The 112,788-nt window shown below is 69.5% G+C and carries 108 protein-coding genes (1 of these 108 cut by a window edge); 52 read left to right on the forward strand and 56 right to left on the reverse strand.

Translation table 11 applies throughout. The features are described 5' to 3' along the window. Positions 1-183 precede the first annotated feature (183 nt). Positions 184-1,449, forward strand: a complete 1,266-nt coding sequence (locus tag ACFFC4_RS00315; RefSeq protein ID WP_375496604.1) for a magnesium transporter MgtE N-terminal domain-containing protein — start codon at positions 184-186, stop codon at positions 1,447-1,449. Continuing rightward, positions 1,442-1,930 carry a DUF1003 domain-containing protein gene (locus ACFFC4_RS00320; RefSeq protein ID WP_375496606.1) on the forward strand — a complete coding sequence of 163 codons (489 nt, stop codon included), beginning with the start codon at positions 1,442-1,444 and terminating at the stop codon, positions 1,928-1,930. Before ACFFC4_RS00315 ends, ACFFC4_RS00320 begins: the two co-directional genes overlap by 8 nt. 13 nt (positions 1,931-1,943) lie before the next feature. Here ACFFC4_RS00320 and ACFFC4_RS00325 read toward each other — a convergent pair whose 3' ends face one another. From ACFFC4_RS00325 to ACFFC4_RS00335, 3 genes are read right to left on the reverse strand one after another with little or no spacing between them, the layout of a single operon-like run. Then, complete coding sequence (locus tag ACFFC4_RS00325) at positions 1,944-2,252, reverse strand: AzlD domain-containing protein (RefSeq protein WP_375496608.1); 309 nt, start codon at positions 2,250-2,252, stop codon at positions 1,944-1,946. Further along, positions 2,249-2,914 (reverse strand): AzlC family ABC transporter permease, encoded by a 666-nt coding sequence (locus tag ACFFC4_RS00330; RefSeq protein WP_375496610.1) that lies wholly within the window; start codon positions 2,912-2,914, stop codon positions 2,249-2,251. The genes ACFFC4_RS00325 and ACFFC4_RS00330 overlap by 4 nt, the downstream gene beginning before the upstream one ends. Continuing rightward, positions 2,907-3,386: a MarR family winged helix-turn-helix transcriptional regulator gene (locus tag ACFFC4_RS00335; protein ID WP_375496612.1), complete on the reverse strand. Its 480-nt coding sequence runs from the start codon at positions 3,384-3,386 to the stop codon at positions 2,907-2,909. The genes ACFFC4_RS00330 and ACFFC4_RS00335 overlap by 8 nt, the downstream gene beginning before the upstream one ends. A gap of 26 nt (positions 3,387-3,412) precedes the next feature. On the opposite strand from ACFFC4_RS00335, the gene ACFFC4_RS00340 reads away from it, so the two are divergent. Then, positions 3,413-4,537, forward strand: a complete 1,125-nt coding sequence (locus tag ACFFC4_RS00340; RefSeq protein WP_375496614.1) for an Mrp/NBP35 family ATP-binding protein — start codon at positions 3,413-3,415, stop codon at positions 4,535-4,537. Positions 4,538-4,556: 19 nt separating this feature from the next. Here ACFFC4_RS00340 and ACFFC4_RS00345 read toward each other — a convergent pair whose 3' ends face one another. The 4 genes from ACFFC4_RS00345 to sigE form a co-directional block, all read right to left on the reverse strand. Then, on the reverse strand, positions 4,557-5,069 hold the full coding sequence (locus tag ACFFC4_RS00345) for a sec-independent translocase (RefSeq protein WP_375496616.1): 513 nt from the start codon (positions 5,067-5,069) through the stop codon (positions 4,557-4,559). 63 nt (positions 5,070-5,132) lie between these two features. Next, the gene (locus tag ACFFC4_RS00350) at positions 5,133-6,752 is read right to left on the reverse strand and encodes a trypsin-like peptidase domain-containing protein (protein ID WP_375496618.1); all 1,620 of its coding nucleotides are present in this window, start codon (positions 6,750-6,752) and stop codon (positions 5,133-5,135) included. A 99-nt stretch (positions 6,753-6,851) separates the two neighbouring features. Further along, positions 6,852-7,232 (reverse strand): RNA polymerase subunit sigma-70, encoded by a 381-nt coding sequence (locus ACFFC4_RS00355; RefSeq protein ID WP_375496620.1) that lies wholly within the window; start codon positions 7,230-7,232, stop codon positions 6,852-6,854. Further along, positions 7,232-7,828 (reverse strand): RNA polymerase sigma factor SigE, encoded by a 597-nt coding sequence (gene sigE / locus ACFFC4_RS00360; protein WP_375496622.1) that lies wholly within the window; start codon positions 7,826-7,828, stop codon positions 7,232-7,234. Before sigE ends, ACFFC4_RS00355 begins: the two co-directional genes overlap by 1 nt. Before the next feature lie 138 nt (positions 7,829-7,966). Between sigE and ACFFC4_RS00365 the strand changes: the two genes are divergently transcribed. Both ACFFC4_RS00365 and ACFFC4_RS00370 read left to right on the forward strand, forming a co-directional pair. Beyond that, on the forward strand, positions 7,967-9,349 hold the full coding sequence (locus ACFFC4_RS00365) for a pyridoxal phosphate-dependent decarboxylase family protein (protein ID WP_375496624.1): 1,383 nt from the start codon (positions 7,967-7,969) through the stop codon (positions 9,347-9,349). 28 nt (positions 9,350-9,377) lie between these two features. Next, positions 9,378-10,016, forward strand: a complete 639-nt coding sequence (locus tag ACFFC4_RS00370) for an O-methyltransferase (RefSeq protein ID WP_375496626.1) — start codon at positions 9,378-9,380, stop codon at positions 10,014-10,016. Positions 10,017-10,096: 80 nt separating this feature from the next. On the opposite strand, the gene ACFFC4_RS00375 is transcribed toward ACFFC4_RS00370, so the two are convergent. Further along, positions 10,097-11,038 carry a hypothetical protein gene (locus ACFFC4_RS00375; RefSeq protein ID WP_375496628.1) on the reverse strand — a complete coding sequence of 314 codons (942 nt, stop codon included), beginning with the start codon at positions 11,036-11,038 and terminating at the stop codon, positions 10,097-10,099. Between the two features lie 145 nt (positions 11,039-11,183). On the opposite strand from ACFFC4_RS00375, the gene ACFFC4_RS00380 reads away from it, so the two are divergent. From ACFFC4_RS00380 to ACFFC4_RS00395, 4 genes are read left to right on the forward strand one after another with little or no spacing between them, the layout of a single operon-like run. Continuing rightward, positions 11,184-11,462 (forward strand): DUF4031 domain-containing protein, encoded by a 279-nt coding sequence (locus ACFFC4_RS00380; RefSeq protein WP_375496630.1) that lies wholly within the window; start codon positions 11,184-11,186, stop codon positions 11,460-11,462. A gap of 9 nt (positions 11,463-11,471) precedes the next feature. Beyond that, positions 11,472-12,422: a 2-phospho-L-lactate transferase gene (cofD, locus tag ACFFC4_RS00385; RefSeq protein ID WP_375496632.1), complete on the forward strand. Its 951-nt coding sequence runs from the start codon at positions 11,472-11,474 to the stop codon at positions 12,420-12,422. Next, on the forward strand, positions 12,419-13,759 hold the full coding sequence (locus ACFFC4_RS00390) for a coenzyme F420-0:L-glutamate ligase (RefSeq protein WP_375496634.1): 1,341 nt from the start codon (positions 12,419-12,421) through the stop codon (positions 13,757-13,759). Before cofD ends, ACFFC4_RS00390 begins: the two co-directional genes overlap by 4 nt. Before the next feature lie 13 nt (positions 13,760-13,772). Then, complete coding sequence (locus ACFFC4_RS00395) at positions 13,773-14,603, forward strand: serine hydrolase domain-containing protein (RefSeq protein WP_375496636.1); 831 nt, start codon at positions 13,773-13,775, stop codon at positions 14,601-14,603. Here ACFFC4_RS00395 and ACFFC4_RS00400 read toward each other — a convergent pair. The 4 genes from ACFFC4_RS00400 to ACFFC4_RS00415 all read right to left on the reverse strand — a co-directional run bounded on the left by ACFFC4_RS00400 (position 14,600) and on the right by ACFFC4_RS00415 (position 18,445). Then, positions 14,600-15,067, reverse strand: a complete 468-nt coding sequence (locus ACFFC4_RS00400; RefSeq protein WP_375496638.1) for an SRPBCC family protein — start codon at positions 15,065-15,067, stop codon at positions 14,600-14,602. The two genes, ACFFC4_RS00395 and ACFFC4_RS00400, sit on opposite strands and share 4 nt — an antisense overlap. Positions 15,068-15,079: 12 nt before the next feature. Continuing rightward, on the reverse strand, positions 15,080-15,982 hold the full coding sequence (locus tag ACFFC4_RS00405; RefSeq protein WP_375496640.1) for a DNA-3-methyladenine glycosylase family protein: 903 nt from the start codon (positions 15,980-15,982) through the stop codon (positions 15,080-15,082). A 35-nt stretch (positions 15,983-16,017) separates the two neighbouring features. Then, positions 16,018-17,082: a sugar phosphate nucleotidyltransferase gene (locus ACFFC4_RS00410; protein ID WP_375496642.1), complete on the reverse strand. Its 1,065-nt coding sequence runs from the start codon at positions 17,080-17,082 to the stop codon at positions 16,018-16,020. 94 nt (positions 17,083-17,176) lie between these two features. Continuing rightward, entirely contained in the window at positions 17,177-18,445 is a 1,269-nt protein-coding gene (locus tag ACFFC4_RS00415) for a SpoIID/LytB domain-containing protein (protein WP_375496644.1), read from the reverse strand. A 144-nt stretch (positions 18,446-18,589) separates the two neighbouring features. On the opposite strand from ACFFC4_RS00415, the gene ACFFC4_RS00420 reads away from it, so the two are divergent. The 3 genes from ACFFC4_RS00420 to ACFFC4_RS00430 all read left to right on the forward strand — a co-directional run bounded on the left by ACFFC4_RS00420 (position 18,590) and on the right by ACFFC4_RS00430 (position 22,134). Further along, complete coding sequence (locus ACFFC4_RS00420; RefSeq protein WP_375496646.1) at positions 18,590-20,110, forward strand: LCP family protein; 1,521 nt, start codon at positions 18,590-18,592, stop codon at positions 20,108-20,110. A gap of 156 nt (positions 20,111-20,266) precedes the next feature. Beyond that, positions 20,267-21,412: an LCP family protein gene (locus tag ACFFC4_RS00425; RefSeq protein ID WP_375496648.1), complete on the forward strand. Its 1,146-nt coding sequence runs from the start codon at positions 20,267-20,269 to the stop codon at positions 21,410-21,412. Continuing rightward, positions 21,400-22,134 (forward strand): TIGR03089 family protein, encoded by a 735-nt coding sequence (locus ACFFC4_RS00430; protein WP_375496650.1) that lies wholly within the window; start codon positions 21,400-21,402, stop codon positions 22,132-22,134. Before ACFFC4_RS00425 ends, ACFFC4_RS00430 begins: the two co-directional genes overlap by 13 nt. A gap of 4 nt (positions 22,135-22,138) precedes the next feature. Here ACFFC4_RS00430 and ACFFC4_RS00435 read toward each other — a convergent pair whose 3' ends face one another. Beyond that, a complete protein-coding gene (locus ACFFC4_RS00435) occupies positions 22,139-22,546 on the reverse strand; it encodes a hypothetical protein (protein WP_375496652.1) in 408 nt (135 codons plus the stop codon). Positions 22,547-22,696: 150 nt separating this feature from the next. Further along, entirely contained in the window at positions 22,697-23,857 is a 1,161-nt protein-coding gene (locus tag ACFFC4_RS00440; RefSeq protein ID WP_375496654.1) for an acyl-CoA dehydrogenase family protein, read from the reverse strand. A 77-nt stretch (positions 23,858-23,934) separates the two neighbouring features. On the opposite strand from ACFFC4_RS00440, the gene ACFFC4_RS00445 reads away from it, so the two are divergent. Both ACFFC4_RS00445 and ACFFC4_RS00450 read left to right on the forward strand, forming a co-directional pair. Further along, on the forward strand, positions 23,935-25,383 hold the full coding sequence (locus ACFFC4_RS00445; protein ID WP_375496656.1) for a glycine hydroxymethyltransferase: 1,449 nt from the start codon (positions 23,935-23,937) through the stop codon (positions 25,381-25,383). A gap of 5 nt (positions 25,384-25,388) precedes the next feature. Continuing rightward, positions 25,389-26,342 carry an alpha/beta hydrolase gene (locus ACFFC4_RS00450; protein WP_375496658.1) on the forward strand — a complete coding sequence of 318 codons (954 nt, stop codon included), beginning with the start codon at positions 25,389-25,391 and terminating at the stop codon, positions 26,340-26,342. Between the two features lie 44 nt (positions 26,343-26,386). Here the strand turns inward: ACFFC4_RS00450 and ACFFC4_RS00455 are convergent, their stop codons facing one another. Then, entirely contained in the window at positions 26,387-26,590 is a 204-nt protein-coding gene (locus ACFFC4_RS00455; RefSeq protein ID WP_375496660.1) for a hypothetical protein, read from the reverse strand. Positions 26,591-26,736: 146 nt separating this feature from the next. On the opposite strand from ACFFC4_RS00455, the gene gndA reads away from it, so the two are divergent. Continuing rightward, a complete protein-coding gene (gene gndA, locus ACFFC4_RS00460; RefSeq protein WP_375496662.1) occupies positions 26,737-28,179 on the forward strand; it encodes an NADP-dependent phosphogluconate dehydrogenase in 1,443 nt (480 codons plus the stop codon). 125 nt (positions 28,180-28,304) lie between these two features. Here gndA and ACFFC4_RS00465 read toward each other — a convergent pair whose 3' ends face one another. The 7 genes from ACFFC4_RS00465 to ACFFC4_RS00495 all read right to left on the reverse strand — a co-directional run bounded on the left by ACFFC4_RS00465 (position 28,305) and on the right by ACFFC4_RS00495 (position 36,448). Further along, positions 28,305-29,366, reverse strand: a complete 1,062-nt coding sequence (locus ACFFC4_RS00465; RefSeq protein WP_375496664.1) for a hypothetical protein — start codon at positions 29,364-29,366, stop codon at positions 28,305-28,307. A gap of 157 nt (positions 29,367-29,523) precedes the next feature. After that, positions 29,524-30,549 (reverse strand): phosphogluconate dehydrogenase (NAD(+)-dependent, decarboxylating), encoded by a 1,026-nt coding sequence (gene gnd / locus ACFFC4_RS00470; protein ID WP_375496666.1) that lies wholly within the window; start codon positions 30,547-30,549, stop codon positions 29,524-29,526. Positions 30,550-30,553: 4 nt separating this feature from the next. Further along, complete coding sequence (gene pgi / locus ACFFC4_RS00475) at positions 30,554-32,206, reverse strand: glucose-6-phosphate isomerase (protein ID WP_375496668.1); 1,653 nt, start codon at positions 32,204-32,206, stop codon at positions 30,554-30,556. Positions 32,207-32,273: 67 nt separating this feature from the next. Continuing rightward, positions 32,274-33,572, reverse strand: coding sequence for a CDP-glycerol glycerophosphotransferase family protein (locus tag ACFFC4_RS00480; protein ID WP_375496670.1), 1,299 nt, complete (start codon positions 33,570-33,572; stop codon positions 32,274-32,276). Then, entirely contained in the window at positions 33,569-34,711 is a 1,143-nt protein-coding gene (locus ACFFC4_RS00485; protein WP_375496672.1) for a CDP-glycerol glycerophosphotransferase family protein, read from the reverse strand. Before ACFFC4_RS00485 ends, ACFFC4_RS00480 begins: the two co-directional genes overlap by 4 nt. Positions 34,712-34,803: 92 nt before the next feature. Further along, entirely contained in the window at positions 34,804-35,454 is a 651-nt protein-coding gene (locus tag ACFFC4_RS00490; protein ID WP_375496674.1) for an acVLRF1 family peptidyl-tRNA hydrolase, read from the reverse strand. Positions 35,455-35,464: 10 nt separating this feature from the next. Continuing rightward, positions 35,465-36,448: a DMT family transporter gene (locus ACFFC4_RS00495; protein WP_375496676.1), complete on the reverse strand. Its 984-nt coding sequence runs from the start codon at positions 36,446-36,448 to the stop codon at positions 35,465-35,467. Positions 36,449-36,523: 75 nt separating this feature from the next. On the opposite strand from ACFFC4_RS00495, the gene ACFFC4_RS00500 reads away from it, so the two are divergent. After that, positions 36,524-37,060: a CGNR zinc finger domain-containing protein gene (locus tag ACFFC4_RS00500; protein ID WP_375496678.1), complete on the forward strand. Its 537-nt coding sequence runs from the start codon at positions 36,524-36,526 to the stop codon at positions 37,058-37,060. Here ACFFC4_RS00500 and ACFFC4_RS00505 read toward each other — a convergent pair. The 5 genes from ACFFC4_RS00505 to ACFFC4_RS00525 all read right to left on the reverse strand — a co-directional run bounded on the left by ACFFC4_RS00505 (position 37,050) and on the right by ACFFC4_RS00525 (position 42,945). Beyond that, the gene (locus ACFFC4_RS00505) at positions 37,050-38,012 is read right to left on the reverse strand and encodes an ABC transporter permease (protein WP_375496680.1); all 963 of its coding nucleotides are present in this window, start codon (positions 38,010-38,012) and stop codon (positions 37,050-37,052) included. The genes ACFFC4_RS00500 and ACFFC4_RS00505 overlap by 11 nt on opposite strands. Beyond that, on the reverse strand, positions 38,012-40,666 hold the full coding sequence (locus ACFFC4_RS00510) for an alpha/beta fold hydrolase (RefSeq protein ID WP_375496682.1): 2,655 nt from the start codon (positions 40,664-40,666) through the stop codon (positions 38,012-38,014). The genes ACFFC4_RS00505 and ACFFC4_RS00510 overlap by 1 nt, the downstream gene beginning before the upstream one ends. 65 nt (positions 40,667-40,731) lie before the next feature. Continuing rightward, positions 40,732-41,214, reverse strand: coding sequence for a DUF3995 domain-containing protein (locus ACFFC4_RS00515; protein WP_375496684.1), 483 nt, complete (start codon positions 41,212-41,214; stop codon positions 40,732-40,734). Positions 41,215-41,249: 35 nt separating this feature from the next. Further along, positions 41,250-41,759: a 5-(carboxyamino)imidazole ribonucleotide mutase gene (gene purE, locus ACFFC4_RS00520; RefSeq protein WP_375496686.1), complete on the reverse strand. Its 510-nt coding sequence runs from the start codon at positions 41,757-41,759 to the stop codon at positions 41,250-41,252. Further along, the gene (locus ACFFC4_RS00525) at positions 41,752-42,945 is read right to left on the reverse strand and encodes a 5-(carboxyamino)imidazole ribonucleotide synthase (RefSeq protein WP_375496688.1); all 1,194 of its coding nucleotides are present in this window, start codon (positions 42,943-42,945) and stop codon (positions 41,752-41,754) included. The genes purE and ACFFC4_RS00525 overlap by 8 nt, the downstream gene beginning before the upstream one ends. Positions 42,946-43,033: 88 nt before the next feature. Here ACFFC4_RS00525 and ACFFC4_RS00530 point away from each other — a divergent pair, with 88 nt between their 5' ends. After that, on the forward strand, positions 43,034-43,537 hold the full coding sequence (locus ACFFC4_RS00530) for a GtrA family protein (RefSeq protein WP_375496690.1): 504 nt from the start codon (positions 43,034-43,036) through the stop codon (positions 43,535-43,537). A 7-nt stretch (positions 43,538-43,544) separates the two neighbouring features. Here the strand turns inward: ACFFC4_RS00530 and ACFFC4_RS00535 are convergent, their stop codons facing one another. Continuing rightward, positions 43,545-44,003, reverse strand: a complete 459-nt coding sequence (locus ACFFC4_RS00535) for a hypothetical protein (protein ID WP_375496692.1) — start codon at positions 44,001-44,003, stop codon at positions 43,545-43,547. Between the two features lie 81 nt (positions 44,004-44,084). Between ACFFC4_RS00535 and ACFFC4_RS00540 the strand changes: the two genes are divergently transcribed. Beyond that, a complete protein-coding gene (locus ACFFC4_RS00540) occupies positions 44,085-44,795 on the forward strand; it encodes a hypothetical protein (RefSeq protein WP_375496694.1) in 711 nt (236 codons plus the stop codon). Here the strand turns inward: ACFFC4_RS00540 and ACFFC4_RS00545 are convergent. From ACFFC4_RS00545 to hrpA, 3 genes are all read right to left on the reverse strand, one after another. After that, complete coding sequence (locus tag ACFFC4_RS00545) at positions 44,767-46,059, reverse strand: RNA polymerase sigma factor (protein WP_375496696.1); 1,293 nt, start codon at positions 46,057-46,059, stop codon at positions 44,767-44,769. The genes ACFFC4_RS00540 and ACFFC4_RS00545 overlap by 29 nt on opposite strands. Positions 46,060-46,061: 2 nt before the next feature. Continuing rightward, complete coding sequence (locus tag ACFFC4_RS00550) at positions 46,062-46,484, reverse strand: YciI family protein (protein WP_375496698.1); 423 nt, start codon at positions 46,482-46,484, stop codon at positions 46,062-46,064. Positions 46,485-46,659: 175 nt separating this feature from the next. Beyond that, on the reverse strand, positions 46,660-50,601 hold the full coding sequence (hrpA, locus tag ACFFC4_RS00555) for an ATP-dependent RNA helicase HrpA (RefSeq protein ID WP_375496700.1): 3,942 nt from the start codon (positions 50,599-50,601) through the stop codon (positions 46,660-46,662). Positions 50,602-50,644: 43 nt separating this feature from the next. Here hrpA and ACFFC4_RS00560 point away from each other — a divergent pair, with 43 nt between their 5' ends. Both ACFFC4_RS00560 and ACFFC4_RS00565 read left to right on the forward strand, forming a co-directional pair. Next, positions 50,645-50,956, forward strand: a complete 312-nt coding sequence (locus tag ACFFC4_RS00560) for a hypothetical protein (protein WP_375496702.1) — start codon at positions 50,645-50,647, stop codon at positions 50,954-50,956. A 56-nt stretch (positions 50,957-51,012) separates the two neighbouring features. Continuing rightward, entirely contained in the window at positions 51,013-51,177 is a 165-nt protein-coding gene (locus ACFFC4_RS00565; RefSeq protein ID WP_375496704.1) for a hypothetical protein, read from the forward strand. Between the two features lie 9 nt (positions 51,178-51,186). On the opposite strand, the gene ACFFC4_RS00570 is transcribed toward ACFFC4_RS00565, so the two are convergent. The 4 genes from ACFFC4_RS00570 to ACFFC4_RS00585 form a co-directional block, all read right to left on the reverse strand. After that, complete coding sequence (locus ACFFC4_RS00570; RefSeq protein ID WP_375496706.1) at positions 51,187-51,852, reverse strand: alpha/beta fold hydrolase; 666 nt, start codon at positions 51,850-51,852, stop codon at positions 51,187-51,189. Between the two features lie 22 nt (positions 51,853-51,874). After that, positions 51,875-53,368 (reverse strand): sulfatase, encoded by a 1,494-nt coding sequence (locus ACFFC4_RS00575; protein WP_375496708.1) that lies wholly within the window; start codon positions 53,366-53,368, stop codon positions 51,875-51,877. Positions 53,369-53,445: 77 nt separating this feature from the next. Further along, positions 53,446-54,690 carry a cytochrome P450 gene (locus tag ACFFC4_RS00580; RefSeq protein WP_375497156.1) on the reverse strand — a complete coding sequence of 415 codons (1,245 nt, stop codon included), beginning with the start codon at positions 54,688-54,690 and terminating at the stop codon, positions 53,446-53,448. Between the two features lie 144 nt (positions 54,691-54,834). Next, entirely contained in the window at positions 54,835-55,791 is a 957-nt protein-coding gene (locus tag ACFFC4_RS00585) for a GGDEF domain-containing protein (RefSeq protein WP_375496710.1), read from the reverse strand. Between the two features lie 179 nt (positions 55,792-55,970). Here ACFFC4_RS00585 and ACFFC4_RS00590 point away from each other — a divergent pair, with 179 nt between their 5' ends. The 4 genes from ACFFC4_RS00590 (at position 55,971) to ACFFC4_RS00605 (ending at position 60,430) form a co-directional block, all read left to right on the forward strand. After that, positions 55,971-56,666 carry a hypothetical protein gene (locus ACFFC4_RS00590; RefSeq protein WP_375496712.1) on the forward strand — a complete coding sequence of 232 codons (696 nt, stop codon included), beginning with the start codon at positions 55,971-55,973 and terminating at the stop codon, positions 56,664-56,666. 229 nt (positions 56,667-56,895) lie between these two features. After that, on the forward strand, positions 56,896-58,452 hold the full coding sequence (locus tag ACFFC4_RS00595; RefSeq protein ID WP_375496714.1) for a DNA polymerase Y family protein: 1,557 nt from the start codon (positions 56,896-56,898) through the stop codon (positions 58,450-58,452). Between the two features lie 125 nt (positions 58,453-58,577). Further along, entirely contained in the window at positions 58,578-59,144 is a 567-nt protein-coding gene (locus ACFFC4_RS00600; RefSeq protein WP_375496716.1) for a hypothetical protein, read from the forward strand. Between the two features lie 29 nt (positions 59,145-59,173). Then, positions 59,174-60,430, forward strand: a complete 1,257-nt coding sequence (locus ACFFC4_RS00605; RefSeq protein ID WP_375496718.1) for a lactate 2-monooxygenase — start codon at positions 59,174-59,176, stop codon at positions 60,428-60,430. Positions 60,431-60,437: 7 nt separating this feature from the next. Here ACFFC4_RS00605 and ACFFC4_RS00610 read toward each other — a convergent pair whose 3' ends face one another. Then, the gene (locus ACFFC4_RS00610) at positions 60,438-60,890 is read right to left on the reverse strand and encodes a flavodoxin family protein (protein WP_375496720.1); all 453 of its coding nucleotides are present in this window, start codon (positions 60,888-60,890) and stop codon (positions 60,438-60,440) included. A 675-nt stretch (positions 60,891-61,565) separates the two neighbouring features. Between ACFFC4_RS00610 and ACFFC4_RS00615 the strand changes: the two genes are divergently transcribed. The 4 genes from ACFFC4_RS00615 (at position 61,566) to ACFFC4_RS00630 (ending at position 68,875) form a co-directional block, all read left to right on the forward strand. Continuing rightward, positions 61,566-65,024, forward strand: coding sequence for an error-prone DNA polymerase (locus ACFFC4_RS00615; RefSeq protein WP_375496722.1), 3,459 nt, complete (start codon positions 61,566-61,568; stop codon positions 65,022-65,024). 91 nt (positions 65,025-65,115) lie between these two features. Next, positions 65,116-66,084 carry a radical SAM protein gene (locus ACFFC4_RS00620; protein ID WP_375496724.1) on the forward strand — a complete coding sequence of 323 codons (969 nt, stop codon included), beginning with the start codon at positions 65,116-65,118 and terminating at the stop codon, positions 66,082-66,084. Positions 66,085-66,148: 64 nt separating this feature from the next. Continuing rightward, positions 66,149-66,598: a CBS domain-containing protein gene (locus tag ACFFC4_RS00625; protein ID WP_375496726.1), complete on the forward strand. Its 450-nt coding sequence runs from the start codon at positions 66,149-66,151 to the stop codon at positions 66,596-66,598. A gap of 105 nt (positions 66,599-66,703) precedes the next feature. Further along, positions 66,704-68,875, forward strand: coding sequence for a putative bifunctional diguanylate cyclase/phosphodiesterase (locus tag ACFFC4_RS00630; RefSeq protein ID WP_375496728.1), 2,172 nt, complete (start codon positions 66,704-66,706; stop codon positions 68,873-68,875). A gap of 70 nt (positions 68,876-68,945) precedes the next feature. Here the strand turns inward: ACFFC4_RS00630 and ACFFC4_RS00635 are convergent, their stop codons facing one another. Then, positions 68,946-69,182, reverse strand: a complete 237-nt coding sequence (locus ACFFC4_RS00635) for a hypothetical protein (protein WP_375496730.1) — start codon at positions 69,180-69,182, stop codon at positions 68,946-68,948. Then, complete coding sequence (flgN, locus tag ACFFC4_RS00640) at positions 69,179-69,652, reverse strand: flagellar export chaperone FlgN (RefSeq protein ID WP_375496732.1); 474 nt, start codon at positions 69,650-69,652, stop codon at positions 69,179-69,181. Before flgN ends, ACFFC4_RS00635 begins: the two co-directional genes overlap by 4 nt. Before the next feature lie 230 nt (positions 69,653-69,882). On the opposite strand from flgN, the gene ACFFC4_RS00645 reads away from it, so the two are divergent. The 12 genes from ACFFC4_RS00645 (at position 69,883) to ACFFC4_RS00700 (ending at position 86,037) form a co-directional block, all read left to right on the forward strand. Then, positions 69,883-70,761, forward strand: a complete 879-nt coding sequence (locus ACFFC4_RS00645; protein WP_375496734.1) for a sigma-70 family RNA polymerase sigma factor — start codon at positions 69,883-69,885, stop codon at positions 70,759-70,761. A 118-nt stretch (positions 70,762-70,879) separates the two neighbouring features. Next, positions 70,880-72,556: a GspE/PulE family protein gene (locus ACFFC4_RS00650; protein WP_375496736.1), complete on the forward strand. Its 1,677-nt coding sequence runs from the start codon at positions 70,880-70,882 to the stop codon at positions 72,554-72,556. A 34-nt stretch (positions 72,557-72,590) separates the two neighbouring features. Beyond that, complete coding sequence (locus ACFFC4_RS00655) at positions 72,591-73,703, forward strand: type IV pilus twitching motility protein PilT (RefSeq protein WP_375496738.1); 1,113 nt, start codon at positions 72,591-72,593, stop codon at positions 73,701-73,703. A gap of 68 nt (positions 73,704-73,771) precedes the next feature. Next, a complete protein-coding gene (locus tag ACFFC4_RS00660; protein WP_375497158.1) occupies positions 73,772-74,992 on the forward strand; it encodes a type II secretion system F family protein in 1,221 nt (406 codons plus the stop codon). Positions 74,993-75,171: 179 nt separating this feature from the next. After that, entirely contained in the window at positions 75,172-75,642 is a 471-nt protein-coding gene (locus tag ACFFC4_RS00665) for a prepilin-type N-terminal cleavage/methylation domain-containing protein (RefSeq protein ID WP_375496740.1), read from the forward strand. Between the two features lie 139 nt (positions 75,643-75,781). Then, on the forward strand, positions 75,782-76,573 hold the full coding sequence (locus tag ACFFC4_RS00670; protein WP_375496742.1) for a prepilin peptidase: 792 nt from the start codon (positions 75,782-75,784) through the stop codon (positions 76,571-76,573). 14 nt (positions 76,574-76,587) lie between these two features. Further along, a complete protein-coding gene (gene pilM, locus ACFFC4_RS00675; protein ID WP_375496744.1) occupies positions 76,588-77,667 on the forward strand; it encodes a type IV pilus assembly protein PilM in 1,080 nt (359 codons plus the stop codon). Positions 77,668-77,734: 67 nt separating this feature from the next. Further along, complete coding sequence (locus ACFFC4_RS00680; RefSeq protein ID WP_375496746.1) at positions 77,735-78,445, forward strand: hypothetical protein; 711 nt, start codon at positions 77,735-77,737, stop codon at positions 78,443-78,445. Further along, complete coding sequence (locus tag ACFFC4_RS00685; RefSeq protein WP_375496748.1) at positions 78,445-79,131, forward strand: hypothetical protein; 687 nt, start codon at positions 78,445-78,447, stop codon at positions 79,129-79,131. Before ACFFC4_RS00680 ends, ACFFC4_RS00685 begins: the two co-directional genes overlap by 1 nt. A gap of 14 nt (positions 79,132-79,145) precedes the next feature. Beyond that, positions 79,146-83,819 (forward strand): putative Ig domain-containing protein, encoded by a 4,674-nt coding sequence (locus ACFFC4_RS00690; RefSeq protein ID WP_375496750.1) that lies wholly within the window; start codon positions 79,146-79,148, stop codon positions 83,817-83,819. Beyond that, positions 83,816-84,478 carry a hypothetical protein gene (locus tag ACFFC4_RS00695; RefSeq protein WP_375496752.1) on the forward strand — a complete coding sequence of 221 codons (663 nt, stop codon included), beginning with the start codon at positions 83,816-83,818 and terminating at the stop codon, positions 84,476-84,478. Before ACFFC4_RS00690 ends, ACFFC4_RS00695 begins: the two co-directional genes overlap by 4 nt. 68 nt (positions 84,479-84,546) lie before the next feature. Next, on the forward strand, positions 84,547-86,037 hold the full coding sequence (locus tag ACFFC4_RS00700; protein WP_375496754.1) for a ricin-type beta-trefoil lectin domain protein: 1,491 nt from the start codon (positions 84,547-84,549) through the stop codon (positions 86,035-86,037). Between the two features lie 9 nt (positions 86,038-86,046). Here ACFFC4_RS00700 and ACFFC4_RS00705 read toward each other — a convergent pair whose 3' ends face one another. From ACFFC4_RS00705 to ACFFC4_RS00715, 3 genes are read right to left on the reverse strand one after another with little or no spacing between them, the layout of a single operon-like run. Then, complete coding sequence (locus ACFFC4_RS00705; protein WP_375496756.1) at positions 86,047-86,886, reverse strand: aldo/keto reductase; 840 nt, start codon at positions 86,884-86,886, stop codon at positions 86,047-86,049. Between the two features lie 31 nt (positions 86,887-86,917). Continuing rightward, entirely contained in the window at positions 86,918-87,427 is a 510-nt protein-coding gene (locus ACFFC4_RS00710) for a PH domain-containing protein (RefSeq protein ID WP_375496758.1), read from the reverse strand. 9 nt (positions 87,428-87,436) lie between these two features. Then, positions 87,437-88,225, reverse strand: a complete 789-nt coding sequence (locus tag ACFFC4_RS00715) for a biotin--[acetyl-CoA-carboxylase] ligase (protein WP_375496760.1) — start codon at positions 88,223-88,225, stop codon at positions 87,437-87,439. Positions 88,226-88,302: 77 nt separating this feature from the next. Between ACFFC4_RS00715 and ACFFC4_RS00720 the strand changes: the two genes are divergently transcribed. Continuing rightward, positions 88,303-89,913, forward strand: a complete 1,611-nt coding sequence (locus ACFFC4_RS00720; protein ID WP_375496762.1) for an acyl-CoA carboxylase subunit beta — start codon at positions 88,303-88,305, stop codon at positions 89,911-89,913. A gap of 103 nt (positions 89,914-90,016) precedes the next feature. Continuing rightward, a complete protein-coding gene (locus ACFFC4_RS00725) occupies positions 90,017-90,235 on the forward strand; it encodes an acyl-CoA carboxylase subunit epsilon (protein ID WP_375496764.1) in 219 nt (72 codons plus the stop codon). A 56-nt stretch (positions 90,236-90,291) separates the two neighbouring features. On the opposite strand, the gene ACFFC4_RS00730 is transcribed toward ACFFC4_RS00725, so the two are convergent. From ACFFC4_RS00730 to ACFFC4_RS00745, 4 genes are read right to left on the reverse strand one after another with little or no spacing between them, the layout of a single operon-like run. Then, complete coding sequence (locus ACFFC4_RS00730) at positions 90,292-90,936, reverse strand: META domain-containing protein (protein WP_375496766.1); 645 nt, start codon at positions 90,934-90,936, stop codon at positions 90,292-90,294. Further along, positions 90,933-91,424, reverse strand: coding sequence for an RNA polymerase sigma factor (locus ACFFC4_RS00735; RefSeq protein ID WP_375496768.1), 492 nt, complete (start codon positions 91,422-91,424; stop codon positions 90,933-90,935). The genes ACFFC4_RS00730 and ACFFC4_RS00735 overlap by 4 nt, the downstream gene beginning before the upstream one ends. Before the next feature lie 49 nt (positions 91,425-91,473). Beyond that, positions 91,474-92,247: a creatininase family protein gene (locus tag ACFFC4_RS00740; protein WP_375496770.1), complete on the reverse strand. Its 774-nt coding sequence runs from the start codon at positions 92,245-92,247 to the stop codon at positions 91,474-91,476. A gap of 10 nt (positions 92,248-92,257) precedes the next feature. Next, on the reverse strand, positions 92,258-93,559 hold the full coding sequence (locus ACFFC4_RS00745) for an FAD-binding oxidoreductase (RefSeq protein WP_375496772.1): 1,302 nt from the start codon (positions 93,557-93,559) through the stop codon (positions 92,258-92,260). An 88-nt stretch (positions 93,560-93,647) separates the two neighbouring features. Between ACFFC4_RS00745 and ACFFC4_RS00750 the strand changes: the two genes are divergently transcribed. After that, positions 93,648-93,878, forward strand: coding sequence for a ribbon-helix-helix domain-containing protein (locus ACFFC4_RS00750; RefSeq protein ID WP_375496774.1), 231 nt, complete (start codon positions 93,648-93,650; stop codon positions 93,876-93,878). Beyond that, complete coding sequence (locus ACFFC4_RS00755; RefSeq protein ID WP_375496776.1) at positions 93,865-94,212, forward strand: type II toxin-antitoxin system PemK/MazF family toxin; 348 nt, start codon at positions 93,865-93,867, stop codon at positions 94,210-94,212. The genes ACFFC4_RS00750 and ACFFC4_RS00755 overlap by 14 nt, the downstream gene beginning before the upstream one ends. A 10-nt stretch (positions 94,213-94,222) precedes the next feature. Here ACFFC4_RS00755 and mdlC read toward each other — a convergent pair whose 3' ends face one another. Continuing rightward, positions 94,223-95,815: a benzoylformate decarboxylase gene (gene mdlC, locus ACFFC4_RS00760; protein ID WP_375496778.1), complete on the reverse strand. Its 1,593-nt coding sequence runs from the start codon at positions 95,813-95,815 to the stop codon at positions 94,223-94,225. An 83-nt stretch (positions 95,816-95,898) separates the two neighbouring features. On the opposite strand from mdlC, the gene ACFFC4_RS00765 reads away from it, so the two are divergent. After that, positions 95,899-97,452: a phytoene desaturase family protein gene (locus ACFFC4_RS00765; protein ID WP_375496780.1), complete on the forward strand. Its 1,554-nt coding sequence runs from the start codon at positions 95,899-95,901 to the stop codon at positions 97,450-97,452. 77 nt (positions 97,453-97,529) lie between these two features. Here the strand turns inward: ACFFC4_RS00765 and ACFFC4_RS00770 are convergent, their stop codons facing one another. The 5 genes from ACFFC4_RS00770 to ACFFC4_RS00790 are packed head-to-tail and all read right to left on the reverse strand — an operon-like array spanning position 97,530 to position 102,669. Continuing rightward, positions 97,530-98,714: an ABC transporter substrate-binding protein gene (locus ACFFC4_RS00770; protein ID WP_375496782.1), complete on the reverse strand. Its 1,185-nt coding sequence runs from the start codon at positions 98,712-98,714 to the stop codon at positions 97,530-97,532. A 40-nt stretch (positions 98,715-98,754) separates the two neighbouring features. Next, positions 98,755-99,639, reverse strand: a complete 885-nt coding sequence (locus ACFFC4_RS00775) for an ABC transporter permease (RefSeq protein ID WP_375496784.1) — start codon at positions 99,637-99,639, stop codon at positions 98,755-98,757. After that, positions 99,636-100,430 carry an ABC transporter ATP-binding protein gene (locus tag ACFFC4_RS00780; RefSeq protein WP_375496786.1) on the reverse strand — a complete coding sequence of 265 codons (795 nt, stop codon included), beginning with the start codon at positions 100,428-100,430 and terminating at the stop codon, positions 99,636-99,638. Before ACFFC4_RS00780 ends, ACFFC4_RS00775 begins: the two co-directional genes overlap by 4 nt. Beyond that, positions 100,427-101,647 (reverse strand): amidohydrolase family protein, encoded by a 1,221-nt coding sequence (locus ACFFC4_RS00785; RefSeq protein WP_375496788.1) that lies wholly within the window; start codon positions 101,645-101,647, stop codon positions 100,427-100,429. Before ACFFC4_RS00785 ends, ACFFC4_RS00780 begins: the two co-directional genes overlap by 4 nt. Beyond that, a complete protein-coding gene (locus ACFFC4_RS00790) occupies positions 101,644-102,669 on the reverse strand; it encodes a methylenetetrahydrofolate reductase C-terminal domain-containing protein (protein WP_375496790.1) in 1,026 nt (341 codons plus the stop codon). The genes ACFFC4_RS00785 and ACFFC4_RS00790 overlap by 4 nt, the downstream gene beginning before the upstream one ends. Positions 102,670-103,021: 352 nt before the next feature. Here ACFFC4_RS00790 and ACFFC4_RS00795 point away from each other — a divergent pair, with 352 nt between their 5' ends. Together ACFFC4_RS00795 and ACFFC4_RS00800 are read left to right on the forward strand one after the other, a co-directional pair. After that, positions 103,022-103,486, forward strand: coding sequence for a hypothetical protein (locus ACFFC4_RS00795; protein WP_375496792.1), 465 nt, complete (start codon positions 103,022-103,024; stop codon positions 103,484-103,486). A 25-nt stretch (positions 103,487-103,511) separates the two neighbouring features. Continuing rightward, entirely contained in the window at positions 103,512-103,943 is a 432-nt protein-coding gene (locus ACFFC4_RS00800) for a RidA family protein (RefSeq protein WP_375496794.1), read from the forward strand. A gap of 3 nt (positions 103,944-103,946) precedes the next feature. On the opposite strand, the gene ACFFC4_RS00805 is transcribed toward ACFFC4_RS00800, so the two are convergent. After that, entirely contained in the window at positions 103,947-104,726 is a 780-nt protein-coding gene (locus ACFFC4_RS00805; protein WP_375496796.1) for an enoyl-CoA hydratase/isomerase family protein, read from the reverse strand. A gap of 10 nt (positions 104,727-104,736) precedes the next feature. Beyond that, entirely contained in the window at positions 104,737-105,327 is a 591-nt protein-coding gene (locus ACFFC4_RS00810; RefSeq protein WP_375496798.1) for a class I SAM-dependent methyltransferase, read from the reverse strand. Positions 105,328-105,449: 122 nt separating this feature from the next. Here ACFFC4_RS00810 and ACFFC4_RS00815 point away from each other — a divergent pair, with 122 nt between their 5' ends. Beyond that, on the forward strand, positions 105,450-106,139 hold the full coding sequence (locus ACFFC4_RS00815) for a response regulator transcription factor (protein WP_375496800.1): 690 nt from the start codon (positions 105,450-105,452) through the stop codon (positions 106,137-106,139). Between the two features lie 13 nt (positions 106,140-106,152). Then, positions 106,153-107,307, forward strand: coding sequence for a sensor histidine kinase (locus ACFFC4_RS00820; protein WP_375496802.1), 1,155 nt, complete (start codon positions 106,153-106,155; stop codon positions 107,305-107,307). 102 nt (positions 107,308-107,409) lie between these two features. On the opposite strand, the gene ACFFC4_RS00825 is transcribed toward ACFFC4_RS00820, so the two are convergent. Beyond that, the gene (locus tag ACFFC4_RS00825; RefSeq protein ID WP_375496804.1) at positions 107,410-108,207 is read right to left on the reverse strand and encodes an S-methyl-5'-thioadenosine phosphorylase; all 798 of its coding nucleotides are present in this window, start codon (positions 108,205-108,207) and stop codon (positions 107,410-107,412) included. A 43-nt stretch (positions 108,208-108,250) separates the two neighbouring features. Between ACFFC4_RS00825 and ACFFC4_RS00830 the strand changes: the two genes are divergently transcribed. The 3 genes from ACFFC4_RS00830 (at position 108,251) to ACFFC4_RS00840 (ending at position 110,234) form a co-directional block, all read left to right on the forward strand. Continuing rightward, on the forward strand, positions 108,251-109,396 hold the full coding sequence (locus ACFFC4_RS00830; RefSeq protein WP_375496806.1) for an acyl-CoA dehydrogenase family protein: 1,146 nt from the start codon (positions 108,251-108,253) through the stop codon (positions 109,394-109,396). Beyond that, positions 109,397-109,996 (forward strand): Maf family protein, encoded by a 600-nt coding sequence (locus ACFFC4_RS00835; protein WP_375496808.1) that lies wholly within the window; start codon positions 109,397-109,399, stop codon positions 109,994-109,996. It abuts the gene before it with no gap. A gap of 79 nt (positions 109,997-110,075) precedes the next feature. Continuing rightward, a complete protein-coding gene (locus tag ACFFC4_RS00840; RefSeq protein WP_375496810.1) occupies positions 110,076-110,234 on the forward strand; it encodes a hypothetical protein in 159 nt (52 codons plus the stop codon). A gap of 3 nt (positions 110,235-110,237) precedes the next feature. Here ACFFC4_RS00840 and ACFFC4_RS00845 read toward each other — a convergent pair whose 3' ends face one another. Then, on the reverse strand, positions 110,238-111,827 hold the full coding sequence (locus ACFFC4_RS00845; RefSeq protein WP_375496812.1) for an adenylate/guanylate cyclase domain-containing protein: 1,590 nt from the start codon (positions 111,825-111,827) through the stop codon (positions 110,238-110,240). A 212-nt stretch (positions 111,828-112,039) separates the two neighbouring features. Beyond that, positions 112,040-112,788: the end of an acyl-CoA carboxylase subunit beta gene (locus tag ACFFC4_RS00850; RefSeq protein WP_375496814.1), read on the reverse strand. 772 nt of this gene lie beyond the right edge of the window; the window shows 749 of its 1,521 coding nt (coding positions 773-1,521); its start codon lies beyond the right edge, outside the window — the gene reads right to left on this strand; it ends in the stop codon at positions 112,040-112,042.

A 112,788-nucleotide genomic window follows, 5' to 3' on the forward strand; every position in this document is an offset into this window, starting at 1 on the left:
CTGAGCGACGCTTGCGCAGCGAACAGAGTCACTGAGCGACGCTTGCGCAGCGAACAGAGTCACTGAGCGACGCTTGCGCAGCGAACGGAGTCACTGAGCGACGCTTGCGCAGGGAACAGCGCTACTGAGGGCTTGCTCATCGCTGACCGACTACCCTTCTGGCGTGACGAGCCGGGGCAGACGATGAGTGCGCGGGTGTTCGTCGCCCGGTTGGCGGGCATCGACGTGTTCGACCCCGGCGGCGAGCAACTCGGCAAGGTCCGCGACGCGGTGACGATGCTACGCGTCGACCGGCAGCCGCCGCGGGTGCTCGGGCTGGTCGTCGAGGTGGCTCAGCGGCACCGCATCTTCGTCCCGATGGGTCGGGTGACACGCATCGAGCCGGCGCAGGTCGTGCTGTCGTCGGGAACCGTCAACATGAAGCGCTTCGAGCGGCGCGCCAACGAGCTGCTCGTCCTCACCGAACTGCTCGACCGGACGGTGACCATCCGCGAAACGTCCGCCGCGGCCTCCGTCGTCGATGCGGGTATGGAGGAGAACCGCAACCGCGACTGGGTGATCACCCGGCTGGCCGTGCGCGTGCAGACCGCTCGATTGACCCGCCGTCGCGGCCAGCTGTCGCAGCTCGACTGGAACGAGTTCGACGGCCTGGCGCTGCAGGAGTCCCGCCAGGGCACCGACACCGTCGTCGCCATGCTGTCGGACCTGCGCGCAGCCGACGTCGCCACCGCGCTGCTCGAGATGCCCGAGAAGCGCCGTCTCGAGGTCGCTGCCGCGCTCGACGACGACCGGTTGGCCGACGTGCTGCAGGAGCTGCCCGAGGACGAGCAGGTGTCGCTGCTGGCCCAGTTCGCCGACGAGCGCGCCGCCGACGTGCTCGAGGCGATGGACGACGACGACGCCGCCGACCTACTCGGCGAGATGACGCAGGACGACCAGGAGCGGCTGCTGCAGCTGATGGAGCCTGCCGAGGCCGCGCCCGTCCGCCGGCTGATGACCTATGAGGACTACACCGCCGGCGGTCTGATGACCTCCGAGCCGATCATCTGCCTGCCCGACGCCACCGTCGCCGAGGCGCTGGCCCGGGTGCGGCACCCCGAGCTCTCACCCGCCGTCGCATCGCAGATCTACGTCGTGCGGCCGCCCGCGGGCACCCCCACCGGACGTTTCCTGGGCACCGTGCACATCCAGCGGCTGCTGCGCGAGCCGCCGTCCTCGCTCGTCAGCGGCTTGTGCGACCGCGGCATCGGCTCACTGCGGCCGAGTGCACCGTTGGACGAGGTGACCCGACACATGGCGACCTACAACCTGGTCGCCGTCCCGATCACCGACGAGAACGACCGGCTGGTGGGTGCGGTCGCCGTCGACGACGTGCTCGACCACCTGCTACCCGAGGGTTGGCGGGAGCGGGACGAGGACGACGACGAGCAGGAGGCGACACATGCCTGATTCGCGCGTGCGGCTCGACCAGCCGAGGCTCGAACGCCGCGGACCTCGGTTCCGCTTCGACGCCGAGGCCTTCGGGCGGCTCACTGAGACTATTGCGCGCTTCCTCGGCACCGGTCGCTACCTCGCGCTGCAGACCGGAGTCGTCGTGTTATGGATCATCTGGAACAGCGCCGTGCCGCACGGGCTGCGCTTCGACCCCTGGAACCCGACCAAGTTCATCTTCTTGACCCTGATCCTGTCGCTGCAGGCCTCGTACGCTGCTCCGTTGATCCTGCTGGCCCAGAACCGGCAGGACGACCGCGACCGAGTCAACCTTGACGCCGACCGCGACGAGGCCCGTCAGTCCAAGGCCGACCTCGACTATCTCGCCCGAGAGATTGCCGCGATCAGAATGGCCCTCGGCGAGGTGGCCACCCGCGACTTCCTGCGTTCGGAGCTCCAGCGGGCCGAGGCAGCGCGCGACGACCGGGGCGACGACTGACGCACGTTCTCGGTTAGACAACGAGCCGCAGCAGGGCCGCGACGGCGGCGGCCAGCACGACCACGACTAGGAACGGCAGCCGCCGCCACACCGCCACCGCGCCGGCTGCGAAGCCGGCGAGGCGCGGGGCGTCGAACGTCCAGTGCCGACCGTCGGCCACGGCCTCGACTACCACGAGTGCGGCGAGCAGCGCGACCGGCAGCAGCTCGACGACGCGCCGGACCTGCGGGTGCTCGAGCACCCGCGCCGGCACCAGGTAGCCGGCCAGCTTCAGCGCGTAACACCCGAAGACGGTGGCCAGGACAAGGATCCAGAGGTTCATCTGAGCCGCACCGCAAGGACCAGGGCCGCCGACGCGGCGAGCACCGGCACGCCGGCTGGCGCCACCGGAATCAACAGGAACGCGATCGCCGCACCGGTGATTGCGATCCACCGCTCCAGCTCGCCGCTGCGCAGCCGGGGTGCAAGCAGGGCGAGGAATGCAGCGGGCACCACGGCGTCCAGACCGAACGACGCGGGATCGACCACCGACCCGACGAGCGCGCCGATCAGCGTCGTCAGGTTCCAGAACGTGAACACACCGGCGAATGTCCACCAGAACGCCACCCGCGACAGGGACGGGGTGCGCTGCGCGACCGCCATGGCCGTCGACTCGTCGATCGTGCCGAGGGCGGCGAGCAGCCGGCGCAAACCGCCCACCTTCAGCAACGGCGCGAGCCGCATGGCATAGAGCGTGTTGCGCGAGCCGAGCAGCAGGCCGCCGGCGAGCGCGGCCCCGATCGAACCGCCACCGGCGACGACGCCCACGACCGCGAACTGCGTTCCACCGGTGAAGGCCAGCAACGACAGCAGGCAGGACTGCAGCACCGACAACCCTGCGGCCACCGACGCCGCGCCGAACGCGAAACCGTATGCGCCGACGGCTACGCCGACACCTAGCGAATCGCGGATCGCAGCGGTCCGGGCTGGGTCGAGTTCAGTCACCGGACGGGCGGTCGGTCACGCGCTCCATGAACGCGCCGAGCTCACGTAGTTCGTCATCGGTGAAGTTGACCAGGAAGTGGTCGCGCACGCCGGCGAGATGCACCGGCGCGGCGGCCCGCAACGCGTCGAAGCCGGCCCTCGTCAGCACGGTATACATACCGCGGGCATCCCCGGGGGCCGGCTCGCGACGCACCCACCCTGCGGTCTGTAGCCGGTCGACCATGCGGGTGAGCCCCGAGCGCGACATCAGCAGTTGGTCGGCGAGCTCGGCCATCCGCAACCGCCTATCGGGCGCCTCAACCAGGTGCAGCAGGACGTCGTACCAGGCCAGCGGCATCGACTGCGCCGCCTGCAGCTCACCCTCAAGGGTGCGCATCAGCGACGCATGGGCCAGCAGGAAGGTCCGCCAGACGCCGATGCGCCAGTCAGAAGGCCGGAGTGGACCCGGGGGCTGGGACTCCAGCGGCGCCACGACATCAGCCTACGTACCATCGGGGTGTGCCCCAAGAGAGTTCCGTCCGCGCTGCCCTGTCGACCGTGAACGACCCCGAGATCGGCCGTCCGATCACCGAGCTGGGGATGGTCGACGGTGTGCAGATCGGCGACGACGGCCGGGTGGTCGTCCGGGTCCTGCTCACGGTGGCCGGTTGCCCGATGAAGGCCGAGCTGACCCGCGGTGTCACCGAAGCGGTCACCCGGGTCGAGGGCGTCACGTCGGTGTCGGTCGAGCTCGGGGTGATGTCCGACGCGCAGCGCACCGAGTTGCGCCAGCAGCTGCGCGGCGACGCCCCGCAGAACGAGATCCCGTTCGCACAGCCCGGGTCGCGTACCCGCGTCTACGCCGTGGCTTCCGGCAAGGGCGGCGTGGGCAAGTCGTCGGTCACGGTGAACCTGGCCGTCGCGCTGGCCCAGAAGGGGCTCTCGGTCGGCGTGGTCGACGCCGACATCTACGGCTTCTCCGTCCCACGCATGCTCGGGGTCGAGGGCAAGCCCACCCAGGTCGACAACATGATCATGCCGCCCAGCGCGCACGGCGTGAAGGTCATCTCGATCGGGATGTTCACCCCCGGCAACACCGCCGTTGTCTGGCGCGGGCCGATGCTGCACCGGGCGCTGAACCAGTTCCTGGCCGACGTCTTCTGGGGCGATCTCGACGTCCTGCTCATGGACCTCCCGCCCGGCACCGGCGACATCGCGATCTCGGTTGCGCAGCTGGTGCCCTCCGCCGAGCTGCTCATCGTCACCACGCCGCAGCTCGCGGCCCGCGAGGTCGCCGAACGCGCGGGGTCCATCGCGCTGCAGACCCACCAGCAGATCGTCGGCGTCGTCGAGAACATGAGCTGGCTGCAGCTGCCCGATGGCTCCCGCTTGGAGGTATTCGGCAGCGGCGGTGGCCAGGCCGTCGCCGACTCGCTGACCACCACCACCGGTACCCGGGTGCCGCTGCTCGGTCAGATCCCGCTGGACCAGGCGGTACGCGAGGGTGGCGACGGGGGTCTGCCGGTCGTGCTCAGCGCCCCGGGCTCCGCCGCCGCCGAGGCGCTGCAGGGGGTGGCCGACGCCCTCGCCGCACGCAGCCGCAGCCTGGTCGGCCGGTCGTTGGGGCTCACGCCCGTTCGCTAACCATCAATCTGATCATCGATCAGGTGACCTCGTCGAATCCAGTCGGCGCGACTCCGGGCTTCGGCCGCGGACGCGGTCGCCCCGCTGGCGGCTGACTTACCGGTTTCAGCGGCTCGCTCTTGGTCATGCGCACCCGGGCCTCGTCATTCTCGAGGTCGCGCACCGCGGCCCGCGGGTCGACGTCGTGCAGCTCGTCACGCCAGCTCTGGCGGGAGTCGTTGTCGGAACCAGCGTCGTCGCCGAAGATCGCGTCGCGCAGGGCGTTGCGTGGGTTGAGGCGGCCGAGATCGACGTCGTCGCCGAAGACCGCGCGCTGCACGGCGGTGCGCGGATTCAGGTTGCGTAGATCGATGTCGGCGAACTCGGGGCCGAGCTCATCCCGCAGCTGCTGACGCGCTCCGGTGGCGAGGTCGCGCAGCGTGCGCAGCATCTCGGCGGCGTCCTTCGCCAGCTTGGGCAGCCGGTCGGGGCCCACGACCACGATGGCGACCATCGCAAGTACCAGGAACTCCAGTGGCCCGATGTTGAACACCCGTCCACCTTCCCCCGCGCTGCCGTCGAATCAGCTGAGCCCGTCGGGTCAGCGCTCGTCCATTCACTGCAGTGTGACGGTGACCGTCTTCTTCGCCGACGAACCCTTAGGGTAGTACGTCACCTTCACCCGGGCGCCGGGCTTGAGTTGCTGGACGACAACGATCAGCTGGTCAGCCGACTGGATGACCGTCTTGTCGACCACGACGATGACGTCGCCGGCCTTGAGCCCGGCCTTCGCCGCAGCCTTGCCGGGTGAGACCTGCGCCAGATACGCACCGGTCTTCGCGCTGGTCAGGTAGGTCTTGGCTTGAGCCCCGAGCGACGCGTGCGACGTCTTTCCGGTGCGGATGAGGTCGGTGGCGATCGCCTTCGCGTAGTTGATCGGAATGGCGTAACCGATCCCCGACGCGGAGGTACCGGAGTCCGAGCTGCCGACCGACGCGGCGGAGTTGATACCGATGACCGCGCCCGAGGAATTGACGAGCGCCCCCCCGGAGTTGCCCGGGTTGATGGGCGCGTCGGTCTGAATTGCGTCGAGGTAGGCGTCGGACGTCCCGTCGTCGGCGTAGACGTGCACCGGACGGTTGAGCGCCGAGATGATGCCGGCGGTCACCGTGCCCTGCAGGCCCAACGGCGAGCCGATGGCAATCGCCTGATCGCCCACGGCCACTTGGTCGGACCGGCCGAGCGTGGCGACGGTGAGCTCGGTATTCGGCACCTTGATCACGGCGAGGTCGCTGACCGGGTCCGTTCCCACGATTTGCGCCGACGCAGTGGCCTCGTTGCTGAACGTCACCCGGATCGTCGCCATCCTGTCACCGTTGGCTGCGGCGATCACGTGATTGTTCGTCAGCACGTCACCGTCTTTGTCGATCACCACGCCGCTGCCGATCGCCGCCTCGGAATCGGTGGTGACCAGGATCGACACCACGGCCGGCCCCACCCGCTTGGCCACACCGGCCACCGAACCCGCGGGGCGCTTCGTCGGCGTCTCGACCTGGGCGATGGAGGCGTCGGGGCGGTGCAGGGCGTCGTTCGTCTCGCGGGTGGCGAACCAGCCGACCCCGCCACCGACGACGCCCGCGACCAGCGTCGCGATGAGTACGACCAGCAGTGACGGCAACCCGAATCGGCCGCGCCGCACGTTGTCGGGGACCGGCTCGTCCTCGACGCCGCCGAGCAGTTCGTCCTCGGTCTCGACGTCGTCGGTCGGGTCAATCTGTGCTGGGCGGCCGCCGCTGAACACCGCTCCGCGCCCGAGCCAGAACTGCGAGCTCGGGTCGCGCCACGGGTCGCGGACGGCGTCCGGCTTCCACCACGGCGACTCGCGGTGCGGTCCGGAGGCGTCGAGCCGCGCCCCTGGTTGGGGCGCAAATCCGTTCTGCGCCTGCGGGGTCGCGGCGAACGTGTCGGCCAGCTCGGCGGGGACGGGCGGGCGGTAGTTGGGTTGCGGAACCAGGCGCTCGCCGGAAAGCGGGGCGAAGGCCCCGGCCTCGGTGGGACGCCCGAACGTCGCGCGTTCTTCCGGCGACACCGTCATCGGCGGCGGGGTGTAGGGCGCCGGCTCGGAGCGCGCGTCGAAGCCGCCGTCGATACCGGAAGGACGCGCGAACACGTCGTTTCCCGGCGGGGCCTCGGCGGGTTGGGGCGAAGCCGCGTGCCGGCCCTGCTCGTCGCTCACGCGTTGCTCCTTCGCCGCCGAGAGGCGTCCGTCATCGAGTCTGCCCCATCGCCCGGATAGCCACGCGCCGTCACCGGTCGCGCACCCCGCCTACGTAGCTCAGCGGCCGCCGCGGAACAGGCTCTGAGCGGCGGTGCTCAGGATCGGGGTCACCCGACGCTCGCGTTTAGTTCGCTGCGGCACCAGTGCTGCGATCGGGCCCACCACCATCATGGTCGTGCCGTCATCGTCGACGACGGTCGGCGGCATCGTGATCGGTGTGGTGTCCGGCAGGGTGCGCAACCGGTCGGCAAGGCTGGTGGGCAGCGCTGGTGCCGGCGCCGCCCGCAGCGCCCACGCGGCCTCACGTTGCACCCGCACGGCGTGCGCACACTCGGCGCAGGCCTCGGTGTGTCGTGCGGCGCGCTCGCGGGCGTGCCCGCGCAGGACGCCGTCGGCATACGCGGCGACTGCTTCGTCGGACAGGTGCTGCGTGCTCATCAGCCCGGCGCCCCCGCCAGTTCGATGTCGGCGGAACCGCCCGGCTCGATCGGACGGCGGCCGGGAGCGCGGTGAGCCAGGGCCTCGCGCAACAGCACGCGACCACGGTGGATGCGGGAGCGGACGGTGCCGACCTTGATGCCCAGCGTCGCCGCGATCTCCTCGTACGACAGCTGCTCGAGGTCGCACAACACCACCGCGACGCGGAAGTCCGGCGGCAGTGCGTCGAGGGCTGCCTGGATCTCCGGGTCGAGGTGCATCTCGTCGTAGACCCGCTCGGGCCCAGGGTCGCTGCCGGCGAGCCGGTCACCGGCGTCCTCGGGCAGCGCGTCGAAGCGGATGCGCTGCCGGCGCCGCACCATGTCGAGGAACAGGTTTGTGGTGATGCGGTGCAGCCAGCCCTCGAACGTCCCCGGTTGGTACTCGGCCAGCGACCGGAACACCCGGACGAACGTCTCCTGGGTCAGATCCTCGGCGTCGGCGCGGTTGCCCGAGAGCCGATACGCAAGCCGGTAGACCCGATCCGCATGGGTGCGGACCACCTGGTCCCAGGTGGGCGGAACCCACACCGGACTCGGGGCGGACTCAACGGTCATGCCTTCACCTCGTGTTCGTGGCCCGGCGAACCGCTGGGGGCGGCTACCGATCACGTCCGACAGAACCAGAACAACCTGTACATCGGCTAAACGCAGCCATCGCGCGCAGCGTTCCCACAGTTACTACGCTGCGCGGTTGTGCACTCCTACACCCCCATCGACGATCGGACCACGCACGAACTGGCCCGGCTGTGCATCGAGCGCCTGGCCACGCGGACACCGCTGGATCGCCCACGCACTCCGGCGGAGCTGGACGACCTCGCGGGCGCGACGGTGCGGCCCGAGGGCATCGGCGCGGACGAGGCGGTGCGGCTGTGGCAGGACGTGCTCGCCCCGGCCTGCCTGTCCGTCGACCACCCGCGCTACCTGTCCTTCATCCCCAGCGCGCCGACCAAGGCGGCGGCCGGCTTCGACATGCTCGTGGGTGCGACGTCCGTCTACGGCGGCTCGTGGCTGGAAGGGTCCGGGGCGGTATACGCCGAGAACCAGGCACTGCGTTGGATCGCCGACCTCGCCGGGCTGCCACCTCAGGCGGGCGGGGTGTTCGTCCAGGGCGGCACCATCGGCAACCTCTCGGCCCTCGTAGCGGCCCGGGAGTCCGCGCGACACCGGGTGGCCCAGCAACACGGTTGCCCGCCGCAGCGCTGGGCCGCATGCGTGACGGCCGAGACGCACTCGTCGGTCAAGCACGCGCTGCAGATCGTCATGGACGTGGACGTCATCGAGGTGCCGGGCGACTCGCGCGGACGGATGACGGGCGTCGCCCTGCGCGAGGTGGTCGAGACACTGCCCGCCGACGTGCGAGCGGGGGTGTTCGCCGTCGTCGCCACCGCCGGCACCACCAACCTCGGTGTGGTCGACGACATCGTCGGCGTGGCCGCGGTGGCGCGCGAGCAGGGCTGGTGGCTGCACGTCGACGGCGCGTACGGGGGCGCCGGCCTGGCTGCGTCGAGCGTCCGGCACCTGTTCGACGGCGTCGAGCACGCCGACTCATTCATCGTCGACCCGCACAAGTGGCTGTTCGCACCCTTCGACTCGTGCGCGTTGATCTACCGCGACCCGGTGCAGGCCCGCGCCGCGCACACCCAGACCGCCGGCTACCTCGACCCGGTCACCGTCGACGGGGAATGGAACCCCTCGGACTTCGCCGTCCAGCTCACCCGTCGCGCCCGCGGACTGCCGTTCTGGTTCTCCCTCGCCGTGCACGGCACCGACGCCTACTGCGCGGCCGTCGAGCACACCCTCGCCGTCGCCCGCGAAGGCCGCGCGATCATCGACGACCGCGCCCACACGCGGCTTCTCGTCGAACCCGACCTCTCGGTCCTGGTGTTCGAGCGGATCGGCTGGGACGCCGACCAGTACGCGCGTTGGAGCAGTCGCATCCTCGATGAGCAGCTCGGCTTCGTGACGCCGACCCGGCACGCCGGGCACGTGTGCACACGCTTCGCCGTCGTCAACCCGCTGACGACGCCCGAGGACCTGGCACAGCTGGTCGACTCGATGCATGACGTCCAGCCGTAGCCCTGGACAAGGCTCTAGGCTCACGGCCATGGCCGACGCGATGCTCTCCGTAGCCAGCCTCTCCTTCGCCGAGTCCTACGCGGTCGAGGATGACGTGGTCATCGCGGCCCGCGCGCGGGCCCGCGAGCTCGGCTGCACGCCGATCGGCCCGGCCGGCGCGGCCACGCTGCGGGTGCTTGCCGCCGCCGCCGGCGCCCGGGCGATCGTCGAGGTCGGCACCGGGGCGGGCGTGTCCGGGCTTTACCTGCTCGACGGCATGGCCGCCGATGGCGTCCTCACCACCATCGACGTCGAGGGCGAGCACCAGCGCGCAGCCAAGGAGGCGTTCGGCGAGGCGCAGGCTGCGCCCGGTCGATACCGCCTCATCAACGGCTCGGCCGCCGAGGTGCTGCCGCGCCTGCGCGACGCTGCTTACGACCTGGTCTTCGTCGACGCCGACCCGTCGGCCTACGAGTTCTACTTCGAGCAGGCCCTGCGCCTGCTGCGCCCGGGCGGGATCGTCGCGTTCGACGACGTGCTGTGGCACGACCGCGTCGCCGACCCCGCGCAGCGCGACCAGGAGACCACCATGCTGCGCGAGCTCGGCAAGCTGGTGCGCGACGACCTGCGCCTGCTGTCCACTCTGCTCCCGGTTAGCGACGGCCTGCTGGTGGGCGTCAAGCGCTGACCGGGTTACCGTCGGCCCGGCCATGACCTGGTGATCATCACGCACTGGGCAGGGCTGCAGCCCTGCGCAGTGCGTGATGATCAGCGGCCTTTCAGTTCGTCGGCCCTGACGGCCAGCCAGGCCCGGATCTCGGCGACGAATCGACCGGGATCCCGCAGCGCCGACGGCGGCCGGTGGACCACCGAGAGCCCAATCGTCGTCAGCTCGAGATGACGGTTCCAGGTGGCCGCCCAGTCGTCACGGGAGGAATGGAACTCGACGCTGTCGATCTCGAGGCAGGCCCGCAGCTGCGGCCAGTGAAAATCCAGTGTGCGCCACCTGCCGCCGGGCAGCTCGATCCGTGCGTTCTGCACGAAGCCCCCGATGCCCGCGGCGCGAAGGATGACCGCTGCCTGTGCCTCGGGCGCCGACGCCGCACCCCACCCGACCTCGACGAGGGCTCGGCGCAGGAAGGCGCTGCCGCGCCGCGGTCCCGACTCCAGTTCGACAGCCAGCTCGGCGACGGTGCAGTGCCCGTCCTGCACCACGCGGGCGACGAGGGTGCGGACGTCGTCAAGGCAGCGCATAGTGCACGCGAGGTCTGCGGCCGCGCGCGCATGCTCCACGCGCCTGGGGCCGTGCCACTGCACTACGGCGAACGGACGGACCGTGTTCCGCACCTGAACGAACCCGTACGAGCGGCACCGGTTCGACGGCGGCACCAGGACGACGACCGTCGGGGTGGACGCGATGCGCCGGACGTCCGATGCGCGCAGCGCCGCGGCCCCGGTCAACGCGGCACCCTCGCCTGCGTAGATGAGCGCGGCTGCCCAGCGGTCAACCTCGAGGAACGATTCGGCGGTCAGATAGGTGTGCGGCAGCACCCGGCGCCACTTCGCGGTTGCCAACCGATGGTCAATGCCGTGCCGCGAGACCCCGCGCCGCAGGGCCTCCGTGCGACCGAGGACGCGCGGCAATGCGCACGGGTCCCAGTCGTCCATCAGGCGATCGTCGGCGACCACGACGATGCACGCGTCGGTCATACCCGGGCCTGTGGACAACCTTTTAGTGATCATCACGCGCTGTGCAGGGCTGCAGACCTGCGCAGCGCGTGATGATCACCGGGAGCGGGCCCAACGGACCGGGAACGGGCCAGCCGGCAGGCGGCGGACTAGCGTCGGCCCGGCCATGACCTGCTACGTCGACACCGTGCGCTCGTACCCGAACGCCGGTTTGCGGTTCACCGACTACTGCCACCTGCTGGCCGACACCCGCGACGAGCTGCATGCGATGGCCGGCGCGGTGGGCATGCCGCGCTGGACGTTCCAGGACCATCCGTGGCGTTGGCACTACGACCTGCCCGCGCACCTACGCGACTCCGCCGTCGCGCACGGCGCGCAGGTTGTGACCATGCACGAGGTCGGGGCGCTGCTGCGGCGTCGCAAGGGCGAATTACCCATCGCGTAGGTTCGAGCGGTGCGCATCGCAGTCCTCGCCGGCGGCATCGGCGGTGCCCGGTTCCTGCGCGGGGTTCGGGTCGCCTGCCCGGACGACACGATCACCGCGATCGTCAACACCGGCGACGACGTCACCCTGCACGGCCTGCGTATCTGCCCCGACCTCGACAGCGTGATGTACACCCTCGGCGAGGCCCACGACGCTGATCGCGGCTGGGGCCGCAAGGGCGAGAGCTGGCGCATCAAGGACGAGCTGCGCGCCTACGGTGCCGAGCCATCCTGGTTCGGGCTGGGCGACCTGGACATCGCCACCCACCTCGTCCGCACCCGCATGCTCGAGGCCGGTTACTCGCTCACCGACGTGACGGCCGCACTGTGCACCCGCTGGCAGCCCGGCGTTTCGTTGCTGCCGATGACCGACGACCGCTGCGAGACGCACGTGGTCGTCGAGCTGGCGGGCGCACGCCGAGCGATCCACTTCCAGGAGTGGTGGGTGCGTTATCGCGCGGCGCAGCCGGCCGAGGCGTTCGTACAGGTAGGGGTCGACGACGCCACCGCCACCCCCGCCGTCCTCGAGGCCATCGTCACGGCTGACGTGGTGCTCGTCGCGCCCTCGAATCCGGTGGTGTCGATCGGCACGATCCTCGGTCTCGACGACCTGCGCGAGGCGCTGGTCACCGGGCCGGCACCGGTCGTCGGGGTGTCCCCGATCGTGGGCGGCGTACCGGTGCGTGGCATGGCCGACGCCTGCCTGCCGGCGATCGGCGTCGAGGTCAGCGCCGAGGGAGTCGCGCGGCACTACGGCGCGCGGTCGGCGGGCGGCCTGCTCGACGGCTGGCTGGTGCACGACACCGACACCGCGCACGTCGAGGGCATCACCGTGCGCGCCGTGCCCCTGATGATGACAAATGACGACGCGACCGCCGACATGGTCCGGGCCGCAATGCACGTCGCTGGGGTACGAGTGTGATCGACGGCGACCACGCGGCACCATACCTTGAGGTACGTCCTGTGCTCGGAATCGGCGAGCTCAGCCCCGGCGACGACCTGGCGGCGGTCATCGCCGAGCACGCCGACCTGCAGGACGGCGACGTCGTGGTCGTGACGTCCAAGGTGGTCTCGAAGGTCGAGGGACGCATCGTGGTCCTGGAATCCGATGACCCCGATGCGCGCGAGACGGCCCGCCAGGCGGCCATCGACGGCGAGACGGTGCGCCTCGTCGCGCGCCGCGGCGACCTGCGCATCGTTCAGACCAGGCACGGGCTCGTCATGGCGGCGGCCGGGGTCGATGCCTCAAACGTCGCCCGCGACGAGCTGGCCCTGCTGCCCGTCGACCCCGACGCCTCTGCGCAGCTGCTGCGCGAGGGCCTACGCGAGCAGCTCGGCGTCGACGTCGGCGTGGTCGTCACTGACACCATGGGCCGGCCGTGGCGCAACGGGCTCACGGACGCCGCCATCGGGGTCGCCGGACTGACCGCGCTCACCGACCCGCGCGGACGCGTCGACTCCTACGGCAACGTCCTTGGCGTCACCCAGGTCGCGGTCGCTGACGAGATCGCCGCGGCGGCCGACCTCGTCAAGGGCAAGCTGTCCGGCATCCCCGTCGCCGTCGTACGCGGTCTGGCCCGCAACGGGAAGTTGACCGACGACGGCAACGGCACCCGGATGCTCGTCCGTGGCGTTGAGGACGACCTGTTCCGCATGGGCACCGCTGAGGCGATAACCGTCGGGCGCGAGGACGTTGGGTGGGCCGGTGGCTCGGCGCCGGAACTGCACGCCGATGCCGTTGCGGTGATCACCGACATCGACCCTGACGACTGCGCCGGTGGCGCCGTCAAGCAGGCGTTCCTCGCATTCCTGGCGGCGCGGCCGGACGCCATGTGGCGCTCGTGCGTGCCCGGGCACCTGACGGGCAGCGCGCTGGTCGTCGATCCGGATCGGCAGGCGGTGCTGCTCACCCTGCACCCGCGCGTCGGCCGCTGGCTGCAGCTCGGCGGGCACTGCGAACCAGGCGACCGCACCATGCTCGACGCGGCGGCCCGCGAGGCGCGCGAGGAGAGCGGCATCGGCTCGCTGTCCTTCGACCCGGTGCCGCTGTCGCTCGACATCCACCCGATCACCTGCTCACTCGGCGTGCCCACCCGGCACTTCGACGTCCAGTACCTCGCGGTCGCCCACCCCGGCGCCGAGCCGACCATCAGCGACGAATCCCTCGACCTGCGCTGGTTCGCCTGGGACGACCTGCCGCCGGGTATCTCGCCCGAGCTGCCGCGCCTCGTCGACCTCGCCCGCCGCCGGCTGCCGTGAGCGGCTACGTCTAATGACGGCCCTGGACGACGCACTGCGCGCGATCGACGACTGGCCCGTGCCGCACGCCGCGGCGGCCGTGGTCGGGCCGGCCGGCGTGCTCGCCGCACGCGGGCCGCAGGAGCACCCATTCCCGCTCGCGTCGGTGACGAAGCCGCTCGCTGCCCTGGCCGTGCTCGTCGCGGTGGAGGAAGAGGCCGTCGCGTTGGACGACGCAGCCGACCCGGACCTCCTGCCCGGCGCCACCCTGCGCCACCTGCTTGCCCACGCGTCGGGGATGGCGCCGGAACGGCCGCTGCGCTCGTTCGCGCCGGCCACCCGCCGCGTGTACTCCAACGTCGGCATCGAGCGAGCCGCCGAGGTGGTGAGCGTGGCGGCGGGCATGCCGTTCGCCGACTACCTCACCGAAGCGGTCCTGCGCCCGCTGCAGCTCAGCGGCACGTCATTGCCCGGCTCGCCGGCGCGCGACGGCATCTCGACGGTGGCCGACCTCGCCGCGGTGCTGCACGAGCTGCAGACGCCGACCGGCCTGCTCTCGGCGACGACTCTGGACGAGCTGCGCACGGTGCAGTACCCGGGCCTGCGCGGGGTGCTGCCCGGTTTCGGCGGTCAGGACCCCAACGACTGGGGACTCGGCTTCGAGATCCGCAGCCGCAAGTCGCCGCACTGGACGGGCACCAGCAACTCCCCCGCCACCTACGGACACTTCGGCCAGAGCGGCACGATGCTGTGGCTGGATCCTGAGGCCGGGGTGGGGCTCGTCGCCGTGACTGATCTGGACTTCGGCGACTGGGCGCGCACTGCCTGGCCGCAGTTGTCGGACGCGGTGCTGGCAGCTGTCTAACGAACTTCGACGTTGCGGGCCAGGATGCCGAGCGTCGCCTTCAGCGCCGTTTCGGGGATGACCGGGAAGTTGACGCGCTGCTTGTAGCGCTCGTCGATCTGGCTCCAGTCGTAGTACGACGTCACCACGGTGCCGCCGTCGGCTGACGGCGCGAGCCGATAGCCGTAGAGGTGCTTGATCGGCGGCTGGATGGTGCCCGAGATCGTCCACTCGATCAGGCGGTCGGGCTCGAACTGCGTGATGATCACGTCGACGTCGTACTTGCCCATGGGCAGGTCGCCGAGCGACTCGCGGTCCATGTGCACGGTGAACCGGTCGCCGACGGCCGAGACCGGCGAACCGTCGGCGGACTGCAGCATGCCGGAGCTGTCGATCTGCACGTGGCCCTGCGGATCGCAGAGCAGGGCAAATACGGCGGCGGGCGGGGCGGCGATGATGCGGGCGACCTCGAAACGTTCGCTCATGACTGGACTGTGTCAGATGGCTCGGATGTCGGTGTAGTTGAACTTCGGCCCGTACCGCGGCGCGCGCATGCCGCTGAGCTCGATGAGCCGCATGACCCGCTGCCGGTGGCCGGACCACGGCGCCAGCAGCTCGAGCATCTGCTCGTCGGTGCTGCGCGGGCGGCCGGCCAGCACCCAGCCGACCATGTTCGGCAGGTGGTAGTCGCCGACGCTGACGGAGTCGGGGTCGCCGAGCGCGCGCTGGGTGGTTTCGGCCGCGGTCCAGATGCCGATGCCGGGGATGAGCCGCAGCCGGGCGGTGGCCTCGGCGTGCGTCATACCGACGCACTCCTCCAGCCGGCGGGCGACCGAGGCCGCGACGCAGATGGCGCGTTGGCGCTTGCCGTCGACACCGAGGCGGTGCCACTCCCAGGTGGGCAGCTCGAGCAGCGCCTGCGCCGACGGCGGCACGAGCATCCCCTCGGCCGGGCCGGGTGCCGGCGTGCCGAAGCGGTGCAGCAACAGACGCCAGGAGCGACGCGCCTCGAGCCCGGTGACCTTCTGCTCGAGCACCGCAGGCACGAGCGCCTCCATCACCAGCCCGGTCCGCGCGAGCCGGAAGCCCGGCCGGGCGCGGCGCAGCTCGTGCAGCACGGGCACCGCGGACACGTCGAGCGCCGACCAGTCGTCGTCGTCGCCGAGCAGCGCCGGAAGCTGCGCCAACAACCAGTCGGCGCCGTCGCCCCAGGCCTGCGCGCTTGCCTGCGCGCCGGCCGCCGCCACGCACATCGTTCCCGGACCGACGGGTGTCTCGCACGCCCACCAGAACCGGCCGGCCGCATCGAAGCGGTGCGCGGGATCACCGGCGCCGCGACGTAGCGAGCCCAACGTCGACCGCAGATCGATCAGCCGCCCGGCCTCCCACACGCGCTGCATGAAGCACAGTGTGGCGCAGGTTCCTGACAGACCCCTCAGAGGTCGGACGAGAAGCGGATCGAGCCCTCGGCGAGGTCGACGCCGGGCCAGATCCGGGCGCCGTGCCGCAGCTCCGTGCCGGCGCCGATGCTGGCGCCGTCGCCGATGACGGCGTCCTCGATCAGCGCGCCGGGGTGGACGGTGACGCCCTTGCCGATGATCGAGCGCCGGATGACGGCGCCGGCGCCGATGCGGGCGTCGTCGAAGACCACCGAGCTGTCGATGTCGGCGCCGGCCCCGACCGCGGTGCGGGTGCCGATCGTCGACCCGCCGTAGATGTGGGCCTTCGGCGACACCGACGAGCCGGGCATCAGCAGCCGCTCACCGGTCTGCGGCACCGCCGGCGACGGCGCGATGCCGCGCACGAGGTCGGCCGAGCCGCAGACGAAGTCGGTCGGCGTGCCGAAGTCGCGCCAGTAGCTGGTGGTCAGGTAACCGCGCACGTTCGCGCCGGACGCCAGCAACCCGGGGAACGTCTCCTTCTCGACCGACACCGGACGACCGGTGGGGATGGTGTCGATGACCGATCGCTTGAACGCGTACAGGCCGGCATTGATCTGGTCCGTCACCGGGTTCGGATCCTTCTCGAGGAACGCCTCCACCCGTCCGTCGACGTCGGTGGGCACACATCCGTAGGCACGCGCGTCCTCGACCTTCGTCAGGCACAGCGTGACGTCGGCGTCGGTCTTGACGTGCGTCTCGACGAAGTCGACGAGATCGACGCCGATCATGTTGTCGCCGTTGAACACCAGCACCGTGTCGGCGCGCAGGGCCGGGGCCACGTTGCGAATGCCGCCGCCGGTGCCGAGCGCCTCCTGCTCCACGACGCACTTGAGGTCGACGCCGAAGCGGGACCCGTCGCCGAAGTAGTCCTCGAAGACCTCCGCCCGGTACGACGTGCCCAGCACGACGTGCGTGATTCCGGCCTCACGCAGGCGGGAGATGAGGTGCGTCAGGAAGGGCACGCCGGCGGTCGGCAGCATCGGCTTGGGCGCGGACAACGTCAGCGGGCGCAACCGGGTGCCGAAACCGCCGACCAGGATCACCGCATCCGTCGACATGTCCCGTCCTCTCGTCGGCAATCAGGCTTGGACGATCCCACATCTCACGCCCGCATTACGGGCTCAGTGACGACACTCGCTCCGCAAGCCTCGCTCAGTTCGCCACGAGCCGGTACCAGTCGGTCCACGCACCGAGGGCGTCGGCGAGCGCGAATCCGGAGGTCGTGACCCGCACCGCCTTGCCCGAGCGCACGCCGTCGATCGTCGCGCCGGTCGTGCGTCCGCCCCAGGCGCCGTGGCCGTTCGTCGTCGTCGCGATGCGGGTGATCTTGCTCAGCCCGTACGCACGGGCCAGGGACGCCAGCGAGACGGTGCCCGTCATCGCGAGGTACGGATCGCCGGACTTCGCGGTGTCGTACGGGTCGGGTCTGGCGATCAGGTACGGCTGCCCGCCGGCGACCGTCCAGCCGCCGTTCGAGGCGCTGAACTGGGCGAAGATCGCCGCGCCGCGGTAGGTGACGACGAGCCGGTTGGTGTCGAGTACCCCGGTGGTGTCGTCGTGCCACACGACGTGGCCGCGGGCGTCGAGATACTCGTAGCCGCCGTAGAACTGGCAGGCCGTAGTGTCGCAGATGTCCCAGTCGCGGTTGCGCGGGTGGTCGATGGCGTACTGCGCATAGGTACGGGCTGCGATGGCCTGTGCGTCGACGGCGGCCCGCGCCCAGGACGCCGGCATCTCCCGCGGCGCCACGCCAGCGGTGTATCGCTCGAGGCCCACGACGTTGACGGTGTTCACCCTGCCGGCGCCGCTGGCGGTGGTGCGGACGGCGCGGAGCAGACCGCGGTAGTAGTTGCTCGTGCCGTTCGGCGCGAAGATCTGCACCGAGTACCCGACCCCGCGGTTGAAGGCGGCACGGTTCGGCAGGCCGGTGCGGTAGGTGGTCCACCGTGAGCCCGCGGCCGAACGCAGCCGCTGCAGCGTGAGGCCGCTGCCGGCATCGGCGATCAGGCGGTACCGGAAGATGCCGCGGGTGGGCAGTTTGCCGCGGACGCCGGTGACCGTCAGGCCCGACCACGCGGCCACGGTTGTCGCCGGACCGAAGTCGGCCAGCAGCACCCGGATGACGGGCTGCTTCGGCCGCACCAGCGTTGTGTGCGGGTAGTAGAAGCTGATGATCCGACGGAACGACAGTCCGGCCGCTGCCGCGCCGCGCGCGCCGTACTGGCTCAGGCCGTGACCGTGGCCGTTGCCGCGCCAGGTGACGGTGACGGACGTCGTGGTGTGCGCAGGCGTCACGGTCACCGCCCCGGCAGGGGTCAGCGTGGCCGCAACGAGGGCGGCCGAGAACCCAGCGACCAGAACGACGCGGCGGAACTGACCCCGGACGCGGGCGCGCAGGCTGGCGCAGGGAGGGATGCGCATTACCACTTCTTTCTGGATTTCTACGGGTGACACGCCGTTGTGAGGTCACCGTAAATGAAAAGCGTGGGGCTGACTAGATCACCAGCCACATCCGTCCCACGTGTCTCCCAGGATTGGCACGTCTCCCGGCCTAGCCTCGCGTCGATGACCATCGATCCCGACGAGCCTGCAGGCCCCGACCACCGGGGTACCGACGGCAACGCACCGGCGCGCCGCGGCCTTCGCACGCCGCATGTCTCACACGGCTGGCGCGTCGGGATACGGGCGCTGCTCGCGTCGCTGTCGTTGCTGGTGATCGTGGGCAGTGGCGTGGCGTGGGTGACGTTCAGCAGCTTCACGGCGAGCGTCCCGCACGGCGACCGGGTACCGGCCCTGACCGCCGGCGAGAAGGATCCCGACGGCGCCGACCAGAACGTGCTGCTGATCGGCAACGACACCCGCGCCGGCGCCAGCAAGGCCGAGCTGAAGGCCCTGCACGCCGGGCACGACACCACCACCGTCAACGCCGACACGATGATGGTGCTGCACATCCCGGCCAACGGGTCGCGAGCGTCGCTGGTCTCGTTCCCCCGCGACTCGTGGGTCACCATTCCCGGCTTCGGCAAAGGCAAGATCAACTCTGCGTACCCCGACGCCTACAACGCGGCCAAGGCCGCACACCAGACCGAGACGCAGGCCCAGAGCGCCGGGATCATCCAGGTCATCAAGACGATCCACGCCCTGACCGGGCTGTTCATCAACCACTACATGCAGGTCAGCCTGCTGGGCTTCTACCGCATCAGCAACGCCATCGGCGGGGTGCGCGTGTGCTTGAACGCGGCGCAGAACAAGACGACCGAGGTCGGCGACGGCGGTCACGGCAACTCCGGGATCGATCTGCCCAAGGGCGTGTCGGTCATCAAGGGCACCCAGGCACTGGCATTTGTTCGTCAGCGGCACGGGCTGCCGCACGGCGACCTCGACCGCATCCGCCGCCAGCAGTACTTCCTGAAGTCGGCGTTCACCAAGATCGCGTCGGCCGGGACGCTGCTCAACCCCTTCAAACTGCGCAAGCTGCTGACCGCCGTCGAGGGCTCATTGCTGACCGATCCGGGTCTGGACCTGCTCTCGCTCGCCCGGCAGCTGCAGTCGCTGACCTCCGGCAAGATCACCCTGCAGACGATCCCGAACAACGGCCCGAAGCTGATCTACCCGGACGGCGTGGAGACCGCGATCGTCGAGGTCAACACCGGCGCGATACCCGCATTCATCGCGCAACTCGAGGGCAAGACCGACGCGAAGCTGGCGAAGGCGACGCCCGCGGCGCCCGGCACGGTCACCGTCGACGTGCTCAACGGCACGGCCACGCCGCGACTGGCCGCCCGCAACGCGGCCGCCCTCGTCGCCCTCGGGTTCAAGGTCTCCACCGTCGATTCGGCTGCCAACACCGCAGCGACGACCGTCGAGTACCCGGACGGCGCGCAGGCCCAGGCCAGGGCCGTGCTGCGACACGTGCCCAAGGCCAAGGCGGTGCTGACGCCGGGCCTTGCACGCGTCACCCTCGTGCTCGGGACGAACGGACGCGAGGTGGCCGGGCCGGGTGCGCCGCGCACCGTTACGCCGAGCGCCCCCAGCAGCACCACCGTGACGGCCACCGCCGACGACGGGCTGGGCTGCATCGACTGAGCTGGTGACCACTCGGGCGCTCAGCGGCCCCATAGAGGTCGTGCTTGTACCCTCGGTCGGATGTCCTATTCCTCGCGGGAGCCACTGGAGCCACTGCCGCCGCACCTCGACCCGCGCGGTCGACATCGCGGTGGCAGCCGCCCGTCTCGATCGTCGGTGGCACGCCCGCTGGGCCGCGTGCTGGGCGCGTTGCTGTCGGTCTCGCTGCTCGTCGTGGCCGGGTACTACTGGTACACCTACCGCGACATCAACAACAACGTGCCGCGTCTGAACGGTCTGCAGGTCAACCAAGCGCCCAGCGGCGGTACCGGCGACATCGACGGCAAGGACCAGAACATCCTGCTCGTCGGCAACGACGACCGCTCCAACATGACCAAGGCCGAGATCAGGACGTTGCACGCCTCCGAGAGCTCCGGCAGCCTCGCCACCGACACGTTGATCATCATCCACGTTCCCGCCAACGGCTCCAGGGCAACGTTGATCTCGGTGCCGCGCGACAGCTACGTCAATATCAAGGGCTTCGGCATGGGCAAGGTCAACGGCGCGTACGCCGACGCCTACTACAACGGTCCCGGGATCACCGACTCCTCGACCCTCGACCAGCGGCGCACGGCCGGTGCCAACCTGCTGGTGAACACGTTGCAGGACCTCACCGGCCTGACGATCAACCACTACGTGCAGATCGACCTGCTGGGGTTCTACCGCATCAGCAACGCCATCGGCGGGGTGCCGGTGAACCTCTGCCGCGCGGTCGACGACTCGCGCGCCGCCAACCAGGCCGCCGGGCTCTCCGGCGGGTCCGGGCTGGTGCTGTCCGCAGGCAAGCACAGCATTCAGGGTGTGCAGGCGCTGGAGTTCGTGCGGCAGCGACACTTCCTGCCGCGCGGTGACCTCGACCGCGTGCGGCGCCAGCAGTACTTCCTCACCGCCGCCTTCCGCAAGGTGGCGTCGGTCGGCATCCTGTTCAAGCTGCGTTCGCTCGGCGACGCGGTCGAGAAGTCCGTCTACCTCGACCCGACGCTCGACCTGACGGATCTCGGCCGTCAGCTGCAGAACCTCAGCGCGAACAACATCATCAGTAAGACGATCCCGACCAAGGATGCCTACCTCGACGATGGCACCAGCATCTTGGAGGTGTCACCGAGCAAGGTCAAGACCTTCATCGACAAACTGATCAGCCCGACGCCTGCCACCCCGCCGACCAGCGGATCGACGTCCACGTCGCCGTCGGCGGGGTCCTCGACGTCGCCCTCGGCCACATCCACGGCGCCGGCACCCATCGACAGCAAGTGCATCAACTGACGCCGGAGCGACGCTTCGCCGAACTCGTCGCCACCGAGGGTTCGCGCCCGTTCGTCACCTACTACAACGAGGCGACCGGGGAGCGCTCGGAACTGTCGGTGCGCTCGCTGGCCAACTGGGTGGCCAAAACCCATCACCTGCTCACCGACGAGCTCGGGCTGGGCGTCGGGAGCACCGCTCTCGTGGCCCTGCCGGCGCACTGGATCTCGGTGCCCATACTGCTCGGGTGTCTCACCGCCGGGCTCGCGCTCACGGACGAGCCGGACGCCGACGTCGCGTTCGTCAGCGAGCACACGGCGCCTGACGCGGCCGGCGTCCTCGACGTGTACGCGGTGGCCACGGCCTCGGTGGCACCGATGGCCGCCGCTCAGGGCTTTCGCGGCGCCGAGCCGGCCGACACCCAGGACTACGTCGTCGCGGTGCGTCCACAGGGCGACGCCTGGGCCGGGGTGGCGATGCCCGCCGGCCCCGACGATCCGTGCCTGCCGGGCCTGGCGCGAGGAGCCGCCGTCGACGCCGCAGCCGCCCGCGCGGACGAGCTCGGCCTGGCCGACGGTGGCCGGTTGCTGAGCACCCGCGATTGGACGTCGCCGGCCGACTGGGTCGATGCGGTGCTCACCCCGCTGGTCGTCGGCGGCTCGCTGGTCATCGTGCGCAACGCCGGCGACGACGTCATCGACCGACGCGTCCAGCAGGAGCGTGCGACGGCGCTGCTGCGCTGACCGCTCAGCCGGCCGGCCGGGTGGGCAGCTCGTCGCCTAGGCTGCCCCACCAGCCGACGCCCCGTGCGTCGTAGCGCAGCGCCCGGCGGATCATGCCGAGTGGCTCGCCGAGGTCGAAGTCCGCGACGTTGTGGCCGAAGGCGACCGGGTCGACGTCCGGCCCCACGTCATAGCCCCATGCCATCAGGTTGCCCAGGCGCCACTCCCCCGGCTGGACGGCGTCATGCCAGCGCCGGCGCAGCCCGACGACGGAACGCGTCTCGCCCGGCGGCCGGTAGACGATGCACAACGTGTCCGGGCCCTCGGCCCAGGCGTCGACGACGTGCACCAGCTGGGCCGCGGTGACCATGCTGACCTGCAACCGCTCGAGACAGGCGGCCAGCGCGATCTCCGACCATTCCGGCGACGTCATCGAGGCGATCCTAACGAGCTGCCCCACTCCGACGTCGTCCATACACGTATCGGTCTCACCCTGGGCGAGCTAAACCAGCTCGTCGGATTGGGCGAGCTCGAGAGCTGGGAATCGGCGATCGTCTCAAGCCTGCGGTGACCACAGCCGGGCCTACTTCAGCAGGTTGCGCGCCATCACCATGCGGTTGACCTGATTGGTGCCCTCGTAGATCTGAGTGATCTTGGCGTCGCGCATCATCCGCTCGACCGGGAAGTCGCGGGTGTAACCCGTACCGCCGAACAGCTGCACGGCGTCGGTGGTCACCGACATCGCGGTGTCGCTGGCGAAGACCTTCGCGGCAGCGGAGGTGAACGTCAGGTTCGGCTCGTTGCGCTCGGCACGGGCAGCCGCGGCGTAGACCAGGTGACGCGCAGCCTCGATGCGCATGCCCATGTCGGCGACCATGAACTGGATGCCCTGGAAGTCCGCGATGCGCTGCCCGAACTGCTTGCGCTGCTTGATGTAGTCGCACGCGGCGTCGAAGGCGCCTTGCGCGATGCCGAGAGCCTGCGCGCCGATGGTCAGCCGGGTGTGGTCGAGTGTGCGTAGCGCGGTCTTGAAGCCGGTGCCGCGTTCGCCGATCATCCGGTCGGCCGGGATGGTGCAGTCCTCGAAGTAGATCTCGCACGTCGGGCTGCCCTTGATACCCAGCTTGCGCTCCTTCGCGCCGACCGAGAAGCCGGGATCGTCCTTGTGCACGACGAAGGCCGAGATGCCGTTGGCGCCCCTACCGGGATCCGTAACGGCCATGACCGTGTACCAGGTCGAGACCCCGGCATTGGTGATCCACGCCTTGGTGCCGTTGAGCACCCAGGCGTCGCCGTCGGCCACGGCGCGGGTGCGCATGGCCGCAGCGTCGGAGCCGGCCTCCCGCTCGGACAGCGCGTAACTGATCATGGCCGTACCCGAGGCGATGCTGGGCAGCACCTGCCGCTTCAGCTCCTGCGAGCCGGACAGGATGATGCCCTGCGAGCCCAGCTTGTTGACGGCCGGGATCAGTGAGGACGACGCGTCGGCGCGGGCGACCTCCTCGACGACCAGGCACGCGGTCAGCGAGTCAGCGCCCATGCCGCCGTACTCCTCGCCGATGTGCACGGCGTTGAAGCCGGCCTTCGCGAGCGCGTCGTGCACATCCCACGGGAACTCGGCCGTCTCGTCGATCTCGGTTGCGCGCGGAGCGATGCGGTCGGTGGCAAGCTCGCGCACCGCCTTGCGCAGCAGCTGCTGCTCCTCGGACAGGCGGTACTGGTCGAAGGCAGCAGCAGACGTCATACCTCGATAGTAGGACGCCCTAGTAATACCGCCGTCGGATACTGTCGGGGTTCATGCCACAGCTGCCGGAGGCTCCCATGTCCCAGCCCTTCGACCCCGCCCTCGCGTCCGCTGCCTACCGCAACGCCCTCGAGGTCATCGGCGCCGTCGAGCCCACGATCGCCGACGCGATTCGTGCCGAGCTCACCGACCAGCGCGAGTCGCTGAAGCTGATCGCCAGCGAGAACTACGCCTCGCCCGCCGTGCTGCTCACCATGGGCACCTGGCTGTCGGACAAGTACGCCGAGGGCACCGTCGGGCACCGCTTCTACGCCGCCTGCCAGAACATCGACACCGTCGAGCAGACCGCCGTCGACCACGCCAAGGCCCTGTTCGACGCGCCGCACGCCTACGTCCAACCGCACTCGGGCATCGACGCCAACCTCGTCGCCTTCTGGGCCATCCTCGCGCAGCGCATCGAATCCCCAGCGCTGGCCGCCGCGGGCGCGAAGCACGTCAACGACCTGTCCGAGGACGACTGGCAGCAGCTGCGGCACGCGCTCGGCGACCAGCGTGCGCTGGGCATGTCGCTTGACGCGGGCGGGCACCTCACCCACGGGTTCCGGCCCAACATCAGCGGCAAGATGTTCCACCAGGCCTCCTACGGGACGGACGAGACGACCGGCCTGCTGGACTACGACAAGGTGCGGGCCACGGCCCGCGAGTTCAAGCCGCTCGTGCTCATCGCCGGGTACTCGGCTTACCCGCGCAAGGTCAACTTCGCCACCATGCGCGAGATAGCCGACGAGGTCGGCGCGGTACTGATGGTCGACATGGCGCACTTCGCCGGGCTTGTGGCCGGCAAGGTCTTCACCGGCGACTACGACCCGGTGCCGCATGCGCACGTCGTCACCACCACCACGCACAAGTCGCTGCGCGGGCCGCGCGGCGGCATGGTGCTGTGCCAGCCGGAGTTCGCGGACTCCGTCGACCGCGGTTGCCCGATGGTGCTCGGCGGCCCGCTCGGCAACGTCATGGCCGCCAAGGCCGTGGCCTTCGCCGAGGCGCGGCGTCCCGAGTTCCGCACCTACGCACAGGCCGTCGCCGACAACGCCGTCACCCTGGCCGAGGGCCTCTCGCGCCGCGGCGTCACGCTCGTCACCGGCGGCACCGAGAACCACCTCGTGCTGCTCGACGTCACCAGCTTCGGGCTCACCGGACGGCAGGCCGAGTCGGCGCTGCTCGACGCCGGCATCGTCACCAACCGCAATGCCGTCCCACGCGACCCGAACGGTGCTTGGTACACCTCGGGTGTGCGCATCGGTACCCCGGCGCTGACCTCGCGCGGTTTCGGCGCTGCCGAGTTCGACCGCACCGCCGAGCTGATCGTTGACGTCCTGGCCGCGACCTCGCCGAACGCTGCGGCCTCGGGCGGTGCGTCGAAGGCGAAGTACACCATCGCCGACGGCGTGGCCGACAAGACGCTGTCGGCCGCCGGTGAGCTGCTCACCGCCAACCCGCTGTACCCCGGCCTGGATCTGGGCTGACGCCGATGCCGCTCGACCCGCACATCGCCCAGCTGCTGCAGCTGACGAACGCGGCGCCCGCCCTGTCCGCCGGCAGTCCCGCCGAGGCGCGCGCGGCGCTGCGGACGCTGATGGTCAACTTCCGCGACCCGGCGAGCGTCGTCGAGGTCGCTGCCGTCGAGAAGGGTTTTGCCGGCGGGGTACCGGTGCGCGTGTACCGGCCGGCGGCTGACGGGCCCGTCGGAACCCTTGTCTACCTGCACGGTGGCGGGTTCGTCGTCGGCGACCTCGACACCCACGACAACGTGTGCCGGCGGCTGTGCCGCGACGCGAACGCGGTCGTGGTCAGCGTCGACTACCGCCTCGCTCCGGAGGCTGCTTTCCCGGCGGCCATCGAGGACAGCTATGCCGCGCTGACCTGGGTTGTCACCCACATCGCCGACTACGGCAGTGCTGCCGACCGGGTGGTCGTGGGCGGTGACAGTGCGGGCGGCAACCTGGCCGCGGTGTGCGCGCAGCTGGCCCTGGCCGACGACCTGCCCCTGGCCGGCCAGCTGCTGGTCTACCCGGCCGTCGACATGGCCGGGGAGTACAACTCGCGCACCGAGAACGGTGAGGGTTACTTCCTGACCCTCGCCGACGTCGAATGGTTCGCCGCGCATTACACCGGCATCACCGGTGGCCAGGCTGCCCTGGCTGAGGCCACCGTGGCCGAGCTCGCTGCCGACCCGCGGTTGTCACCGATCCGCGCAGCGAGCCTGCAGGGCTTGGCCCCGGCGGTGGTCGCCACCGCCGAGTTCGACCCGCTGCGCGACGAGGGCAACGCCTACGCCTCGGCGCTCGAGGCTGCCGGGGTGCGGGTGGTGCACCAGCAGTTCGCCGGGCTGATCCATGGCTTCTACGGTCTCGAGCAGTTCAGTCCGGCGGTGGCGGATGCGACGTCGTGGATCAACGCGCAAGCCGCTTCCCTGCTGGCTTGACCAGAACCCAGCCGCGTCTGCGAACGCGTGCCGCGGGGCCTGGGTCAGCCGAGGACGTTGTTCGGGTCGCACAGCACCACGGTGCCACCAATGACGTCCGGCAGGCTCTGCCGCTTGCCGCTGGCCAAGAACATGCTGAACCACACGGGCGCCGTGACGATGCTCAGGATCCCTTGGGCGATGCCGCCGACGATGTCGCGCAGAGCGATCCCTGACCGAACGGAGAGAGCGGTGACGGACTTCAGCAAGCCCCAGCCCGGGCCGCTGGTGCTCTGGGGCCAGGCGAGGACCGTAGCGCAGGATGACCGGGTCGACCAGCCGTGGTGTGGCAACGCCGGTAATGGCCGGACTCTCCATGGTGAGCGGGCTTTGTCCGGACGTTACGTTGGTGGACATGACGGAATCTGCCTCGGCCACCATCGGCGTCACCGGCCTCGCGGTCATGGGCCGTAACCTCGCGCGCAACCTGGCTCGACACGGGCACGCGGTCGCGCTGCACAACCGCTCCGACGAGCGCACCCGGTCACTCGTCGAACTGCACGGCGACGAGGGCACTTTCGTGCCGTCGGAGTCGATGGCCGGCTTCGTCGCGTCGCTGACCTCGCCGCGCGCAATCATCATCATGGTCAAGGCGGGCGGCCCCACCGACGCCGTCATCAACGAGCTCGCGCCGCTGCTCGACGAAGGCGACATCATCGTCGACTGCGGCAACGCCCACTACGCCGACACCCTGCGCCGCGAGCAGCAGCTCACTCAGCAGGGCATCCACTTCGTCGGCTGTGGCGTCTCCGGCGGCGAGGAGGGCGCCCTGCTCGGCCCGTCGATCATGCCGGGCGGCTCCGAGCACTCCTACGCCAAACTCGGGCCGATCTTCACCTCGATCGCCGCGCAGGTCGACGACACGCCGTGCTGCGTGCACGTCGGCCCCGGCGCAGCAGGGCACTTCGTGAAGATGGTGCACAACGGCATCGAGTACGCCGACATGCAGCTCATCGCCGAGGCGTACGACCTGCTCCGGGCCGGGCTTGGTGCGTCACCCGCCGAGATCGCCGGCATCTTCCGGAGCTGGAACGAGGGCGACCTCGAGTCCTTCCTGATCGAGATCACCGCCGACGTACTGGCGCAGGCCGACGACGAGACCGGTCAGCCGTTCATCGACATCGTCGTGGACCAGGCCGAGCAGAAGGGCACCGGCCGGTGGACGGTGCAGTCGGCACTCGATCTCGGTGTGCCGATCACCGGCATCGCCGAGGCCACCTTCGCCCGCGCGCTGTCCGGTCACGCCGAGCAGCGCGGCCCGGCGCAGCAGGCGTTCGGCTCCGAGATCAGCGATCTCGGCATCACCGACCGCGACGCCTTCATCGAGGACGTCCGCCTGGCGCTGTACGCCTCGAAGGTGGTGGCCTATGCGCAGGGCTTCGACCAGATCAAGGCCGGCTCGAGTGAGTACGGCTGGGACGTCGACCCGGGTGCGATGGCCACCATCTGGCGCGGCGGGTGCATCATTCGGGCCCGATTCCTCAACCGCATCCGCGACGCCTACGCCGATGATCCCGAGCTGCCGACACTGCTGGTGGCGCCGTACTTCGTCGAGGCCGTGCGCTCGGGAGTCGATGCCTGGCGACGGGTCGTCGTGCAGGCCGCGCAGGCCGGCATCCCGATCCCCGCGTTCGCGTCATCGCTGTCGTATTACGACGGGTTACGCCGTGACCGGCTGCCGGCCGCACTCATCCAGGGACTGCGCGACAACTTCGGCGCACACACCTACAAGCGGGTCGATCGCGACGGCTCGTTCCACGTCGAGTGGGCCGGCGACAAGAAACAGCACGACGCCTGACCGCCCCGTTGGCCCCCCACCGTTGAGTGTCGGGTTACGGCCCGAGTGTCGGCTTACAAGCCGACACTCGAGCGCCAACCCGACACTCAACGGTGTCGGCGTCGGCGTCGGCGTCGGCGTCGGTGTTAGCGGGAGCGCTCGTCGAGGTCGCGGAAATCGTCGAGGTCGTTGAGGTCTTCGGCCTCGTCGGTGCGGACGGCGTCACGAGGTGGCGCAGGCTGCTCCTGCGCGACCGGTTGCTCCTGCGGGGCAGGGTTGCTGGAGCCGAAGTAGCGGCGCGGCATGTGCACCCCACGACGCGGCGACTCGGGTGCCGCGCTCGGCGGCGATGTCGAGCCGACGGCCGGCAACTCGCCGGTCGTCGTCGGGCTCTGCGCCTCGGGGTTCCAGACGGTAGCCGAGCCACTCGACGGTTCGGGGTCAGGCACCCGCTGCGGTCCGGGGTCGGACACCCGCTCCGGCCCGGGGTCCGCCGGTGACGGGGCGGTGTGCACCTCGTCCTCGGCGACGACGGGCATCGCGGCGGTGTCGTCGTCGGGACCGGCCACCGGCAACGGCTCGGTGGTGCCGGGCGTGCCGTAGCCGCCCTCGCGGTTGCCCGCTGCCCAGGTCTGGGCGTTTCGATCGGTGACATCGCGGTCGGCGTTCGCCCGCTCGTACTCGGCGCGCTCGGCCGCCTGCTGCTCGGCTGCATCTCGATCGAGCTGCGCCACCTGTTCGTCACGCCGCTGGGCGGCGCGCACGTCGCGGACGCTGCGCACCGAGAGCCGGCCGATGGCGACGGCCGCAAGCAGGATGATCAGCGCGCCGATCCCGGTGAAGAAAGCAAGGTACTCGGCGACATAGCGGCGGTCACCGGCGGCCGACGGCGTTCCCGGTGAACCCAACTTCAGCAGGTAGGACACCTGCTGCCCGACGACGAGCCAGCCACCGGCCAGGGCCGCGAGCCACGCTCCGATGCTGGTGACGATCCGGCTTGCCGACAGGATCAGCAGCAACCCACCGAAGACGGCCAGAGCGCCTGGCAGCACCTCGTACCAACCGCGGGCGGCCGTCCAGTGCCACGTCTCGTTCGGCTTCGGCGTGTAGGCGAAGTGGAATGCCGGCCCGACGAAGGGTACGAAGGCTGCCCACACACCGGCGAGCAAGAGCAGCACGCCGGAGACGACGCCACGGCTGCGCGGCATGTGCACTCTGCCGCCCTGCTCGGGCCGTGTGGTGTCAGGTGCAACGTCGGGCTCGGCTTGGGTCACGGACGACAACCTCCAGGATCTGCGGACCCGGTCGCGTCCGCCGACCCTAAGGGTTACCCGAAGCCGACGATGCGCTTCGCAGGCACGCCGGTCACTCGCCGGTTGGCAGCTCGTTGTGCCCGCCGAACGCCTTGCGCATGGCGGAGAGCAGCTTGTCAGCGTAGACCGCCTCGCCGCGGCTGTTGAACCGGGCGAACAGGGAAGCCGCGAGCACCGGCGTGGGCACGCCCTCGTCGATGCCGGCTTTGATCGTCCAGCGGCCCTCACCGGAATCCGACACCCGGCCGGCCACGGAATCCAGGTTCGGGTCGCCGTTCAGCGCACCGGCGGTGAGATCGAGCAGCCACGACGCGATGACCGACCCGCGGCGCCACACCTCGGAGATCGCGGCGAGGTCGAGGTCGTACTGGTAGTACTGCGGTTGGTCCAGCGGGGTTTCTTCAGCCGAGTGTGTCTTCTCGGTCTTGCCGGCGTTCGCCTTGTGCAGCACGTTCAGGCCTTCGGCGTAGGCGGCCATCATGCCGTATTCGATGCCGTTGTGGACCATCTTGACGAAGTGCCCGGAGCCGGCTGGCCCGCAGTGCACGTAACCCTGCTCCTCCGGCGCCGGATCGCCGGTGCGTCCAGGTGTGCGTTCGACGGCGCCGACTCCGGGCGCGATCGAGGCGAACAGCGGTTCGCAGTGCTGATAGGCCTGGTCGTCGCCGCCGATCATGAGGCAGTAGCCCCGATCGAGGCCCCAGACGCCGCCACTGGTGCCGACGTCGAGGTACTCGACGTTCTGGTTCTCCTTCAGCGCCTTGGCGCGGTCGACGTCCTCACGGTAGTTGGAGTTACCGCCGTTGATGATGATGTCGCCTTCCTCCAGCAAGCCGGAAAGCTCGGTCACCACCTTGTCGGTGATCCCGGCCGGGATCATCACCCATGCCACTCGCGGCTTCTCGAGCGCGGCCACGAAGTCCTCGAGGGACTTGGCGCCGGTGATGCCGTCCTCTTTCGCCAACTCGTCGACGGTGTCAGGGTTGGTGTCGTAGGCGACGGCGGTGTGGCCGTCGCGGACGATGCGGCGCACGATGTTCGCGCCCATCCGGCCGAGGCCGATCATTCCGAGCTGCATGGGGTCAGCCTTTCTGGCGCGCGAGACGGTAGCGGTTGATGAGGGCGTTGGTCGAGCTGTCGTGCGCGAGGTCGGGCTCGTCGTTCGCCGAGAGCTCACCGGCGACCTTCTTGGCGAGCACCTTGCCGAGCTCAACGCCCCACTGGTCGAAGCTGTTGATGGACCAGATCGTGCCTTGCGTGAACACGCTGTGCTCGTACAGCGCGATCAGCGTTCCCAGGGCGAACGGCGTGAGCCGGTCGAGCAGCAGGGTGTTGGACGGCCGGTTGCCGTCGAACACCCGGTGCGGGACGAGCCAGTCGGGCGTGCCCTCCGCGGCTACCTGTTCCGCGGTCTTACCGAAGGCCAGCGCCTCGCCCTGGGCGAAGACGTTGGCGGTGAGCAGGTCGTGGTGGGTGGCGCCGTCGGCCGCCGGCAACGAGTTGAGCGAATGGGTGAACCCGATGAAGTCGGCGGGGATGAGCTCGGTGCCCTGGTGGATGAGCTGGTAGAAGCTGTGCTGGCCGTTGGTGCCCGGTTCGCCCCAGTAGACCGGCCCGGTGGCGTAGTCGACGCGCTCGCCGGTGAGCGTCACGTGCTTGCCGTTGGACTCCATCGTCAGCTGCTGCAGGTAGGCCGGGAACCGTTTGAGGTACTGGTCGTAGGGCAGCACGGCCTGCGTCTGGGCATCGAAGAAGTCGGCGTACCAGACAGTCAGCAGGCCCAGCAGCACCGGCAGGTTCTCGGCGAACGGGGCGGTGCGGAAGTGCTCGTCCATAGCGTGAAAACCGTCAAGCAGCTCGCGGAACCGGTCGGGTCCAACCGCGATCATCGTCGACAGCCCGATGGCGGAGTCCATCGAGTAGCGGCCACCGACCCAGTCCCAGAACCCGAACATGTTCATGACGTCTATGCCGAACTCCGACACCGCGTCGGCGTTGGTCGACACCGCGACGAAGTGCTTGGCGATCGCGGCCTTGCTGTCGATCGCGGACAGGATCCAGTCACGGGCGGTCGTCGCGTTCGTCATCGTCTCGAGCGTCGTGAACGTCTTGGACGAGACGATGAACAGCGTCTGCTCGGGGTCGAGGTCGCGCGTCGCCTCGGCAAAGTCGGTGCCGTCGACGTTGGAGACGAAGCGGAAGGTGAGCTCGCGCTGGGTGTAATGCCGCAGGGCCTCGTAGGCCATCACCGGGCCGAGGTCCGAGCCGCCGATACCGATGTTGACGATGTTCGTGATCGGCTTACCGGTGTGGCCGAGCCACTTGCCCGCGCGGATCTTGTCCGCGAACTCGGCCATCCGCTGGAGCACCTCGTGCACCGCGGGCACGACGTCGACCCCGTCGACGGAGATCTTCGCGCTCTTGGGGGCCCGCAGCGCGACGTGCAGCACTGCGCGGTCCTCGGTGATGTTGATCTTCTCACCAGCGAACATGTCGGCGATGTGCTCGGCCAGCCCGGACTGCTCGGCGAGCTCGATCAGCAGGCGCAGCGTGTCGGCCGTGATGCGGTTCTTGGAGTAGTCGAGGTAGATCCCCTCCGCCTCGACCGCGAAGGTCGTGCCGCGATCGGGATCCTGCGCAAATAGGTCACGCAGGTGGACGTCGGCGAGCTCGGCATGGTGGGCGGTCAGCGCCGCCAGCGCAGGACGTGCACTTAGGGGGGCGAGCTCGGTCATGGGCGGAATTCCAGCGCCATCCTCATGCGTCATGCCTACCAGACCCGGAGATGAGCTAAACAGATCGTCAGGAGCTCGCGGTAGCGCGTTCTCTGCTGCGGTTCAGGTCCTCACGCAGCAGTCCCAGCACGCGCTCGCACACCCGCCCGTCGTCGTGCGGCGACATTTCGGCGTTCAGGGCGCGCCGCTTTGCGGCATCGGCCGCGCCCAGACACGGGTCCAGGAGCGCAGCGACCAGCTCCTGCTGGGTCTTGACGATCGGGCCGGGGACGCTGTCGGCGGGGAGGTAGAAGCCGCGCAGCGCGCTTTCGTAGCGCTCGAGGTCGTACATGAAGAAGATCATCGGCTGGTCGAGCAGCGCGTAGTCGAAGTAGATGCTGGAGTAATCCGTCAGCAGAACATCGCTGGCCAGACACACCTCGTTTATCTCATCGACACCGGACACGTCGAGGACGAAGCCTTCGTGCGCGGCAAGGTCGAAGGAATTCGTGACGAGGTAATGCGCGCGGAACAGCACGATCCAGTCCTCACCGAGAGCGACGCGCAGCGCGTCGAGGTCGAGCGGTTGCTCGTAAATGTAGCCGGACTTCGAGCTGTGCTGGTCGTCGCGCCAGGTCGGCGCGTACAGCACGACCTTCTTGTCCGGGGCGATACCGAGCCGCTCGCGGGCGGCCTTGACGTCGGCGTCGGTGGCGTTGGTCAGCTGGTCGTTGCGCGGATTGCCCGCCTCGAGGAACAGCGTGTCGACGTCGGCGGGCGCCACGCCGAAGGCGCTGGTGAAGCAGCGCGTGGTGAACGGTGCGGCCGACAGGAAGCGGGTGATCTTGCGTGCCTCGATGCGGTAGCGCTGGTCGATCTCGAACTTGGCGTTCATGGCCGTCTCGGTCGTCTCGACGACGTCGATACCGATCCGCTTGAGCGGCGTCCCGTGCCAGGTCTGGACGTATGTTTGTCCGGGCCTCGGGTTCAGCTCGGCCGCGATGACCGAGTTGCTGATCCAGACCGCGGCCCGGCCGAAGGCCTGGTAGTACGGCGCGGTGCGATAACGCACGACGCTCGTCCGGGAGTCGCCGAGCGTCGCGAACTCCTGCGCGTGCGCCGGGTTGCGGAACGACCAGACGAAGCGGCAGTCGGTGTAGCGCGGGTCGTCGAGCATCGCCTCGTACAGAGCGCGTGGCGAGCCGGCATAGCTGCGGCCCATGAAGCTCTCGAAGGCGATCAGACCGGCGTCCGGCGTGCCGCGCGAGTTCCACCGGAACAGCAACGAGCGCTGGCGAGTGCGCCAAGTGCGGTACTGGGCGCGCATCGCCGGGTTGCGCTTGAGCACGCCGACGCCGTAGGCCTTGACCCTTGCTCTGAGCGTCATGCAAGCCCCCCGGGCGACGCGCCCAGCGCGAGCGCCACGATGCGCCGCGTGCAGCCGCCGTCGGCGGGTGCGACGAACTCATCGCGAAAGTGCGCGACCGACGCCAGCGAGCCTTCATGGTCGTGGATCGCGGCGACGACGTCCTTGGCGTCGCTGGCGACAGGCCCGGGCATGTCGTGCTCGTAGTCCAGGAAGAGTCCGCGGCGGGCGCGGTACTCCTCGAGGTCATAGGCGTAGAAGTACAGCGGGATGCCTACCACCGCGGCGTCGAAGACGATGGCCGAGTAGTCGGTGACGACGTGGTCGGCCACCGCCAGCCAATCGAGGGTGGAGAAGCTGCGGTCCTGGATCACGGCGGGCCGGTTGGAGAAGTCGCGGCGGTCGAGCGGGTGCAGCGTGACGACGACGTCGAAGTCGTCGGGACCCAACGCGTCGAGCAGGTCCTCGACGCGCACCGGCGGGCCCTTGCGGAACGTCGGGGCGTAAAGCACCAGCGGCTTGCCGCCCAGGTGCGGATGCGCCCGGTGAATGCGCGCGCGTTTGGCCGCGATGACCTGGGGATCGTGCAGGATGTCGACGCGCGGCGTCCCGATGGGCAGTACCTGCGACGGCTCGACGCCGAACGCCTCGGCGAACGGCGCCACCATGCGCTGCCCGCCCGCGACGACCCAGTCGTAGCCCTGGTGCATCCGCATGGCGGTGGCGAGCTTGCGCGAACGCCCCTCCTCGGTGTCCAGAGCGGCCAGTCCGAAGCGCTTGACGGCCCCGAGTGCATGCCACATCTGGACGACCACGAGCGACTCACGGTGGCGCAGCACGCTGATCGCGGCCATGTAGCTGTCGGTGATGCAGGCCCGCGACGTGGCCAGGTGGTACATCTCCTGCAGCATCTGGCCGGGCACGCCGAGCGGGTTGGTGTTGCGGTGATTGAGCACGACGACGCGCAGGGACGGGTCCTGGCGGGTGATCTCGTCGCGCACGCGCTCAAAATCCTGCGACGTGCGGCCGTAGAGGCGTGACATGAGCACGACCTTGCGGCGCACCGGTAGCAGCTTCAGCACCGCATAGCAGGCCGTGAGCACCGCCACCACCAGTCGCGCCCCGAGCGCGATGGCGGGCTCGAGGCGCGTGCTGGGCATCCTCACACCCTAGAAGGCCGACGTTGGAACGCTGGGGCGACCAGGTGTCGATGTCACGATGTATGACGCTTGTTTTCTCGCTGATCCCGCGCTCAGGGCACGAGCGAGATGCGCACCGCCCGGAACTGCGCGGGCGTGGCTCGTAGGACGACGAGCTTCGGGTCCTTCACCTCGAGCCACGGCCCGGACGGCTTGGGCAGCGCGGTCAGGCGGCGGTCAGCGAGAACCGTCGCGACGGCGTCTCGGTCGCCACCCGCCACGAGCGCCTCGAGCCCGCGCTCACTGTCACTGAGCAGAGCGTTCTGCTCAGTCAGGATGAGCACGGCGGTGTTCGCGGCGTCGGCGAAGGCGGCGGCTGCCTGGTTGTCGCGCCGCCGGGCGTACCGCTGCTGCGACCAGCCGCCGGCCTTCGTGGTGCCCTGGACGTAGCGGGAACCGACCTTGGACGCACGCAGCTCAACGCCGTCGAAGACGCCGACGGCGTAACCGCCGCGGCGCACGAGCAGCACTCCGAGGCGCCGGGCCCGCGCCGCGTGCTCGACCAGGGCGTCGAGTGTGAGCGGGGTCAGCGGCGGCCAGGGAACGTGCACCCAGGCGCGATCGCCGTCGGCGCCGGTGAGCCCGACAACGTCGGAACCGATGTCGGTCGCCGTCTCGCCGTGCCGCTCGGTGAACCCGGCCACCCACCGGGCGAGTCGCTCGGGCGCGACCGTCACCTGGCGGGCGTGCGCAGGCGGCTCCACTGCGGGAACGCTACCGCCGCCGGACGCCTGCAGTGGTAGCGATCTGCGCCGATTCCGTGACCACAGCAGGCGCCGAGCGGGGGTTGTCGCCCAGCCGGACAAGAGCGATACCGGCGAGCACGACGATCGCCCCGACGCCCTGCCACGCGGAGGGCCGCTGGTCGAGCAGCACCCAGGCGAACACGATCGCGAACAGCACCTCGGCCAGGCCCACGAAGGAGGCCACCCGGGCGCCCAGTCGCCGGGCGGCGGCGATGCCCGTGACATACGCGGTGACTGTTGCCACCAGGGCCACCCCGACGACCGGGACGAGCCAGGGCAGCAAGGTGCCGGCAAGCCGGACGTCAGCGGTGGCCGTGCGGAACGGCAGCACGCCGACGAGGTCGACGACCAGGAGGCCGAGTGCCGCCACCACCATCCCGACCCCAGCCATCGCGATGGGGGGCAGCGAGTCCTCGGCCGCTGCCGTCGTCGAGCTCGACAGCACGAAGTACGACGCCAGCCCGGCGGCAGCGCCGAGCGCCCACAGGACGCCGACGAGGTCGACGCGCTGCGACCCGGTGAGGTCGAGCACCAGCACCAGGCCGCCGATGGCCAGCACGCCACCGACCGTCGTCAGCCGGGTAGGTCGCTGGCCGTGCACCAACCACATCCACAGCACGACGAGCAGTGTTCCGCAGTACTCGAGCAGGAGCGCCACTCCCACCGACAGGTGCTCGACGGCATTGAAGAAGAACAGCTGCGGGACGGCGACCGCGCCGATGCCGTAGCCGACGGCTGCGGCCCAACCGCGGCGCAGCAACGCCCACCGGCCGCGAAGTGCGCGAACCGCCGGCACCGCCAGCACGAGCGCGGCTAATCCGATGCGCACCGTGGCAGCCCCGGCCGGGCTCCACCCCGCGGCCAGCAGCGAGTCGCCGAACGGGCCCGCGGTGCCGAAGGTGGCGGCAGACAGCACCGCCAACCCCAGACCCACCGCGCCGGACCGTGCCATGCCGTCACCTCAATCGTAAGGAGTGTTCTACTCGTATGATCGTGACGTTAGCGGCTGGGGATGAAAGGAGTCAATGTGCTTTTTGCTCATGACACCGAAGTCGCACTGGCGGCTGCCGTCGCGCTGGTGAACACCGAGGACGACGGTGGTCTCGACTCTCTCTCCGAGCTCGAGGACTTCGTCACCGCGTGGGGGTGGACGGGCTCCCGCCGGCGCACCCGGGCCGAGCTCGACAGCGTGCGAGCGCTCCGTCCGCGGCTGCGGGCGATCTGGTCAGCTGACGTCCACGAGGCGGTACGCATCGTCAACCGGCTGCTCAGCGAGGCCAAGGCCCTGCCCCAGCTCGTCACCCACGACGACTGGGACTACCACCTGCATGCGACACCGCCGCACGCACCGCTCGCCGATCGGATGGCGGTGGAGGCGGCCATGGCCGTCGTTGACGTCATTCGGTCCGGCGAACTCGACCGCCTCCGGACGTGCGCGGCGGACGACTGCGCGAACGTGCTCGTCGATCTGTCCAAGAACCGCTCGCGGCGCTTCTGTGAGAGCGGCTGCGGCAACCGCGCGAACGTCGCCGCCTACCGGGCCAGAAGAGCAGCTACGACGTAATGTCCTTCCGGTCGAAGCGCAGCCAGGCATAGCCGAGGAAGAGGGCCGTATAGACCAGAGCCACACCCGTCCCGCGGATCATGTCGTCCCAGCGGATGGGCGAGCTGAGCGCGTCGACCCACGCGTAGTTGTAATGCGTGGGCAGGTAGTCGCGGTAGGACTTCAGCGCGGTTATCTGGTCGATGATGCTCGACACCACGGCCGCCATCACCGCCCCGCCGACCGCGCCGAGCGGGTTGTCGACGGCGGTCGAGAGCAGGAAGGCCAGCGACGCGAAGATCAGCATGCGAATGCTGATGAAGCCGATCACCACGACGAGCCGCCAGATCGACGCGCTGGTGTCAAACGACCCGCCGATGGGCGAGCGGGCCGGGCCCCAGCCGAAGAACACGCCGCCGACCAGGAACGCCCAGACCGGCAGGGCCACGATGGCCGCGAAGCTGAGTACCCCGCCGACGATCAGCTTTTGCCGCAGCAGCCGCGGCCGGCGCACCGGTTGGGCCAGCAGGTAGCGCAGCGAGGACCAGGTCGCCTCGCTGGACACCGTGTCGCCGCAGAACAGGGCCACCACGACGATGATCAGGAAGCCCACCGACGCGAACTCGGTGAACAGCGCGAAGTTGAAGCCACCGGCCGTGGCCAGTGAGACGAGCTGCGGCGAGTCGTCACCGGCTCCCCCGCCCAACTGGAACGCCAACGCTATGACGATCGGCAGGACCAGCAGCAGCCCGAAGGCCACCTGCGTGCGCCGGCGACGCAGTTGGCGCTCGAACTCGACGCGCAGCCGCAGTGTGCGGCGCGGGTCGAACGTCGGGGCGCGGTCCGGGTCGAGCGCGGCCAGCCTGTCGTGGAAGCCACGTTTCGTGGCCGCAACGCGGGACAGCTCGCGGTCATTGACCGAGCGGCGGCGCGGCGCCGCAGGCGTCCCCAGGGACTGCTTGGCTTCGACCATCAGTCGTCGCCTCCGATCAGATCGAGGAACACGTCTTCGAGCGCCCGGCGGGCTGGAACGAGCTGCGAGCCGATACCGGCAGCGGTGAGCACCCGCGTCGCCTGCTCGGGATCATCGACAGCGAGTTGCGAACCGGCGGTGCCGGCCACGACCTCGTCGACCGAGCCCGAGGCCACGAGCCGCCCGCGGTGCATGACCACGACGTGCGTGCAGGTCTGCTCGACCTCGGCCAGGAGGTGGCTGGACACGATCACGGTGCGTCCGGTCTGAGCGTACTGCCGCAGCACCTCGCGCATCTCGGCGATCTGCGGCGGGTCGAGGCCGTTGGTCGGCTCGTCGAGGACGAGCAGCTCGGGCAGGCCGAGCATGGCCTGGGCGATGCCGAGCCGCTGGCGCATGCCCTGGCTGTACGCCCGGACGCGGCGGTCGATGGACCCCCCGAGCCCGGCGATGTCGAGTGCGACGCCGAACTCGGCCTCGTCGTCGGGACGTCCGGTGGCCGCCCAGTACAGGCGCAGGTTGTCGCGGCCGCTGAGGTGCGGCAGGAACCCGGGGCCCTCGATGAACGAGCCGAGCCGGGCGAGCACCGGCGCACCGGGCACCACCGGTTCGCCGAAGATGTGGATCGCGCCGGACGTCGGGGTGATCAGCCCGACGAGCGTGCGCAACGCGGTGGTCTTGCCTGCTCCGTTGGGTCCGAGCAGGCCGACGACCTGACCCTTCTCGACCCGGAAGCTGACGTCGTCGACGGCGCGGTAGCCGCCCTTGTACTCCTTGACCAGGTTCTCGATGCTGACCGGAACGTCGGCCAGTTCGGGCACGGACTTGAGGACGAGGCGGCGGCGGATGAAGACCCCGGTGACGCCGAGCGCGACCAGCGCGACAACTACGAGGCCGACGATTAGCCATGCGATCGGATGCCCACCGCTGACGGTGGTGCCGGCAACCGTCGGGACAGTGATCGCCGGCGTCCCGCCGTCGAGCGTGATCGTGTACGTCCGCGGCGTCGTCTCGTTGGCGTAAGCGAAGTCGGTGGTGCTGATCGTCAACGCCAGACGGTGCCCGGCCAGCACGTTGCGCACCACGGCCGGCAGCCGAACGGTGACCGTCATGGGGATGCCGGCGCGGGCGCCGGTCAGTCGCAGCGGCGACACGAGTTGCGACGGCAGCGTGCTCGCACCGTCGCGGTCCAGGTCGCGCAGCCCGGCGAACAGCACGACGTCACCGGACTGCTGCGGTGTCACGGTCAGGCGCACGGTCGACGCTCCGACGATGCGCAGCTCGGAGTCCAGCGCCGACGAGACGAAGGTGGCCGTCTGGCCCGGCGCCGCGGGCAGCGCAAGCGCCCCGCCGACACTCGAGAGGGTGTTGAGCACGCCGCCGAGCCCCGGGATGCTGGTGATCGTCGCGGGTGAACCACCTGCCGGCGAACTGACCGGTTGCGAGACGCCGCGGACGGTGACGCTGCGGGTGCGGGCCGCGGCGGTGCCGGCGACGCCCGGGTAGCCGGCGGCGCGCAGCACCTGTTCGTCGGCGTCGCCCGTCGCGGCCGAGACGACACCGGCCTGCTCCGAGAACTGGAAGGGCTGGCTCTTCCCGACGTTGTCCTTTCCCTTACCGAGCGACTTGCCGAACCACGAGATGGCCGCGCTGGTGACGGTGCCGCCGCCGACCGAGCTGTCGTCGTGCCCGCCCTGGCGCCAGACAACCCGCACCGGCGTCCCGTGCGCAGCGATACCGCGGGCATTTGCATCGGCCTCGGTGAGCGGGAACAACGAGTCCTGCTCGCCCTGAGTCAGCAGCGTCGGGGCGTCGATCTTTGACAGGTAGGTGGCCGGGCTCGCCGCTGTCATGATCGCGGTCATAGCCGCCGTGGGGGCGCCGGCCGCCGCTGAGGCCTGGTAGGCGGAGCAGACGTTCGGCGCGAAGTTGCCGCAGCTGACCGAGCCCGTCGGAGCCTTGGGTTGCTTACCCGCGGCCAGTTGCGCAAGCGCCGATTGGGTGCCGCCGAATCCGTTGCCGAACAACGAACCCACGTACAACCGCTTGAACACGCCCGGCTCGGTCGAGGACACGACGTTATTCGGGAAGAACGCGTGCGAGAGGTCGTTCCACGTGATGTCCGCGGCCACGGCGCCGACGCGGTGGTCGGCGGCCGCGAGCAGGAGCGAGATTCCCCCGCCGTAGGACGAGCCGGCGGCGCCGATCTGCGCACGCCCGGCGACCTTCTCGACCTGGGGCAGCCCGCTGAGGTAGCTGACGAGCAGCGAGGCGTCCCGGATCTCGTAGTCCGGCGAGGCGAAGTGGATGAGCCCGCCGGACCTGCCGAACCCGCGCGCGCTGTAGGTGAGTACGACGTAACCGTGGCTGGCGAGGGTCTTCGCCGTGCCGGCCAGTCCGGTCTTGTCGCCGCCGAAGCCCTGGGTCAGCAGCACCGCCGGCGCTGGCGTACCTGACGGTATGTACAGGGTGGTGTCCAGACGGACCAGCTTGCCCGCCTCGGGCGTACCGGGAATGAACTGGGACCGCGTAGTAACCGAGTCGGACGACGACGCCACGGCCGCGACGACGCCAGCCGCAGCTAACACCAGAACGGCGATGACGACGATCTGAACGGTTCGCGAACGCAGTCGCTCTCGCAGGGCGGCCACCATCGGGCCAGCGTACGTATCGCACATGAGCGGCCGTCCCACGTGCATGGTCGCGAGGATCCGCTGGGTCAGCGAACCAGCGCCGCGCGGCCGCGGGTCAGCCGCAACCCACCGGCCAGGAGAAGCCCCCAGAGCAGGAAGAGCGGGTCCCACAGTGCGGCGTGCCCTAGCTCGGCTGACCGGTCGTAGCCACCGTTCGTGGACAGGACTCCACCGAGAACCGCCCAGCCGACGACGACGTTGAGCAGGCCGTAGCCGATGAGGACGACCGCTCCCGTCCAGGCCAGTCTTCGCCAGCCGCGCCGGCCAGGGACACGCCGAGTCTCCACAGCCACCGGAATCAGCGCGCCGGCGATCTTGAGCACCGCAACGGCCCCGAGCACGGCAGCGCAGGCCACCGGATTCTGGTCAGCCAGGGGGACCGCCCATGCGCCGACGGTGCGCAAGAGCCACCGTCCGCCGGCCGCCCAGTAGATCGTGAAGGCTGCATGCACCAGACCGGCAGCCGCAGCGCCCACGAGTAGCCCGACCCCGACCCGATGCGTCGCCACGGCGGCGAGTCTCCCAGCTCGGGCCTGCCGAGCGGTCAGTCGCGAGCGCGGGCGAGCCGGTCCTGCAGCGCGGCGTCCTTCGCCTGGGCGGCAGCGGCGAGCTCGAGCTGGAACGCCGCGACCCGGCGGGCCAACGCGTCGTCGGCGGTGGCCAGGATGCGCACGGCGAGCAGCCCGGCGTTGCGCGCGCCGCCGATCGACACGGTGGCCACCGGCACCCCGGCAGGCATCTGCACGATCGACAGCAGGGAGTCCATCCCGTCGAGGTACTGCAGCGGAACGGGCACGCCGATGACCGGCAACGTCGTGGACGCCGCCACCATGCCTGGTAGGTGGGCGGCACCACCCGCGCCGGCGATGATCACCTTCAGCCCGCGCCCGGCCGCCTGCTGCGCGTACACGGTCATCTGGTGCGGGGTGCGGTGCGCCGACACCACCCGAACCTCGCACGCGACGTCGAATTCGGCCAACGCCTCGGCCGCTGCGGACATCACCGGGAAGTCGGAATCCGAACCCATGATGATCCCGACCTGCGGCTCAACCATGGCGGGCCGCCGTCGCGGACGCGTCGCCGAGGCCCATATCGCCGAACATGAGGTACTGGGCAGCCTCGTGCGCCCGTCGACGCACCGTCTCGAGGTCCCGGCCCAACGCGGTCACGTGCCCCACCTTGCGGCCGGGCCGGAACTGCTTGCCGTAGAGGTGGATCTTGACGTCCGGCCAGTGGGCGAAGCAGTGGTGGACGCGTTCGTCGATGCCCTTGGGCGTGACGTCGTCGGGTCCGCCGAGCAGATTGGCCATCACGACGACCGGTGCGACCTGGTCGGTGGCACCCAGCGGGTAGTCGAGTACAGCGCGCAGGTGTTGCTCGAACTGCGAGGTCAGCGAGCCCTCGATCGTCCAGTGCGCGGAGTTGTGCGGACGCATCGCCAGCTCGTTCACGATTAACCCGTCGGCCGTCTGGAACAGCTCGACGGCCAGCACCCCGGTAACGCCGAGCTCCTGCGCGATCCGCAGCGCCAGCGCCTGCGCCTGCTCGGCGGTCTCGTCGTCGAGGTCGGGTGCGGGCGCCAGCACCTCGACGCAGATGCCGTCGCGCTGCACAGTCTCGACGACCGGCCACACGGCACCTTGCCCGAACGGTGAGCGGGCGACGTCGGCAGCGAGTTCGCGCACGATCGTGACCTTCTCCTCGACGATCAACGGCGTGCCCGAGGCCAGGACGGGTTCTGCTTCGGCCAGCGAGGACACGACCCACACGCCTTTGCCGTCGTAGCCGCCGCGAGCCGCCTTCAGCACGACCGGCCAGCCGCCCTGCTCGGCGAACCCTTCGAGATCGGCGCGCGACTCGATCGGTGCCCAGCGCGGGCAGGGCACCCCGAGCGTCGAGAGCCGGCGGCGCATCTCGGCCTTGTCCTGGGCGAAAACCAGCGCTGCTGCGCCGGGGTGCACGGTGACGCCGTCGGCCTCCAGCGCCGCAATGTGCGCGTTCGGGACGTGCTCGTGGTCGAACGTGAGCGCGTCGCAGCCGACGGCGAACGCCCGCAGGTCCTCGAGCGAGCGGTAGTCGCCGACCACGACGTCGTGCGCGACCAACGCCGCACCGTCATCCGCCGAATCGGCGAGCACTCGCAGCGACTGGCCCAACGCAACGGCGGCCTGGTGCGTCATGCGCGCCAGCTGGCCGGCGCCGACCATGCCCACGACCGGCAGTCCGGTCCGCTCGTCCACAGCCAGCAGCGTAGCCCTGACGAGCCTGGCGGACGGCTGATCAGCAGCCACTGCTCCATGCACTGAAGCGAGTAACGTCGCGCGAACCATGACCGCCCTACGCTTCGATCCGTCACTGCGCCAGCGGCTGCGCGGTTCGTGGCGGATCCTGGTCAAGGAGCTCGCCGCGTTCGGCGTCGTCGGAGCCATGGCCTTCGCCCTCGACATCGGCCTGTTCACCTGGCTCACCCACGGTCCGCACCTGGGCGCGCTGAAGTCGAAGGCCATCTCGACCGCGGTCTCGACGACCTTCGCCTACTTCGGCAACCGCCACCTGTCGTTCTCACACCGCGCGCGAACGTCGATCGGTAGGGAGACGTCGTTCTTCTTCGGCATCAACCTGATCACGTTGATCGTCAGCGAGCTGGTGCTGGCGCTGTTCATCTACTCCCTGGGTTACGGCCACCAGAGCACGACGGTGTTCGTCGTCAACCTGGCCACCATCGCGCTGGGCACGGTCTTCCGGTTCTGGGCGTACAAACGCTTCGTGTTCCTGCACCCGGATCGCGTGCACGCGCGCAACGCCGACCTGGACCGCGAGCTCACCGATTAGCCGGCGCTCAGTCCACTCCCCCGACGTCGGTGTGGAACGCCTCGTAAACGAGGTCGGCGCCGGTCTGGCGGTGCCGCACCACGTGTCCGAGCAGGCGGGTGGCTCGATTCCGCAGGGTGTCGACGTCCTGCTCGGTGACGGGCGGCTCGCTGTCGGCGACGAGCGAGGCGATCTCGGCTGCTATGTCGGCGTGCTCGTTCGTCAGCCGGGTGACCGCGTTCGTCAGGCGCAGGTCGCGGGCCAGGATCGACTGGTGCAGACCGTCGGGGCCCTCAGTGACCTGGATGTGTGAGTCGAAGTCGCGGGCCAACGTGCCCAGCGCGTCGTGGACGGCCTCGCCCCATACGACGGCCCGTCCCGACGCCGGCGCGGCCAGGCATCGTTCGACGAAGCCCAAACTCTCGCGCAGTTCGGCGCGGCGCACGCGCACAGCGTCGAGTTCATCGCGAGCGGTTCGAGGTTCCATGGGCACGCACCTTCGCCGTCGTGGGCGGGTGTTCATCGTGGTCCCCGCGCGGCCGATCCGTCCACCCCCCAGAATCAACTCATGACGACGGTGCTGATCGGTGGCGGGCACGACGACCTGGGGACGGTGCTGGCGCCGTTCCTCGCGGCGGCCGGAACCGATCCCGTGGTTGCTTGCGTGGTGGTCGACGAAGGCTCGGGCGCGGACGAGTTCGCGACCTGGGCCGCCGCGCTGCAGGACACCGCGCCCTGCCGTCCGGTGCCGGTGTTGGTACCGCTCGGTGCGCCGTTTTCCCTCGACTCGCTCGACGGCGGCGACGCGCTGTTCGTCGCCGGCGGCCTGACCCCGGCCTACGCCGAGGCGCTGGTGCCACTGGCCGCGCCGATCCGGGACTGGCTGGCCCACGGCCGTCCCTACGCTGGGTTCTCGGCCGGTGCGGCGATCGCCCCGAGCGCGGCCGTCATCGGCGGGTGGTTGCTGGCCGGGCGCCCGGTCTGCCCGTCCGATGCCGCTGAGAGCCTCGACGAGGTCACCGTCATCGACGGCCTCGGCCTGCTCGATCTTGCCGTGGACGTGCACGCCGCGCAGTGGGGCACCCTCGGGCGGTTGATCGGTGCGGTCACCGCGGGCCTCGTGCCGGCCGGGCTTGCCCTCGACAATCACGCGGCGCTCGTGGTCGACGACGACGGCGGGCTGTCGGTGCTCGGGTCGGGCGTAGCGCATCTCGTCCGACCGGCGGCTTCGGGTGTCAGCGTCGTGTCGTTTACCGGTGGCGCCCCGCTGACGGTCTGACGGCGGGTGAGCAGTCGGCGGCGCGCGCCTGCAGCAGGCGGCGTTCGGTCACGTTCGCGGTCAGGGCCGCAGCCCGGTCGAACTCGGCCCGCGCCTCGTCGCGCCGACCCAGCTTCAGCAGCAGGTCGCCGCGCACCGACGGCACCAGGTGGTAGCTGCGCAGCATCGGCACGTCGTCGGCGATCAGGTCGTCGAGCACGGCCAGACCAGCGGCCGGGCCGTCGGCCATCCCCACCGCGACGGTCCGGTTCAACTCGACCACGGGCGAGTCGGTGGCCGCGACGAGCTCGGCGTACAGCCCGGCGATCCGCGGCCAGTCGGTCTGCGCGACTGTGGCGGCCCGAGCGTGGCAGGCCGCGATGGCGGCCTGCAGCACGAAGGGGCCCCTCCCACCGAGCTTGGTCGCTCGCTCCAGTGCGCCCAGGGCGTGCGTGATCAACACCCGGTCCCACCGCCCGCGGTCCTGGTCGAGCAGCAGGATCGCCTCGCCGGCCGGGCTGACCCGGGCCCGCAGCCGGGACGCCTGGATCTCCATCAGCGCGACGAGGCCGTGGGCCTCCGGCTCGTGCGAGGCCAGACCGGTGAGCATGCGCCCCAGCCGCATGGCCTCCTCGCAGAGCACCGGACGTGTCAGCGTCTCGCCGGTCGTCGCCGCGTACCCCTCGTTGAAGACGAGGTAAACGACCTCCAGGACGGACGCGAGCCGCGCGGCCAGCTCGTCACCGACCGGCACCGCGAAGGGCACCCCCGCAGCCGACAGAGCCTTCTTGGCCCGGGTGATCCGAGCGGCCATCGTGGTCGTCGGGACGAGGTAGGCCCGGGCGATCTCCTCGGTTGTCAGGCCACCCACCATGCGCAGGGTCAGCGCCACCCGCGCCTCGGGTGCGAGCACCGGGTGGCAGGCGGTGAACATCAGCCGCAGCACGTCGTCGGAGACGGTTGCCTCGCTCTCGATCTCGGCCATGGGGTCCTCGATCTCAGCCGTCTCGCGACCGATCTCGGCGAGCTTGCGCTCGTACGTGGCGGCGCGTCGGACGGAATCGACCCACCGCCGGCGCGCGACGGCCGTCAGCCAGGCGCCGGGGTTATCGGGCACGCCGGTCGCCGGCCACTGCTCGAGCGCTGCGACGAGGGCGTCCTGAGCGAGGTCCTCGGCGAGCGAGACGTCACCGACGGCGCGAGCCAGTCCGGAGATCACCCGCGCCGCCTCGATCCGCCAGACCGCAGCGATCCGCGCTCCCAGGTCGGTACCCGCCCTGCTCATGCTCAGTCGGCGGACTGCGTCTCGATGGCCTTGCGCATGGCCTCCTCGCGACTCTGCAGTTCGGGAGTGAACTCGTCCCCGAAGTCCTCGACCTCGAAGACAGGCCGCACCTCGACCTCACCGTCGACGAACGGCACCCGGCTCGCCCACTCGAGCGCCTCGTCCATCGTCGACACCTGCCAGAGCCAGAAACCGGAGACAAGCTCCTTGGTCTCGGCGAAGGGGCCGTCCACCACGGTCGCCTTGCTGTCCGCGAAGCGCACCCGCTTGCCGCGGCGGCTCGGCGTGAGGCCGTCGGCGGCCAGCAGGATGCCCGCCTCGACCAGCTCGCTGTTGAAGTGGCCCATGGCGTTGAGCTCGTCCGTGGTGGGCATCCGGCCGGCTTCGCTGTCCTCGGTTCCCTTGACGATCACCATTACGCGCATTGGAATCTCCTTCGTCGGAGCGGACCCCCGATGGGTCCTACACCGGTGCGTCGAACGGGACTGCGCCGATTCGACAGGCTGTGAGAATTTTTATCAACTCGTCCGCCTCCCATAACTGATCAACAGCGCTGAAACGTCGTCGCACGACGTTTCAGCGCTGTTGATCACCGGGGGGTTAGGCGGTGACGGCGTCGATCGCTCGGTAGATCCGCTTCTCACTTACTGGCCGCGGGGTGCCGAGTTGTTGGGCCCAGAGGCTGACGCGCAGCTCCTCGATGAGCCAGGCGATGTCGCGGACGTCCGCGCCGGCGGCCCGGGTGGCCGGGAGCGCGCGGACCAGCTCGTCGTAGGCGTCGCGGACGGCGTGCACGCGGGCCATCCGCCCGCGGTCGGTGTCGACGTCGCGGGGCAACAGCTCGAGGCGCCGGGCGACGGCGGTGAGATAGCGGGTGAGGTCGCGCAGCCGCCCCGTGCCGGTCCGTGCGACGAAGCCCGTCGGCAAGAGCCGGCGGAACTGCTCCCGCACGTCTTCGACCGCGTCGAGCTGGGTGCGCGGCGGTTCGGCCGGCAACGCAAGCCGGACGTCATGGGCGGCGGCCAGTACCTGCTCGACGTCGCGGACCACAGCGGTCGTGCGGCTGACCAGCTGCTGCGCGACGTCGGCCCGAACGAGGTCGAAGTCGGCTCGCGTCCACACCGGCTCGGGCAGCAGTGCGTCGACCGCGGCATCGGCGCAGTCGTCGAGCAGGGCGGCGAGCGAGCCGTCGGGGTTGCTGCCCAGCACGAGCCGGGCCCTGGTTCCGATCGTCCGCTCGACAGTCTTGACCGGCGACGGGACCGCCAACCGCAGCAGCCGGCGTAGCCCGAGCTGCATGGCCGCGCGCTGCTCGACGGTGGCGGCGAAGACTCGCACGCCCGCGGTCGGGCCGGCATCCACGAGGGCTGGGTAACCGCGCACGATGTGCTCACCGCTGCGCCGCTCGACCAGCTGCGGCAGCTCGTCCAGATCGGCGGGCCAGACAGTCAACCCGTCGCGTTCCAGCTCGCCGGCGACCGCGTTCGCCACCGCGGCGCGGACGGGTCCAGCGAGCTGCTCCTGCAACGTCGGCAGGTCCTTGCCGCGCGCCACCACCTCACCGGCGGGTCCTTCGACGACGTAGGACATCCGCAGGTGGGAGGGCAACTTGTCGGCGTCGAAGGCGTCGAGCGGGACGAGCACGCCGGTCCGCCGCTGTAGCTCACGCTGCAGCCCGACGAGCAGCGGCTCCTGGCCTGGTTGCAGGTCGGCGAGCACCGCGCGGGCGGTGTCGGGTACCGGCACGAAGTTGCGGCGCAGGTCCTTGGGCAGCGAGCGGATCAGCGCTGTGACGAGTTCCTCGCGAAGTGCCGGGACCTGCCAAGCGAACTCGTCGCCGCCCAGGCGCGCCAGGACGTCCATCGGGATGTGCACGGTGACGCCGTCGTCCTCGGCGCCGGGCTCGAAGCGGTAGGAGACGGGCAGCGCCAGGTCGCCGGCCTGCCAGACGTCGGGCCCGACCGCGTCGGCCTCGTCCGTCCGCAGCAGTTCGTCGCGGGTGAAGGTCAGCAGCCCGGGCGTGACGTGCCGCTGCGTCTTCCACCACGCGTCGAAGTGCCGCTGCGACACGACGTCGGCCGGCACGCGGGCGTCGAAGAAGGCGAACAGGTCGTCCTCACCGATGAGCAGGTCGCGACGGCGGGCGCGTTCCTCGATCTCCTCCAGCTCGGCGCGCAGCGCCGTGTTGTCGCGGACGAAATGGTGCTTGGTCTGCCAGTCGCCCTCGACGAGCGCGTGCCGCAGGAAGAGTTCGCGCGACTCCTCCGGATCGACGGTCGAGTACCCCACCCGGCGCCGTGGCACGAGAGGCAGTCCGTAGAGCGTCACCCGCTCGAAGGCCATCGCCGCGCCGCGCTTGGCGTCCCAGTGCGGCTCGCTGTAGGTGCGTTGGACGAGGTCGCCGGCCACCCGCTCGACGATCTCGGGCTCGATCCGCGCCGCGATCCGGCCGAACAGCCGGCTCGTCTCGACGAGGTCGGCAACCACGATCCAGCGCGGCGGGCGTTTGGTCAGCGTCGAGCCGGGAGCGAGCACGAAGCGGGTGTTGCGGGCGCCGGTATATTCGCGGTTGTCACCCTCGCGCAGCCCGACGTGGCTCAGCAACCCGGCGAGCAGCGCGGCGTGCACGCGCGTCGGGTCCGCCGGCTCATCGCCCTCGACGATGTCCCCCTCCACAATGTTCAAGCCGCGGGCGATCGTGCGCAGCTGGCCGACGAGGTCCTGCCACTCACGGATGCGCAGGTAGTGCAGGAACTCGTCGCGGCACATCCGGCGGAACTGGTTGCCGGACAGGTCACGACGCTGCTCGCGCAGGTGGTTCCACAGGTTCAGGAACCCGACGAAGTCGGAGTGCTCGTCGGCAAACCGGGAATGTGACTGGCGGGCTGCGTCTTCCCGGTCAGCGGGCCGCTCGCGGGGATCGGGGATCGACAGCGCGGCGGCGAGGACCAGCACCTCGCGCACGCAACCCTCGGTCTCTGCGGCCAGGATCATCCGGCCGATACGTGGGTCGACGGGCAGCTGGGCCAGCCGTCGCCCGACGTCGGTCAGTGCGCCCGCGGCGTCGAAGGCCCCGAGCTCCTGCAGCAGCGCCACCCCGTCGCGGATGCTGCGCCGGTCGGGCGGGTCGAGGAACGGGAAGTCTGCGATGTCACCGAGCTGCAGCGCGGCCATCTGCAGGATGACGCTGGCCAGGTTCGTCCGCAGGATCTCGGGCTCGGTGTAGCGCGGGCGAGCGTCGAAATCGTCCTTGCTGTACAGCCGGATGGCGATGCCGTCGGCGACCCGCCCGCACCTGCCGGCGCGCTGCGCGGCGGAGGCCTGCGAGATCGGCTCGATGGGCAGCCGCTGCACCTTGGTGCGCCGGCTGTAGCGCGAGATGCGCGCCGTGCCGGGATCGACGACGTAGCGGATGCCCGGCACGGTCAGCGAGGTCTCGGCGACGTTGGTCGCGAGCACGACCCGACGTCCGGTGTGGGACTGGAAGACCTTCTGCTGCTCAGCCGTGGACAGCCGCGCGTAGAGCGGCAACACCTCGACATTCTCGCTCCGCAAGCGTCGCTCGTCGGTGTTGCGGAGGTCGGCCAGCGCGTCGGCGGTGTCGCGGATCTCGCGCTCGCCGGACAGGAACACCAGCACGTCGCCGGGCGCCTCGTGCTCGAGCTCGCGGACGGCGTCGACGATGGCCTCGGTCGGGTCACGCGTCACCGTTCGGATGACATCGTGGTCGGGGTCGTCCGCATCGTCCTCGTCGTCCGCGGGCACCACCTGTTCCAGCGGCCGGTAGCGGATCTCCACGGGGTACGTGCGTCCGGACACCTCGACGATCGGGGCACCGTTGAAGTGCGCTGCGAAACGCTCGGGTTCGATGGTCGCCGAGGTGACGACGATCTTGAGATCCGGACGTCGCGGCAACAACTGGCGCAGGTAGCCGAGCAGGAAGTCGATGTTCAGGCTGCTCTCGTGCGCCTCGTCGATGATCAAGGTGTCGTAGCGCAGCAGCAGCCGGTCGCGCTGCATCTCGGCCAGCAGGATGCCGTCCGTCATCAGCTTGACGAGGGTGCGGTCGCTGGCCTGGTCGGTGAAGCGGACGGTGTAGCCGACGGCGTCACCGAGGTCGGTGTGCAATTCGTCGGCGATGCGCTGGCCGACCGTCCGCGCGGCCAGGCGCCGCGGCTGGGTATGCCCGATCGTGCCGCGCACGCCGCGGCCCAACTCGAGGCAGATCTTGGGCAGCTGGGTCGTCTTGCCCGAGCCGGTCTCGCCGGCGACGATCACGACCTGGTTGTCGCGGATCGCGGCCGCGATGTCGTCGCGCCGAGCGCTGACCGGCAGGTCGGGGTAGCTGATGATCGGGACGGCTGCCTCGCGGGTCGCCACCAGCGCCTCGCCACGGGCGATGTCTGCGGCGATCCGCGTCAGCTGGACGTCGCGGTTGCGCGCCCGACGAGCCTGCTCGAGGCGACGGCGCAGGCGGTGCTCATCGCGGAGGGTGAGCCCGTCCAGGCGCGCCCGCAGCTCAGCGGCGGAGGGGGCGGACACTCGTTCCAGGGTAGGCGGACGCCGCAGCGGGTAGTGACGTCGCATGAGTTCACCCGGCAACACCACTTCCCCGTCTGACGAGCAGCAGCCCGGCGATCCGCACGAGGGCATCAACGCCTACGAGAACGCCGACGCCCGCGCGTTCGAGGAGAACCAGAGCTCGCCGCTGGCCCGCGCGAGTGGCGGCGAGGGCATGCCACCTGCCGATGCACCGAAGGCGGGCGAGGCACCTGAGCTCAGCGGGACCGGAGCCGGTGACCCGCTGGCCGGCGTGCGCATCGACGAGCAGGACGCCGAGAACGCCGTCGCCGGCGACGAGGGTCCCGAACACCCAGGAGTTCGCCGCAATACCTGAAAAACGGATTGCCGCTCTCATCGTCCTCGACGGTTGGTGGGCCTAGCGTCGCGAGCATGACCGTCCACCAGTGCCCGAAGTGCGTGCTGCGTTACGTGAACAAGACCGAGCTCGACGACCACTGTCGAACTGATCACCCCGAGTTCCGCCACGATTACCCGGTGCGGCGGCCGCTCACCCCAGCACCCGCCCCGTCGTCACCGAGCGCGCCCCGCGCCTGAGTGGGGTCCTCAACCCGCGGTGTCGAGCAGCACCGCTGCCAAGCCCGCGGCATTCGCCAGAGCCAGCAGGTGACCGCCGGGCACGACGCGCGGCTCGAGCCCGAGACGCTCGCGTGCGACCCGGACCTGGAGGTCAGCCGGGAAGAACCGGTCGTCGCGGCCCACGACGACGTGCGTCGGCACGTCCGGCCATGCGGTGAAGGTGCACGGTTGACCGAAGGGCGTGTCCGCCGGTTCTCGAGACGGCGCGAGGCGGGGCAGGACGTCGGCCGGGACGTCGTGCAGGAATGACCATTCCGCATCGAAGTCCGGACCGCGGCCGGCTGCCTGCTCGATCTCGCGTCGCGCCTGGGACGCGCCGGTGGCGGCGAACCACTCCCCCGGCGTTTCACCGGGCACCGGGATCATGGCGTTGACGAAGATCAGCGCTCGCAGGTCGACGGGGACCATCGGTGCCGTGAACCCGCCCATGGACTGCGCCACCAAGACGACCTCGCGACGCCCGTCAGCGGCGTTGGACACGATCGTCGCGTACTCGGGCAGCCCGAGCGCAGGGTTGTCCTCGGCGATGTCCACCGCAATGGCCTCGTGGCCACCGGTCGTCAGCCGCGGGACGAGCTCGGACCAGTAGGTCGCGTCACCTCCGGCACCTGGAACGAGCAGGAACGCAACCATGGTCGTCAGTGCATCGCACCGGTCAGCGCGCCGCCACCTGACACGCCACTGAACCCCGACAGGTGGCCATTGCGCGGAGCTGGGCGTGCAGGCCGGCCAGTACCTCGGGCGGCGCCGTCCCGGCGAGGTTGTTCAGCTCGAAGGGGTCCTGGGTCAGGTCGTAGTACTCCCGCTCACCGTCCTGGTACTCGACATACAGGGCGGATGACGTCCGCAGCGCCTCGTAGGTAGGCGGGTTGCCGTACCGCACGGTCTGCATATCCGGATCGTATTTATCGAAATCGGGTCCGTGATGCTCGATCAGCACGCCGCGTTGCCAGTCCACCGGCGGCGACTCGCCGTGCCAGAGGCCGGCCAGGCTGACACCGTCGGGGCCACCGGCCGGTTCGACACCGGCCAGATCGGCGAACGTCGGTGCCAGGTCGATGCTGGACGTCATCGCGCTGACCGTCCGGCCCGCCGGCACCCCGGGACCGGCCACGATCAGCGGCACCTTGACGTCGGTGTCGAACGCGGTCTGCTTGCCGGGCAGCAGCCGGTACTGGCCCATGTGGTAGCCGTTGTCGGAACTGAAAACGAAGTAGGTGTTGTCAGCCAGCCCGTCGCTGCGCAGCTGCTGCTCGAGGTTGCCGACCGTGCGGTCGACCTGCTGCACGGCCTGCGCCCGCTTGCGGAACTCCGCATCGATACGGGCGTTGTCGCGCGCGTCCAGGGGCGGTAACCGGCGCAACCACTTCGGTGAGTTGAGAGGGACGCGGTCGTAGTTGGCCCCACGCGGGGCTCGTAACCCGGGGAAGGCTTGCGCGTCCTGCGGGGCAGGCGTCGCCGGGATGTGCGGGGCGAACGTCGCCAGCTCGAGCAGGAAGGGACGCCGGGTGCTGCTGATGATGTCGTCGGCACGCCGGCCGAGCACCGTGGTCAGGTAGTTAGACGGTTGCGAGCCGTATCTCACCTGCACGCCGTCCTGATCGAGCGTGTAGTTGAACTCGGAGTAGCCCTCGCTGCCGGCGACGTCCCACTCCGTCCAGCCGGCGGGCTGGTCCTGCTCGGGTTGGTAGCCGTTCAGGTACTTGCCGAGCAGCGCGGTCTGGTAGCCCCCACGTTGCAGGGCCAACGCGAAGGTTCGCCGACCGTCACCGTTGCGATCAAACGCTCGCACGCCGCCGTCCGGCACGTGGTTGGTGTACACGCCGGTGTTGTGCGGGTACTCGCCGGTGAAGATCGACGATCGCGACGGGCAGCACAGCGAGTCGATCACGAAGTAGTTCGAGAACGACGTCCCCCGCTGGATGAGCTGCTGCACGTTCGGCATGTACGGCAACAGGTCCGAGGACAGGTCGTCGGTGAGGACGAGGACGAAATTCGGCCGTGTCTCGGAACCGGACGGCGCGGCGCTCTGCCGGGCGGCAACGTTGTCGGTTGTCCTGGTCGGTGACGACAGGGACGTGCACCCGCCCACCACCGCAAGCAGCAGAGCCACCGCGACCACGAGCCGAGCCGTCCCCCTCCGTCGCACGCCGGAGATACTGCCTGGTTCCTGCTGAGCGATCACCAGCCAGGGTCAGCTCGGCTGCTAGATGCCCCGAGCGTCACTCAGTCGACGCGGACCGGCAACGACTCCAGGCCGTAGACCATCGAGAGTTCGCGGTAGGGCAGGGCCTCGGGATCGCCGTCGAGACGCAGGTTCGGGAACCGGCGCAGCAGGGCCGGGTAGGCCAGCCGCAGCTCGAGCCGGGCGAGCTCAGCGCCGACGCAGCGATGCAGCCCGTGCCCGAAGGCGAGGTGCGAGATCGGCGGACGGTCGAGCAGCACGGTGTCCATCTGCGGGCCACTGCGAGCATCGCGGTTGGCGCCGCTGAGCGAACAGACGACGACGTCGCCGGCGAAGATCTCCTTGCCACCCAGGGTGATGTCGGTACGAGCGAATCGGGGGAACCCGGCCTGCACCACGCTGAGCAGGCGCAGCGCCTCCTCGACGAACGGCTCGACCGCAGCATCGTCGTCACGGACCCGTGCGGCCAGCGCGGGGTCGCGAAGCAGCACCACCGAGCCGAGCGCCAGCATGCTGACCGTTGTTTCGAGCCCGCCGGTCAGCACACCGTCGGCCAGGCCGGCGAGCTCGACGTCGTCGATGGAATCGCCGTACTCGGAAAGGATCGCGCCGATCAGGCCCGGCCCCGGGTTGCGGCGCTGGCGGGCCACGGTCTTGCGCAGCAGGCCGATGGCTTCCTGGATGTAGTCCAGCGAAGCCGCGCCCTCGTTGAAGTCGAAGCGGACGGTGCTGAGCCGTTGGAACTCGGCCTGATCGTCGTCCTCGACGCCGAGCAGTTCCATGATCACCCGGGACGGGATGGGCAGGGCGAAGTGTTCCTGCAGGTCGACGACGCCGTCCCGGGCGGCCGCCTCGGCGACGCCGGCCAGCGCCTCTTCGATGATCTCGCGTACCCGCGGCTCCTGACGGGCCAGGGCGCGGGTCGTGAAGTGCGGCGTCAGCATGTGCCGCAACCGGGTGTGCGCCGGTGGGTCGGCGAACCCGAGGCCGCCCGGATCCTGATCGGCCGCGATGCCGACCTTGCCGACCATGTGGCTGAAGTCGTTGCTGAAGGTCTGCGGGTCGGCGGCGAGCACGCGACGCGACTCCTCGTACCCGGTCACGATCCAACCGCGCAGGCCGAAGGGCATCTTCAACCTGCTGACGGGCGCCCGTTCACGCAGGGCGGCGAGATCCGGCACCGGGTCCAGGCCGACCCGGCGCAGGGGCATCTTCGCCTCGTCGGGGAAGCGCGCGAGCAGCGACGTCGGATCGTCACCTCCGCCACCAGGCAGACGCAGCAGCATCCCGAGCAACCAGCGGCGGGCGCGGCTGGCTGCTTTGGCGCCGAGTGTTCGTAGCGACTGCACGTCTGGTTCCTCCGATTGTTGGTGGCCCCATGCTAGGGAAGCTGCACCGTCTGGTCGGAGAGCGGGACTAGACGTGCCGCGTCAGCCGGCCTCTGCCAGGGCACGACGGGTGCGCTTGACCCGGTACATGTCCTGGTCGGCGAGGCACGCGGCCCGGCCGCTGAGCCCGTCGAAGGTCACCGGCGCCCAGCCGAGCGACATCGCTATGCCGGCCCGACCGAGGGCATCCGACAACCGCTCCACGAGCTTCGGGGCGAGCGCGATCTGGCAGTCCTGCAACACGATCCCGAACTCGTCGCCGCCGATGCGGGCGACGACGTCGCCGTCCCGAAGGTTCGAGTGGATCTCCTGGGCGGCCCGGCGCAGCAGTTCGTCGCCGGCCGCATGACCCCCGGGCCCGTCGTTCACCTGCTTGAGATTGTCCAGGTCGGCGATGACGACGACGGTCGGATCTGCATAGCTGGGGTATTCGTCGTCGAGGCTCTGCAGCAGGTCGTCCCATCCGCGGCGGTTGAGCACCCCGGTCAACGGATCAGTGGTGGCCTGGGTGAGCACAACGGCAGCATTGCTTTCGAGTGTGCAACGAAGCCGGTCAGCGGCCAGCACCATGCTGAGCATCGCGGACAGCAGCGACATCATCGGCTCGTGGTGCGCGAGTTCGGGCCGGGTGTTGGAGTTGACCCCGCAGATTGTCCCGAACAGCGAGCCGTCGGCATCGACGATGGGGGCGCCGACATACGCCCCGATCTCCATGTGCATTTTGTTCGCAATATCGGCGTACGTGGCTACCTGGGCGACGTCCGGTGCCACCCTGGGGGCCTCACCGGCCACCATGTGGACGCAGAACGTGTCGTACCAGGCGTGGGAGTCGCCCTGTGCGATCTCGAACTCGTCGCCGTTCAGGTAGAGGTGGGTCTGCTGATCGTTTGCTACCCGGTTCACGGACCAGAACCCCATTGGGACGTGCTCGCTGAGAAACTCAAGCACGAGGTTGGCGGCCTCCCGGAAGGTGCCGTCCTGCGCCACTGGCACAATCATGCGTCCGGCTCGCTGGACGCACAGCTCGGCACACGGAGGGTCACTTTCGTTGTATCGGACGGCTCCGGCGAATCCTGAGCAGCCCGCGCTAGGGTGGAGATGCACGTTGCCGCAAGCCGACACGCCGAAAGTACTCGCTTTCTCTTGACGGATTAGAACGCCTGTTCGAGGATGAGGCCATGCTCGACGTGGCCATCCGCAAGGCCGACGGCACAAGTGCCGTCGATTGGTCGCACGTCGGCGTCCGCACCGCTCCTCCGCTCCCGGTGGCTCCGGCGCTGCGCACGGTCCTGCCCGACGGGCTGCGCCGCGGCAGCACGGTCAGCGTCAGCGGCTCGCTCTCGCTGCTGCTTGCGGTGCTGGGTGCCGCCTCGGCCGACGGCGCCTGGTGCGCGCTCGTGGGGTTCGGGCCGATCAGCGCCGAGGCCGCGCGTGAGTACGGCGTGGAGTTGCGGCGGCTCGCGCTCGTCCCGACCCCCGGCGAGGGGTGGACGACTGCCGTCGGCGCCCTGCTCGACGCGGTCGACATCGTGGCTGCCCGCCCGCCGTCCGGGCGGCGCGGGTTGGCGCCCGGAGACGTGCGCCGCCTCGCCGCCCGCGCGCGCAGCAAGGACGCCGTGCTCATGCCCTACACCGACTCCTGGTCGGGCGCGGACGTCCGGCTCGTCGCCCGCGAGGGAGTGTGGACGGGGCTCGGCGCAGGTGGTCCAGGCAGTGCAGGTAGCGGCCGGCTGCGCGCTCGGCGCGTGCACGTCGAAGCCGCCGGCCGCGGAACCGCCGCCCGCCCCCGCTCCGCCGGCCTCTGGCTCCCCACCGAAGGCGGCGGCGTCGACACCGCCCTCCCCCTAGCCCCCGTCATAGACCTCGCCGGATGAATCGCGATGACGCAACCACCGTCTGCAAACCACCGGCACAGGTATGAAGCCCCACGCACCACGCGATGAGCGCTCGCGCGAAGAGCCGAGCCGCCGCGCGAGCGCAGCGAGCTTGCGGTCCGAGCGAAGCGAGGAAGCGGCCGGCCGATCGGCCCCGAGCGAATCGAGGGGTCCAGGAGGCCGGACGCCCCCGGCGAGAATAATTTGCGTCTGGGCCCCCGACTGGCCGGTGACTGCAGCCCGGGTCGACGCCGGGTTGGGCGAGGACGTGCCGATCGCGGTCGTCACGGCGAACCGCGTCGTGGCCTGCTCGCATGCTGCACGCGAGCACGGGGTGCAGCGCGGGTTGAAGCGGCGCGAGGCGCAGTCACGCTGCCCCGAACTCACGGTGCTGGGCCGCGACGAGGCGATCGAGGCCCGCACCTTCGAGCCGGTGGTCGCCGCGCTCGAAGCCATCGCGCCGGGCGTCGAGATCACCCGCCCGGGGCTCGCGGCCATCGGCGTCCGTGGCCCCACGCGCTACTTCGGCGGCGAGACCGGCGTCCTGCACGCCCTGTCGCGCGGGGTGCACGACATTGCGGCATTGCAAATCGGCGGCCAGCGTGGCGACGTACTCATCGGCATCGCAGACGGCTCGTTCGCCGCCGAGCAAGCCGCGCGCCGTGGCGTGATCGTCGAGCCCGGCGGTTCACCGGACTTTCTGGCGGAGCTGCCGGTCGAGACGCTCGACCCGGCCGGGACGTCGACACTCGTCGACCTGCTCACGCGTCTCGGCATCCGCACCCTGGGCGCGTTCGCCGCCCTGCCACCACGCGACGTGCTGGCCCGTTTCGGTCCCGACGGCGCCTGGGCGCACCGGCAGGCGGGCGGGGTGGATGAGCGGCCGGTGTCGGGGCGGCGCCCGCCGGTCGAGTTCACCGTCACCCTCGACCTCGAGCCGGCCGTCGACCGCGTCGACACCGTCGCCTTCTCCGCCCGTGGGGTCGCCGAGCAGTTCGTCCTCGACCTCGCCGCGCACGGGCTGGCCTGCACCTGCCTCGAACTGCAGGCGCTGAGCGAGAACGGCGAGGAGACGGTGCGGCGCTGGCGGCACTCGGGGGTGCTCACCGCCGTGGACGTCCTGGACCGGGTGCGCTGGCAGTTGGAGGGCTGGCTGTCGGGCCGCGCGGCGCCGCGGGGAGCTTGCGACCCGCGTATGTCACCTAGTGGCGGGGTGAGCCGGCTACGGCTCGTCCCGATCGAGACCGTGCCCACCGGCGCGCATCAACGCGCGCTGTGGGGTGGTGCCGGGGATGACGACGAGCGCGCAGCCCGGGCGCTGTCGCGGGTGCAGACGCTGCTCGGACACGGCTCGGTGCTCATGCCGGTGCTGGAAGGTGGCCGCGACCCGGGGCAACGCACCCGGCTGGTGTCGTGGGGCGACGAGCCGCTGCCGCTGCGCTCGCCCGAGCAGCCGTGGCCGGGGCAGCTGCCGGCGCCCGCGCCGTCGGTGCTGCTCGACCCGCCGCAGCCGGCGCAGGTGCTCGACGCCGACCGGCGGCCGGTTGTGGTCACCGACCGCGGCGCCGTCCCCGCCCCGCCGGCGTTGTTCGCAATGGGCGGCGAGACGCCGACCGCCATCGCGTCCTGGGCCGGTCCCTGGCCGGTCGACGAGCGGTGGTGGAGTCCCGAGTCCGCCCGTCGCGCGGTGCGTTGCCAGGTGGTCGACGTCCGCGGCCGGGCGTTCCTCGTCAGCGGCATCATGACCCCACAACCGCACTGGCAGGTCGATGCCATCTACGACTGAGCGACCCGGGATGAGCCCGCTACGAACACCTATGTGGTGTTCTGCAGGTGTATTACGCCGCGAACACCTGCACTTTCGTACCTCGGCGCTCGCGGGTCCCGACCACTCGGCCCTACGATCTCGACGTGGCTGCCCACATGTTCGACCTGCCCGGGGTGCCACCCTTTCCGGTCTTCGGTCTCGGACCGCAGTTCACCGGTTACCGCTGGCTCGTCATGTGGAACGACCGCACCGAGCTCTACACCGTGTCGCTCGGGCACGATCATCCGAAGCAGGGCTCTTGGGTGACGGTGTCCACGGTTCTCAAGTCACCGAAACGCGTCGTCGACGGCTTCGGGCCTCGAGGGCCGACCGGTTACGACACCGCCTTGTTCGGCGCACTCCTCGACCTCGGCGCGCACACCCTGCCCTCGAGCGAGGCCGGTCGATGGAGCACCGACCAGTACAACCAGGCCGACTGGGGTTCGGTCGACGCGCAGCACCGGCCGCCGGACCTCGGCGGCGGCTGGGTCGACGGGACGACCGTCGTCGATGGCCAGACCAGGGAGTCGTCCACCCGCCACCTCCACCAGCGATGGGTGACGTTGATCGACCTGCCGACGGTCGCGATCTCGATCACCGGGCCGAGCGCCCTCGCCGACCTCGCGACGTCGATCGTCGACATGCGAGAGAGCCTCGACGCCTACGTCTGATCGTCTCAACGCGAGTTACGGTGTCGCGCATGGAATCGCCGGGCCGCCGCTACCAGAACTTGATCTACCGCGACGGGGTCACCGGCCGCCGCCCGGTCGTTTCGACGTCGGCCGCCGGGCTCGAACACCAGGCCAAGCGACACATGTCCCGACGGGCGTGGGCCTATGTCGCCGGGGGCGCCGGTTCGGAGGCCACGATGGCCGCCAACCGGGCCGCGTTCGAGCGGCAGCGGCTCGTCCCCCGCATGCTGCGCGACGTCAGCGCGCGTGACCTGACCGTCGAGCTGCTTGGCACCCGGCTGCCCGCGCCGCTGCTGCTCGCCCCGATCGGCGTGCTGTCACTTGCCCACCGCGGCGCCGACCTCGCGGTGGCGAAGGCGGTGGCCGAACGCAAGATCCCGTTCGTCTTCTCCAACCAGGCGTCGGTCGCGATGGAGGACACCGCAGCCGCGATGGCCGACGCGCCGCGCTGGTTCCAGATGTACTGGTCCACCGAGGACGAGCTCGTCGACTCCTTCCTGCACCGCGCCAAAGCCATCGACGCGCGGGCCCTCGTCGTCACCCTCGACACCACCATGCTCGGCTGGCGGCCGCGCGACCTCGACCTCGGCTCACTCCCGTTTGCCCGGGGCGAGGGCATCGCCCAGTACACGTCCGACCCGGTCTTTCGGCGGCTGATCGAGCAAGCCCCACCGGCGAGCGGGCAGCGGCCGCGCGTCACCCCGCAGACGATCCGCACCCTGATCGAGATGACCTCGCACTACCCCGGCGATTTCCGCGAGAACCTGCGTTCGCCCCTGCCCCGCGCCGCGGTCGAGACGTTCCTGCGCATCTACTCGCGCCCGTCGCTGACCTTTGACGACATCGCAACGTTGCGCAAGCGCACCGACCTGCCGGTGTTCCTCAAGGGCGTGCTGCACCCGGACGACGCGAAGCGCGCGCTGGACGTCGGCGCCACCGGCATCGTCGTCTCGACGCACGGCGGCCGGCAGGTCGACGGTTCGATCGGCTCACTCGACGCCCTGCCCGGCGTCGTCGACGCCGTCGGACCCGACGTCCCCGTCCTGCTCGACAGCGGCGTGCGCAGCGGGGCGGACGTGGCGAAAGCCGTGGCCCTCGGCGCGCGGGCGGTGCTGCTCGGGCGGCCGTACGTGTACGGCCTTGCCGTCGCCGGCGAGGCCGGGGTGGGCGCTGTGCTGGACACGATCATCGCCGAACTCGACCTGACGCTCGGTCTGTGCGGGGTCACGAGTGTGGCCGAACTGTCGCGCGACAACCTCGCCTGAGGCGCGGCTACCCGGTGAGCGTGGCAGCCACCGTCGCGGCGAGCTCCCACACCGCCTCGCGGGCCGCACGGCTCGCGCCGCCGGTAACGGTCACCGGCGCGTGCGCCGGCGTCCACCCCATGCCCTTGGTGATCGACTCGACCGCCCGGATTGCGCCGGTGGCGTCGTTGTTGCCGTGGACGTACAGGCCGTACGGCGCACCGACGCGCGCGGTGAGCGTCGGGTAGTAGACGGTGTCGAAGAAGACCTTCAGCGCCCCGGACATGTAGCCGATGTTCACGGGCGTCCCGAGCACGTACCCGTCGGCGTCGAGCACATCGGTGACGGTTGCGCCCAGCGCCGGTCGCACTCGCACCTCGACGCCCTCGATGCCGTCGGCCGCAGCGCCATCAAGGGCAGCCTGGAGCAGCTCCTGCAAGGCCGGTGACGTGGTGTGGTGGACGACGAGCAGCACCGGCATGCCACTAGCCAAGCAGAAACCGGCCCGTGCCAACCCCCGCGGATGGCACGGACCGGAGTTCCAGTGGTCCCCGAACGAGCAGGCCCCCTATCAGGTGTCACGCGGACTCCCCGGACAGCGTGAACCGATGTGCTCAGCAGATCACGCCGGCGACGTCCGGCGCGCGGTGAACGACTGTCAGGTTCTGGACTCGGCGGTTCATGCCAGTAGACACGCCCGGGCCGCGCTTCGCGCGGCGACGAGCTCCGCGTCCTGGATGGCCCACCTGTGCAGCCGCCGACCAGCTGGGTGTCAGTCGAAGTCGACCTCGTTGGACAGCACGTGCCAGCCGTGCGGGCGTAGCGAAGCGGAGCTCGGTCACCGATGGGCTTGCGCTTCACGCGGATCTCACGTAGCGTCGACCTCGGCAGTTGGTCGTCTGTCTGGGGGGACGGTGATCGCCGCGTACCAGCACCATCGGTGCGTGTCTGCAGTGGCTGGAGCTGACCCTTTCGGGGGACAGCGGTCAGCTCGCCGCGGGTAGCCTGCCGAAAACTGCATGACAGCAGCCCGCTAGTCGGGAATGCCGCCCAGAGCTGGAATCCCCCCGTTCCTCTGCTCTGAGCGGCATTTTTCGTGTCGGCAAGAATCCCCGCCAGGATGGCAGATGCCGAACTGATGTTCTAATCTCGACCCATGGGTTGGGAGAATCCGGAGATCCCGTGGCGGGAGCTCGAGCGCCGGCTGTCCGGCCGTCCAACCCCACCCGAGCCCAGCGCGCGAAGGCCATTCCCTGGACTGCACAAGAAGGGCGACGGCGGCGACTCCCCTGCCTGGTCACGCAAACGCGACGCCTACGAGCCGCCACCGCTGGAGTCTCTGCAACGAGCCGCACTTCCGCAGGTGCCGTTCGCCGAGCTGCACGCGCACTCGTCCTTCAGTTTCCTCGACGGCGCGTCCTCGCCGGAAGAACTCGTCGAGGAGGCGGTCCGGCTCGGACTCGAGTCGCTCACCCTCACCGATCACGACGGCGTCTACGGCCTGGTCCGATTCTCCGAGGCGGCCGAGAACCTGGGCCTGCCCACCGGGTTCGGCGCGGAACTGTCACTCGACGTCTCGCAGCCACCCACCAGGTCCGAGCAGCTGGTCGCGGCCCGCGTCGGGGTGCCCGATCCGCCCGGGCAACACCTGCTAGTCCTGGCCCGCGACCCCGAGGGATACGCCCGACTCTCCCGCACGATCGGGCGCGCTCACCTGCGCGGCGGCAACAAGGGCCGTCCCATCTACGACGACCTCGAGGCGCTGGGCGCCGAGGCGGGCGGCCACTGGCTGGTGCTCACCGGTTGCCGCAAGGGCTCAGTACGTCGGGCCCTCGACCGGCCGCAGTCCGACGGCGGCGGTATCGCCGCCGGCCGCCGCGCGCTCGACGAGCTCGTCGCGCACTTCGGCCGAGACAACGTCGCCGTCGAGCTCACCCACGAGCTCGATCCCCTGGCCGACGAGCGTTATGAGGTATTGGCTGCGCTGGCGCACGAGTTCGGCCTACCGCTCGTCGCCACCACCGCCGCGCACTACCACGGCCCGCCGCGCCGGCCGCTGGCCACGGCGATGGCCGCAGTCCGCGCACGCAGCAGCCTGGACGAGGTCGACGGCTGGCTGCCGGCCTGGTCGGGTCAGCACCTGCGAACGGGTGAGGAGATGGCGCAGCGCTTCGCCCGCTGGCCCGACGCCGTGACCAACGCAGCGAGGCTGGGCAAGGAGATCAGCTTCTCGCTGCAGCTCATCGCCCCCGACCTGCCGCCCTTCCCGTGCCCCGACGGCCTGGACGAGATGGGCTACCTGCGCCGGCTCACTGACGAGGGCTTCGAGACCCGGTTCGCACACACCCCGCACGCGGCCGAGGCCCGCGCCATGATCGAGCACGAGCTGGAGATCATCGAGGACCTGCACTTCCCCGGCTACTTCCTGGTCGTCTGGGACATCGCCCGCTTCTGCCGTGAGCAGGGCATCCTGTGCCAGGGCCGGGGCAGCGCGGCCAACTCCGCCGTCTGCTTCGCGCTGCAGATCACCGCCGTCGACCCCGTCTTCTACGACCTGATGTTCGAGCGCTTCCTCGCGCCCGAGCGTGGTGAGCCGCCGGACATCGACCTCGACATCGAGTCCGACCGCCGCGAGCTGGCCATCCAATACGTTTACAACCTGCACGGGCGCGAGCACGCCGCGCAGGTCGCCAACGTCATCACCTACCGCCCCAAGTCGGCAGTGCGCGACATCGCCAAGGCGCTGGGTTACTCCGCCGGCCAGCAGGATGCGTGGAGCAAGGAGATCGAGCAGGGCTATTACTGGGCCTACACGACCGATAACGGCACCCTCCCCCCGACCACGCAGACCACCGAGCAGGAGCTGGCCGACGTCCCGCCCCAGGTGGTAGCGCTTGCATCAGAACTGCAGGACGCCCCCCGGCATCTCGGCATCCACTCCGGCGGAATGGTGATGTGCGACCGGCCCGTCATCGAGGTCTGCCCCGTCGAGTGGGGACGGATGAAAGACCGCACGGTGCTCCAGTGGGACAAGGACGACTGCGCCCAGATCGGGCTGGTGAAGTTCGATCTGCTCGGGCTCGGCATGCTCTCGGCGCTGCAGTACAGCTTCGAGCTGATCGAGAAGCACCACGGCGTCACCTACGAGCTGGCGACGATCCCCAAGGAAGCACCATGCGTCTACGAGATGCTGCAGCGGGCCGACTCGGTGGGCGTGTTTCAGGTTGAGTCCCGCGCCCAGATGGCCACCCTGCCGCGTCTGAAGCCGAACTGCTTCTACGACCTGGCCTGCGAGGTCGCGCTCATCCGGCCCGGCCCCATTCAGGGCGACTCCGTCCACCCCTTCATCCGCCGCAAGAACGGCGACGAGCCGATCACCTACCCGCACCCCAAGCTCGAACCGGCGCTGAAGAGGACGTACGGCATCCCGCTGTTCCAGGAGCAGCTGATGCAGATCGCGGTCGGTGTCGCGGACTTCAGCCCGGCCGAGGCCGACAAGCTGCGCCGGGCCATGGGCTCCAAGCGCGGCAAGGACAAGATCGAGGCGATGCGCATCCGGCTCTACGACGGGATGGCCGGCAACGGCATCACCGGCGAGGTCGCCGACACGATCTACGAACGCATCCGGGCCTTCGCCGCGTTCGGCTTCGCCGAGTCGCACTCGATCTCGTTCGCGCTGCTCGTCTACGCCTCGTCCTGGCTCAAGCTTCATTACCCCGCCGCGTTCTGCGCGGCCCTGCTCAACGCCCAACCGATGGGCTTCTACTCACCGCAGTCGCTGGTGCACGACGCGAAACGGCACGGCGTCGAGGTGCGCCGACCGTCGCTGTCGAGGTCGCTGTCCGGTGCCTCGCTGGAGTCCGAGGTGCTCACCCCGTCGCAGTGCCCCTGCCTCGACGCGCCGCAGCCCGCGGTGCGTCTCGGGCTGGCGAGTGTGCGCACCATCGGCACCGACGTCGCCGACGCGATCGTCGCCGCCCGCGAGGCCGGCGGGCCGTTCACCTCGATGACCGACCTCGCCCGGCGGGTGGGGCTGAGCGCCGAGCAGGTCGAGGCGCTGGCCACGGCGGGGGCCTTCGACGCGTTCGGCACCACGCGCCGCGAGGCGCTCTGGGGCGCAGGCGCGGCAGCCACCGCACGTCCCGGCCAACTCGACCTCGCCGTCTTCGACGAGACCCCGCCGGCGCAGCTGCCGCCGATGACCGAGCCCGAGCAGCTCATCGCCGACATGTGGTCGACGCACGTCACGACCGACATCTATCCGACAGCGCTGATCCGCCCCCGTCTCGACGCGCTGGGCATCGTCACCGCCACCGGTCTGCGCGCGCTGCCCAACCGCACCCGGGTCACGATCGGCGGCGTCGTCACCCACCGGCAGCGCCCGGCCACCGCCCGCGGCGTCACCTTCCTCAACATCGAGGACGAGACGGGCATGGTCAACGTCATCGTCGAGGAGACGATCTGGCAGCGGTACCGACGCGTCGCGCGCGAGTCCGGCGGCCTGCTCATCCGCGGCATGCTCGAGAACACCGCCGACGGCGTCATCAACGTCCTGGCCGAACGTATCGAGCGGCTCCCGCTGGGCCTGCACAACACGTCTCGGGACTTTCGCTAATGGCCGGGTACGTCGCTGGCCGGACCACTCGCTTCGCTCGCGCGGCCGGCCTGCTCTTCGCGCGAGCGCTCATCGCGTTGGTGGTCACCTGATGGCTGAGTTTCGCTGGAAGACCATTGATGACGGCGGTTCGGAGCCGGCGCTGTTCGGGGTGGACGAGCTGGTGACGCCGGTGCGGGGTACGGGGCGGATGTCGGATCTGGAGTTCCTGCATGTCGCCGCGAAGCGGATCCTCAATCGCGTCCCGACCGGATCGCGGGCGCCGACGAACTGGACGATCAACGTCTACCGCGGCTGCAGTCATGCGTGCGTTTTTTGTTTTGCTCGGCCGACGCACGAATATCTAGGGTTGAACCTCGGCGAGGATTTCGACCGCAAGATCGTGGTCAAGATCAACGCGGTCGAACGGGTGCGGGCCGAGCTCGCCGACCCGCGGTGGACGAACGAGCCGGTGGCCATGGGCACGAACACCGATCCCTACCAGCGCGCCGAGGCGAAGTACCGGTTGACCCGCGGTGTCATCGAGGCGCTGGCCGAGCGTGGCACGCCGTTCTCCATCCTCACCAAGTCACCGCTGGTCACCCGCGACCTCGACCTGATCGCCGCCGCAGCTAAGACAACCGACGTGCGCGTCGACTTCTCCGTCGGCACGCTCGACCAGCGGGTTTGGCGGGCCACCGAGCCCGGCAGCCCGAACCCCCGCCTACGCATCGAAGCCATTCGCCGCCTGGCTGAGCGCGGCATCCGCACGGGCGCGCTCATCGCCCCGGTGCTGCCGGCGTTGAGTGACTCCGCGCAGCAGCTGCGCGAGGTCATCGACGCCGTGCGCAACGCCGGCGGCGAGGTGCACGGCCTCGGCCCGCTCTACCTGCGCCCCGGCACCCGCGAACACTTCCTGAGCTGGCTCGCCGACTACGACCCGGCACTGCACGCCGACTACCTGCGCCGCTACGCCGATTCCGACTACGCCCCGGAGCGGTACCTCAATCTGGTGCACGCCCGGGCCGGGCTCACCCGCCGGCACCGCGGTCGGTACGCAGCACGGTCACAGCCAGAGTGACTGGCGTCACACTCACATCTGCGAGACGCTGGACGCCCAGCAGCCGACCAGCCGAGGTGCGCCGATGAACATCTCCGATCTCCTGCGCCACAAGACGTCCGACGGCTCGACGAAGAGACCCCCCGTCGTCACCATCACCGCCGACGAGACCGTTGCCGCGTTGATCGCCGCACTGAGCCGGCACAACGTGGGCGCACTGGTGGTCGTCGACGCGGACGACAGCGTCGCCGGCATCGCGTCCGAACGCGACGTCGTGCGTCGCCTCGCCGATCATGGCGCGGAGCTGCTCGAGCGTCCGGTGTCGAGCATCATGACCACCACGGTCACGAGCTGCACCAGCGATGATGCCGTGGACGGGGTCGCCGCGACGATGACCGAGCGTCGCATCAGACACATGCCGGTGCTCGACGGCGGGCGGCTTACCGGCGTCGTGTCGATCGGCGACGTCGTGTCGAGCCAGATCAGTCAGCTGGAACACGACAGAGGCCAGCTGGAGCAGTACATCTCCAGCTGACGGGCACCCGGTGATCGTGCGTCTTCGTCGCTAAAGACGCGACGGATCCGACCGATGAAAGCGTGAGGACGGGATCCGTCCTACGTCTACTCGGAGTCGGGAACCATGACCATCGCGGACCACGAGATCCAGTCTCGCGTCGTCGCCGAACAGACCCCGTTCGGTCTCGAAGTGCGGACCGACGGCGTCGGCGCCATCGTGGTCGACACGCGTACCCGGTCCGTCACCGCGGATGCAGCTCTGCTCACCATGCTGGGGTTGCCGACGGACCAGGAAGCCCCGCCGGGCTGGCAGCTGCTCCGACGTGTTCCGCGCCCGGACCGGAGAAGACTGTGCGCCGCCGTCGCCGGTCTCACCGGCTCTCGCCGGGAACGCTTCCGGGTGGAGATCGGCGCCGAACACACCCACCGCTGGCTGGAAGCCCGCTTCGAGGTGGACCCGCTCGACGGCGCGCGCGTCACAGCGGTCGTCATCGACGTCGACGATCTCGTGACGAAGAACCTCACTCTCACCGTCGAGAACGCCGAGCTCGAGGCGTCGGACCGTTTTCATCGCGCGGTCATCGCGGCAACTCCCGACGCCATTCACGTCTACGACGTCGCGACGGGGGCTCTGTCCCGAGTGAACCAGTCAGACGAGCCCTTGTTCGACTTCAGCCCCGAGGTGGCCGCGGTGGTCTCTGGCGTAGGGGTGGAACAATTCATCCCCTACCCGGACCGCTGCCGGCTGGACGACACCCTGAACCTTGCGGCGACGCTGCCCGATCAGCAGTCGGCGTTCATCAGGCATCGGGTCGTCACCACGAGCGGGGAGACCCGTTGGGTCCGCCGACGTATCGGCGTCCTGGCCCGAGACGCCGACGGCAAGGCTGTCTCGCTGTTCATCGCAAGCCTCGAGGTCACCGACCTGATCTCCGCCGAGCAGGAGTTCAAGTACGCAGCCACACACGATGAGTCGACCGGCCTCGCCAACCGCCGCAGATTCATGACCGATATGGAAGAGGGACTACGGCGCGACAAGCAGGTCGCCTTCGCAGTGCTCGACATTGACGGGCTGCGGTCCGTCAGCGACACCCGCGGACGAGATGTCGCGGACGCCCTGCTGTCCGCCGTGGCCCGCCGGCTGCGGTCAGCGGTACGGGCCGACGATGTCGTCGCACGGCTCGGCGACACCGAGTTCGGCCTGCTTGTCACGTCCGAGCGTTGGGACACCCCGGAAGCGGTCGTCCAGGCCCCCGACACCGACACCGTGCATATCGAGCGGGTGGTCGATCGGATCGAGGAGCTGCTCGCCGAACCGTTCCACCTCGGCGACCTCCAGCTCGCGCTGACGGCGAGCGCCGGCATCTGTACGGACCGGCTCGACGGCGACGCCGAGACAATGATTAGGGCAGCCAACGCCGCCATGGACAGGGTGAGACGGTCCGGGAGCGGCGGTCGGTACACCTTCGACGACGCACTCGCGGAAGACATCCGCGCAGAAGAGAACATCGAGCAGAACCTGCGCAGAGCACTGCGTGACGACGCCCTCGAGGTGTACTACCAACCCATTGTGGCGCCACGCACCGGCCGAGTGTGCTCGGTCGAGGCCCTCATGCGCCTGCCCGACGAGTCCGGTCGGTTGTTGCCGGTCGAAGACGTCATTGCCGTGGCTGAACGCTGTGGGCTGGTGTCCCAGCTCGACGACCAGATGCTGGTCAAGGCCGGCCGGCAGGTAGCGGCGTGGCGCCGAGACCCCAGATACCGCGACCTGCAGCTCGCCCTGAACCGCAGCGCCAAGGACCTCAACCGAGCAGGTTTCCACACCCGCATCCTGCGCGCGCTCGACGAGTCCGGACTGCCCGCCGAGGCGCTGCTCATCGAGGTCACCGAAACGGTGCTCTTGCATGTCGCATCAGCGCGCATCGAGGAGATGAAGCGCCTGTGCGACAGCCAGATCCGCTTTGCGATCGACGACTTCGGGACCGGGTACGCCTCACTGAGCCAGCTCATCTCGCTGCCGATCAGCGAGATCAAGATAGATCGATCGTTCACCGCCCGGATCCTCGAGGACCCGACCTGCGCAGCGCTCGTCGCTGCGTCAATACGGATTGCTTCCGACCTCGGACTGTCCTGCGTCGTCGAGGGAGTCGAGACCGTCGAGCAGCTCGACGCGCTGCCGGACTACGGCGGCCTGCTGGTGCAGGGTTACCTCTTCAGTCGGCCGCGGCCCGCCGGGGAGAACGGCCCCAGCCTGGACACGATGATCGAGGCGCGGCTGCGCCCCCTCGCCAGCTGAGTTCGCCGTCAGGCTAAGCCGGCCCGTCAGGCTGAGTTCGGGATTCGGCAGTCAAGCAGTAGTCAAGCAGTCAGGCCAGAAAGCTGCGAAGCGACTGCGGGACGATCTCGGTGTTGACGCGGATCGCGTCCACTGCCGCGATGACGGTCATGAGAACGTCCTGACCCGTCGACCACGTCCCCAACACCCCGCCGGACAAGGCGGCACAATTGATCGGTTCGCGTTGCTCGAGCGTGGCCGCCAGCGACGTGAGCACGCTGCGCGCCGAATACACCGTCGGGAAGAGGTCGGCCTGCTCGGTCGTCATGCGCGACCGTCCGAGGATGCTGCTGGCTGAGGCCCGACGAGAGCCAGTAACAGGTCGTCGTTCACCCGCATCGTCCGATCGATCTCCTCGACCAGAGCGCTCGTCGCGGCGTGTAGGTCACGATGGATGGAGACCGTCGGCTCCCCGGCGGCAGCTGCGAGATCGAGCAACGACGACGATGCCGGGAGACGGAGTTCCTCGACCAGCTGGTCGGTGATCATTGATCGCACGACCTCGATCTCGCGCAGCGCTTCGATGTGTTCACTCACCTGCGCGGTGGCGCGGGCCAACCATCTGGTGCTGCCCGTCTCGAGCAGTCGCTGCTGAGCGCTGAGCGCGTACAGCAGGGAGTCGAGCAGCTCGCGCTCGCGCCACAGGGCGGCCGTCAGCGCCTCGACGGCAGCTGGCGTGTGCCGGAAGTCGGGCGCGATCACCTCTGCTGACGTCTCGTCGGTTCGCGTGCGCTCCACGAGCTGACCATCGGCATCTGCGAGCGGTTCCTTAGACGAGCCACCAGCTTCCTTGAACCGACGTAACTAACACGCCTTGAACATGTGTGAGATCTATGTTTAGATCACTGTGTCGCCGAACGTGGCGGCAGGCGCGCTTCGGGGGAGCGACGCCAAGCCATACAGGTGGCAGGCGAGTGCTCGCGGGCCACCACAGAGCCGATATTGCTTCCCACACCCCGGAGCCCGTTGTGACCCTCGCACTCGAACGGCCGGCCGCCGCCCCCCGCTCCAACGAAGACGAGCTCGTGCGGACCCATCTGCCGCTCGTCGGCCATCTGGTCCGCGAGATGCTGGCTCGCGTGCCGGCTCAGGTGCGTCGCGACGACCTGACCTCAGCGGGGATGCTCGGCCTGGCGGCGGCAGCACGCAGCTTCGATCCGAGCAAGGGCGCACCGTTCGCGGCCTACGCCGCGCTGCGTATCCGCGGTGCGCTCACCGACGAGCTGCGTTCGATGGACTGGGCCAGCCGCAGCGTGCGGACAAAAGCCCGGGAGGTCTCGAGCGTGCGCGCCACGCTCACCCAGACCCTGGGTCGGACCCCGTCCTCGGACGAGGTCGCCCAGACGATGGCCGTGTCACTGCGGGACCTCTCCTCCATCGCAGCCGACGTGCATCAGGCGAACATCACCAGCTTGTCGGCCCTCCCGGTCGACGACAGCGGCGACCGACTGCCCACCCATGAGGACGGCCCGGAAGCCCTCCTGCTGCGCCGTGAGCAGCTCGGGTACCTCCGAGATGCCATCGCCGAGCTCCCGGACCGACTGCGCACCGTCGTCGAGGACTACTTCTTCCGTCAGCGTCGGATGGTTGACATCGCCGCCGACCTCGGTGTCACCGAGTCACGGGTGTCGCAGATGCGCGGCGAAGCCGTTGCCTTGTTGCGCTCCGCCCTGGCCGACACCGACACCACCGCTCCGACCCAGGACACCACCTCGGCCGGCGTTCGCGGCAAAGCTGATAACCGTCGTCAGGCAGCACTGACCGATTTCGCCGCCTCCGTGCGGCGTCGCTCAAGCGTTGCCGGCCGGCTGTCGGCGACGACCCTGCTGGCCGACTACTGCGGTTGAGCCGACCAGCCCCTCGCCAGCCGTCGGACCAGCGTCTTCGCCCCTAAGGTTGCCGCGCTCTCGGCCGATACCTACGTCGACGGAGCGGCAAAGACCGCACTACCCGAGGGGAGCACGAGTGACCGCGTCCTATCGACCCCTGCTCGACGCACTGCAAGCGCGCGGAGCCGACGCGCACGCCCTTCAAGAGGCGGCGGACGAAGCTGATCGCACCGGGCGCTCGATTCGTGACGTCCTCATCAACGACTTCGTCGTCTCCGAGATGGAACTGGTCGACGCCTCGGCCGACGCCCACGGCATCAACAGCATCGACCTTCTCGGCTACCCGCTGGACGCGGGCGCCATGGCCATGGTCCCGCTGCCGCTGGCCATTCGGCACCGTGCGATCGGCGTCGGCATCCAGGGCGACGAACTCATCGTCGCCGTGTCCGACCCGGCCGACATCGTCGCCCTGGACGATATTCGCGCCGCCACGGGCATGACGGTCGTGCCGGTGGTCGCCGCCCGCAGTGAGCTGCGAAAACTAATCGACCGGATGAAACGCGAGCAGACCGACCTTGCCGACATCGCCGGCAGCTTCCGTGACGACGACGCCGAGTCCACGGACTCGGCAGTCGGCTTCGACTCCGGTGCCGACGCCCCGATCGTGCGTTACGTGAACTCCCTGATTGAGCAGGCGATTCAGAACCGGGCGTCCGACCTGCACCTCGAGCCCACCGAGCACGATCTGCGGGTGCGCTTCCGCATCGACGGCGTGCTCCACGAGATCGACCGGGTGCCCGCCGCCGTGCAGTCCCCGCTGATCTCCCGCCTGAAGATCATGGCAAGCGTCGACATCACCGAGAAGCGGATACCGCAGAACGGCCGCATCACCGTGCGCCTCGACCGGCACAAGGTCGACCTGCGACTGGCGACGCTGCCCACCGTCTGGGGCGAAAAGGTCGTCCTGCGCGTGCTGGACACCGGCGGCATCGACCTGGAGCTGAAGAAGCTCGGTTTCAGCGGCCCTACCTACGACCGATACGCAAAGTCGTTCAACAAACCACACGGTATGGTACTGGTGACCGGGCCGACCGGATCGGGCAAGTCGACGACGCTGTACGCCACGCTGGCCGAGATCAGCAAGCCCGAGGTCAACATCATCACCGTCGAGGACCCGGTCGAGTACCGGCTGGCGGGCGTGAACCAGGTACAGGTGAACCACAAGGCCGGCCTGACGTTTGCTGCGGTGCTGCCGGCAATCCTGCGTTCCGACCCGGACGTCGTGCTGATCGGTGAGATCCGCGACCGGGCGACGGCACAGTTGGCGGTGGAGGCCGCCCTGACCGGCCACCTCGTGCTGTCGACGCTGCACACCAACGACGCACCCAGTGCCGTCACTCGGTTGATCGAGATGGGCATCGAGCCATTCCTGGTCGGCTCCTCGATGGACTGCGTGCTCGCCCAGCGGCTCTCGCGCCGGCTCTGCGAGTGGTGCAAGGAACCATTTGCTCCCTCGGAGGAGGAGCTGACCGCGCTCAACTGGCCGGTCAGGTCGGTGCCCCTGCCGGAGAAGCTGTGGCGCCCGGTCGGCTGCCGGTCGTGCGGGCAGACCGGCTACCGCGGCCGCGTCGCCGTCAACGAGGTCATGCCGATCTCGGAGGAGATCGAGCGCATGGCCGTGACGCATGCCTCGGCCACCGACATCCACCGCGTCGCCGTGGCCGAAGGCATGACCACGCTGCGCGAGGACGGCCTGCTCAAGGCGGCCGCCGGCTTGACGACCATCGAGGAGATCTTCCGTGTCACCGTGTGACGTTTCACCGCACACCTGCTGGACGAGGTAACGCATGCCCGCACTGTCCAGCGTGACGTTCGAGCCGGTAACGACTGAGCACCGGCGTCGGATGGACGAGCTGCTGCGCCTGACGTTCGCCCGTGGCGGGTCGGACCTCCACTTGACCGCCGGCATCGCGCCATGCATCCGAGTGCACGGCTCGCTGTGCCCCGTCGAGGACATGGCCAGGCTGGAGCCGGACGATACCGAAGCGCTGATCAGTTCGATCCTGTCGGACGAGCAGTGGGCGAAGTTCCAGCGCACGAAGGAACTGGACACGTCCTACGCGATCGAGAACATCAGCCGGTTCCGGGTCAACGTCTTCGTGCAGCGCGGCTCGGTCGGCGCGGTGCTGCGCACCATCCCGCACAACATCCGCAGCCTGGGCGAGCTCGGCCTGCCACCTGACGTCGAGCGGTTCGCCCACCTGCCGCGCGGCCTGGTGCTGGTGACCGGGCCGACGGGATCGGGCAAGTCGACGACCCTGGCCGCCCTGCTCGACATCGCGAACAAGACCCGTTCGTCGCACATCATGACCATCGAGGACCCGATCGAGTACCTGCACACCCACCAGCGCTGCGTGGTGAACCAGCGTGAGGTCGGCGAGGACACCGACGACTTCCCCACTGCACTCAAGCACGTGCTGCGCCAGGACCCGGACATCATCCTGGTCGGTGAGCTGCGCGACCTCGAGACGACCGCGACCGCCGTCACCGCGGCCGAGACCGGGCACCTCGTGCTCGCCACTCTGCACACCCAGTCGGCCGCCCAGACCATCGACCGCTTGATCGACATTTTCCCGGCCCATCAGCAGTCGCAGATCCGCGCACAGCTGTCGAACTGCCTGCAGGGTGTCGTCACTCAGGCGCTCGCACCGACCCGCGACGGCAACGGCCGCACGATCATCTGCGAGATCATGGTCGCCACTCCGGCGATCCGCAATCTGATCCGCGAGGGCAAGGTGCACCAGATCCCGACGTTCCTGCAGAGCTCGGCCGAGCTCGGGATGATCAGCTTCGATCAACACCTGGCCCAGCGCTACCGCGAGCAGATCATCAGCAAGCACCAGGCCCTTGAGTTGGCCCACGATCCCGGCGAGTTCAAGCGATTGGCAGGCCTGATGTGAGTGACGCGTGCGGAACGAACCATGCCTGACCAGCTTCGCCGGCCGAACGGAGTGAGTCTGTGACCGCTATGAAGACCTTCAGTTACGAGGCACTCGACCAGTCGGGGTCGGTCGTCAAGGGCAAGATCGAGTCCGAGTCGGTCGACGCCGCGGCAAAGGCGCTCAGCGGCCAGCGCATGGTGCCGCTCGAGATCGCCGGCGAGGGCACCGGCCTGAACCGGGAACTGAGCATCCCCGGACTCGGGGGCAAGACGAAGCTCAAGGACCTCGCGGTCTTCTCACGACAGTTCGCCTCGATGACGTCATCGGGCCTGACGCTGCTGCGCTCGCTGGGCATCCTCGAAGAGCAGACGCCGAAGCCCCAGCTCAAAGCGGCGATCGCCAAGGTGCGCACCGACGTCCAGGGCGGCACCACGCTGTCGACCGCGATGTCCGCGCACCCCGATCATTTCCCACTGCTGATGGTGAACATGGTCCGCGCCGGGGAGACCGGCGGTTTCCTCGACGATGCGCTCGCCCGGATCGCGTTGATGTACGAGGCCGACGCGAACCTGCGCGCGAAGATCAAGTCGGCAATGACCTACCCGGTCATCGTGCTGCTGTTCTCGCTGCTGCTGGGCACCGGCGTGATCGTCTTCATCGTCCCGGTGTTCGAACACATGTTCAAGCAGCTGGGTGGTAGCTTGCCGCTGCCTACGCAGATCATGGTGACGCTGTCGCACAACATGTATTGGGCCGGTCCGATCGTTCTTGTTGTTGCCGTTGGTGGCTATAAGGCATACAAGACGGCCTATCGGAACAAACCCGAGTTCCGGCTCACGATAGATAAGCTGAAACTGCGGCTGCCGGTGTTCGGCCCGCTGTTCACCAAGTTGGCCATCAGCCGATGGGCGCGCAACCTGGGCACCCTGCTGGGCGTCGGCGTGCCGATCATCCAGGCGTTGGAGGTGGTCGGCGGCACCTCCGGCAACGCGGTTGTCAGCGCCGCGATGAACGACGTGCGCGACACCGTGCGGGTGGGCGGCCAGATGTCGACCACTCTGGAGAAACACCCGCTGTTCCCCTCCATGGTCACGCAGATGATGCAGGTGGGCGAGGAGACCGGCCAGATCACCGAGATGCTCGACAAGCTCGCCGACTACTACGACAAGGAAGTCGAGACGGCGACCGAGTCGTTGTCGGCGGCGATGGAACCACTGCTGGTGGTGTTGCTCGGCGCAGTCATCGGCCTGATGGTCGTCTGCCTCTACCTGCCGATGTTCACGATCTACCAGCACATCCAGTCGTAACGCAGTCGAGTCGCCCGCGGCCGTCGGCTGCGGGCGCTCTGTGCTGTCCGCAACCGGCGGTTAGATCGACGAAAAAAACCAAACAAGAACCTAATGTCGCGCCTCGGGCCGCCGATGAGACAGGTGAAGGGTCCCAGTCGGCAGTCCTCGCCGAGCCCGTCATAGCCCAGGAGGCTTCCATGCTGCAGAACCGCTTGGCTCAGCTCCGCGAGGAGCGCGCCGAAGGCGACCGCGGATTTACTCTCATCGAGCTGCTCGTGGTCGTCGTGATCATCGGCATCCTGATCGCGATCGCGATCCCGCTGTACCTGAACTACAAGAAGGGTGCTAACGACAAGTCGGCAGCGTCGGACCTACGCAGCGCCGTCAGCGTGTTGGAGCAATGCAACTCGGACAACACCACATACCCGCTGACCATCGGCGCTGGAACGTCCAGCTCGACAGCCGGTACCTCAGGTGCGCCCTGCACCGGACAGACCATCAACGAGAGCACCGGCACCTACTTCACGTACAGCCCGTACAGCGATGCCGCTGGCACAACCGCGTGCACCGCGACCCCTTGCTTGTCTTACCAGCTCGTTGCTCAGAACTCGAACGGCTCCAGCAAGACCTACACGTATAAGAGCTGGCTCGGCGGCTCGGTCAAGTAGGCCTCATCTCGACGCCTGCCAGCTCGGCCACGATTCATTCACCGATCGACACTGCTCGCCGGAGACCACGCGGTCTCCGGCGAGCGAGTGGTGAAAATACCTGAGCTACACCGTCACTCCACTATTGAAGGGAAGTGCCATGCCGGTTCTCGTCGTCGCCATGGCGCTGCTCGGTCTGGTGGTCGGGTCGTTCCTCAACGTCGTCATCCACCGCGTTCCGCGGCAAGAGTCCCTGGTGCGCCCCGGCTCGCACTGCCCGCAGTGCAACACCGAGATCCGAGCCCGGCACAACGTGCCGCTCGCCGGCTGGCTGGTCCTGCGCGGGAAATGCGCGGACTGCGCCGCACCGATCAGCGCCCGCTATCCCGGCGTGGAGCTGGTCACCGCGGTACTGTTCGTCGCGACGACGCTGCAGCTCGCGCAGTTGCACCTGCTTGCGGCCCTGCCCGCGTACCTGTTCTTCGTCTCAGCAGGCGTGGCCCTCGCGGTCATCGACCTCGACGTGCACCGGCTGCCCAACGCGATCGTGTACCCCAGCTACCTCGTGATCGCCGTCCTGCTCACCGCTGCATGCGCAGTGACCGGCAGCTTTGAACCGCTGATTCGGGCCGCGCTTGCCGGTGCGGTGCTGTTCTCGTTCTTCCTCGCTCTCGCATTTGCCAGCCCCAAGGGCATGGGCCTAGGGGACGTCAAGCTGGCCGGCGTGCTCGGCATGGCGCTCGGCTTCCTGTCCTACCCCGCCGTACTGGTCGGCACCTTCGCTGCCTTCCTGCTCGGCGGATTCGTCGGCGCGGTGCTCATCCTGGCTCGCCGCGCCGGCCGGACGTCGCTCATCCCCTTCGGTCCGGCGATGGTCGGCGGTGCGTTGATCGCCCTGTTCGCCAGCGCACCACTGGTCGACGCCTACTCCACCCTCGCGCACACGGCCTGACCGGAGACGACCCAATGAAGCACCGCCAAGTCAGAATCAACCGCGTCGGGATCATCAACCCGGACGGGCATGTCATCGGCCTCGACATCGGTGCCACCGCTGTCCGCGCGTCCATTCTCGCGGCCGGCACCCTCGACGGGCGGCCGTCGGTCACCGTGCACGGGATCGGTCAGGTCGAACTCGCCAGTGGCGTCGTGGTCAAGGGCGAAGTGCGCGAGCCGGACGCCCTCACCGCCGCGCTCAGGCAACTCTGGACCGCGCACAAGTTCGAGTGCCGCAACGTCATCCTCGGCGTGGCCAACCCGCAGGTGCTCGTCCGCGACCTCAGCGTGCCGAACATCGACCCGGGGCGCAGGGCCAAGGCGTTGCCCTTCCAGGCCAAGGAAGTCATCGCGCTGCCGATCGAGGAGGTTGTGCTCGACTTCTCGCCGCTCGAGACGTCTGCCGACGGCGAGACGCTGCACGGACTGCTGATCGCGGCGCCGCGCAAGCCACTGCTGGCCATGGTGCACGCGGTCGAGCAGGCCAAACTGCGCGTGGCGCGGGTGGATCTCGCCAGCTTCGGCATCCTGCGGGCGATCGGCGGCGAGCAGCTCACCGTCGAGGCGGTCGTCGACCTCGGCGCGCACATGACGACGATCGTCATCCACGATCACGGCGTCCCGCGGCTGGTCCGCACCCTGGCTCGCGGCGGCGACGACCTCACGGCGAACCTGGCCGAACGGCTGAACATCGAGGTCCTTGAGGCCGAGACGCTGAAGCGGCAGAGCGGTCTGGACGGCGCAAACCCCGAGGCCAACCGAGCGCTGGCCGAGAGCCTGCGCCCGCTGCTGGCCGAGATCCGGACATCGATCGGATACTTTCGGTCGTCACGCAACACCGCACCGATCGAGCGCATCTCCCTGACCGGCGGCGGGGCCAATCTGTCCGGCCTCACCCAGGTGATGACCGATCAGACCGGGTTGCCGGCCGCTGTCGTCGACCCGCTACAGCACGTCCGCAACCGGTTGGCCTCGAAGGAGGTGCGCGGCGCGCAATTCGAAGGCGCGCCCAGCGCGGTCGCCCTAGGTCTCGCGATGGGTGCGGCAGCATGACCACCCTCCGCTTCGCTCCGGGCGCCACAGGCCATGCACATTCGTCCTTCGCTCGCGGAGCTCGCTCATGACCACCCTCCTCGCTGAACCCGGCGCAGATAACCTCTGGGCCAGCATGCCCGGCTGGGGAATCGTCGCCGACCTGACGCCGCCAGAGCTCGTTGCCGCTCGCAGCCTGCGAGTGCTGCGCAAGCAACTCGCGGCCGCCCTCGCGCTCGTTGTGCTGCTCTGCGCCGCGGGTTACGTCTGGGCCGCCCGGCAGACCTCGGCAGCAGAAGACCAGCTGGCGGCATCCCAGGTCACCACGGCTCGACTGAACGCCGAGAACGCCAAGTACTCCGACGTCGTCAACCTGCAGAGCGCCACCAGTGCCATCACCAACCAGCTCTCGACACTGATGTCGACCGACGTCGACGTCGCCGGATTCATCGAGCGGATGCGCGCCGCAGCGCCGGCCGGCACCACGTTCACGTCGGTCGCGCTGACGTTCAACGCCGCCGCCGGTGCGACGTCCGCCGGCACCGTCGGTGGCACCGCGCCGGCCATCGGCACACTCAGCCTCTCCGGAGTGTCCCGCCGCATGGTCGACGTCGCCTCCTACGTGACCGCGCTGCAGGGCCTGGCCGGCGTCGTCAACGTCATCCCGTCGACCAACTCGGCCACGAAGTCCGGCGGGCGCGCTACCTGGTCGATCACCGCGCAGCTGACCGACAAGCTCTACACGCACCGCTTCAAGGCTGCGGCGACGAACACCGGCAACGCCGGCGGAGGCCACTGATGAACCTCGAGACCCTGCAGAGCCGGCGAGCCTGGCTCGCCAGCGGCGCGGCGCTGGCCGTGCTGATCGTCGCGGTCAGCTACTTCCTGGTGATCCTGCCCAAGCTCGGTGCTGCCTCCGACACCCGGACCCAGGCGAACGACACCGACGTTGCGAATACGGCGGTGCTGGCCCGCCAGAGCGTTCTCGCCCGCCAGCAGAGGGGCATCGCCGCGATGCGGGCCGATCTCGCCGCCGCGTTGACGGCGCTGCCGGCGACCAGCGCGCTGCCGGAGTTCACGAATGAAGTGACCCAGGCGGCTGCCACGACCGGCGTGACCCTGCAGAACATCAGCGTAGGCACGCCCGCGGCAGTCGTCTCTGCCGCCGCAGCGCCGGCGTCACCCGCGGCGACCGACTCCGCCACGACTTCGAGCACGACCTCGACGGCTTCGGCAGCCGGGCCGACCCCCAGCAGCCCTGCGCAGTATCAACTGAATATCACACTTGCCACGAGCGGCTCGACCGAGAACCAGCTCGCCTTCGTCAAGAAGATCCAGAACGGGCCCCGCCGGGCGCTGCTGACGTCCTCGTCCTTCACCAGCACCGGGAGCAAGGTCGTCATGACCAGCCAGCTGACCATCTTCACCTCCCCCATGTCGGAGCAGCAGGTCGCGCAGCTGCGCAAGCTGCTCGCCGCGGACTGAGGTCTCGGCGCACCATGAACGCGTTGCTGGACGGCGTCCGCCGTGTCGCCCACCGGGCCGCCCGTCGGGCCCGGCGTCGACTGTCCGGCGGTGACGACGGCTTCGTGCTGCTCGAATCCATCATCGCGATCACTCTGATCACGTTCATCATGGCCGCCATCGGCGTCGAGTTCGTCTCCGGTATGGCGGCCGTAGCGCGGCAACGCGCCACGCAGAGCGCGGTTCAGGTCGCCAATTCCACGCTGGAGCAGCTCCGTGCGCTGCAGCCGAGCGATCTCGTCACCGGCCGAGGCAGCCAGAGCGTCCAGACCCAGTTCGCCAAGGGCAACGCGATCTCGACGATCTCGCCGTGGCTGCAGCAGATGGACCAGACCAGCGACCCCGATCCCAGCCTCCCGACGACAGCTGGCGCCAACGCGACGATCCCCACGTGCGACCCGGCGCCGCAGGGCGCCGCCGGACCGGCCCTCTGCACGCAGAAGCCGGGCGCCGTGGCGTTCACGGTCGCCCAATTCCTCGGCACCTGCTGGCTGCCCGCCTCAGGTGGCGCGTGCGTTCCAGTCGCCCTCAAACCACCAGCAGACCCCAACACGTCGGGCCCCGTTCAGTACCTGCGCGCCGTCGTCTCGGTGAGCTGGAAGAGCGGCAACTGCCCCACCGGTTGCTACTACGTCACTAACACCCTGATCAACGCCGACCCGGACCCGACCTTCAAGGCGAACCAGCCGCCACGGGCGGCGCCGATCATCGTCGATCCGGGCGACCAGTTCGACGACACCGGCGGCAACGTGGCACTGCAGCTGTCGTTGCAGGCGGGCACCGGCGTCCCCGGTTACAACTGGGAGCTGACCGCGGGATCCCTGCCGGCCGGCTTGACCCTGTCTCCGAGCGGCTTGATCTCCGGAACGGTGACGGGACCGGCTTCGTCCGCTCCCCTGACGGTGCGGGTCACCGACGGGTTCGGCCGGCAGGACACCTCGACGTTCACCTGGACGGTCGCCGCCGCACCGACCCTCACCACACCGGGGAACCAGACAACCGCGCTGAACTCGCCCGTCAGTCTGCAACTGACCACCACCTGCCCGAACACCCCGTGCACGTACCAGCTCAACAATCCGCCGGCCGGATTGACCATCGGCAGTACCGGCCTGATCACGGGCACGCCGACCACCGCAGGGACGACGACTACGTCGGTCACCGTCACCGACGCGGCGAACACGACGATCACCAGCGACCCGTTCAGCTGGACCATCTTGCCCGCAGCGGCGACATGCGCGAGCGCGGTCACGCTGGGCAACGGCAGTTTCGAGAGCCCCGCCGTGGCGGCGGGCGCGTTCATCAATGTCGCCAACGGAACCACCGGCCTGGTGTGGAAGACCACCAACTCGAACGGCCAGATCGAATTCTGGTCCAACAGCGCCGCCGCGACGAGCGGCAACGGTGGCACTGCTATCACCGCGAAGGCCGGCAGTCAGTGGGTCGAACTCAACGGCGGCGGAATGGACACCCTCTACCAGGACCTGCCCACCACGCCCGGCCAGGTGTTGCAGTGGTCGCTGTGGCACCGAGCTCGCAACGCGACCGGCAACGTCAACGCACAGGACACGATGCAGGTACAGCTGGGCTCGACGACCAAGCTGACCGCCCAGGTCCCCAACGGCGCCACCTCGGCGACCATCTCCGACAGCGCGTCCGCGTGGGTGCAGTACACAGGTGTGTACACCGTGCCGGCCGGCCAGACGACGACGCGCTTCGCAGTCGCGGCCACGAGCACCTCGAGCGGCAACGCCTCGGCCGGCAACTTCATCGACGGTCTCACCCTGACCGGCGCACCGTGCCTGCCGAGCCGGCCGAGCGCGCAGTCGAGCACGGTGGGCCGCACGATCACGCCTCTCACGCTGAGCGCCGCGCAGGGCTCCGGGTCCTACATCTGGACCGGGGGCAGCACCCTCCCGCCCGGGCTGACGCTGAGCTCGAGCGGGGTCATCTCCGGCACGCCGACCTCGGCGGGCACCTTCACGGTCTCGTTGACGGTGACCGACGCGCTGTCGGGTTACCAGCAACTCGTGACGTTCAGCTGGACGGTCAGGGCCGCCCCGACCGTGAGCACGCCGGCCAATCAGACCACGTCGGCCGGCGTGAACGGCACGCTGACCGTCTCCTCGACCTGCTCTTATGCGCCGTGCACCTTCAGTGCGACCGGTCTGCCCGCGGGTGTGACGATCAACGCCTCGACCGGTGTCATCTCGGGAACCCCCACCACCGCCGGCGCGACGAGCTCCACGGTCACCATCCGCGACGCTTCCGGCGCCACCGCCACCAGCGCATCGTTCACCTGGACCATCCTGGCGGCGCCGACGATCACCACGCCCGGCAACGTGAGCGCCTACGTCGGCGTGCCGGTCAGCTATTCGATCAGCTCGACGTGCTCGAACACGCCGTGCACCTTCGCGCTGGCCGGCGCGCCACCGGGCCTGACCATCAACAGCGCCACCGGCGTCATCAGCGGCACGCCCACTACGGCAGGCGTCTCCAACGCGGTGACCGCGACGATCACCGACGCCGCGGGCGCCACCGCCAGCACCGCACCGTTCACCATCACGGTCTATGCCCGGCCGACGATCACATCACCCGGCAATCAGACGAGCACCGTCAACACCGCGCTCATCCTGGCGATCAGTTCGACGTGTCCCAACACTCCGTGCACCTACGCGCTCAGCGGTGCACCGGCCGGTCTGACCATCGGCGGCAACGGCCGGATCACCGGCACGCCGACCATGACCGGTACCGCCAGCTCGGTGAAGGTCACCATGACCGACGCCGGCGGGGTCGCGGTGGACACCGGCACGTTCACCTGGACGATCACCCCCGCACCGTCCGTGACGTCGCCCGGTAACCAGAGCACCGTCAACAATGCCGCGGTCAACCTGACGCTGACCAAGTCCTGCCCGAACGCACCGTGCGCCTACCGGCTCAACGGCGGTCCGGCCGGCCTGTCGATCAGCAGCGCCGGTGTCGTGTCCGGCACCGTCACGAGCGCACCGCAGACGTTCTCCGGCGTCACCATCACGGTGACGGACAGTTCGGGGGCCACTGCCACCAGCGCGTCGTTCACCTGGACGGTGACCGCCCCACTCGTCGGTCGCTGGGCCTTCGACGAGGCGAGCGGAGCGACCGCTGCCGACTCCTCGGGCGGCGGCCACCAGGCAGCCCTGACCGGCACCTACACCCGCTCCGGCGCGGCGGCTCAGGGCGCGTACGCACTGAACCTGGCCGGCAACGTGGCCGCGACCGCCAGCGGCACCGTGCTCGACACCAGCGGCGACTTCACGGTCTCGGCATGGGTCCGGCTGAACAACACCTCGACGACGCAGACCTTCGTCAGCCAGGACGGTACGAACGTCAGCGCCTTCGCGTTGCAGTACAACTCGACCGTCGGCAAGTTCGTCTTCTCCCGCGCGGCGTCGGACTCCGCGAGCGCTACGGTGACGACAGTGAGCGCCATCAGCGCGCCCACCGTCGGCCAGTGGTACCACCTCACCGGCGTGCATAACTCGACGGCCGACACGTTGGCGCTGTACGTCAACGGAGTCAAGCAAGGTAGCTCCGTCGCCTACAGCACCGGGTGGAACGCAGCCGGCACGGGCAAGTTCGTGATCGGCCGGGGCAAGGCCGGCGGCAGCGCCGCGAACTACGCCAACGCCTCCATCGACGAGGTGCGGGCCTACGGCAGCGCGCTGTCCGACGACGCGGTCGCGCAGTTGCCGCAGGCGCTGTACTGGCCGCTGGACGAGGGCAGCGGCACGACGGCCAACGACAGCTCGCCGGCGAACGTCGGCGGAACGCTCAGCGGCGGGGCCTCCTGGACTCCCGGCGTGGTCGGACCGAACGCGGTTCAGCTCAATGCCGCCGACGGGGCGGTCACCGGCAGCGGCCCGGCCATCGACACCAGCCAGAGCTTCACGGTCACCGCGTACGCGAGGGCGGACTCCGCGACAGCCAGTGGCAGCAACACCGGCACGGTGGCCAGCGTCGACGGCACGAACGTGAGTGCCTTCGCGATCGTCGCGACCGGCGGGCATTGGGCACTGGCGCGACCGGCGAGCGACTCGACCACGGCGACGATCACCGTGAATACCGCGACGTCCACCATCACGGCCGGCCAGTGGTACCAGCTCACCGCGGTGTACGACAGCGTCGCGAAGACGGTCTCGCTCTTTGTCAACGGCGTGCGTCAGGGCTCGCCGGTGGCGTTCACGAGCGGATTCGAAGGCACCGGCTCGTTCGTCGTCGGCCGGTCGAAGAGCGGCTCGAGCCGTTACTGGTTCGGCGGCGCGGTTGACGACGTCCAGGCGTTCCAGTTCGCGGCGGACCAGGCGAACGTGACCGCGTTGACCACGCTCACCCCGCCGACACCGGCGGCTCCCACCGCGAGTGCCGGCGTCGCGACGGCCACGGTGTCGTGGACCGCGCCGACGCAGGTCGCCGGCAGCCCGATCACCGGTTACGTCGTCACGCCCTACTTGGACGGCTTCGCGCAGACGCCGGTGAGCTACGGCTCCACCGCGACCTCGCAGACCCTCACCGGTCTGACGAGCGGCGGCTCCTACACGTTCAGCGTCGCCGCGGTGAATGCGAACGGCACGTCGGCAACCAGCGCGGTGTCCGATTCGGTGTTGGTGTCATGAGCGCAGGGGTTCACGCTGTGCGCAGCCGGCTGCGCCGCCTTGCCGACGACGATCAGGGCACCACACTGATGGAACTGCTGGTCGGCATGGCGGTCATGACGGTCTTCATGTCGATCTTCCTCACCGCCACGCTCATGATGACCCAGACCGCGAACAAGGTCGAGGCGACCTCCATCTCGGCCAGCCAGACCAACCAGGCGTTCCTGCGGCTCGACAAGACCATCCGCTACGCCAGCGCGATCAGCACACCAGGGGTGTCCGCGGCGTCCGGCGACTGGTACGTCGAGCTGGACTCACCGCCCACGTCGGTCGCCGGGTCCGACACCTGCACCCAGCTGCGCATCGACTCGAACAAGCTGCAACAGCGCACCTGGGCGATCACCAACGGCACCGCCGGCACGGCCTCGGGATGGACCGCCATCGCCAGCTCTCTCACGAACGGCGCGGCCGCGACCGGCTCGGCCGACGTGCCCTTCACCGCGCCAGCCGCGTCGTCGGCGGCGAGCACCACCTTCCAACGGCTGCAGGTGGTGCTGGTGTCCACTTCCGGCAATGCCACGACGGCGACGAACCGCGCCCAGCTGACCTTCACCGCGCTGAACAGCGACGTTTCGCTGGCCAGCAATGCGACCACCTGCCAGCAATGGGGACGACCGTGAACCGTCGGGCTAGGGATCTCCTACGGGGACGCCTGCCGCGCCCCGGTGACGACAGCGGCAACATCGCGATGCTCCTGCTGGTGATCCTCGTCGGCGCCACCATAGGTTCGCTTTTGCTGAGCATCATCGTCAACCAGTTCAGCTCCACCCGGTTCAGCGCCTCCCGCGTCCGATCGCTGGACGCCGCGCAGGCCGGCGTCGACGTCATGCTCGGCCAGCTGCGCGCTGCCAAGTCCACCGGAACCGATGGCAAGACGTTCGGCAACTCCGACTCGCTGCCGTGCACGCCCGTCACCGGTGCGGCAAACGCGTCCGGAACGATGACCTACACCGTGACCGTCTCCTACTACTCGAGCGACCCGGCCAAGGGAGCTACGCCGATGGCGTGCTCCAGCGGTGGGGGACCGTACGACAGCACGAGCGGCGCCCATACCCCTCGGTATGCAAAGATCACGTCGACCGGCGTCGATACCGCTAACCCGAATTCGGCGAGTAAGGGGCGCACGCTCACCACCACGTACATCTTCCAGACCGACGACGTGAACATCCCGGGCGGCGAGATCCAGCTCTACTCGAGCGGCAACGCCAAATGGTGCATGGACGCCAAGTCAGCGACGCCGGTAGCGGGCGCACGCATTCTTCTCGAGCCCTGCAGCACATCTGTACCGCCGGCCGCGAGCCAGGTGTTCGCCTACCGGTCGGACCTGAGCATCCAACTGGTGTCGTCGGTGACCACCACCTACCCGACCGGCCTGTGCCTCGACACCTCGCCCGTCACACACGTCGCCGGCCGCGCCATCGTCTTCCAACCGTGTTACGCCCTGGGCAGCTCGCCCTGGAACCAGCAGTGGAGCGTCGACAGCAGCGCACACCTGGAAGGCGCGAAAACCGATCAGTCCGACATCGACAACACCTGCATCAGCGCTGCCACGCAGACCGCTGACACCCCGCTGCTGCTGCAGACGTGCACCGTCAACAACGTCACGGACACGCAGCAAACCTGGGTTCCGTCAGCGACCACCGGGGACGGCTCGGCCGGTGGCGCAAACGGCAACATTGTCAACTACCGGAATTTCGCCAACTGCGTCGACGTGGCCGGAAAGGACCCGAACACGCCATACCTTCAGCTGTACACCTGCAAGACCAATCCATCGTCGGCCAACCTCGACTGGAACCAGGTGTTCTCACCTGGGCTGAACATTGCGGGCTCGTCCGGGCTGCCCCGCACCGGAACGCTGACCACGACGAACAACGGCGTCAACTACTGCATGCAGAGCCCCACGGCCACCGGCGGGTATGTCACCGTGTCGAGGGCGTGCACCAGCAACTGGACGTACTACCAGACGAAGGACAGCGCGGGTAGGCCGCTGTCGTACGCGCGGGTGTACACGATTGTGGACAGCCTGGGCCGGTGCTTGAGCAGCGGTCCGGCCAACGACTTACGCAACAACCTCTATCTCAAGGTGATCGTCTCGACGTGCGACGGCAGCACGTCGCAGAAGTGGAACGCCGACCCGAGCGTGCTCGCGTCCCGGCTCACCAACACCGGCGAGAACTGAGGCCGCCTGTCAGGACGGGATCATGTCGAACGTGTCGGGGTCGGGGCCGGTGCGCTCGCCGCGGTCCAGGCCGCTGATCATGGCCACGTCGATGTCCTCGAGCTCGAAGTCGAAGATGTCGAAGTTCTCCTGCATCCGGGCGGGGGTCACGGACTTGGGAAAGACGATGTCACCGCGCTGAACGTGCCAGCGAAGCACGACCTGGGCCGGCGACTTGCCGACGCGGCCGGCGATCTCGGTGACGGTCGGGTCGTCGAGGACCGCCCCTTGGGCGATCGGCGACCATGCCTCGACCGCGATCTCGTGCTCGTGACAGAACGCGCGCAGCTCGTCCTGGACGAGGAACGGGTGAACCTCGATCTGGTTGACGGCCGGCCGCACGATCGTCTCCTCGTGCAGCCGGCGCAGGTGGTGCGCCTGGAAGTTCGAGACGCCGATCGAACGCGCCCGACCGTCGTGGTAGAACTCCTCCAACGTCTTCCAGGTCGACACGAAGTCGCCGTCGTAGCGCGTCGGCAACGGCCAGTGGATGAGGAATAGATCGACGTAGTCCCCGCCGAGCGCCGCGATCGTGTCGTCGAAGGCCTTGCGGGCGTCGTCGGGGCGGTGGTAGCCGTTGTTCAGCTTGCTGGTAATGAACACCTCAGAACGGTCGATGCCGGATTTCGCGATGGCCTCGCCGACCTCTTTCTCGTTGCCATACATCTCGGCGGTGTCGATGTGGCGGTAGCCGATCTCGAGCGCGCGGGTGACGGCCTCGACCGTGTCGCCGGGCTCGATCTGGAAGACCCCGAAGCCGAGTTGCGGGATCGTCTTGCCGTCATTGAGCAGGATGTCGGGAACAGTCATACCGATCAGGTACCCGCCGCTCGGTGTCTGCTCACTGGCGCGAGCGACGCGAGTCGTCCTCCTCGATGAGCCGGTTGAGCGTCTGCTGCACGTCGTCGGAGTGCGGCACGTTCTTCAGCTGCTCCTGGCCGTGCTCGCCGGCGGACTCGATCACGAGCGTGCCGGCGCCGACCATGCGGTCCCAGAGCGACTGGGTGAAGGCCACATCATTGATGCGCTGCAGCGCGATGTCGCGCCCCGTGTGGGTCAGGACGCCGCGACGGATGAGCACCCGGTGGGTGGTCAGCACGAAGTGGGTGGTGCGCCAGCGGATCCACGGAGCGAGCGTGAGGATCGACAGCAACAGAACGGCGACGGCCAGGATGATCAGCAGCACGACAGTGCGTTTCGTGCCGTTGTCAGGCGCGAAGTAGACGCCGACACCGGCGCCCGCACAGATGACGACCAACCAGAGGGTGGCCGGGACGAGTGTGATCCAGTGCGGATGCAGGTGCTCCACGACCTGCTCGTCGTTGGCCAGCAACTTCTCCGGGTAGGGCATGACGCGAGGCTAGCGGCTGAACCGAAGATGCTCGACGTCTCCCGCGCCGACGGCGTGGGGGCCGTTGCCGTCGAGGACGACGATGCGCCCGTAGCCGTCGATATCGGTCGCGAGGCCCTCGAGCGTGCGCCCGTCGCCGAGCGAGACGCGCACCTGGCTGCCGAGAGTGGCGCAGGCCGCGCGGTAGGCGCCCGCGAGCCCACTGCCGACCGCGTCGCCGGCGGCGGCGTACCAGCGCTCGAGCCAACGACCGAGATGAGCGAGGATCCCGCCGAGCAAGACGCTGCGGTCCAACGTTCCGGTCGCGCCCGCACCCTGCAGTGACGTCGCGGTCGGCACCGGCAGCTCGTCCCGCGTCGTCGACACGTTGAGCCCGATGCCGACAACGGCCACCCCGCCGGCACTCTGCGCCAGGATGCCGGCCACCTTGGCCTCGCCCACCAGGACGTCATTCGGCCACTTGAGCACCACGTCGACCCCAGCGACGTCGTGCACGGCCTCGACCGTCGCGACTCCACAGAGCAGCGGCAGCCAACCCCAGTGCTCCAGCGGGACGCCCGGCCGCAGCGCGATCGAGAAGGTCAGCCCGGAGCGGGGCGGCGAGGACCAACTCCGGTCGAGTCGGCCCCGGCCGGCGGTCTGCTCCTCCGCCACCAGCACGCTGCGGTCGGCTACCCCGGCGTCGGCGACGAGGTCGGCGTTGGTGGACGCGGTGCGCTCGACGATCCGGATGCGCGGCCAGGCCTCGCCGGCCGCCGCACGGATACGGTTCAGGTCCAGAGGTGAACGGTCCGGCACCTTGCCACCGTAGCGAGCGCGAGCCGTGCGTCACCTCCGTGGGCAGCCCGGCAACGCGGCCGAATAAGCTGCGGCCCATGGCAGCCGATCCCGCCGACGCGACCGCCCCCGCGTCCGACGCACTCGACCCGCACACCACCGCCGGCAAGCTGGCCGACCTGGACCGGCGCTTCGAGGAGGCGGTGCACGCGGGCTCCGCCCGGGCCGTCGAGAAGCAGCACGCCAAGGGCAAGATGACGGCGCGCGAGCGCATCGAGGCACTGCTCGACGAGGGCTCGTTCACCGAGTTCGACGCCTTCGCCCGGCACCGCTCCACCAACTTCGGCATGGAGCAGAACCGGCCGTTCGGCGACGGCGTGGTCACCGGTTGCGGCACGGTCGACGGCAGGCCGGTGTGCGTCTTCAGCCAGGACGTCACCGTTTTCGGCGGCGCGCTGGGTCAGGTGTACGGAGAAAAGATCGTCAAAGTCCTGGACTTCGCGATGAAGACGGGCTGCCCGGTCGTCGGCATCAACGAGGGCGGCGGCGCGCGCATCCAGGAGGGCGTCGTCTCGCTCGGCCTCTACGGCGACATCTTCCACCGCACCGTCCGCGCGTCGGGCGTCATCCCACAGATCTCGCTGATCATGGGCGCGGCCGCGGGCGGGCACGTCTACTCCCCCGCGCTCACCGACTTCATCGTCATGGTCGACAAGACCTCGCAGATGTTCATCACCGGCCCGGACGTGGTGAAGACGGTGACCGGCGAGGACGTCACCCTCGAAGAACTGGGTGGAGCGCGCACGCACAACACCACCAGCGGAAACGCGCACTACCTCGGCTCGGACGAGGAGGACGCGATCAACTACGTCAAGTCGCTGCTGTCCTACCTGCCCTCGAACAACCTGGATCCCGTCCCGGTTTACGACACCGAGGTGTCCGACGTGGTCGACGGGTCGGACGCCTTCCTGGACACGTTCATCCCGGACTCCGCGAACACCCCGTACGACATGCACGAGATCATCGAGCACCTCGTCGACGACGGTGAGTTCCTCGAGGTGCAGGCGCTGTTCGCGCAGAACATCATCGTCGGCTTCGGGCGGGTCGAGGGGTATCCGGTCGGTGTCGTGGCCAACCAGCCGATGCACTTCGCCGGTTGCCTGGACATTGACGCCTCCGAGAAGGCCGCCCGCTTCGTGCGCACCTGCGACGCGTTCAATGTGCCGGTGCTGACGCTGGTTGACGTGCCCGGCTTCCTGCCCGGCGTGCAGCAGGAGCATCAGGGCATCATCCGACGCGGCGCAAAGTTGATCTACGCGTATTCCGAGGCGACCGTACCCAAGGTCACGGTGATCACCCGCAAGGCCTTCGGCGGCGCGTACGACGTCATGGGCTCCAAGCACCTGGGTGCCGACATCAACGTGGCCTGGCCCACGGCGCAGATCGCGGTCGTCGGCGCGCAGGGGGCGACCAACATCCTGCACCGCAAGCGCCTCGCCGCGGCCGATGACCCGGAGGCGCTGCGGGCCGAACTCGTGCAGGAGTACGAGGACACCCTCGTCAATCCCTATGTCGCCGCCGACCGTGGTTATCTCGACGCGGTGATCCCCCCCGCACAGACCCGTCCGTACGTCATCCGGGCGCTGCGGATGCTGCGCAACAAACGTGAGACGTTGCCGCCCAAGAAGCACGGGAACATTCCCCTGTGAGCGACGCTTGCGGAGCGAACAATGTCATCGCGCGAGCCGAAGGCGAGCTCGCGCCGCAGGATCGACCCGAACGAAGTGAGCGGTCGAGACCAGGAGCGAAATCGTGAGCGACGCTGAAACGACCCTCCGCATCGTCCGCGGTGATGCGTCGCCCGAGGACGTCGCGGTGCTGACCGCGCTGCTGGCCGCGACGGGCGGTGGGGACGAACCGGAACCGCCAGTGTTGCGCGGTGGCTGGCGCGATCCCGCCCGGCAGCACCGCCGCCAGCTCCACCCCGGTCCCGGGGCCTGGCGCTCGTCCGGCTCGTACGCCGCGCCGTAGTCGGTCGCCCCACCCGCCCCGCCACTGCAAGGGGTCGGGGTTCGCGGAGCGGACGCTCAGCTGGGTTCGGCCGGTCGAGGCTGGGACGACGTCGCCACCGGCGCGCCGTAGGCGAAGGTCAACGTGAAGCCCTTGGCCGACAGCTGCAGGTGGTGACCGTTGACGTCCACGGCTACGCCGGCCCCGCTGCCGATGAAGGCGCCGAGCCCGTCGAGAGCGGCCAGTCTCCCCAGATCTCTGCCGGCGTAGCCGACCAGCGTTATCGCCCCATCACTCACCTTCAGGCTTCCGCCCCGCTCGACCGAATACTTCCCGCTGAAACTGTTCACGCTGTCGGAGCCGCCGAACGAGACGCCGTCACTGTCGAAAGCGATGTAAGCCCCGACGCCATCGGAAACGGCGACCTGCCGGCCGTCGGGATAACGCACCTCAGTGAGTCGCCACTCGGTGCCGGCCAGCGCCGCTGCGGCGGTGCGGCCCGAGCCGGTCTTGTCGTCGGAGGATCCCCCACGGGATACGGCGACCACGATGACAACGGCAACGAGGACGCTCAACGCCGCCGCGACCGGGGTCAACCACGACCACGGACGACGAGGCGGGCGGGCCGGCGATCGGCCGACCTCAGGACGCAACAGCGCCGGCGTGACCGCGGCACCCCGCCGGTGCAGGGCATCTCGCACCTGTTGTTCGAGCTCACTCATGGTCGGCCTTCCAGGCGTTGTTCGAGGGTGGCCAGCGCGCGACGCGTCGAGGTCGACACCGCGGCGGCGCGGATGCCGAGAACCGCGGCGACCTCTGCTACGGACAGGTCCTCGTAGTACCGCAGCACGATGACCTCCTGCTGCCGGCGCGGCAGCGCGGCGATGGCAGCGAGGACGACCCGGTCGCCCTCGGCACCGAGGACATCGACGTCTGCGGCCGGAGCGTCGCCGGGGAGGTCCGGCGCACGCTGCAGATAGGAACGCACCGTTCGCCGGCGACGCAGTACCGAACGGCATCGGTTGACGACCGCACGGCGCAGGTAGCGCAACGGGTCGGTCGGCGTCGTGTCGGGCAGGCCGGCGAAGACGTCCTGCACGACGTCCTCGGCGGTGTCCAGATCGTCGACGAACTGCCTGGCCAGGCGCACGAGGCCGAGGTAGTGCTGCGCGTACAGCGCGGCACGGCTCTGCTCGCTGTCGATCGACACGGTCCCCACAGTCCTACAGACGCACGGGACGTGCGGATCGAACTATGTCTCAGCCGGGCAGGAAGGTCGCGATCTCGCGCAGGGACTCGACGCACCCGGCGACGCTGGCCTCGAACTGCGCTTTGCCGGCCTCGGCCGTGGCGCCGGTGGGATCGCCGATCGTTCCGTCCGTCCCGAAGTCGTTCGACAGCCAGCCGAAGCTGACCGGCTTGCCGAACCCGATCTTCTTGTAGTTCGCCATACGTTCCGGTACGGAGCGGACAGCGTGCTCCATGTGCACGAGGTCAGGGCGCAGGTGCAGCATGATCGACGTCTCGCTGTACCCGCCGTGGACGCCCAGGCCGAGCTCGTCCTCGGGCGCGGCGGTGCTGCGTCCACCCTGGTCGACCGGCACCGAGGCGTGCATGAGGAACGTGCGCAGGCCGAACTCGCGGCGCAGCTCGCGGCAGGCCACCTGGAGCAGGGCGCTGTTGCCGCCGTGCCCGTTCAGGAACACCAGCCGCCGCGCCGGCGACGCTGCCACCGACCGCCCGATGTCGACGAGCACGCGCATCAGCGTGTCCCACGACAGCCAGATCGTGCCCGAGGACCACGCGTGCTCGTCGGACTTGGTGAAGGCCAGCGTCGGCAACCGCCACACGTCGAGCTCGCCCTCGACCTCGGCGGTGACCGCCCTGGAATACGCGTCGGCGACGGTGTAGTCGGTCGAGACCGGCAGGTGCGCGCCGTGCTGCTCGATCGCACCCATGCCCAGCAGCACGACCGAGTCGGGGCCGAGCACGTCGGCCGACGCCGGCCCGGTGAGGTCGATGTACTCGGGCACGGCGGCTCCCTTAGGCGGCGGCGAGCTTGCCCGGGTTGAGCAGGCCCTTTGGGTCGTAGCTGTCGAGCACGGCGCGGATCCCGTCGATGCGCCGGTCGAGCGTCCAGGTGTGCGGGCTGTGTATGCCGACCCCGAGCGCGCGCAACTCGTCCATGCCCCGGTACACGTCGTTCTCGCTGACGAACGGCGCCATCAGCATGCCGCCGAGGGTGCCGGGCATCTTCTCCAGGTGCAGCGTGCTGTCTGCGTACACGGCACGCACCGCGTCGGCGTTGTCGCCAAGCACGTCGCCGCCGACCTCGAGGTGGAACCAGTAGTCGGGCTTCTTCTTCTGCATGTGGAAGGTCGTGTGGTTGTAGGACAGCGACGTCACGCGGTCGGAGCCCTTCATGCCGGGACGGACGTCGAGCACGTCGCCGCCTTGCTTGGCGACCACGGCGCGAGCCGCGTCGACGGTCGAGCCCTCCAGGATCGCGCGCAGTGAGAGCCGCTCGGGATCGATCGCCTTGTCGCGGGGCAGGAACGACGCGATCAGCGCCTCGTCACCCGAGATCAATCGGGGCGTCTCGGGCAGGTCGTCGACCAGCGCGCGCATGGCGGCGACCAGGTCTTCGAAACGGTCGAAGGCCGCGAACATCGCGATCCACTCGTGCACCGGGTCGATGCCCACGGTGGCGCGGGCGATGATGCCGGTGGTGCCGTAGGCGTGGACGAAGGGCAGGGTGTCGGGCCCCTCGACGTGGCGCAGGCCGGGCAGCCCATCGGCGGCCGCGACGTCGAGCGCAGTGACGAAGCCATCGGCGTTCGTGCCATGCCGCAGCGAACCGGTGCCGCCGCTGCCACCGGCCAGGAAGCCCCCGAGCGTCGAGCCCTTGGTGGACGGGTACATCCACAGCTCGCGATCGTGCTCGGCCAGCGCGTCCTCGAGGTCGCGCATCCGCACGCCGGCCTCGGCGGTCACAGTGGCGTCGTCGATGCTGACGACTTGCCGGCACTCACTGACGTCGATGAGCACGCCACCGAACAGCGGGATGGCCTGCCCGTAATTGCCCAGACCGGTGCCGCGTGCGGTGACCGGGACGTCGAGGTCGTAGGCGTGCTGGACGACGACGGCGATCTCGTCGGCCGTGCGCGGGGTGACCACGACGTCGGCGAGACCGGCCGGCAACCGGGCGGTGAGAATCGGCGACATGTGCGCCCAGTCGACCGAGAGCCGCTCCCGGCGCTGCTCGTCGAGGCTGACCGCCTCCACACCGATGTCGGAGCCGACCCGGTTCACGAACTCGGCGATGGTGTCCGCAGCGACCGTCACGAGCGGGACGCTAGTGCGGCCATGTTTCTGCCGAATGACGCGTCGCGACCTGTCTGAGGTGTCGGTGCTACTGCGGTAGCATCCCGGTGTGAAGATCAGTGTGAGCCTGCCTGACGAGGACATCGCCATTCTTGACCGGTTCGCCCGCGCAGCAGGTCTGCCCTCACGTTCCGCGGCATTGCACCGGGCGGTGCGCATGCTCCAGCTGACCCATCTCGAGGACGACTACGCGGCGGCCTGGGACGAGTGGGAGGCGTCGGGCGAGCCGGCGGTGTGGGATGTCGCGACCGGCGACGGGCTGTCCGATGCGGCGCGGTGAGATCCGGCTGGTCGACCTCGAGCCGGCCCGCGGTAACGAGGCTGACAAGCGCAGGCCTGCAGTCGTCGTCAGCAACGACCGGGCAAATTCCACTGCGCAACACCTGGGTCGTGGCGTGATCACGGTTGTCCCGGTCACGACCAACGTCTCTCGCGTGTTCCCGTTCCAGGCGCTGCTGCCGGCAGCTCGCACCGGTCTTCGGCAGGATTCCAAGGCGCAGGCCGAACAGGTGCGGTCGGTGGCCGTCGAGCGTCTCGGCCCGGCCCTCGGCCGGGTGCCGGCCGAGCTCATGGCCGAGCTGGACGAGGCATTGCGGTTGCACCTGCAGCTCTGATCGCGTTCTGTCAGAGCAACGGCGGGACGCTCGGGTCGATCGTCACCTGCAGCAGATGTGGCCCGTCCGACCGAGCCAGCGCGGCGCTCAAAACCTCATCGAGCTCGGCCGGGTCGGTGACGGACGAGCTCGTGCAGCCGTAGCCCTCGGCGATGCGGGGTGTGTCGATGCCTGGCAGATCGAGTCCGGGGATGTCCGGGGTGTCGAGCTCGCGGGCGAACGACTTGAGAATGGCGTATTCGCCGTTGCGCAACACGATGAACAGGATGGGCAATTCGCGCAGTGCAGCAGTCCACAGCGCTTGGATCGAGTACTGCGCGGCGCCGTCGCCCAGCAGGCAGATGACCTTGCGCGGGTGGGAAGTGGCCGCTTCGGCCAGCGCGACACCGACGGCCGCGGGCAGTGCGTAACCGAGGATCCCGCTGCTCATGCTGAAGAACGCGCCCACGGTCGAGACCGGGATCCGCTCGTGCAGAGCGGACAGATTGGACAACGACTCCTGCAGGATGATCGACGTCTCGGGCCGCAGCCGCTGGACGGCGTCGAACAGGTACTCCGCCGTGATGGCGCCGTCGGCCTTCGCCGGTTCGGGTCGAGTACGCGGGTTGGGGAGCAGGCGGGTGGCCTGGCTCAATTCGTCGGCCAGCACCCCGCAGGCGGCGGCGGGATCGGTGAGAATGCTGTCGCCGACCGGCGCTCGGGCGCTCTCGGCCGGGTCGTCGGTGAGGTGGACGAGCCGGGTGCCGGCGGGCAGGTAATCGCCGGGCTCGTAGGGGTAGTAGCGGAACACCGGCGCGCCGACGACCAGGACGACGTCGTGGCCGGTGAGTGTCTCTGCCAGCGGGGCGATCGCGGGCGGCGCCGCGCCCTGGAATTGCGGATGGGTCTCCGGGAAGCCTGGCCGACCTTCCTCGGGAGCCGCCCACACCGGGCAGCGCAGCGTCTCGGCCAATCGCACGACGTCGTCCCACCGTGCGCTGACCGCGCCGCCGACGATCATGGCCGGCGACTCGGCGTTGCGCAGGAGGTCGAGTGCACCGCGCAGGCCGGCCGCGCTTGCTTGCAGGGCCGTACTGACCGAGCGAACGGCCGGTGTCGGGTCGGCCTCGGCATTGAAGTCGTCCATCGGTACGGACAGGAATACCGGCCCGGCGGGCGGTTGGACGGCGGCGGCGTACGCCCGGAGCAGGGCCGCGGGCGCGTCCTGTGGGCGGGCGACCTCGTAGCTCCACTTCACGTACGGGCGCGGGAAGTCCACCGCCTGGCTGTTGGTCAGCAGTGGTTCGAGCAGCAGCATCTCGCGGGTCTGCTGCCCGGCGAACACGATCAGCGGGGTGCGGTTGTGCCATGCCGAGGCGATGTTGCCCAGCGCATTCCCGACACCGCCCGAGGTATGCAGCTGGACGAACGCCGGGCGATGTGTCAGCTGGCTGTACCCGTCGGCCATCGCGACCACGGACGCCTCCTGCAACCCGAGGACGTAGTCGAAGTCGGCCGGGAAGTCCGTCAGCAACGGTTCCTCCGTCGAACCGGGGTTGCCGAAGACCGTCGTCAGACCCAGCTCGCGCATGACCTGACGGAACGAGTCCCGAACGGTCGTCATCCTGCTCCCTCGTCGACTGCCCGAGTCCTACCCACTCGACCGATGTTGCGCAGCCGAAACACCCGCGTGTTCAGCTGATCATCATGACGCCGCCCGAGCTTCCCGAGTCCGCAGATGTCGTGATCATCGGAGGCGGTCACAACGGCCTTGCGTGCGCCGCGTACCTCGCGCGGGGCGGGCGTGAGGTGGTTGTGCTCGAGGCGCGCGGCACGATGGGCGGTTGTGCGTCGACGGTCGACGCGATCGGTGCGCGGGTCAACATCTGCAACTGCGACCACACGATGGTGTTGGCCAGCGGCATCGTCAACGACCTGGACCTCGCCGACCACGGTCTGACCTATCTCGACGTCGACCCGGTGACCGTCGCGGTCGGGTGGGACGGCACGTCGCCGCCGTTCATCCAGTGGCGCAGCATCGAGCGAACGATCGACGGCCTGGCCCGGGTCGACCCCCGCGCCGCCGCTGCGTACCGCGCATACCTCGATGTCGCGCTGCCCGCTGCCCGACTGATGCTCGAGGTCCAACGCTCGCGCCCTGGCCTGCCAACGATCGGCGCGGCGGCGGCCCGGCGTGGGTTGCGCGGCAGCACCACGCTGCTGCGCTGGGCCCGCTCCAGCGTGCTCGAGGTCATGACCGGCTTTGGCCTGCCGCCGTGGATGATCGCCGCGGTGGCGACGTCCGGACCGGCCGTGTGGGGTTTGCCCCCGAACGCAGCCGGCACAGGACTCGCGGCGCTCGGGCCGGCGGTACGGCACCTCGTCGGCGTCGGGCGTCCGGTCGGCGGCAGTGGTGCCCTGCCGGCCGCGTTGGCCGCCGCGGCACAAGCGCACGGCGCGCGGTTGATCACTGACGCGCGGGTCGGCGGGCTGACCGTGCGTGGCGGCCGGGTGCTGGGCGTCCGCCTTGCCGATGGGCGTTCGATCGCCGCGCCGAGTGTGGTCGCCGCCGTCGACCCGCGCACCGTCCTGCTCGACTGGCTGCCTGATCTGCCGGTCGACGAGCCGTACCGGCAGCCGCCGGGCGAGGGGTACGAGTCGAAGCTCGACGCCGTCGTCACCCGACTTCCCGAGCTACGGGTGCTCGCCGAGCTGCCCGAGGACGTCCTGCCCGCCGCCGCGCGCGGCATCGCGACCGCGCTGGTGTGCCCGACCCCGGAGCAGCAGATCGCGGCCGCCGACGCCCGTGCCCGGGGCGAGGTGTCCGACCCGCCGATGTTCCTGGTGAACACACCGTCCGTGCTCGACCCGACCATGCGCCCGGACGCCGACACCCACCTGCTCAGCCTGGAAGTGCTCTGGACGCCGTACGCCCTCGCCAAGGGCTGGACGGATTCTGCCGAGCCGTGGAGCTGGCTGGAACGTCTGGGCGAGCTGTGCGAGCCGGGCCTCGTGGATTCGGTGCGCGACTGGCGCGTTGTGACCCCGGAGGATTACGAGCGCGACTTCGGCCTGGCGCGGGGGTACGCGCCGTCCTACCCCGGCAGTGTGGTGGCCACCCTGCTCGGCCGGCGCCGGGAGCTGTCGCGCTACCGCACCGCCGTCGACGGGCTGTACCTCACCGGCGCCGGAACGTTCCCCGGGGCCGGCGTGTGGGGTGCAAGCGGGCGTAACGCGGCAGCCACCGTGCTGTCCGCCTGACAGACCCCCACGGTGATCAACAGCGCCGAACCGTCAGCTGACGACGGTTCGGCGCTGTTGATCAGTGAGCGGGGCGGTTACGGCAGCTTGACGTTCTTGTCCAGGAACTGGTTGGTGGTGATGCTCGACGGGGTGAGATCGGTCGCGAGCTTTTTGCCCGTCTTGCTGTAGATCGGCTTCAGGATATTGATCAACTCCTGCACCCGGGACGCGTCGAACGAACCGAGGTAGCCGGTGGCCGGGTCGTTGGCCACGATCCCGAGCTTCTTCTCGGTGGCCACCGCGTACGCCGCGACTCCCGGCGTGTAGACCCAGCCGTTGTTGTAGGCCCCGACCAGCTTCAGGATGAGCGCGTTCGTGGCCGCCGGCTTCTCGACGAAGTCGACGATCGCCTGCTGCATGATCGGCACGAGCTTGGTCAGGCACTTCGTCAGGCTAGGAAGCGCGTCCTTCCGCACGCCGAGCGCCTGCTGGTAGAAGTCGAAGCCGGCGTCGGCGATGAGCTGGTACTTCATCGGCTTGTCCCAGGCCTTGACCTCGTGCGAGTACGTGTACGGCTCAGATGTCGCGAAGCCCTGGACCGCGAACTTGCCCTTCGACCCGACGAACTCGGTGGGCGTGCCGTCGTAGTTGCCGTCGACCTGGCTCTTCTTCAGGATGCCCTTGCCGATGAGGTAATCCATGTACGAGGCGCCCTCGAAGTAGAGCACCTTCGTGTTCGTCTTGCCGATGTCGGCGATGGTCTTGAAGTCCGGGTGCTCCTGCGGCGACCACTGGATGATCTGCGGGCTCTTCTGCAACCCGGCGAGCACGGCCACCGTCGGGTTGACCGCCGACAGCGACACCTGTTCGTCGGTGCCCAGGTAGCCCAGAGTGATCGACTTGTCCTTGTACATCTGCGAGGTCACGGTCTGGAAGCCGATCGCCGGCCCGCCCGAACGGATCTCGACCTTCACACCGGTGGGCTTGCCCTCCGCATACAGGTCACCCGACACCGACTTCTTCTGGGTGTTGATCGTCGGGTTCGGCCCGAGCAGCTGGTACTGCCCGCCGTGCTCGCTCTCGGGGTTCCAGTCGGTCTGGATCACGACGGTCGACGGGCAGCCCGCCGCCTTCAGATCGATCGCGGAATCGGCCGCCGTCTTGACCGCCGTGGCCTTGGGCTTCGAGGCCGAGCTGCTGCAGCCCATGGCGAGCACGGCGATCGCGCCGATGCTGATCAGGGCCGCGCCGCGACGCCGCATGCTTCGTGATCGGGTCACTCGTGCTCCTTGTTGGTTGGGTTGTGCGGAAATCAATGGGTCAACCGCGGTTGGCTCGGTACCAGCGCCCGACCACAAGGTTGTTGAGCCAGCTAAAGAGCAGGAAGACGGCGATGCCGAGCAGACTCGACAGCAACACGCCGGCGAACAGCGGTGCGAAGTCCAACCGGGCCAGGTATCCGGAGAACAAGGTGCCGAGCCCGGCCACGCCCTGTTTGAAGTAGATCTCGCCGACGATCGCGCCGATGACCGACAGCCCCGCGGATACGCGGTAGCCGGTGAACATGGCCGGGAGCGCCGCGGGCAGTTGCAGCTTGATCAGCCGGGTCAGCCGGCCCGCCTTGTGCAGCGTGAACAGCTCGTGGGACCCGCGGTCAGCCGCCTGCAGCCCGAACACGGTGTTCGACACGATGGGAAAGAACGAGATGAGGACGCAGACGATGATGCGGCTCTGCAGCCCGTAGCCGAACCAGAAGCTGATCAGCGGAATGATTGCCAGCACCGGCACCGTCTGCAACATGATCGCCCACGGGTAGAGCGAGTTCTCCAGCCACTTGGCCTGCACCATGATCACCGCGGACAGCGTGCCGAGCACCATGGAGATCGCCAGACCGACGAACGTCACCTCGGCGGTGCGCAGCAGCGCATGCAGCAGCTGGCTGCGGTTGTAGCTGTTGATGAACCCGTCGTGGATCACCTGGTCCGGCGGGGGGAACTCGTAGCGCAGGTCCGCTTCGAGGACTACGTAGGTGACGAAGTACCAGATGCCGATGACGACGCCGAAAACAACAGTGGGGCCGATCATCCCTTGCACGCGGGCCTTCGGACCACGCCGCTCACGAGACCGGACCGGCGGGGCCAGTACCGAACCGGGCGCCTGCGTTACGCCGGGGTCGACAGCTACGGGCTCTTGTGTTGTCGTCATGAGACGCTCCGCAGGTGTTGCGAGACCTCGCCGGAGAGTTCGGCGAACTCGGGGGTGTATCGCAGCTCGGGTGATCGCGGGTAGTCGAAGGGCACGTCGATCTCGGCCACGATGCGACCGGGCCGTCCGGACATCACGACGACCCGGGTGGACAGGAACACCGCCTCGGCGACCGAGTGGGTGATGAACAACCCGGCGAAGTTGCGGGCCTTGAACAGCTTCAGCAACTCGTCGTTCAGTCGCTCGCGGGTGATCTCGTCGAGCGCACCGAACGGCTCGTCGAACAGGAAGATCTCTGGTTCGAGGGTGAGCGAGCGGGCCAGCGAGGTGCGCATCCGCATACCGCCGGACAACTCGTGCGGCAGGTGCTTCTCGAAGCCGGACAGCCCGACGAGCGCGATAGCGTCGGCGGCCCTTTTGCGCCGTTCGGCCTTCGACACGCCCTCCAGCTCACAGAACAGCTCGATGTTGGCCTGCACCGTGCGCCACGCCAGCAGCGTCGCGTCCTGGAAGACATAGCCCACGTTGCGGCCGTTGATCTCGACCTCGCCGGCGCTTGCCTTGTCGAGCCCGGACGCGATGCGTAGCAGGGTGCTCTTCCCGCAACCCGACGGCCCGACCACGGAGACGAAATCGCCGGGGCGCACGACGAGATCGGCGTCGGTCAGGGCCACCGTCCCGTCCGGGAACTGCTTGGCCACGCCGCTGAACCGCATGGCTGCGGTATCGCTGAGGGTTCCGGTCGCTGCCGTCGGTGTCGCTGCCGTCGGTGTCGCTGCCGTCGGTGTCATGGTGCTACCTCTCCGTCGAGGGATGTGGCCAGTTGGGTGTCGACGCGGGTGCGGGCGACGAGCCGGCCGCCGCTCCAGACGAAGCGATCGGGGCTTGCCGCACCGAGCGCCTCATTGGCGTCGACGGCCCGGACCGCGACGAGGTCGGCGCGCGCGCCTGCTTCGATCGCGACTGGTTCCCGCCGCAGCGCCGCGCGTCCGCCCTCGGTGAGCGTGCGCAGCGCGTCCGACACGGACAGGTGGCCATCGGTGACCATGAGGGCGCCGACCTCGAGGGCGTCACCGCGCCCGACGGGGTGGAAGGCGTCGCGCAGGTTGTCGCCGCCGGCGGCCACCGTCGCACCGGCAGCGAGCAGCGGGCGGACGGCGGTGAGCCCGCGCGGCGTCGCGACCGGATGTTCGCGACCCTGCAGGTACAGGTTCGTCTGCGGCAGCGCCACGATCGCCATCCCGGCCGCGGCGATCTTCTCGGCCATGCGCCGCTGCACGTCCTCGGGCTGTACGCCGAGGCTGACGCAATGGCTGCCGGTGACACCGTGCTCGAAGCCGGTGGCCAGCACCCGATCGGCCAGGTGCTCGAGAGTGAGCATGCCCGGGTTCAGCGTCTCGTCGGTGTGCAGGTCAAGCGGCACCCCGGCCTCGCCCGCGATGCCGAGGCAGGTGTCGACGGCCGCGATCGGCTCGGGGTCCAGGTGCGGGCACCCGCCGGCGACGTCAGCACCCTCGGCCAGCGCGACCTTGAGGTTGGTACCGGCCTCGCCGAGGATCGGGTGGCCGATCAGCGCGACGAGTTCGAGATCGACGACGCCGCGCCACGCCTCGCGCACCTCGACGAGCGCGGCCAGCGCCCGCAGGCCGAACGTCGAACCGATGTTGACGTGGCTGCGCACGACCGTCGTGCCGTACGCGAGGTGGATGCGCAGTGCGGCGTCGGCCCGGCGCACGAAGTCGGTGTGCGTGAACCCATCTGCGATCTCGTTCATCGCGTGGATGGCCCCGAGCAGGTCGCCGGTGCGGTTCACCGAACGCGACACGGTCAACGCCTTGTCGAGGTGGGCGTGCGGTTCGACGAAGGACGGCAGCAGGACGTACCCGGAGAGGTCGATCGTCGAGTCCGCCGAGTGGCCGGGGCCGACGGCGGCGATGCGGTCGCCGTCGAGGAGCACGTCAGTAGTGCTGCCGTCGACGAGGCGCGCATGCCGCAGGACGGTGCTCATGCCGGTTCGCAGACGGACGCGTGAACCGCGCGGCCGATCTCGGCGAGCGCTTCAGCCGAGACGATCTCGCGTCCCGGTTGGGTGCCGCCGGAGAGGTCGACCCCGTCCACGCCGGGAATGGCGAGCATTGCACGACACAGCTCGACCGCCGCGGCAACGCCGGCCGCGCGCCGGTCGGTGGCGTCGAGCACCGACTCCACGTAGCCGGCTGGGACGAGCCCGGCGGCGAAGGAGAGCAGCACCTGCGCGGACTCCAGATCGGTGACGACCGGTACGCACGCGATGACGTCGCCGCCGAAGCCGGCAGCGCGCAGTGCCGCCGTGGCGTCAGTGACCTGCGACGGGCCGCCGCAGTGGTCGACGAACACGGTGTCGGCGCCGGCTGCCGCCTTGGCCAGCACGCGCGGCAGACGGATGGCCGTGGGCGGCGTGGCCGGTGCGTGCGCCACGGATACTGCGACGCCGCGGTGGGCCGCGAGCCGGACCAGGCCGAGCGCGTCGAGGTCGAAGACGGCCTGCGCGTCGGGCCGCCCGCCTCGGGCCGGGTGGTCGCCGGTGACGCAGTGCAGGCCGGCCGCGCCGGCGGCGATGCACGCCGCGATCTCACCCTCGAGCGCGACGCGGTTGCGATCGCGGCAGTTCAACCCCGCCCAGGTCGGGAGACCAGCCTCGGCGAGGAGACGGACGCGGTACGACGGCGGGAACTGCACGCGGGCGAGCCCGTGGTCGCCGGTCAGGCCGGCGTCGACGCTGCCGGCCAGGAGGGCCCCGACCGTACGCAGTGACTCGACGTCCAGCGCGGCGGCGGGAACGTCGGCAATCACGACCGGTGGTTTCGTCGCTCGCCACGGCGGGGCCGCTCGGCCGGGGTGTTCGTAGGGCCAGTCGACTGCATCGACGTTGAGGAAGGCGCACGGGCCGACGTCCGGGACCTCGCATGCGCCGGCCGCGCCGACGCCGGCGCAGGGGCCGTGCAGCATCGATTTCGGGCACCGGCGGACCGCCGCCGTCCACCCCGTCACCTTGCCCCCCGCTGCACGGGTCCCAACCTCTGTCCTGGACGTCTACGTGGGGTTTCCCAGCCATGAACACTGGGTTTCAGGAGCGTCGGGTTTCACCCGTCAGGTCAGGGCAGGCTGCCAGAGCTCGACCCGGTTACCTTCCGGGTCGACGACCCCCATCCGCGTCGAGGCCGAGGTTCTCGCGTTACCAGGCGGTGACAGCGGCCGGATCGGGGCCCGCAGGAAGACCACCGATTCCGAGTACGCGTTCCATCTCGTCAGCGTGCCAGACCGGCTCGGCTACCCGGTTCAGTCGTCACGGTTGAGTAGTTCTGCTCGGTGGGTGGTCGCCGCAGCGAATGACGATGCTGCCATGACAACAAGTAATGCACTGCGTCCCAGTTCCTACCGCTGCGTGTTCACCGGCCTCGGCATGGAGCTGGGCTCGTTCGTCGTGACCACACTCGGCTCGTCGAGCGGCGCGGGCTGGATGGAGAGGGTGTCCGCAGCCCTGGGAATCTGCGGAGTCTTCGTCCTCGTCGTCGGCGCCTGCAAGATCGTCTACGACGTGCTGCAGCTCGCGCGCGGCCGATCGCCACGTGAAGCGGTGCGCCGGCGTGTCGGCCCGAAGCAGATGCGGCTCAGCACCGTCACAAATTTGACCTTGGGCGTCGCGATGGTCGGCACGTACTTCTGGTTGTGCGCCCGGCACGTCGCCAGCTTCGGTGCGGCCGCCGATATCGGCGGCGGCGGGCTGCTGGTCGGCGGCGGCATCGTGGCCACGATCGGGGTCGCCAAGCTGGTCTTCGACCTGGTCTGGCGCCGGGACCGGGTCTGACGGAGCGGCCACCTACAGTCGGCCCATGCTGCGCGCCGTCATGCCCGAGTCGATCGCACCGCCTGCGGCGAATTACGCCCACGCCGTCCTCAGCACGGACACGCGGCGGTGGCTGCATACGTCCGGGGTCGTCCCGGTTGCGCCCGACGGGCAGGTGCCCGAGGGGGTGGCCGCTCAGGCCGACGTCGTCTGGGCCAATCTGGCGGCCGTCCTGGCTGACGCGGACATGGGGCCTGACGACGTCGTCAGCGTGACCACCTACGTCGTGGCGTCCGCGATGGGTGCAGGGTTGGGCGCAGGGTTAGGCGCAGGGTTGGGCGCTGGGTTGGGCGAAGCGATGGCGGCCCGCGACGCCTTCCTCGGCGGGCGGCGGGTGGCCAGCACGTTGGTCACCGTTCCGGCGCTGGCCCAGCCTGCCTGGCTGATCGAGATCTCGCTCGTCGCCGCCGCTGGCTGAACGTCAGCGGCCTGTGTAGGTCGCCTTGCCCGGGCCGTCGGTCAGGAATGACGCGATTGCGTTCTGCAGGTCCTCGCTGGCGAGCAGCGCGCCGCTGACCAGCGGGGTGAGGTCGTCGGCGGCGCGAGCGCCGTTGCGTGCCGCCGCGGCGGTGATCAGCTTGGTGGCGGCGTGCGCGCGGGTCGGCCCGTTGGCCAGCCGCAGCGCGAACGCGTGCGCGGCCTCGCGAAAGCCCTCGTCGGGCAGCACGCGGTTGACGACGTTCCACTGCTCGAGGGTCGCGGCGCCGAACAGCTCACCGGTGTAGATCAACTCCCGAGCGCGCGCAGGACCGGCTCGTTCGACGAGACGCTGGGGACCGCCCATCGACGGCGTCAACCCGACGACGATCTCGACGAGCCCGAAGCGTGCGGACTCGGCGGCGAGGATGAGGTCACAGGCCAGCGAGATCTCGAAGGCGGCCGTGAGGCAGAGCGCGTGGGCGGCGAACACCGTTGGGATCGGCAGGTCTTCGAGCGCGTGGATGAAGTCGAGCCAATCGCGCCAGACCGCCGCGCCGGAGACGGCATCGAGCGTGGTGAAGAAGTTGACGTCCACCCCGGCCGACACCGCGCGTCCCTCGGCCTGCAGCAGCAAACCGCGGGCCTCGGAGTCCGTGACGTGGGCAAGTGCCGACTTCAGCGCAGCCATCATGTCCGGCGTGAACAAGTTGAGCGGCGGGGCGTTGAGCGTGATGATGGCCAACGGGCCGTCGTAGGTCAGGTCGATCGGGGCGTCCGGCATGGGTCGCAGGTTATCGAGCAAGCACCACGAAGGTCCGACCACCGGCCGTCCACGTCTCCCCGACGGTGTAGCCGGCGTCCATTGCGTACCGGGAGAGTGCCGGGAGGCCGACCGCCGCCCATGCGAACGCCGGCCCGACCTGGGCGCCGTTGTCGGTGAAACAGACCTCGACCACCTCGTCGATGTCGTCGGTCGCGGTCACCTCGACGATCACCTCGCCGCGTGCCTGTAGCAGCCGCGCGATCCGTTCGAGCAGCCGCAGCGGGTCGCCCCCGATGCCGATGTTGCCGTCCATGAGAAGGACGGTCGGCCAGCGGCCCTCGCCGGGCAGCACCCCGAACACGCTGCGCAGCAACGCAGGGAAGCCCTGCCCGCGGGCCAGGACGACGGCCGTCTCGGAGATGTCGACGCCGAGGCAGGCGACGCCGCGAAAGCTGAGCGCGGAGACGAAGCGACCGGGCCCGCACCCGACGTCGAGCACCGGACCCACACAGCGGTCCAGGACGGACTGATCGACGGCGTCGGGCGGTGCGAGCCAACGCGCGATGTCCAGGGCGCCTGCGTCGGTGACGGCGTGCCGGATGTCGCGCGCAGGGTTCACCGAGCCAGGCTATGGACCGCACCTGCGGTAGTCCCGTCGCCATCCATTACGGCCCGGTGACGCTCGCCCGACCACGGCTCGCGCGGCTATCGGCGTCATCAGTACGTCCTTAGGATGACCGCATGGCACAGGTGATGGTCGTGGACGATGACGACACGATCGCGTCCGTTCTGATCACCTACCTGGAGAAGGCGGGGCACACGACCGTCCGCGCCGCCGACGGGCAGCAGGCCCTCGACGCCCTGGCCGGATTGCAGCCCGACCTCATGGTGCTCGACCTCATGCTGCCCAAGGTCGACGGCCTCGAGGTCTGCCGTCAGGTGCGCTCGAGCTGGCCCGAGCTGCCCGTCGTCATGCTGACCGCGCTGGCCGAGCCCGAGGACCGCATCGCCGGCCTCGAGGTGGGCGCCGACGACTACGTCACCAAGCCGTTCTCTCCGCGCGAGGTCGTGCTTCGCGTCGACTCCGTGCTGCGGCGCGCGGGGTCCAGCACGCCGGCCGGGGCCAAAACGATCCTCACCGCAGGCGCAATCACGGTCGACACCGCTGCCCGTCGCGCAGTGAAGGACGGCGCCGAACTCGCGCTCACCGTGCGCGAGCTGGACCTGCTGAGCTTCCTGCTCGCCCACCCCGGACAGGCGTTCGACCGCAAGCAGCTGATGGAGGAGGTGTGGGGCTGGACGTTCGGCGATCAGTCGACGGTCACCGTCCACGTACGCCGGCTGCGCGAGAAGGTCGAGCAGGACCCGACGAACCCCACGCTCATCCAGACCGTCTGGGGCATCGGCTACCGCCTCGAGCTGCCGCAGTGAACGAGTCGGCACGATGAACCTGACGGCGGGCAACGTCGCGCTGGCCCTGCTCTGGACGGTCGTCGCCGGCCTGGGCATGTGGCTGGTGCTGATACCCGTGCGCCGCCGCTCGCTGACCGGCCTGCTCGTCTCGACCGTGCTTACCGGGGCAGCCGCCTCGCAGGGCGCGTTGTGGGGCGGCATGCACGCCATGCTCGTGCCCGAGTGGAGTTGGCGCTCGATGGTGGTGCTTACCGTGCTGTCGGTGGGCGTCACCGGCGTTGCGGCCTATCTCGCCGCCCGCCGGTTCAGCCGCGACGCCGACTCGCTGCGGATGGCCGTGACCGAGCTCGGCGAGGGCCGCATTCCGGCCGCGGCCGGACGCAAGCTGACGGCCGAGAACGAGCAGATCCGCCGAGAGCTGTTCCTGACCGCCACCGCGCTCAACGAGACCCGCGAGCGCGAACGGGCCCTGGAGTCCGCACGTCGCGAACTTGTCTCGTGGGTCAGTCACGACCTGCGCACCCCGCTCGCCGGCCTGCGGGCCATGGCCGAGGCGCTCGAGGACGGGGTGGCCGACGACCCGGAGCTCTACTACAAGCAGATCGGCGCCTCGGTCGAGCGGTTGAACCAGATGGTCGAGGACCTGTTCGATCTGTCGCGCATCCAGGCCGGTGTGGTGTCGCTCGAGTTGCAGAAAGTCTCCCTCGACGACCTCGTGTCGGACTGCGTGGCCGCGCTCGAGCCGGTCGCCTCGGCCAAGAACATCCACTTGACCGGGTCGGTGACGGGCGCGACGGCCGTCAACGGCAGCGGCCCGGAACTCAACCGCGCGCTGACCAACCTGATCGCCAACGCCATCCGGCACACCCGGGCCAGCGGGCACGTCGACGTGCAGGTCAAGGTCACCAGTGTCGGACGGGGCCCGGTGGCCGAGCTGACCGTGCGCGACGAGTGCGGTGGCATCCCCGAGGCCCAGCTCGAGCGGGTGTTCGACGTCGGTTTCCGCGGCCAGAAGGCCCGCACCACCGGCGAGATCAACCGCACGCAGCTCAACGCAGCCGGTGCCGGGCTCGGCCTGGCCATCACCCGCGGCATCGTCGAGGCGCACGCCGGCACGGTCGACGTCGCGAACACCGAGGACGGTTGCCGCTTCCGCGTGCTCCTGCCCCTCACCGCCGCCGCCTGACCCGCTCGTTCTGCGCGCTGACCCGCTCGTTCTGCGCGCTTGTCCGTCGAGATGGTCGTGAATCCGATCGGATTCACGACCATCTCGACGGACAAGCGCGGGTCAGGGCAGGACGTGCGAGTCGGGGAAGCCGCTCGTGTCGCCGCAGATGCAGTCGCCCTGGGCGGCTGGCAACCGCTCAAGCATCGACACCAGCAGAGCCCGCAGCCGCGGCAGGTTGGCGGCGAACTGCTCGAGCACCGCGGCGTGCGTGACACCCTCCCCCGCCTCGACGCCTGCGTCGAGATCGGTGACGAGCGCCAGCGTGGTGTAACAGAGGCCCAGCTCGCGAGCGAGCCCGGCTTCCGGCATCGCGGTCATCCCGATGATCGACCAGCCGTGCGACTGAAATTCCAGTGACTCGGCTCGCGAGGAGAACCGCGGGCCGTTCACAACAACCAGGGTGCCGCCGGCGTGCACGTCCTGCTCCCCGCCGGCCGCCGCGGCGCGGCCCCGCGGGCAGTACGGATCGGCGAAGCTGGCGTGGCCGACGCCCGTCCCGGTGTCGAAGTAGGTGTGTGGCCGGGCCTGCGTGCGGTCGGCGAGCTGGTCGGGGACGACAAGCGTCCCGGTGGGCAGCGACGTGGTCAGCGAGCCAACCGCCGACAGCGAGACGACCTGCCGCACCCCCATCGAACGCAACGCCCAGAGATTGGCGCGGTACGGCACCAGGTGTGGCGCGAAGCGATGGTCGACCCCGTGCCGCGGGACAAACGCAACCGGCCGATCCGCCAACATACTGTGCGTCACGGTATGCGAAGGCTGGCCATACGGCGTCGCGACCTCGTGCTCCTCGGGCTGGTCGAGCAGCGAGTAGAAACCGGATCCACCGATGACGCCGATCGGTTCGTCCACAGTCATAGGCCTATTCTGGCTGGTAGGAACCCACCCGCGGAGGCGCCCCATGGATCGCAAGCACTACGAGCCCGAGCACGAGGCGTTCGGCGACGCTTTTCGCCAGTTCGTGGACAAGGTGATCGTCCCGAACTACCTGGACTGGGAGCGCGCAGGAATCATGCCGCGCGAGATCTTCCAGGAGGCCGGCAAGGACGGGTTCCTGGGGATGGCCGTGCCCGAGGAGCTCGGCGGGGGCGGGGTCGACGATTTCCGGTTCAACCAGATCCTGGACGAGCAGATCGCCTACGCCGGCATCGGTGGCGCTGGTCTGGGCATCAGCCTGCACAACGACATCTGCCTGCCGTACTTCCTGGCGTACTGCACGCCCGAGCAGCAGCAGCGCTGGCTGCCAGGCATCGCCTCCGGTGAGTTGATCACCGCCGTAGCCATGACCGAGCCGGGCGCCGGCTCCGACCTGTCCGGCATCCGGACCAGCGCCAAGCGCGACGGCGAGCACTACGTCGTCAACGGGTCCAAGACGTTCATCACCAACGGCATCAACGCCGACCTCGTCATCACCGCCGTGCGCACCGGCGAGGACCGGCACAAGGGAATCTCGCTGCTCGTCATCGAGCGCGGCATGGCCGGCTTCGAACGCGGACGCAACCTCGACAAGCTCGGGCTGCATTCGCAGGACACCGCCGAGCTGTCGTTCTCCGACGTACGCGTCCCGGTCGAGAATCTGATCGGCGAGGAGGGCGAGGGCTTCAGTTACCTGACCGCGAAGCTGCCCCAGGAGCGTGCTTCGATCGCCGTCGCCGGGGTGGCCGAGGCCCAGGCAGCATTCGACGAGACGGTCCGCTACGTCAAGGAGCGCAAGGCGTTCGGCACGTCGATCGGCGCCTTCCAGAACACCAAGTTCGTGCTGTCCGAGATCATCACCGAGATCGACGTCGCCCAGGCTTTCCTCGATCGCTGCGTCGATCGGTTGACTGCCGGCGAGCTCAACGCCGCGGATGCATCGAAGGCCAAGTACTGGTGCACCGAGCTGCAGGGCCGGGTCGTCGACCGCTGCCTGCAGCTGCACGGCGGCTACGGCTTCATGAACGAGTACCCGATCGCCCGCCGTTACGCCGACGCCCGCGTCACCCGCATCTACGGCGGAACCAGCGAGATCATGAAGACCGTCATCTCGAAGTCGATCGGGCTGTAGTTGAGGTTCGTCCTCGCGTCGGCCTCGCCGGCGCGGTTGGCGACGCTGCGCGCCGCCGGGGTCGAACCCGAGGTGATCGTCAGTGGCGTGGACGAGTCGACGGTGGTGGCCGCCGACACCGGCTCGCTGGTGGCCGCGCTGGCCGATCTCAAGGCCCGAGCCGTCGCCGGCGGGATCGACGGTCCCGCGCTGGTGCTGGGCTGCGACTCGATGCTCGACCTGGACGGGACCGCGCTGGGCAAACCAGGCTCTGTCGACGCAGCGGCCCAGCGCTGGCGCGAGATGCGCGGGCGCACCGGGACGCTGTGGACCGGTCATTGCCTGCTGGACACCGAACGCGGCACGTCGGTGGTCACGTCGGAGGCGACCGACGTCGTCTTCTCCGACGCGACCGACGACGAGATCGCCCGCTACACGGCGACCGGCGAGCCCTCGGCGGTGGCCGGGGCGTTCACACTCGACGGCCTCGGCGGCTGGTTCGTCGAGCGGGTGATCGGCGATGCGCACAACGTCGTCGGGGTGTCGTTGCCGCGGCTGCGGCGCATGCTGCAGGAGCTCGGTCGCGGGCTTCCCGACCTCGGCTGGCCCGCGCCGCACTGAGGACGACGGGGGTGTGGACAACCCTGTGCCGGTTCCGGCGAGCGGCTAATCTGGGCGCAGGAGCCGAAGGGACGCCACCATGCGGAAGATCGACCTGGTCCTTACCGAGGTGCGTGAATTGCGTGTCGACATGCGAGCGATGAATGCCCGCATCGACGCGCTGAACGGCCGGGTGGACACCGTCATCGACGCACTTGCCGACCTACGTTCCGATTTCGGCCGGCATACGCACGACTGAAGCTCAGGCCGTCCAGATGCAGGTCGGCAGGTCGTGACCGCGTAGCATGACCTCTCCCGCGGCGTGCCACGCCGAGCGCTCGGAGTCGCGGGCCTGGTCGATGACGGCTTGGCTGGCCAGCACGTGCTGTCGGACGTCCTTGGCGAGCTCGGTCAGCCGCGCCGCCTCGTTCACCGCGTCGCCGATGACGGTGTATTCGAGCCGGCTCTCGGTGCCGACCTGCCCGGCCACGACCGGACCGGCCGCGACCCCCACGCCGACCTCGACCTCGGCGGATGCGGACACCCGGTCCCGGATCCGACGAGCGGCGCGTAACGCGGCAGAGGCCGGGTCCATCAGCTGCACCGGCGCGCCGAAGACGCACAGCGCTGCGTCGCCCTCGAACTTGTTCAGCAAGCCGCCGTTGGACTCGACCTCGTCGACGACCACCTCGTAGAAGCGGTTGAGCAGCGCGACGAACTCCCCCGGGTCGGTCTCCCGGCTGCGCTTGGTCGAGCCGGTGATGTCGACGAAGACAGCGACGACGTCGCGGACCTCGCCGGACAGCGTGACACCGCTACGCAGCGCCTCCTGCGCCACAGCCGAGCCGACGTGCCGGCCGAACAGGTCCTTGACCCGGTCGCGCTCGCGCAGCCCGGCGACCATGTCGTTGAAACCGCTCTGCAGCAACCCGATCTCGCCCGCGTTCTCGATCGGCGTGCGCACGGCCAGGTCACCGGCGCCCACTCGTTCCAGAGCGTCGACCAGCCCGCGCAGCGGCAGGCCGATGGTACGAGCGGCCAAGGCCGTCGACAGCGCCCCGAGGATCAGGGCAACTACACATACCCCGATGCTGACGCCGATGACGTGTGTCTTGCCGGCCGGTGCGGTGAACACCAGGATCTGGCCGAGGATGGGCAGGGCGCTGGTGAGCAGCCAGATCAGCAGCAGTCGCCAGCGCACGCCGAGCACCGGCGCGCTGCGCGGCGGCGCGGACTCAAGCGCCAGCTTCGCGACCGGGCCGGTGACCCGCTCGACGAGCAGGTAGGTGACGCCGGCCGAACTCAGGCCGGCGAGCACGATGCTGCCGGTGACGGCCACCACCGTCGCCGGTCGCAGGTCGACGAGCGCCGTGGTCACTGCGATCACCGCCGCGCCGAGCGTCCAGAGGATGGCGGCGATATAGGCCATGTCGCGTGGCATGCGTAACGCACGACGGGCGTCCTCGTCGTCTGGGCGGTCACCACGCAACAGCCAGCGCAGCGTGCGTCGCTGTACGAGCGTCGCGGCACTCACGCCCAGCACCACCGTGCCGACGAGCAGAATGGCGGCGACAACGAGGATCACGTGCTGTTGATGCGCGGTGACCCGCGAGTTGATGGCCGCGATGATGAGGGCAAGGACGATCACGCCTATGACGTTCGCGCCGACGGCCAGGGCCGAGATGCCCACAAGGGTGCGCAGCACGAACGGCAGGTTGGCCGCGACATTCGCGACGTCGAGACGGTCGGCATCGGTGCGGCGCACGTACAGGTGCGAGCCGACCCGCGCCTCGACCACCTCGTCGATGACTAGTGGCGGACGCGTGGCGTCGGCGTCGGACGGCGCAACCACACGGCGATTGTCGCGCACCGGTCATCGTCGAGCGAGGCGGAACGGCGCTTACGTCGGGTGGATCACGGCCTGACGCACGCGGCGCCAGCGCTGTAACGGATCCTCGCGGGCAGGCGCTGGACGGCGGCGTAATACGGCCAGGACGGCCGCAACCTGCTCCGCAGACGCGCCGCCGCGGACCTCGAAGTCACATCGAAGCTCGACAACGTCACTCATACCGGCGGCACCCCGTGTCGTTTGTCGGCGAAGTGCCGGTCCTTGCCCACAAGCACCGCGAAGCGGCGCGACAACTCGGCGCGCAGCTCGGACGCCTCGATGACGACGTCGAGTACCAGGTCGGCGGCCAGCCGCAGGATGTCGACGTCCGCCTCGAACTCCGCGCGCCGCTCGGCCACGAACGCGGCCTGCTCGTCGGGGTCCGTGAGCGCGGCGATCTTGTTGGCGTAGACGGCGTTCACCGCGGCCTGCGGACCCATCACGGCAATCTTCGCCGTAGGCAGCGCTATGCAGACGTCCGGCATGAAGCCCGGGCCGTCCATGGCGTAGAGCCCGGCGCCGTAGGCCTTGCGCACGATCACGGAGATCTGCGGGACGGTGGCCTCGGAGACGGCAGTGATCATCTTCGCGCCGTGGCGGATGATGCCCTGCCGCTCGACCTCGCTGCCGATCATGAAGCCAGGGACGTCGGCGAGGTAGAGCAGCGGGATGTTGAACGCGTCGCAGAGCCAGATGAAGCGCGCGCACTTGTCCGCAGAGTCGACGAAGAGCACGCCACCGCGCACCGCGGAGTTGTTGGCCACCACGCCTACCGGCCGACCGTCGATGCGTCCGAAGCCGACAACGACCTCACCGGCGAACAGCGGCTTGACCTCGAAGAACGAGTCGTCGTCGATCAGGCCGTCGATGATCTCGTGGACGTCGAAGGGCACCGACTCGTCGGCGGGCACGCTCTGCTCGGTGA

The sequence above is a fragment of the uncultured Jatrophihabitans sp. genome (genome assembly GCF_964244045.1).
Classification (GTDB): domain Bacteria; phylum Actinomycetota; class Actinomycetes; order Mycobacteriales; family Jatrophihabitantaceae; genus Jatrophihabitans.

Excerpts from the sequence above, each read along its gene's own strand:
- ACFFC4_RS00315 (WP_375496604.1), top strand. The coding sequence starts at position 184 with ATGAGTGCGCGGGTGTTCGTCGCCCGGTTGGCGGGCATCGACGTGTTC.
- ACFFC4_RS00320 (WP_375496606.1), top strand. The coding sequence starts at position 1,442 with ATGCCTGATTCGCGCGTGCGGCTCGACCAGCCGAGGCTCGAACGCCGC.
- ACFFC4_RS00325 (WP_375496608.1), bottom strand. The coding sequence starts at position 2,252 with ATGAACCTCTGGATCCTTGTCCTGGCCACCGTCTTCGGGTGTTACGCG.
- ACFFC4_RS00355 (WP_375496620.1), bottom strand. The coding sequence starts at position 7,232 with ATGAGCACGCAGCACCTGTCCGACGAAGCAGTCGCCGCGTATGCCGAC.
- sigE (WP_375496622.1), bottom strand. The coding sequence starts at position 7,828 with ATGACCGTTGAGTCCGCCCCGAGTCCGGTGTGGGTTCCGCCCACCTGG.
- ACFFC4_RS00370 (WP_375496626.1), top strand. The coding sequence starts at position 9,378 with ATGGCCGACGCGATGCTCTCCGTAGCCAGCCTCTCCTTCGCCGAGTCC.
- ACFFC4_RS00375 (WP_375496628.1), bottom strand. The coding sequence starts at position 11,038 with ATGACCGACGCGTGCATCGTCGTGGTCGCCGACGATCGCCTGATGGAC.
- ACFFC4_RS00380 (WP_375496630.1), top strand. The coding sequence starts at position 11,184 with ATGACCTGCTACGTCGACACCGTGCGCTCGTACCCGAACGCCGGTTTG.
- ACFFC4_RS00395 (WP_375496636.1), top strand. The coding sequence starts at position 13,773 with ATGACGGCCCTGGACGACGCACTGCGCGCGATCGACGACTGGCCCGTG.
- ACFFC4_RS00400 (WP_375496638.1), bottom strand. The coding sequence starts at position 15,067 with ATGAGCGAACGTTTCGAGGTCGCCCGCATCATCGCCGCCCCGCCCGCC.
- ACFFC4_RS00405 (WP_375496640.1), bottom strand. The coding sequence starts at position 15,982 with ATGCAGCGCGTGTGGGAGGCCGGGCGGCTGATCGATCTGCGGTCGACG.
- ACFFC4_RS00410 (WP_375496642.1), bottom strand. The coding sequence starts at position 17,082 with ATGTCGACGGATGCGGTGATCCTGGTCGGCGGTTTCGGCACCCGGTTG.
- ACFFC4_RS00415 (WP_375496644.1), bottom strand. The coding sequence starts at position 18,445 with ATGCGCATCCCTCCCTGCGCCAGCCTGCGCGCCCGCGTCCGGGGTCAG.
- ACFFC4_RS00420 (WP_375496646.1), top strand. The coding sequence starts at position 18,590 with ATGACCATCGATCCCGACGAGCCTGCAGGCCCCGACCACCGGGGTACC.
- ACFFC4_RS00435 (WP_375496652.1), bottom strand. The coding sequence starts at position 22,546 with ATGACGTCGCCGGAATGGTCGGAGATCGCGCTGGCCGCCTGTCTCGAG.
- ACFFC4_RS00440 (WP_375496654.1), bottom strand. The coding sequence starts at position 23,857 with ATGACGTCTGCTGCTGCCTTCGACCAGTACCGCCTGTCCGAGGAGCAG.
- ACFFC4_RS00445 (WP_375496656.1), top strand. The coding sequence starts at position 23,935 with ATGTCCCAGCCCTTCGACCCCGCCCTCGCGTCCGCTGCCTACCGCAAC.
- ACFFC4_RS00450 (WP_375496658.1), top strand. The coding sequence starts at position 25,389 with ATGCCGCTCGACCCGCACATCGCCCAGCTGCTGCAGCTGACGAACGCG.
- gndA (WP_375496662.1), top strand. The coding sequence starts at position 26,737 with ATGACGGAATCTGCCTCGGCCACCATCGGCGTCACCGGCCTCGCGGTC.
- ACFFC4_RS00465 (WP_375496664.1), bottom strand. The coding sequence starts at position 29,366 with ATGCCGCGCAGCCGTGGCGTCGTCTCCGGCGTGCTGCTCTTGCTCGCC.
- gnd (WP_375496666.1), bottom strand. The coding sequence starts at position 30,549 with ATGCAGCTCGGAATGATCGGCCTCGGCCGGATGGGCGCGAACATCGTG.
- pgi (WP_375496668.1), bottom strand. The coding sequence starts at position 32,206 with ATGACCGAGCTCGCCCCCCTAAGTGCACGTCCTGCGCTGGCGGCGCTG.
- ACFFC4_RS00480 (WP_375496670.1), bottom strand. The coding sequence starts at position 33,572 with ATGACGCTCAGAGCAAGGGTCAAGGCCTACGGCGTCGGCGTGCTCAAG.
- ACFFC4_RS00485 (WP_375496672.1), bottom strand. The coding sequence starts at position 34,711 with ATGCCCAGCACGCGCCTCGAGCCCGCCATCGCGCTCGGGGCGCGACTG.
- ACFFC4_RS00495 (WP_375496676.1), bottom strand. The coding sequence starts at position 36,448 with ATGGCACGGTCCGGCGCGGTGGGTCTGGGGTTGGCGGTGCTGTCTGCC.
- ACFFC4_RS00505 (WP_375496680.1), bottom strand. The coding sequence starts at position 38,012 with ATGGTCGAAGCCAAGCAGTCCCTGGGGACGCCTGCGGCGCCGCGCCGC.
- ACFFC4_RS00510 (WP_375496682.1), bottom strand. The coding sequence starts at position 40,666 with ATGGTGGCCGCCCTGCGAGAGCGACTGCGTTCGCGAACCGTTCAGATC.
- purE (WP_375496686.1), bottom strand. The coding sequence starts at position 41,759 with ATGGTTGAGCCGCAGGTCGGGATCATCATGGGTTCGGATTCCGACTTC.
- ACFFC4_RS00530 (WP_375496690.1), top strand. The coding sequence starts at position 43,034 with ATGACCGCCCTACGCTTCGATCCGTCACTGCGCCAGCGGCTGCGCGGT.
- ACFFC4_RS00535 (WP_375496692.1), bottom strand. The coding sequence starts at position 44,003 with ATGGAACCTCGAACCGCTCGCGATGAACTCGACGCTGTGCGCGTGCGC.
- ACFFC4_RS00540 (WP_375496694.1), top strand. The coding sequence starts at position 44,085 with ATGACGACGGTGCTGATCGGTGGCGGGCACGACGACCTGGGGACGGTG.
- ACFFC4_RS00545 (WP_375496696.1), bottom strand. The coding sequence starts at position 46,059 with ATGAGCAGGGCGGGTACCGACCTGGGAGCGCGGATCGCTGCGGTCTGG.
- ACFFC4_RS00550 (WP_375496698.1), bottom strand. The coding sequence starts at position 46,484 with ATGCGCGTAATGGTGATCGTCAAGGGAACCGAGGACAGCGAAGCCGGC.
- ACFFC4_RS00560 (WP_375496702.1), top strand. The coding sequence starts at position 50,645 with ATGAGTTCACCCGGCAACACCACTTCCCCGTCTGACGAGCAGCAGCCC.
- ACFFC4_RS00565 (WP_375496704.1), top strand. The coding sequence starts at position 51,013 with ATGACCGTCCACCAGTGCCCGAAGTGCGTGCTGCGTTACGTGAACAAG.
- ACFFC4_RS00570 (WP_375496706.1), bottom strand. The coding sequence starts at position 51,852 with ATGGTTGCGTTCCTGCTCGTTCCAGGTGCCGGAGGTGACGCGACCTAC.
- ACFFC4_RS00580 (WP_375497156.1), bottom strand. The coding sequence starts at position 54,690 with ATGCTGCTGCGTCTGCCTGGTGGCGGAGGTGACGATCCGACGTCGCTG.
- ACFFC4_RS00585 (WP_375496710.1), bottom strand. The coding sequence starts at position 55,791 with ATGATTGTGCCAGTGGCGCAGGACGGCACCTTCCGGGAGGCCGCCAAC.
- ACFFC4_RS00590 (WP_375496712.1), top strand. The coding sequence starts at position 55,971 with ATGCTCGACGTGGCCATCCGCAAGGCCGACGGCACAAGTGCCGTCGAT.
- ACFFC4_RS00605 (WP_375496718.1), top strand. The coding sequence starts at position 59,174 with ATGGAATCGCCGGGCCGCCGCTACCAGAACTTGATCTACCGCGACGGG.
- ACFFC4_RS00610 (WP_375496720.1), bottom strand. The coding sequence starts at position 60,890 with ATGCCGGTGCTGCTCGTCGTCCACCACACCACGTCACCGGCCTTGCAG.
- ACFFC4_RS00615 (WP_375496722.1), top strand. The coding sequence starts at position 61,566 with ATGGGTTGGGAGAATCCGGAGATCCCGTGGCGGGAGCTCGAGCGCCGG.
- ACFFC4_RS00620 (WP_375496724.1), top strand. The coding sequence starts at position 65,116 with ATGGCTGAGTTTCGCTGGAAGACCATTGATGACGGCGGTTCGGAGCCG.
- ACFFC4_RS00625 (WP_375496726.1), top strand. The coding sequence starts at position 66,149 with ATGAACATCTCCGATCTCCTGCGCCACAAGACGTCCGACGGCTCGACG.
- ACFFC4_RS00630 (WP_375496728.1), top strand. The coding sequence starts at position 66,704 with ATGACCATCGCGGACCACGAGATCCAGTCTCGCGTCGTCGCCGAACAG.
- ACFFC4_RS00635 (WP_375496730.1), bottom strand. The coding sequence starts at position 69,182 with ATGACGACCGAGCAGGCCGACCTCTTCCCGACGGTGTATTCGGCGCGC.
- ACFFC4_RS00655 (WP_375496738.1), top strand. The coding sequence starts at position 72,591 with ATGCCCGCACTGTCCAGCGTGACGTTCGAGCCGGTAACGACTGAGCAC.
- ACFFC4_RS00660 (WP_375497158.1), top strand. The coding sequence starts at position 73,772 with ATGAAGACCTTCAGTTACGAGGCACTCGACCAGTCGGGGTCGGTCGTC.
- ACFFC4_RS00665 (WP_375496740.1), top strand. The coding sequence starts at position 75,172 with ATGCTGCAGAACCGCTTGGCTCAGCTCCGCGAGGAGCGCGCCGAAGGC.
- ACFFC4_RS00670 (WP_375496742.1), top strand. The coding sequence starts at position 75,782 with ATGCCGGTTCTCGTCGTCGCCATGGCGCTGCTCGGTCTGGTGGTCGGG.
- pilM (WP_375496744.1), top strand. The coding sequence starts at position 76,588 with ATGAAGCACCGCCAAGTCAGAATCAACCGCGTCGGGATCATCAACCCG.
- ACFFC4_RS00680 (WP_375496746.1), top strand. The coding sequence starts at position 77,735 with ATGACCACCCTCCTCGCTGAACCCGGCGCAGATAACCTCTGGGCCAGC.
- ACFFC4_RS00685 (WP_375496748.1), top strand. The coding sequence starts at position 78,445 with ATGAACCTCGAGACCCTGCAGAGCCGGCGAGCCTGGCTCGCCAGCGGC.
- ACFFC4_RS00690 (WP_375496750.1), top strand. The coding sequence starts at position 79,146 with ATGAACGCGTTGCTGGACGGCGTCCGCCGTGTCGCCCACCGGGCCGCC.
- ACFFC4_RS00695 (WP_375496752.1), top strand. The coding sequence starts at position 83,816 with ATGAGCGCAGGGGTTCACGCTGTGCGCAGCCGGCTGCGCCGCCTTGCC.
- ACFFC4_RS00700 (WP_375496754.1), top strand. The coding sequence starts at position 84,547 with ATGCTCCTGCTGGTGATCCTCGTCGGCGCCACCATAGGTTCGCTTTTG.
- ACFFC4_RS00705 (WP_375496756.1), bottom strand. The coding sequence starts at position 86,886 with ATGACTGTTCCCGACATCCTGCTCAATGACGGCAAGACGATCCCGCAA.
- ACFFC4_RS00710 (WP_375496758.1), bottom strand. The coding sequence starts at position 87,427 with ATGCCCTACCCGGAGAAGTTGCTGGCCAACGACGAGCAGGTCGTGGAG.
- ACFFC4_RS00720 (WP_375496762.1), top strand. The coding sequence starts at position 88,303 with ATGGCAGCCGATCCCGCCGACGCGACCGCCCCCGCGTCCGACGCACTC.
- ACFFC4_RS00730 (WP_375496766.1), bottom strand. The coding sequence starts at position 90,936 with ATGAGTGAGCTCGAACAACAGGTGCGAGATGCCCTGCACCGGCGGGGT.
- ACFFC4_RS00755 (WP_375496776.1), top strand. The coding sequence starts at position 93,865 with ATGCGGCGCGGTGAGATCCGGCTGGTCGACCTCGAGCCGGCCCGCGGT.
- mdlC (WP_375496778.1), bottom strand. The coding sequence starts at position 95,815 with ATGACGACCGTTCGGGACTCGTTCCGTCAGGTCATGCGCGAGCTGGGT.
- ACFFC4_RS00765 (WP_375496780.1), top strand. The coding sequence starts at position 95,899 with ATGACGCCGCCCGAGCTTCCCGAGTCCGCAGATGTCGTGATCATCGGA.
- ACFFC4_RS00775 (WP_375496784.1), bottom strand. The coding sequence starts at position 99,639 with ATGACGACAACACAAGAGCCCGTAGCTGTCGACCCCGGCGTAACGCAG.
- ACFFC4_RS00780 (WP_375496786.1), bottom strand. The coding sequence starts at position 100,430 with ATGACACCGACGGCAGCGACACCGACGGCAGCGACACCGACGGCAGCG.
- ACFFC4_RS00785 (WP_375496788.1), bottom strand. The coding sequence starts at position 101,647 with ATGAGCACCGTCCTGCGGCATGCGCGCCTCGTCGACGGCAGCACTACT.
- ACFFC4_RS00795 (WP_375496792.1), top strand. The coding sequence starts at position 103,022 with ATGACAACAAGTAATGCACTGCGTCCCAGTTCCTACCGCTGCGTGTTC.
- ACFFC4_RS00800 (WP_375496794.1), top strand. The coding sequence starts at position 103,512 with ATGCTGCGCGCCGTCATGCCCGAGTCGATCGCACCGCCTGCGGCGAAT.
- ACFFC4_RS00805 (WP_375496796.1), bottom strand. The coding sequence starts at position 104,726 with ATGCCGGACGCCCCGATCGACCTGACCTACGACGGCCCGTTGGCCATC.
- ACFFC4_RS00815 (WP_375496800.1), top strand. The coding sequence starts at position 105,450 with ATGGCACAGGTGATGGTCGTGGACGATGACGACACGATCGCGTCCGTT.
- ACFFC4_RS00820 (WP_375496802.1), top strand. The coding sequence starts at position 106,153 with ATGAACCTGACGGCGGGCAACGTCGCGCTGGCCCTGCTCTGGACGGTC.
- ACFFC4_RS00825 (WP_375496804.1), bottom strand. The coding sequence starts at position 108,207 with ATGACTGTGGACGAACCGATCGGCGTCATCGGTGGATCCGGTTTCTAC.
- ACFFC4_RS00830 (WP_375496806.1), top strand. The coding sequence starts at position 108,251 with ATGGATCGCAAGCACTACGAGCCCGAGCACGAGGCGTTCGGCGACGCT.
- ACFFC4_RS00840 (WP_375496810.1), top strand. The coding sequence starts at position 110,076 with ATGCGGAAGATCGACCTGGTCCTTACCGAGGTGCGTGAATTGCGTGTC.